This window comes from Anabaena sp. EIM26, assembly GCF_057568715.1.
In genome coordinates this window covers 3,969,971-4,085,313 of record NZ_CM172472.1, presented here as the reverse complement: position 1 = coordinate 4,085,313, position 115,343 = coordinate 3,969,971, and the positions used below count along the sequence as shown (strand labels likewise).

General features: G+C 37.8%; 79 protein-coding genes and 3 pseudogenes (2 of these 82 running past the window's edge). 35 read left to right on the top strand and 47 right to left on the bottom strand.

Going from position 1 to position 115,343, the window contains the following annotated elements; translation table 11 throughout:
* Positions 1 to 411, bottom strand: the 5' end (the start) of a protein-coding gene (locus AC012T_RS17605) for a hypothetical protein (RefSeq protein WP_487060053.1). It extends 1,098 nt beyond the left edge of the window; only the first 411 of its 1,509 coding nucleotides appear in the window; the start codon lies at positions 409 to 411; the stop codon falls past the left edge of the window.
* A 258-nt stretch (positions 412 to 669) separates the two neighbouring features.
* Between AC012T_RS17605 and AC012T_RS17600 the strand changes: the two genes are divergently transcribed.
* On the top strand, positions 670 to 2,286 hold the full coding sequence (locus AC012T_RS17600) for an ArnT family glycosyltransferase (RefSeq protein WP_487060052.1): 1,617 nt from the start codon (positions 670 to 672) through the stop codon (positions 2,284 to 2,286).
* 170 nt (positions 2,287 to 2,456) lie between these two features.
* Here the strand turns inward: AC012T_RS17600 and AC012T_RS17595 are convergent, their stop codons facing one another.
* Complete coding sequence (locus tag AC012T_RS17595) at positions 2,457 to 2,828, bottom strand: hypothetical protein (protein ID WP_487060051.1); 372 nt, start codon at positions 2,826 to 2,828, stop codon at positions 2,457 to 2,459.
* A gap of 271 nt (positions 2,829 to 3,099) precedes the next feature.
* On the opposite strand from AC012T_RS17595, the gene AC012T_RS17590 reads away from it, so the two are divergent.
* On the top strand, positions 3,100 to 5,004 hold the full coding sequence (locus tag AC012T_RS17590; RefSeq protein WP_487060050.1) for a chloride channel protein: 1,905 nt from the start codon (positions 3,100 to 3,102) through the stop codon (positions 5,002 to 5,004).
* Between the two features lie 66 nt (positions 5,005 to 5,070).
* On the opposite strand, the gene AC012T_RS17585 is transcribed toward AC012T_RS17590, so the two are convergent.
* Positions 5,071 to 5,484: an AbrB family transcriptional regulator gene (locus AC012T_RS17585; protein WP_015215574.1), complete on the bottom strand. Its 414-nt coding sequence runs from the start codon at positions 5,482 to 5,484 to the stop codon at positions 5,071 to 5,073.
* Between the two features lie 683 nt (positions 5,485 to 6,167).
* Here AC012T_RS17585 and AC012T_RS17580 point away from each other — a divergent pair.
* From AC012T_RS17580 to pyrR, 3 genes are all read left to right on the top strand, one after another.
* Positions 6,168 to 6,611, top strand: a complete 444-nt coding sequence (locus AC012T_RS17580; protein ID WP_487060049.1) for an Rrf2 family transcriptional regulator — start codon at positions 6,168 to 6,170, stop codon at positions 6,609 to 6,611.
* 59 nt (positions 6,612 to 6,670) lie between these two features.
* Positions 6,671 to 7,642, top strand: a complete 972-nt coding sequence (cbiB, locus tag AC012T_RS17575) for an adenosylcobinamide-phosphate synthase CbiB (protein ID WP_487060048.1) — start codon at positions 6,671 to 6,673, stop codon at positions 7,640 to 7,642.
* Between the two features lie 92 nt (positions 7,643 to 7,734).
* Positions 7,735 to 8,274: a bifunctional pyr operon transcriptional regulator/uracil phosphoribosyltransferase PyrR gene (gene pyrR, locus AC012T_RS17570; RefSeq protein WP_487060047.1), complete on the top strand. Its 540-nt coding sequence runs from the start codon at positions 7,735 to 7,737 to the stop codon at positions 8,272 to 8,274.
* Between the two features lie 331 nt (positions 8,275 to 8,605).
* Here the strand turns inward: pyrR and AC012T_RS17565 are convergent, their stop codons facing one another.
* The 4 genes from AC012T_RS17565 to AC012T_RS17550 form a co-directional block, all read right to left on the bottom strand.
* On the bottom strand, positions 8,606 to 10,498 hold the full coding sequence (locus AC012T_RS17565) for a hybrid sensor histidine kinase/response regulator (RefSeq protein ID WP_487060046.1): 1,893 nt from the start codon (positions 10,496 to 10,498) through the stop codon (positions 8,606 to 8,608).
* Positions 10,499 to 10,513: 15 nt separating this feature from the next.
* On the bottom strand, positions 10,514 to 10,960 hold the full coding sequence (locus AC012T_RS17560) for a response regulator (protein WP_487060045.1): 447 nt from the start codon (positions 10,958 to 10,960) through the stop codon (positions 10,514 to 10,516).
* Between the two features lie 135 nt (positions 10,961 to 11,095).
* A complete protein-coding gene (locus tag AC012T_RS17555; protein ID WP_487060044.1) occupies positions 11,096 to 13,153 on the bottom strand; it encodes a PAS domain-containing sensor histidine kinase in 2,058 nt (685 codons plus the stop codon).
* Positions 13,154 to 13,171: 18 nt separating this feature from the next.
* Positions 13,172 to 16,009: a hybrid sensor histidine kinase/response regulator gene (locus tag AC012T_RS17550; RefSeq protein ID WP_487060043.1), complete on the bottom strand. Its 2,838-nt coding sequence runs from the start codon at positions 16,007 to 16,009 to the stop codon at positions 13,172 to 13,174.
* Between the two features lie 680 nt (positions 16,010 to 16,689).
* Between AC012T_RS17550 and AC012T_RS17545 the strand changes: the two genes are divergently transcribed.
* Together AC012T_RS17545 and AC012T_RS17540 are read left to right on the top strand one after the other, a co-directional pair.
* Complete coding sequence (locus AC012T_RS17545; protein ID WP_487060042.1) at positions 16,690 to 17,160, top strand: molybdenum cofactor biosynthesis protein MoaE; 471 nt, start codon at positions 16,690 to 16,692, stop codon at positions 17,158 to 17,160.
* A 201-nt stretch (positions 17,161 to 17,361) separates the two neighbouring features.
* On the top strand, positions 17,362 to 17,682 hold the full coding sequence (locus AC012T_RS17540) for a hypothetical protein (RefSeq protein WP_487060041.1): 321 nt from the start codon (positions 17,362 to 17,364) through the stop codon (positions 17,680 to 17,682).
* Between the two features lie 53 nt (positions 17,683 to 17,735).
* On the opposite strand, the gene AC012T_RS17535 is transcribed toward AC012T_RS17540, so the two are convergent.
* Both AC012T_RS17535 and clpS read right to left on the bottom strand, forming a co-directional pair.
* Entirely contained in the window at positions 17,736 to 18,032 is a 297-nt protein-coding gene (locus AC012T_RS17535) for a DUF2103 domain-containing protein (RefSeq protein WP_015215584.1), read from the bottom strand.
* Between the two features lie 5 nt (positions 18,033 to 18,037).
* The gene (gene clpS, locus AC012T_RS17530) at positions 18,038 to 18,361 is read right to left on the bottom strand and encodes an ATP-dependent Clp protease adapter ClpS (RefSeq protein WP_015215585.1); all 324 of its coding nucleotides are present in this window, start codon (positions 18,359 to 18,361) and stop codon (positions 18,038 to 18,040) included.
* Between the two features lie 199 nt (positions 18,362 to 18,560).
* Here clpS and AC012T_RS17525 point away from each other — a divergent pair, with 199 nt between their 5' ends.
* Positions 18,561 to 19,115, top strand: coding sequence for a hypothetical protein (locus AC012T_RS17525; protein ID WP_487060040.1), 555 nt, complete (start codon positions 18,561 to 18,563; stop codon positions 19,113 to 19,115).
* A gap of 107 nt (positions 19,116 to 19,222) precedes the next feature.
* Here the strand turns inward: AC012T_RS17525 and AC012T_RS17520 are convergent, their stop codons facing one another.
* The gene (locus tag AC012T_RS17520; RefSeq protein ID WP_487060039.1) at positions 19,223 to 22,480 is read right to left on the bottom strand and encodes a hypothetical protein; all 3,258 of its coding nucleotides are present in this window, start codon (positions 22,478 to 22,480) and stop codon (positions 19,223 to 19,225) included.
* Positions 22,481 to 23,586: 1,106 nt separating this feature from the next.
* On the opposite strand from AC012T_RS17520, the gene AC012T_RS17515 reads away from it, so the two are divergent.
* The 3 genes from AC012T_RS17515 (at position 23,587) to AC012T_RS17505 (ending at position 29,746) form a co-directional block, all read left to right on the top strand.
* Positions 23,587 to 24,039, top strand: a complete 453-nt coding sequence (locus AC012T_RS17515) for a TEK-like protein (RefSeq protein WP_487060038.1) — start codon at positions 23,587 to 23,589, stop codon at positions 24,037 to 24,039.
* A gap of 237 nt (positions 24,040 to 24,276) precedes the next feature.
* Positions 24,277 to 24,729: a TEK-like protein gene (locus tag AC012T_RS17510; protein WP_487060037.1), complete on the top strand. Its 453-nt coding sequence runs from the start codon at positions 24,277 to 24,279 to the stop codon at positions 24,727 to 24,729.
* A gap of 283 nt (positions 24,730 to 25,012) precedes the next feature.
* Positions 25,013 to 29,746, top strand: coding sequence for an FkbM family methyltransferase (locus tag AC012T_RS17505; protein WP_487060036.1), 4,734 nt, complete (start codon positions 25,013 to 25,015; stop codon positions 29,744 to 29,746).
* A 27-nt stretch (positions 29,747 to 29,773) separates the two neighbouring features.
* Here the strand turns inward: AC012T_RS17505 and pgmB are convergent, their stop codons facing one another.
* Together pgmB and AC012T_RS17495 are read right to left on the bottom strand one after the other, a co-directional pair.
* Positions 29,774 to 32,656, bottom strand: coding sequence for a beta-phosphoglucomutase (gene pgmB / locus AC012T_RS17500; RefSeq protein ID WP_487060035.1), 2,883 nt, complete (start codon positions 32,654 to 32,656; stop codon positions 29,774 to 29,776).
* A 93-nt stretch (positions 32,657 to 32,749) separates the two neighbouring features.
* Positions 32,750 to 35,173 carry a sucrose synthase gene (locus AC012T_RS17495; protein ID WP_487060034.1) on the bottom strand — a complete coding sequence of 808 codons (2,424 nt, stop codon included), beginning with the start codon at positions 35,171 to 35,173 and terminating at the stop codon, positions 32,750 to 32,752.
* Positions 35,174 to 36,594: 1,421 nt separating this feature from the next.
* On the opposite strand from AC012T_RS17495, the gene AC012T_RS17490 reads away from it, so the two are divergent.
* Positions 36,595 to 36,888 (top strand): HetP family heterocyst commitment protein, encoded by a 294-nt coding sequence (locus AC012T_RS17490; RefSeq protein ID WP_487060033.1) that lies wholly within the window; start codon positions 36,595 to 36,597, stop codon positions 36,886 to 36,888.
* A gap of 317 nt (positions 36,889 to 37,205) precedes the next feature.
* On the opposite strand, the gene AC012T_RS17485 is transcribed toward AC012T_RS17490, so the two are convergent.
* The 10 genes from AC012T_RS17485 to cas10 all read right to left on the bottom strand — a co-directional run bounded on the left by AC012T_RS17485 (position 37,206) and on the right by cas10 (position 48,067).
* The gene (locus AC012T_RS17485) at positions 37,206 to 37,811 is read right to left on the bottom strand and encodes a Uma2 family endonuclease (RefSeq protein ID WP_487060032.1); all 606 of its coding nucleotides are present in this window, start codon (positions 37,809 to 37,811) and stop codon (positions 37,206 to 37,208) included.
* Positions 37,812 to 37,934: 123 nt separating this feature from the next.
* Complete coding sequence (gene csx2 / locus AC012T_RS17480; RefSeq protein WP_487060031.1) at positions 37,935 to 39,188, bottom strand: TIGR02221 family CRISPR-associated protein; 1,254 nt, start codon at positions 39,186 to 39,188, stop codon at positions 37,935 to 37,937.
* Positions 39,189 to 39,206: 18 nt separating this feature from the next.
* Positions 39,207 to 39,974, bottom strand: a complete 768-nt coding sequence (gene cas6 / locus AC012T_RS17475) for a CRISPR system precrRNA processing endoribonuclease RAMP protein Cas6 (RefSeq protein WP_487060030.1) — start codon at positions 39,972 to 39,974, stop codon at positions 39,207 to 39,209.
* 45 nt (positions 39,975 to 40,019) lie between these two features.
* The gene (locus tag AC012T_RS17470; protein ID WP_487060029.1) at positions 40,020 to 41,081 is read right to left on the bottom strand and encodes a hypothetical protein; all 1,062 of its coding nucleotides are present in this window, start codon (positions 41,079 to 41,081) and stop codon (positions 40,020 to 40,022) included.
* 11 nt (positions 41,082 to 41,092) lie between these two features.
* Positions 41,093 to 42,496, bottom strand: a complete 1,404-nt coding sequence (locus tag AC012T_RS17465; protein ID WP_487060028.1) for an AAA family ATPase — start codon at positions 42,494 to 42,496, stop codon at positions 41,093 to 41,095.
* A 66-nt stretch (positions 42,497 to 42,562) separates the two neighbouring features.
* Positions 42,563 to 43,849, bottom strand: coding sequence for a type III-A CRISPR-associated RAMP protein Csm5 (gene csm5, locus AC012T_RS17460; RefSeq protein ID WP_487060027.1), 1,287 nt, complete (start codon positions 43,847 to 43,849; stop codon positions 42,563 to 42,565).
* A gap of 4 nt (positions 43,850 to 43,853) precedes the next feature.
* Positions 43,854 to 44,906, bottom strand: a complete 1,053-nt coding sequence (gene csm4, locus AC012T_RS17455) for a type III-A CRISPR-associated RAMP protein Csm4 (RefSeq protein ID WP_487060026.1) — start codon at positions 44,904 to 44,906, stop codon at positions 43,854 to 43,856.
* Complete coding sequence (gene csm3 / locus AC012T_RS17450; RefSeq protein ID WP_487060025.1) at positions 44,903 to 45,883, bottom strand: type III-A CRISPR-associated RAMP protein Csm3; 981 nt, start codon at positions 45,881 to 45,883, stop codon at positions 44,903 to 44,905. The genes csm4 and csm3 overlap by 4 nt, the downstream gene beginning before the upstream one ends.
* A 2-nt stretch (positions 45,884 to 45,885) precedes the next feature.
* A complete protein-coding gene (csm2, locus tag AC012T_RS17445; RefSeq protein ID WP_487060024.1) occupies positions 45,886 to 46,368 on the bottom strand; it encodes a type III-A CRISPR-associated protein Csm2 in 483 nt (160 codons plus the stop codon).
* Between the two features lie 4 nt (positions 46,369 to 46,372).
* The gene (gene cas10 / locus AC012T_RS17440) at positions 46,373 to 48,067 is read right to left on the bottom strand and encodes a type III-A CRISPR-associated protein Cas10/Csm1 (protein WP_487066644.1); all 1,695 of its coding nucleotides are present in this window, start codon (positions 48,065 to 48,067) and stop codon (positions 46,373 to 46,375) included.
* A gap of 196 nt (positions 48,068 to 48,263) precedes the next feature.
* Between cas10 and AC012T_RS17435 the strand changes: the two genes are divergently transcribed.
* Complete coding sequence (locus AC012T_RS17435) at positions 48,264 to 49,511, top strand: ISL3 family transposase (RefSeq protein ID WP_487060023.1); 1,248 nt, start codon at positions 48,264 to 48,266, stop codon at positions 49,509 to 49,511.
* A gap of 13 nt (positions 49,512 to 49,524) precedes the next feature.
* On the opposite strand, the gene AC012T_RS17430 is transcribed toward AC012T_RS17435, so the two are convergent.
* The 3 genes from AC012T_RS17430 to AC012T_RS17420 all read right to left on the bottom strand — a co-directional run bounded on the left by AC012T_RS17430 (position 49,525) and on the right by AC012T_RS17420 (position 51,236).
* Positions 49,525 to 50,118 (bottom strand): hypothetical protein, encoded by a 594-nt coding sequence (locus AC012T_RS17430; RefSeq protein WP_487060022.1) that lies wholly within the window; start codon positions 50,116 to 50,118, stop codon positions 49,525 to 49,527.
* A 15-nt stretch (positions 50,119 to 50,133) separates the two neighbouring features.
* Complete coding sequence (locus AC012T_RS17425; RefSeq protein ID WP_487060021.1) at positions 50,134 to 51,051, bottom strand: CRISPR-associated protein Csx3; 918 nt, start codon at positions 51,049 to 51,051, stop codon at positions 50,134 to 50,136.
* A gap of 62 nt (positions 51,052 to 51,113) precedes the next feature.
* Positions 51,114 to 51,236, bottom strand: a complete 123-nt coding sequence (locus AC012T_RS17420) for a CRISPR-associated protein Csx3 (RefSeq protein WP_487060020.1) — start codon at positions 51,234 to 51,236, stop codon at positions 51,114 to 51,116.
* A 594-nt stretch (positions 51,237 to 51,830) separates the two neighbouring features.
* Between AC012T_RS17420 and AC012T_RS17415 the strand changes: the two genes are divergently transcribed.
* Positions 51,831 to 53,159 carry a TIGR03985 family CRISPR-associated protein gene (locus AC012T_RS17415; protein WP_487060019.1) on the top strand — a complete coding sequence of 443 codons (1,329 nt, stop codon included), beginning with the start codon at positions 51,831 to 51,833 and terminating at the stop codon, positions 53,157 to 53,159.
* Between the two features lie 290 nt (positions 53,160 to 53,449).
* Here AC012T_RS17415 and AC012T_RS17410 read toward each other — a convergent pair whose 3' ends face one another.
* Positions 53,450 to 53,833 carry a protein tyrosine phosphatase family protein gene (locus AC012T_RS17410; protein WP_487060018.1) on the bottom strand — a complete coding sequence of 128 codons (384 nt, stop codon included), beginning with the start codon at positions 53,831 to 53,833 and terminating at the stop codon, positions 53,450 to 53,452.
* 506 nt (positions 53,834 to 54,339) lie between these two features.
* On the opposite strand from AC012T_RS17410, the gene nifJ reads away from it, so the two are divergent.
* From nifJ to AC012T_RS17395, 3 genes and pseudogenes are all read left to right on the top strand, one after another.
* Entirely contained in the window at positions 54,340 to 57,948 is a 3,609-nt protein-coding gene (nifJ, locus tag AC012T_RS17405) for a pyruvate:ferredoxin (flavodoxin) oxidoreductase (RefSeq protein ID WP_487060017.1), read from the top strand.
* Positions 57,949 to 58,235: 287 nt separating this feature from the next.
* Positions 58,236 to 59,255 carry a dihydroorotate dehydrogenase-like protein gene (locus AC012T_RS17400; RefSeq protein ID WP_487060016.1) on the top strand — a complete coding sequence of 340 codons (1,020 nt, stop codon included), beginning with the start codon at positions 58,236 to 58,238 and terminating at the stop codon, positions 59,253 to 59,255.
* 144 nt (positions 59,256 to 59,399) lie between these two features.
* Positions 59,400 to 60,458, top strand: a pseudogene (locus tag AC012T_RS17395) (ATP-dependent 6-phosphofructokinase); the annotation flags it as partial.
* Positions 60,459 to 60,686: 228 nt separating this feature from the next.
* On the opposite strand, the gene AC012T_RS17390 reads toward AC012T_RS17395, so the two are convergent.
* Together AC012T_RS17390 and ppsA are read right to left on the bottom strand one after the other, a co-directional pair.
* Positions 60,687 to 64,949: a PAS domain S-box protein gene (locus AC012T_RS17390; RefSeq protein ID WP_487060015.1), complete on the bottom strand. Its 4,263-nt coding sequence runs from the start codon at positions 64,947 to 64,949 to the stop codon at positions 60,687 to 60,689.
* Positions 64,950 to 65,353: 404 nt separating this feature from the next.
* Positions 65,354 to 68,977 (bottom strand): phosphoenolpyruvate synthase, encoded by a 3,624-nt coding sequence (gene ppsA / locus AC012T_RS17385; protein ID WP_487060014.1) that lies wholly within the window; start codon positions 68,975 to 68,977, stop codon positions 65,354 to 65,356.
* Between the two features lie 35 nt (positions 68,978 to 69,012).
* Between ppsA and AC012T_RS17380 the strand changes: the two genes are divergently transcribed.
* Positions 69,013 to 69,177, top strand: a complete 165-nt coding sequence (locus AC012T_RS17380; protein ID WP_487060013.1) for a hypothetical protein — start codon at positions 69,013 to 69,015, stop codon at positions 69,175 to 69,177.
* Positions 69,178 to 69,948: 771 nt separating this feature from the next.
* Here the strand turns inward: AC012T_RS17380 and AC012T_RS17375 are convergent.
* The 8 genes from AC012T_RS17375 to AC012T_RS17340 form a co-directional block, all read right to left on the bottom strand.
* On the bottom strand, positions 69,949 to 70,128 hold the full coding sequence (locus AC012T_RS17375) for a hypothetical protein (protein WP_487060012.1): 180 nt from the start codon (positions 70,126 to 70,128) through the stop codon (positions 69,949 to 69,951).
* Between the two features lie 226 nt (positions 70,129 to 70,354).
* Positions 70,355 to 70,729 carry a response regulator gene (locus tag AC012T_RS17370; protein WP_487060011.1) on the bottom strand — a complete coding sequence of 125 codons (375 nt, stop codon included), beginning with the start codon at positions 70,727 to 70,729 and terminating at the stop codon, positions 70,355 to 70,357.
* Between the two features lie 152 nt (positions 70,730 to 70,881).
* The gene (locus tag AC012T_RS17365; protein WP_487060010.1) at positions 70,882 to 71,262 is read right to left on the bottom strand and encodes a response regulator; all 381 of its coding nucleotides are present in this window, start codon (positions 71,260 to 71,262) and stop codon (positions 70,882 to 70,884) included.
* A 96-nt stretch (positions 71,263 to 71,358) separates the two neighbouring features.
* Positions 71,359 to 73,737: a PAS domain S-box protein gene (locus AC012T_RS17360; protein WP_487060009.1), complete on the bottom strand. Its 2,379-nt coding sequence runs from the start codon at positions 73,735 to 73,737 to the stop codon at positions 71,359 to 71,361.
* Between the two features lie 4 nt (positions 73,738 to 73,741).
* Positions 73,742 to 75,580, bottom strand: a complete 1,839-nt coding sequence (locus AC012T_RS17355; protein WP_487060008.1) for a response regulator — start codon at positions 75,578 to 75,580, stop codon at positions 73,742 to 73,744.
* Positions 75,581 to 76,255: 675 nt separating this feature from the next.
* Positions 76,256 to 76,477: a DUF4327 family protein gene (locus tag AC012T_RS17350; RefSeq protein WP_487060007.1), complete on the bottom strand. Its 222-nt coding sequence runs from the start codon at positions 76,475 to 76,477 to the stop codon at positions 76,256 to 76,258.
* Positions 76,478 to 77,050: 573 nt separating this feature from the next.
* The gene (locus AC012T_RS17345; protein WP_487060006.1) at positions 77,051 to 78,952 is read right to left on the bottom strand and encodes a CheR family methyltransferase; all 1,902 of its coding nucleotides are present in this window, start codon (positions 78,950 to 78,952) and stop codon (positions 77,051 to 77,053) included.
* Between the two features lie 78 nt (positions 78,953 to 79,030).
* Positions 79,031 to 79,657 carry a chemotaxis protein CheB gene (locus tag AC012T_RS17340; protein WP_487060005.1) on the bottom strand — a complete coding sequence of 209 codons (627 nt, stop codon included), beginning with the start codon at positions 79,655 to 79,657 and terminating at the stop codon, positions 79,031 to 79,033.
* Positions 79,658 to 79,756: 99 nt separating this feature from the next.
* On the opposite strand from AC012T_RS17340, the gene AC012T_RS17335 reads away from it, so the two are divergent.
* Complete coding sequence (locus tag AC012T_RS17335; protein WP_487060004.1) at positions 79,757 to 79,972, top strand: hypothetical protein; 216 nt, start codon at positions 79,757 to 79,759, stop codon at positions 79,970 to 79,972.
* Here AC012T_RS17335 and AC012T_RS17330 read toward each other — a convergent pair.
* The 4 genes from AC012T_RS17330 to sipA form a co-directional block, all read right to left on the bottom strand.
* On the bottom strand, positions 79,969 to 80,838 hold the full coding sequence (locus AC012T_RS17330) for a polyphosphate kinase 2 family protein (protein ID WP_487060003.1): 870 nt from the start codon (positions 80,836 to 80,838) through the stop codon (positions 79,969 to 79,971). The genes AC012T_RS17335 and AC012T_RS17330 overlap by 4 nt on opposite strands.
* A 118-nt stretch (positions 80,839 to 80,956) precedes the next feature.
* Positions 80,957 to 81,424, bottom strand: a complete 468-nt coding sequence (locus AC012T_RS17325; RefSeq protein ID WP_487060002.1) for a hypothetical protein — start codon at positions 81,422 to 81,424, stop codon at positions 80,957 to 80,959.
* 278 nt (positions 81,425 to 81,702) lie between these two features.
* Entirely contained in the window at positions 81,703 to 82,260 is a 558-nt protein-coding gene (locus AC012T_RS17320; RefSeq protein ID WP_487060001.1) for a peroxiredoxin, read from the bottom strand.
* Positions 82,261 to 82,312: 52 nt separating this feature from the next.
* Complete coding sequence (gene sipA / locus AC012T_RS17315; protein WP_487060000.1) at positions 82,313 to 82,561, bottom strand: regulatory protein SipA; 249 nt, start codon at positions 82,559 to 82,561, stop codon at positions 82,313 to 82,315.
* Between the two features lie 172 nt (positions 82,562 to 82,733).
* Here sipA and gntT point away from each other — a divergent pair.
* Both gntT and AC012T_RS17305 read left to right on the top strand, forming a co-directional pair.
* Positions 82,734 to 84,088 (top strand): annotated as a pseudogene (gntT, locus tag AC012T_RS17310) (guanitoxin biosynthesis MATE family efflux transporter GntT).
* Positions 84,045 to 84,203 (top strand): hypothetical protein, encoded by a 159-nt coding sequence (locus tag AC012T_RS17305; RefSeq protein WP_487059999.1) that lies wholly within the window; start codon positions 84,045 to 84,047, stop codon positions 84,201 to 84,203. The pseudogene gntT and the gene AC012T_RS17305 overlap by 44 nt, the downstream one beginning before the upstream one ends.
* Here the strand turns inward: AC012T_RS17305 and AC012T_RS17300 are convergent, their stop codons facing one another.
* Together AC012T_RS17300 and AC012T_RS17295 are read right to left on the bottom strand one after the other, a co-directional pair.
* Complete coding sequence (locus tag AC012T_RS17300) at positions 84,204 to 84,731, bottom strand: Coq4 family protein (protein WP_487059998.1); 528 nt, start codon at positions 84,729 to 84,731, stop codon at positions 84,204 to 84,206.
* A 74-nt stretch (positions 84,732 to 84,805) separates the two neighbouring features.
* Complete coding sequence (locus tag AC012T_RS17295; RefSeq protein WP_487059997.1) at positions 84,806 to 85,291, bottom strand: Spy/CpxP family protein refolding chaperone; 486 nt, start codon at positions 85,289 to 85,291, stop codon at positions 84,806 to 84,808.
* Between the two features lie 266 nt (positions 85,292 to 85,557).
* On the opposite strand from AC012T_RS17295, the gene AC012T_RS17290 reads away from it, so the two are divergent.
* The 7 genes from AC012T_RS17290 to AC012T_RS17260 all read left to right on the top strand — a co-directional run bounded on the left by AC012T_RS17290 (position 85,558) and on the right by AC012T_RS17260 (position 91,454).
* On the top strand, positions 85,558 to 86,766 hold the full coding sequence (locus AC012T_RS17290) for a sensor histidine kinase (protein ID WP_487059996.1): 1,209 nt from the start codon (positions 85,558 to 85,560) through the stop codon (positions 86,764 to 86,766).
* Positions 86,763 to 87,425: a response regulator gene (locus AC012T_RS17285; protein WP_487059995.1), complete on the top strand. Its 663-nt coding sequence runs from the start codon at positions 86,763 to 86,765 to the stop codon at positions 87,423 to 87,425. Before AC012T_RS17290 ends, AC012T_RS17285 begins: the two co-directional genes overlap by 4 nt.
* Before the next feature lie 603 nt (positions 87,426 to 88,028).
* Positions 88,029 to 88,499 (top strand): hydrocarbon-binding protein, encoded by a 471-nt coding sequence (locus AC012T_RS17280; RefSeq protein WP_487059994.1) that lies wholly within the window; start codon positions 88,029 to 88,031, stop codon positions 88,497 to 88,499.
* A gap of 97 nt (positions 88,500 to 88,596) precedes the next feature.
* Positions 88,597 to 88,968: a roadblock/LC7 domain-containing protein gene (locus AC012T_RS17275; RefSeq protein ID WP_323312509.1), complete on the top strand. Its 372-nt coding sequence runs from the start codon at positions 88,597 to 88,599 to the stop codon at positions 88,966 to 88,968.
* Between the two features lie 166 nt (positions 88,969 to 89,134).
* Positions 89,135 to 89,674 (top strand): GTP-binding protein, encoded by a 540-nt coding sequence (locus AC012T_RS17270; protein ID WP_015216168.1) that lies wholly within the window; start codon positions 89,135 to 89,137, stop codon positions 89,672 to 89,674.
* A gap of 128 nt (positions 89,675 to 89,802) precedes the next feature.
* Positions 89,803 to 90,720 carry a DUF4388 domain-containing protein gene (locus AC012T_RS17265; protein WP_487059993.1) on the top strand — a complete coding sequence of 306 codons (918 nt, stop codon included), beginning with the start codon at positions 89,803 to 89,805 and terminating at the stop codon, positions 90,718 to 90,720.
* A gap of 179 nt (positions 90,721 to 90,899) precedes the next feature.
* Entirely contained in the window at positions 90,900 to 91,454 is a 555-nt protein-coding gene (locus tag AC012T_RS17260) for a protoglobin domain-containing protein (RefSeq protein WP_487059992.1), read from the top strand.
* Between the two features lie 177 nt (positions 91,455 to 91,631).
* On the opposite strand, the pseudogene AC012T_RS17255 reads toward AC012T_RS17260, so the two are convergent.
* A pseudogene (locus tag AC012T_RS17255) lies at positions 91,632 to 91,784 on the bottom strand (nucleoside deaminase); the annotation flags it as partial.
* 166 nt (positions 91,785 to 91,950) lie between these two features.
* On the opposite strand from AC012T_RS17255, the gene AC012T_RS17250 reads away from it, so the two are divergent.
* The 7 genes from AC012T_RS17250 to AC012T_RS17220 all read left to right on the top strand — a co-directional run bounded on the left by AC012T_RS17250 (position 91,951) and on the right by AC012T_RS17220 (position 104,190).
* The gene (locus tag AC012T_RS17250) at positions 91,951 to 92,742 is read left to right on the top strand and encodes an ion transporter (protein ID WP_487059991.1); all 792 of its coding nucleotides are present in this window, start codon (positions 91,951 to 91,953) and stop codon (positions 92,740 to 92,742) included.
* A gap of 149 nt (positions 92,743 to 92,891) precedes the next feature.
* Positions 92,892 to 93,884, top strand: coding sequence for a TIGR04222 domain-containing membrane protein (locus AC012T_RS17245; protein WP_487059990.1), 993 nt, complete (start codon positions 92,892 to 92,894; stop codon positions 93,882 to 93,884).
* 5 nt (positions 93,885 to 93,889) lie between these two features.
* On the top strand, positions 93,890 to 94,726 hold the full coding sequence (locus AC012T_RS17240; protein WP_487059989.1) for an MbnB/TglH/ChrH family RiPP precursor modification enzyme: 837 nt from the start codon (positions 93,890 to 93,892) through the stop codon (positions 94,724 to 94,726).
* The gene (locus AC012T_RS17235; RefSeq protein WP_487059988.1) at positions 94,714 to 95,316 is read left to right on the top strand and encodes a hypothetical protein; all 603 of its coding nucleotides are present in this window, start codon (positions 94,714 to 94,716) and stop codon (positions 95,314 to 95,316) included. Before AC012T_RS17240 ends, AC012T_RS17235 begins: the two co-directional genes overlap by 13 nt.
* Positions 95,317 to 95,351: 35 nt before the next feature.
* A complete protein-coding gene (locus tag AC012T_RS17230; protein ID WP_487059987.1) occupies positions 95,352 to 96,965 on the top strand; it encodes a DUF1565 domain-containing protein in 1,614 nt (537 codons plus the stop codon).
* 186 nt (positions 96,966 to 97,151) lie between these two features.
* Positions 97,152 to 102,683 carry a PAS domain S-box protein gene (locus AC012T_RS17225; protein ID WP_487059986.1) on the top strand — a complete coding sequence of 1,844 codons (5,532 nt, stop codon included), beginning with the start codon at positions 97,152 to 97,154 and terminating at the stop codon, positions 102,681 to 102,683.
* A 385-nt stretch (positions 102,684 to 103,068) separates the two neighbouring features.
* A complete protein-coding gene (locus tag AC012T_RS17220; RefSeq protein WP_487059985.1) occupies positions 103,069 to 104,190 on the top strand; it encodes a hybrid sensor histidine kinase/response regulator in 1,122 nt (373 codons plus the stop codon).
* A 54-nt stretch (positions 104,191 to 104,244) separates the two neighbouring features.
* On the opposite strand, the gene AC012T_RS17215 is transcribed toward AC012T_RS17220, so the two are convergent.
* The 4 genes from AC012T_RS17215 to fabF all read right to left on the bottom strand — a co-directional run.
* A complete protein-coding gene (locus AC012T_RS17215; protein ID WP_487059984.1) occupies positions 104,245 to 108,522 on the bottom strand; it encodes a PAS domain S-box protein in 4,278 nt (1,425 codons plus the stop codon).
* A gap of 175 nt (positions 108,523 to 108,697) precedes the next feature.
* Positions 108,698 to 112,720, bottom strand: coding sequence for a response regulator (locus AC012T_RS17210; RefSeq protein ID WP_487059983.1), 4,023 nt, complete (start codon positions 112,718 to 112,720; stop codon positions 108,698 to 108,700).
* A gap of 196 nt (positions 112,721 to 112,916) precedes the next feature.
* Positions 112,917 to 114,929: a transketolase gene (gene tkt / locus AC012T_RS17205; protein WP_487059982.1), complete on the bottom strand. Its 2,013-nt coding sequence runs from the start codon at positions 114,927 to 114,929 to the stop codon at positions 112,917 to 112,919.
* 397 nt (positions 114,930 to 115,326) lie between these two features.
* Positions 115,327 to 115,343, bottom strand: the 3' end of a protein-coding gene (gene fabF / locus AC012T_RS17200) for a beta-ketoacyl-ACP synthase II (protein WP_487059981.1). Its footprint extends 1,231 nt past the window's final position; the window shows 17 of its 1,248 coding nt (coding positions 1,232-1,248); its start codon lies off the right edge, out of view; it ends in the stop codon at positions 115,327 to 115,329.

Here is a 115,343-nt window from a genome sequence, read left to right as displayed (position 1 = left end):
GAGAGTCGCAGCAAAAGTATCCCCTCCAATATATGAAGGCCCACTGTGTCCCTGATCAAAGGTCTTCTCTCCCTGTGGGGATTTAGACAATAATTTTCGCATTGGACGAGTTATATCAGCTATTAACCAAGTTAATTTTCTTGGTAAGACAGAGAAAAATCCTTTTGCTTCTTGATTGATACTTTTGATTAGAGGATTACTATAAATTTTATTGACTAGTTCAATTACGTCCTTGGCTTGTGAGTTTTTAACATCTCCAGCCAGGAGAATTTCAATTGATTTTTTTAAATGTATAGCTCGCCACTGTAATACTGTAGCCATTAGTTCTTGAATTTCTGCGGCTAATAAACTTAAAATTAAGTAAATAAAAATTAAACCTAGGGCTACATCTAAAATAAATGGTAAGCGCATTGACAGACTCCTTCAGGGAAATTGACCAGTGGCAGTTTGTATTCTTTATATCATTTAACGGGAAAAATGCTTGTTAACTTCTTTAAAAAATAAATAAGAAAAATTTTGTTCAAAAAATTATCATTATTCAGAGAAAACTGAGTTAATTTGGGATCTAGCCATTGCTAGTGAAAATGGTTTGTGACTGTGTGGCAACATTGGAGATTGACTCTGGTCTCTATGTAATCAAACCAGCGAGTAAAATGATTAGCATAGAATATGCCTGAAGGAAGCTATATTTGGACTCATCTCGAAAAACAACATCGCGCAGTTGACAAATGGATTGATTGGATATGGCTGATGGTATTGCTGTTAGCAGCGGTGTTACTGTTTAGCATCAATCTGGGAGGAATACCGCTACGAGATTGGGATGAAGGGACTGTGGCACAAGTTGCTAGAGAAATTTGGCAGGCTCCAGCAGGTTCCATGCACTGGCTTTACCCTACCTTGGGAGGCGAACCATACCATAGCAAGCCACCCCTCATGCATTGGCTGATTGCTTGGGTTTACTCTCTGGGTGGTGTGAATGAATGGACAACTCGCTTACCTGGTGCAATTTTGACAGCTATGTCTGTACCTTTACTGTATTGTATGGGTAGAGAGGTTTTTCGCCAACGTTGGGTAGCTATTTATAGCGCCTTGATTTATTTGACAATGCTACCGGTAGTGCGTCATGGCAGGTTAGCAATGTTGGATGGGGTAGTGGTAAGCCTGTTGATGGTGATGATGTTGTGTGTGTTGCGATCGCGCCGAGACTTACGCTACTGTCTTGGTATCGGTATCAGTTTTGGGTTAATTTGCCTAACTAAAGGCATGGTGGGCATCTTATTAGGTTCTATTGCTGTGGTCTTTCTCTTTTGGGATACACCCAGACTACTCACTAGTTACTATCTGTGGATAGCAATCTTCATTGGTATTCTACCTGTGATGGGTTGGTACGCTGCCCAACTACTGCACTATGGTTATCCTTTTTCGCAAATTGATGCGGTGAATCAACCATTTCATCAAACGGCGGCTGTTGCAAGTGGTCGCCATGAACCATTTTGGTATTATCTGTTAGAAATTATCAAATGGACATGGCCTTGGCTCGTATTTTTACCGCAAACTGTGCGCTTTACCTGGGAAAATAGGAATCTTAGCTGGGCAAAACTGATTATTGTTTGGACTGGTGTTTATTTACTGCTTATTTCCCTCGTTAGCATTAAACTACCTTGGTATGTCTTCCCCATTTATCCCAGCTTGGCATTAGCTTTTGGTTTCCAGTTAGCAGAGATAGAGAAATTACGTTTATTTTCATCCTATCCCCGTGCTTGGGTGACTAGTTTTGCAATCTTGGCTGTGGTGGCTTCCGCTGGTAGTATTTATTTTAGTTGGGTCAGCGGTAAAACAGACTTACAGATCATTTTGGCCGCAGTAGCTATGACTATGACTTTAGCGGCGATTTTAGCAGAGCGAGGTGATCGGCAATTTTTGAAAATTTTGGTGTGGGGAAGTTATATTTCCCTGCTGTTGTTGATGAAATCTAATTATTGGGTGTGGGAATTGGGAGAGGCTTATCCAGTTAAACCAGTCGCTACAATGATAGCTAGTGCCAGTCCACAAGCCAAGGAAATCTACACATCTTTTCCTTATTCTCGTTCATCGTTGAATTTTTATAGCGATCGCATCATTACTCCCGCTTCTACTGGTGAACTGCTATATTATTGGCAATACAATAGCCAGCCCTATTTCCTCTTGAACACCTCTGCTTTAGAAACCCTCAAACTTAAATCTATCAAAGTAGTTGATCAAGCCGAAGGTTGGCAATTAATCACAAAAGACAGCAATAAGTATTGAGTACCAAGTATTGAGTATTGAGTGCTTGACTCGGATTTTCACTTATTATAGGACTTACGCAAGATTGAACTCAAAACCTGATTCTTGCGTAGGGGTAATTCATGAATTACCCCTACTTCCGTTCTGTTTTGCGTAAGTCCTGTTATTACTCGGTACTCATCATTCGTTACTCATCGCTCATTCACATTCTCAGTTCCTGGAACCAATGGGATATTGTCGCTTGTTTTTTCCTGAGTCATCAAAACCGTAGTCAATAAAATCACACTCCCCATAGCCAAAGCGACTAAAGACCCTTTGAAAAGAAGTAAATCTCTGATCATCCTCGCTAAAGGTCGGCTTTGACGACGCAATGCTGAAGAAATCATAATTTGTTTCCAAGTAAACGGATCACGGACGTAGTGACCACTTTTACAAACTACAAGCCTTTCCTGACAATATGGACAGGTAAATAAGCCTTTATAAGTTTTAACAGGCTGTGTCCGGTTATTTCTTTGGCAAATAGGGCAAGTAACATAATGATTATCAAAAGTGTGTATATTCATCTAGCTCGTCCGCCTAGTCCATTTACTCGCTCTATAACAATAGCTATATTGAACTTTGATCACCAATTAAGTAGCCTCAGCAATATTGTCTGAACATTAGTAATGCATCACACATACATTTTTCTGACTACTAATTGAGGCTATATAGTCGTAACACGAGTATAGCCAGATTTAGTAAATCAAGCATACTTGTCTGGTTACTAAATCATGGCTCACAATGAGAATTAACAAATAAAAAATTGAATTTTTCTGGCATTTACCCCGTTTCTCCATGACTCTCTTGCCTCCTACTCAACTAAGGAAGGTAAGGTCACTACCTGCCTTTCCCGCACCTTCTGCCCATTTGACTCAGTTAATTAATCGTTTTCAACCATCACCAGAAACAGTAGTGCTGTTTTTAGCCATGCTTATTGGTGGTGGTACTGGTATGGGTGTAGTCACCTTTCACTATCTAATCCAGCTGGTTCACAACTTGATGCTGGAAAATTTGATGGGACTGATTGGAGTCTGGGGTGGTTGGACGTTAGCTTGTGTTCCCACATTAGGCGGACTGATTGTGGGCTTGATGCGTTGGCGCACTCAAGACTTTGGCCCTGGACTTTCATCTCTGATAGCCGTCTCTCAAGGTAGAGAGGTAAAACGACAATTGCGTCCTGTAACCAAGATGATAGCTGCGGCTGTTTCTTTGGGTAGTGGAGCATCTTTAGGGCCAGAGGGGCCAAGTGTAGAAATAGGTACTAATTTTGGGGTGTTGCTATCAGATGTGCTGCAAGTTTCTCAAGAGAGACAGCGGTTACTTTTGGGTGCTGGTGCAGCGGCTGGTTTAGCAGCCGGATTTAATGCTCCCATTGCTGGAGTATTTTTTGCTCTAGAGGTGGTCATGGGTACTACATCTTTTGCCACTTCTGCGGTGAGTGTGGTTTTACTAGCAGCAGTAGTAGCAGCCTTAATTGCTCAAATTGGGTTGGGGTCACAACCTGCTTTTGCCTTACCTGCTTACCAAGTCCGCAGTTCTTTAGAATTACCGCTTTATCTTGGCTTGGGTTTGGGGGCAAGTTTGGTTTCTGTAACTTACACAGAGGCAATACGTTTGGCTAAAGCGTTTTTTGCAGGACGGGTTCCGGGGTTTGAATTTGTTTTAAAAATTCCTCAACCAATTCAGCCCATCATTGGTGGTGCGATCATTGGTACAGTAGCTTTTCACTACCCACAAATTCTGGGTATCGGTTATGGTACTGTGCAACCCATGTTGCAAGATCAGGAATTTTCTTTAAATCTGTTACTGATATTGATGGTTTTAAAACTGCTGATGACGGCAGTTTGTTCCGCTAGTGGTTTTGTGGGTGGATTGTTTGCACCAGCAATGTTTTTAGGTGCTTCTTTTGGGTCTGCTTATGCCAAATTTTTAGCTTTGATAGTGCCGACAATTGTTGAATATATGGCGGCTCCTCCTGCTTATGCAATGGTGGGTATGGCTGCTGTTTTAGCAGGTAGTGTCAGAGCGCCTTTAACAGCTATTTTAATGTTGTTTGAATTAACCCGTGATTACCGCATCGTTTTACCTTTGATGGCAGCAGTGGGTTTAAGTGTATGGTTAGTTGAGCGGATCAAGCCGACTTTTAATTCTAATTCTAATCTTCAACAGATTGGTCTGGCGGAATTGAAAGATGAACAGGTGGAAATAGTACAGCAAATTTCTGTGGCAGATGCAATGAACTCCTCTCCTAAAAAACTGCCTGTAACTCTGGGGATTTTAGAAGCATCTATGGAAATGATTCGCGATCGCACACGCAGTGCTTTAGTAATTGACGCATCTGAAAAGTTAGTTGGTATTCTTTCTCTAGACGATATTAACCGCGCCCTTTCCTTTTGGGAAAATTACCAAAATTCTTCTCCTGAAATACAAACTAATTTTTCTAGTCAAACACTCATAGACATTTGTACTACTGACATCCTCTATGCTTGGCAGGATGAACCATTATCTGAAGCTTTAGATCGTATGGCGTTGCGTGGCTTGCATCAGTTACCAGTGGTAGCAAGAGACAAACCAGATTGCATTTTAGGTTTACTAGAAAAAGAACAAATTGCTTTAACTTGTAATTTGGCAGCAACACGCAAAGCATTACAGCACTATTTACAAGTCTTACCAACAACAGAGATAGTCATTGGTCATTAGTCATTGGTCATTGGTCATTGGTCATTGATAAAAATAAACAACTGACTAATGACTAATGACTATTTATTAAGCTGTAGCTTCTACTTCGGCATCATCTTCCCTGTCTTCTGGGTCTACTTGCCGTAGTCGAATGTGCTTTTTCCCTAAAGTGATGATAAATTCATCTCCAGGTTTAAGATTCATCTGTTTTGTATAAGCTGAACCTATCAATAAATTGTTGTTGGACTGCACACTAATTCTATAGCTTGCACTGCGTCCACCACGGCCATTGGCGCTAGGTGTACTATCCAACTGAATGCCTTCAGCATCAATTAGAGCATTTAGGAACTTCATCATGTTGACGCGCTCTATACCATTTTTGGTAACGGTATAATAGCCACACTGTTTAGCTTTATCTTCTTTGCTCTCGTTCTCTAGCTCCTTAACTTTTTTGAGGAGTTCATCACCGACAAGGGGGTCAATTTTTTTCAGTTTAGGCATCAACTTAGGTCGAAAATGAATGTTTGAAGTGGTTGAATCGATTTTATTTTAACTGATACTGAGCTAATAGGAACGGAATCCTTTATTTTTATCTCAGCATAGCCAAGTATATTACACGCACAGGCAAAATTGTTGCACAATTACCAATCTTTTTCAGACATTTTCTCAAAATAATTCTGGTCATGCTCATATCTCTTAACTCTAGCAATCAGATTGGATTTATAAACTTACTCTCTACCAGACGCTACGCGAAAGTAGAGGCGCTTAACAGGGAGTTAGGAATTGAGAACAGGAAAGAGGGCAGGTAGATGATTAGGCCGTTTTTTTTAAATCAAATATGATTCCTATATATATGGTTTGCGAATTACTGCCAAGCTGTATTTGTTTAAGTTTTTTAAAGCTATGTGAAATAGTCGTCTGCTCACCGGAGATGAACCTGAGCAGACACAATGATAAGCAAAACTGATCTTTAGTCATAAGTCATGAATCGTAAGTCAGTGACAAAACAACTGATAACTGATAACGTAAGCATTCAGCTTATGGCTAACAAGAGGCTACACCAACAGCATTTGAATAAATGATGTTAGCCTTCTGTTTAAAGTCGATCACATTACTTCCAAGGGTTAAGAGTGTGCGCTATTGGTGCAGCCTGCCGTTACATATGCCTACCTGATAACTGATAAATGAAACTAACGACTAAAGGACACTATAGTGTTAAGGCATTACTAGATTTGACTTTACAGCCAGAATATGGACCCGTATCTGTAAGAACAATTGCCAAGCGTCAAGATATTCCGGCTCCTTATCTAGAAAAGTTACTCATAGAAATGCGTCGCGCTGGGTTAGTCAAATCAATTCGTGGCAGCGTCGGTGGCTATCAATTATCCAGAAAACCCGAACAAATCTCTATAGGACAAATTTTAGAGGCGGTGGGAGAAAATATAACTCACTTACCTCTGAATAGTCCACCACCAGCACAAGCAGAAGATTGGGTAACATTCACCTTGTGGCAAAGACTGAACCAAAAGCTGAAAGAAGCTTTGTACAGTATTACTCTGGCAGATCTTTATTATGATGCTCGTAGTTGGCAAGCATCTTTAGGCGAAGAAGCTAGTTTTGTAGTTTAGTCAGTTATCAGGGAATAGGCAAGAGGTAAGAAGAAGATAAATATTCTCCCCAATGACCAATGACCAATAATATCTATATCTTAATTATTGCTGCCTTGTTAGATTACTTAATTGGTGATCCTTGGGGTTGGCCTCATCCAGTGCGAGTGATGGGATGGATAATTTCTTGGTTGAGTAAATTTTTTCTGCAACATTGTCAGAGTTCCCTAACACAACGTCTAGCTGGAATTGTACTCGCTATTATTCTCATCATCGGGAGTGGTTTATCTGGCTGGTTAATAATTCAAATTGCCAGATGGTTAAATCCATTGTTAGGAATTGTTTTAGAGAGCATTCTTCTAGCTAGTTGTTTTGCTCTTCATAGTTTGCGAACAGCTGCGGTAGATGTGATCCAACCTTTAACTACAGGAAAGTTAGAGGAAGCAAGACAAATTTTAAGTAATTATGTCGGTAGGGATACAACAAACCTCTCAGCAGCAGAAGTTTTACGAGCAGTACTGGAAACAGTTACAGAAAATGCTACTGATGGGGTGATGGCTCCTTTGTTTTATGCAATTCTGGGTGCGTTTGTCCCATTGGTTGGTGTGGTTCCTTTGGCTTTAGCATATAAAGCTAGTAGTACTCTAGATTCAATGGTGGGTTATCGGGAAGCACCTTATACTTATATTGGCTGGTTTAGCGCGAGGTTAGAAGATGGTTTAACGTGGCTTCCTTGTCGTTTAACAGTAATGACTTTAGCACTTTTATCACTTAAACCCATAGATGTTTGGCGGATTTGCCACCGGGATGCTATTCAAGATCCTAGTCCTAATTCTGGTTGGAGCGAGTGTGCCTATGCTGCTATTTTAGGTGTGCAGATGGGAGGAATAAATTGGTATCGTGGGGTGGCTAAACATAAGCCACTTTTAGGAGATGCTATTTATCCCATCACCCCAACTTCGATTCACCAAGCTTTGCAATTGACTCGATATTCGTTTTTGTTATGGTTGGGTTTGGCAATATTTTTATTCTTAATTCTTAATTGGAGATAAGGAACAGGCAAAAGCTAAGAAGAAGAGAAATTTTATCCCAACCTCCCCGGTCTCCAGTCTCCAGTCCCCAGTCCCCAGTCCCCAGTCCCCATATGTCTACTAAAATAGTTGAAATTCTCTCATCAGAAGAACTGCGTCGTACTTTGACCCGTCTGGCTTCTCAAATTGTGGAAAGGACGCGAGATCTGTCACAATTGATACTTTTGGGCATTCATACTAGAGGTGTGCCATTAGCTAACTTATTGGCACGTCAAATAGAGATTCTCGAAGGTGTCAGCATATATGTTGGAGCATTAGATATTACATTCTATCGTGACGATTTAGACCAAATTGGCTTAAGAACTCCAGCCAAAACTGATATCCCTTTTGACTTAACTGGGAAAACGGTTGTCTTAGTGGATGATGTCATGTTCAAAGGACGGACAATTCGTGCTGCTTTAAATGCTGTGAATGAATATGGTAGACCAGAAGTGATTCGTTTAGCTGTATTAGTGGATAGGGGACATAGGGAGTTGCCAATTCACCCAGATTTTGTAGGCAAAAAACTGCCCACTGCTCAAGAAGAAATTGTGAAAGTTTATTTACAAGATGCAGATGGACGTGATGCTGTGGAGTTGATTGGTAATGGGTAATTGGGTAAGAGGTTGTTTTACAGGGTCTTTTCTGACCAAGGGTGCGACGGTCTACTACTTCTTCTAATATACAAGGGTGTGTTAAGCTGTTACGCACCTAGATTGGATAATCCTAAAATGCTTAAATCCTGTGGGGGTGGGCATCTTGCCCGCCAGACTTATACAAATTAAATGCACAATAGCTTAGGACGCTAGTCCGTAACACACCATAAATTCAAGGATAATGGTGGGTTACGCTGTCGCTAACCCACCCTACGGTTTTTGTTTGGGTAATTTATTTTTTGGTGTTCCCTAAGGTAGAAGTCAGCATTCATACTCAGTACTGAATTGACTAATTACAACTGATAACAGTTTTAATTGTTTGTAATAATTGGTTTGCTGTAAAAGGTTTGCATAAGAAAGCTTTCACACCCATATTATAAGCTGCATTCACTTTATCGCTTGAAACTAGTCCGCTAACGGCAACAATTTTGACTTGTGGATTAATTTTTTGCAAGGTACGAATGCTGGTTATTCCATCCATACATGGCATGACCATATCTATTAATACTAAAGATATTTTATCCCGATATTCTACATATAAAGCTATTGCTTCAATACCATCACGGGCTGTAATTACTTTATAAGTATAATTTTCTAGTGATGTTTTTGTAATGTCACGAATAGCAGCTTCATCATCGACTACTAATATCAGTTCTCCATTACCTTGAGGAAAAAATATTTCTGGTGTTTCTATCGTTTCAGTTGTATCTTGTGCGGGTAAATAGACTTTGAATTGACTACCTCTTTGGTCTTCGCTATTAACATTGATAAAACCACCATGACTTTTAACAATTCCCAATACTGTAGAAAGACCTAGACCGGTGCCTTGACCGAATTCCTTAGTCGTAAAAAATGGTTCAAATATCCGGTCTATTATTGTTGGTTGAATACCAATGCCAGTATCAGTTACAGTAATGACAATGTAAGGTTTGGCTTGAGCCTCAATATGCATTTGGGCATAATTTTCATCAATTAAGAGATTTTCGGCTGTGATTTTTAAAGTACCACCGTTGGGCATCGCATCACGGGCATTAACGCATAAATTCATTAATACTTGGTGTAACTGAGTAGCATCACCAGAAACAGTCCAGAGATTTTGGGGAATTTGGGTAATAATTTCAATTGTTTTGGGAAATGTTTCTTTAATAATTTGCTGAATTTCAATTAGTAAGTGTTTTAATTGTAAAAGGGTGCGATCGCCATCTAAGCCACGGGCAAATGACAATACTTGTTTAACTAAATTAGCTCCCCGTTTAGCATTGTTAATTAATATGGGAATTAGTCGTCGAGAACGTTCATCTTGTACTTGAGCTTCTAATAGTTGTGCTGTCATGAGAATTGGTGCGAGGACGTTATTTAAGTCATGGGTAATACCACTGGCTAAAGTCCCAATACTCTCTAATCTTTGAGCGCGTAAAAATTGCTGTTCTAATTGCTTTTTTTGAGTAATATCGGTGTTGACTACTAAAATAGATTGGGGGTTTTTACCGGATGCAGGTACTAATGTCCAACGGCTCTCAACAATAATTTCTTTACCACATTTTGTAATTTGCGGTAGTTCTCCTTTCCAAGAACCATTTTTGATGATAGTTGTGAGTGCTTTTGATAATTGCGACAATTTTTTTTCTGGACACAGATGATGTATTTTTTTCTTTAGGGCTTCTTCTGTACTCCAACCATAGAGATGTTTAGCCGCTTGATTCCAATATAAAATCTGGTCATTTAAATCACCTACAAAAATGGCATCGGTAGCGACATCAAGTAAAGCGGCTTGCTGGCGAATTTTTTGTTCTGTTTGTTTGCGTTCAATAGCGTAGCGAATAGATCGTTCTAACAAAGGTGCTGTTAGTTGGCTTTTTTCTAAATAATCAACTGCTCCGGCTTTCATGGCTTCTAGGTCTATTTCCTGGTCTCCTTGACCTGTGAGTAAAATCAAGGGAGAAGTGGAACCGTTGTCAATGGCTTCGCGTAAAAGTTCTAGACCGTTATGTACTCCTAAACGATAGTCTACTAGATATATGTCATGTTGGTGTTGTGCGATCGCTTTTCTGGCTACTTGATAATTATTCACCCATTCCAACTCACAGGCAGCTACCTGAAATTCACTGAACCAATCACGAGTTAAAATATAATCATCTTCATCATCATCAATTAATAATACTTTAATTAGGCTGTCATTCATATTGTCTATTAGTTCTTATAGAGGCAGTTCTACAATTTCAAACCAGTATTTTCCTATAGTTTTTATAACTTCCACTAAGGATGTAAAAGTTTCTGGCTTAATGATAAAGGAATTTGCGCCTAATTCATAAGTATTATATATATCTTCTTCTGCCCTAGAACTTGTGAGAACTATCACGGGAATACGCCGCAGTTTCGGGTCAGTTTTAATTTCTTTTAGTACCTCAAAACCGTGTTTTTTAGGCATATTTAAATCTAGTAAAATTAAACCTGGATCAGGTGCTTTACTTATATCTGTATATAATCCTCGATGGAATAAATAATCCATTAACTCCTCACCATCTCTAACGATATATAGTTGGATGGGCAGTTGACTTTCTAGCAAAGCATCATGAACTAATAGGCTATCATCATCATCATCATCAGCCATTAATATGGTGACGGTTGCTTGCCGGTCTTTCACTCTAAATTTTCTCCTTTGTACTAGTTATTAGTATTTAATAAGTAATTGCTATCAACAAACTGCCGTCCACATTTTTACAATTAACCTCATTTTTGGGTGTGCTAGTAATCCCTCTCTAGGAAGAAAAATCAAAAATTACGAATTAATGGGTAATGTGACAATAAATATTGCTCCTGCTCCTGGCTGACTTTGTGCAGTAATAGTACCATGATGTCGTTCAGTAATTTTCCGGCAAATAGCTAAACCGATGCCAGTACCTTCGTATTCGCTGCGACCATGCAGACGTTGAAAAACATTGAAAATGCGGTCAAGATATTTTTCTGCAAAACCAATGCCATTATCTTCAACAATCATCTGAAAATATGCACTACCAAGAGCTACATCACCAACAATGTTGTTTAAAAATTGACCATATATTTTAATAATAGGTGGTTGATTTTGACGATGAAATTTGAGAGCATTACCGATGAGATTTTGTAATAATTGCCTCATTTGTAAAGGATCTGCTTGAATAATGGGTAATTCACCTACTTCAATTTGTCCACCAGTTTGCTGAATGCGTACTTCTAAATCAGATAATACTTCTTGGGTAATCTGTGCTAAATTTACCTCTACAAATGGTTGCGCTCTAGTTGTCACCCGTGAAAGTGTCAGTAAGTCTTCAATCAAAGTCTGCATTCTTAAGGTTGCATTTTGCATCCGTTCTAAATAATCATGTCCCTGTTCACTTAAAAAGCTGCTACAGGTAATTTTTAAACGCTCACCAAAGGTCTTAATTTTTCGTAGTGGTTCTTGTAGATCGTGGGAAGCAATAAAGGCAAATTGTTGCAGTTCTTCATTAGAACGGGTGAGTTCTTGTCGCTGCTTGGTTTCTTGTTCTAAAATTAGGCTTTGTGCTAGTGCAATGCCGATTTGATCAGCAAGTTGTCGCAAAAGTCCAATTTCCCAATTAGTCCATTGACGGGTATGTAGACATTGATGGGCTATTAGCAGTCCCCAAAGTTGATTTTGGCGAAAAATGGGGACGACAAGGTTAGCTTTTACGGCGAATTGTTGGAGAAATTCAATATGACAAGGTTGCAACTGTGCTTTTTCGATATTGCTAATAGCGCTAATTAGCCCTTGACTGTATTTTTGGATGTATCCTTCATCAAAACAAGGGTCAGTAATATTTTGTCCCAGGACAATGGGTAAACCAGGAACTACAGCTTCTTTAACTGCTAGGAAAGAACCATTGCCATTTAATTGCAAGATTAAGACTCGATCTGCTTGGAGTAATTTTTGTACTTCTGTGACACTGGTTTGGAGAATGTCATCAATTTGTAAAGATTGACGAATTTTGAGGGTGATATTAGCGAATAATTGCGATCGCAAATTTTGCCTTTGCAGTTCTGCTTGGACGCGTTTGCGGTCAGTTATATCCATCATTGCCCCAATCATCCGCACTGCTTTACCTGCCCGGTCATGAACTACATAAACACGATCAAATATGTAGGCATAAGTACCATTATTACGCAAAAAGCGGTATTCATTAGACCAAAATTGTTTACCACTATCAATCGCAGTCCGCATATCAGCAGTAATTCTGCTTCTATCATCTGGATGTATTCGTTCACGCCACCAAATTGCATCTAAATCAACTTGTTCTGCTGTATAACCAAAAAGGGTTTGTACAGATTGATTCCACCACACTTGATTAGTTAGCAAATCCCAATCTCTTAAGACATCATTAGTAGCCAGCGCCACTATTTGAAACCGTTCTTCACTTTGACGTAGCTGTTCTACTGCCAATTTACGTTCTGTAATATCTGTATCTACACCACATATTCTTACAGACACTCCTGATGAGTTTTGAGAAACTACCCCTTTACTAGCTAACCAGCGAATACTACCATCAGCTAAAACAACTCGAAATTCAATTTCAAACGCTCCCCCATTTTCAATAGCTTCTTGATAAGTATGTTTAACAAATTCACGATCTTGGATGTGAATGCAGTCGAGAATAGCTTCATAACTGTGATTAAAATTGTCTGTATCTAAACCAAAAAGAACTTCTAGGTTATCCGATCTAGTAATTTTATTACTGATAATATCAAAGTTCCAAATACTCATAGAAGCAGCATCTAGCGCCATTCTAATCTGTGCTTCCCATTGATGCTCTTGTTCAGTTTGTTCGGGTAATTTCTTGATCATTTTAAATTTATACAACTGTTAATGATTATTCAGTTGATATAGAGTTTTTAATAGTTCTTGTACCGTGAATGGTTTTGACAAAAAAACTATATTATGATCAGCATTATCTAATGAAATATTTTCATTTATTCCTAGCCCACTAATGGCAATAATTCTTAATTCTGGATTAATATTTTGCAATTTATTAATAGTGGTGGTTCCATTCATATTTGGCATCATCATATCAATAATTGCCGTATTGATTCTATCTTGATGTTGCTTGTACAAATTTACAGCTTTGTCTCCACTACTAGCGGTGATTACTTTATAATTATAGTTTTCTAATGAGGTCTTAGTAATCTCCTGAATAGAAACTTCGTCATCTACAAGTAAAATCCATTCTCCATTGCCAATAGGCATTTCCATTTCTATTACAGACTCGACTACTTCTGTATAAACCGCTGGCAAATATAATTTAAAGGCTGTACCTTTGCCAAGAGAACTAGATACAGTAATAAAACCATTATGCCCTTTAATAATGCCTATAACTGTTGATAAACCCAGTCCTGTACCTTTGCCAAATTCTTTAGTTGTAAAAAAAGGTTCAAATATTCTATCTAATATGTTGCTGGGAATACCAGTTCCTGTATCACTAATCGTGATTACAATATAAGAACCAACTTGTGCATCTAAGTGCATTTTTACATAGGTTTCATCAATCCAAATATTCTCAGCAGTGATTGTTAATTTACCACCATTAGGCATGGCATCACGAGCATTTAAGCATAAATTAATCAATACTTGGTCTAGTTGGGTAATATCACCACAAACTGGCGATAAACTTGGCTGAATTTCCGTATTAATTATGATTGATTTAGGAAATGTTTGTTCAACAATCTGCTGCATTTCAGAAATCACATATTTAACTTGAATTACTGCACGTTGGTTGATGCCACCATAGGTATTACCTTGAATTCCCCTGGCGAAAGAAAGGACTTGTTTAACTAAATTAGCACCTCGTTTGGCATTATTTTCTATAATTGATAATATCTGCTGAGTTTCTTGATCATGATATTTATTTTTTAATAGATGTGCTGACATTAAAATGGGAGATAGTACATTATTTAAATCATGAGCAATGCCACTAGCCAAAGTACCGATACTCTCCATTCTTTGAGCGCGTAAAAATTGTTGTTCTAACTGTTTTTTCTGGGTAATATCAGTGTCAATAACGAGGATGGAATTAGCTTTATTATACTCATCATGTACTAAAGTCCAGCAACTTTCAACGATAATTTCTGTACCAGATTTTGTGGTTTTATTTAATTCTCCTTGCCATAAACCATGTGTCAAGACGGTTTGATAAATTTTCTGTTGTTCTTCTACAGGTTCATCAACCCAGATTTGATTAGCATTTTTGTCTATAATTTCTTCAATTTTCCAACCATATAATTTTTCAGCACTTTTATTCCATAGTAATATTTTGTTGTCTAAATCTCTCACAATAATGGCATCAGTAGTGATATCTAGTAATGCTGCTTGTTCGCGAAGTTTTTGTTCTACTTGTTTACGGGCTGTGATATCTTCAAAAATATATAACCGTCCAAAATATTTAGCAGATGTATTCCGAATTTGGGTGGAAAAGCGCCGGATAATGCGCCCATCATTAAAGCTAATTTCATCTTCAATTACAGAACGATTTGTTTCATCTTGTAAAGCTTGACATGACGCTGCAAAGCCAGCTATATCTGCTATTAATTGGCAACAATCAGGAAGAATATCTTGATTTTTTAATTCTTGCGCTTCCATCTGTTTTTTGAGATGTTCAATTTTCCAAATTTCACAAAAGCGATCATTAAAATACAGGATGTCATCTGTACGATTATCAACAACATAAAATGCTAATGGTGAAACACTATTCATGGAGCGCAAAAGTGCTTCTTGCCAACGCAATTCATTTTCTGCCTGCTTGCGTTCTGTAATATCTTCTACTATGTAGGCAAATTGCTGACTACTACCATGATTTTTAGCGATCGCAGAAACTGTTGCTGATAACCAAGTTTCTCCTTGGGGAGTTTCGTAAGAATATTCAAACCTAACTGGTGACTGGGTAAGTTCTGCTTGACGATAGTAATTAATCCACTGATTTAAACCCCTATTCTCTGCACCCATTTCCCTTGCTAGACGATTTTGCATTGCTTCTGGGGTAAGTCCCAAAAATTTTGCCGTATTGGGATTATCAGAAATATGTAGGATGTCGTTATCGACTAATTCCACAATTCCCATCATCATTGGCGCACTCTCGAAAAAGCTGTGTAAGGTAGATTCACTTTTACGCAGTGCTGATTGCGCCTCTTTATACTCTTCGTTGATATGGGACAGTTCGGCTAAATTGCGCCTAATTTCTAATTGTCTAACTACAAGGCGACTAATAGATTCTAAAGCTGCTAACTGTTGAGGAGTAATTTGACGTGGTATTTTATCCACCACGCACAAAGTACCTATGACCTCACCTCCTGGTACAATTAAAGGTATGCCAGCATAAAACCTTACATATGGTTCTGAAGTAACGATATCTGCTGTGGCAAAACGTTCATCTACTAATGTGTCAGGAATAATCAAAACCGTGCCTTCTAGCACGCAAATTGGGCAGAAACCGGCATCTCTAGGCATTTCTTGAATATCTAACCCTACCTTAGCCTTGAACCATTGACGATGGGCATCTATCAGATTAATTACCGCAATAGGTGTGTTGCAAATCTGTGCAGCTAACAATACTAAATCGTCGAAAGGTTCTTCTGGTGAGGTATCTAAAATTTTATACTGGTGAAGAGTTGTAAGTCTTGCTGCTTCATTGTTAGATACTGGGAATTTCATCAAATTTTTCCTACTATAATTTTTATAAAATGACTACGTATCTTATTATGAATCTCTGTCTTAAACATTTCCTCAACTGGGAATGGGCAACTGCTCCCTGCTTAAATTTTGGATTAATAGTGATGATATGCAGATTTTAATTGGTATCGTTAATAGTAAATTTCTCCTTTTTTAATTAAATTATTACTGTACTACATCGGTTCATAAAGTTACTGTTGAAAGATATCTAATGTTCAGTAAACGCATAAGTTCATTGTTTGCCAATTATATATTAATCTTTCTAAGGGAGGATGACAGCAAAATAGAGTTTGGCAGTAATTAAATTGAATTCAGGATATTTACTAATATCTTGGGAATATTTTTATTCAATTAAATTACTCCTACAATAATAAAATCATGTAACAATTTAATGAGCGGTGATATTGATTTACTCTTCTTGTTTCATGAAAATTACCATCGGCAAGAGGCGTAGCTTCTCTAAAACCCTGCCTGTTCCTAAAAATCAGAGATACACAAGTTAAATATATATCCCCATATATCCGCTTAACAGACATCATATAATGTATGTAATAAAAGAAATACACTGTACTATAATATTTATTATGTCACATCAAAATATGTAAACAGAACTTAAGACTTAGCACTTACTATCAAGCTATCCACCGGTTCAGAACTTAGCCATGAAAACGAAACTTCCCATCAAGCCTCAAGTCGAAGATAGCTTTGGTATTTCCTTTGCTCCATTATCTCTTGAGGAAATATACGATCAGGCTAACAACCCGGCTAATGGTGCAATGGTGCTGATGAGTGGTATGGTTCGTAATCAAACCGATGGGAAATCTGTGCTGGCTTTAGAGTATCAAGCTTACGAACCTATGGCTTTACAAGTATTTTATCAAATTGCAGCTGATATTCGCTGCCAATGGTCTGATGTAAATCGCATTGTCATATATCATCGTATTGGGCGATTAAACATCGGTGAAATCAGTGTTTTAGTAGCGGTGGGGTGTCCTCATCGAGGTGAGGCATTTGCAGCTTGTCAGTATGCAATTGATACCCTCAAACATAATGCACCAATTTGGAAAAAGGAACATTGGCAAGATGGTTCTAGTTCCTGGGTGAGTATTGGTGTTTGTGAACAAGAATCTTGAAGGTTTTTTCTATATACAGCAGAATTCAGTATTTTTCAGGTTCTAGATGATTCTGACTCCTGATTTCTGCTGTATTATGTTGCAATTGTTTACAGATATCGCTATTAACTATTGCAGTTTGTAACTATTTTGAATAATCTCCGGGACTATGCCTTTAGACTAATTGACAATAGAAAAATCAAAATAGTGGGATAAAGGCAAATGCATTCGGTAAATCTATTTTGTCATGAATTTGTAGTTGCTGTTTCTTGTGTAGCTTGTATTCTTGGTCTATTGATGCTATGGGATAATAATAAACAAAAAGATGAAGCCCAAGAAACAGAGGAAATCCTGTTAAGGATGAGTTTTGCTTACTGGCTAGTTTACTGTGTTGCTTTTGGGATTGAGAAGATAGTTTTACCGAATTGGGAAGGTTTAACAATGACCTTGAGAATCACTATAGCTTTGTCATATTTGTTAACTTTTTCTTGTATTTTGAGCTTGCCATTACATAAGTTTGCAATACACCGTGTTGAGGAATAGTAAAAAGTCGAAAGAGGAGTTAGAAATGCTCCTCTGTTGATTAATCGTCGTATTCATGTAATTCTCATAGCGATCGCGATCGCACTTTCCAGTTGTTCCTGAAGCAAAGTTGTGAGGATAAATACCTCTTGAACCGTCTTACCCTGCCGTGCAATGACTTTATAACCCCCGCGAATGGGTACAGACACACGCAACTGCATTTTGGGACAATGACCTCTCACCCTTCCAATCACCGCAGGTGTGACTGTGTGAATGCCATCATGCCGACACAAACGTTCTAAAATTGGGATTAGTCCAGAAATGTGAGTAGAGTGATTCCAAACTAGTCTGCCATCCGTGGGTTTGTTCATGATGATTAAGCTGCTTCTAGGGGGGCCATAGTCAACCCAGCCCGTCGTAGCTGTTGGTGGTAGAGTTCCGCAGGTTCTTGAGGGCCTACCCAAACAATTGCCTGTCCTTCGTGATGTATCTGATTGGTAAGATCCCAAGCGCGATCGCTCGACATTCCTGGAATATACTTTAGCAAACACTCAGCCACGTGTTGAAAAGTATTAAAATCGTCATTCAACACAATCACCTTGTAATTTGGATAAGTTTTGCGAGTAACTTGATTAACCCGGTCAGGTGTTACAGTTGGTGCTGTAGCCATCCCATAAATCGCTGCAAGTCTTGTAACCATAGAAAAATGAATCAAAAACGAGGTTTTACAAACTTCCACTCCAAATAACCAGTTTAATCCATTGTTGGGTTAATGAAGTTGTAGGATTAATGAAGTTAACACAATTGATATAAGCATGGAGATTGATGTAAGCAAACCGCACATCATCCACACTAGCCTGAAAATTAAGTCAATATTTGGAAATAACGCATTAAATACAATGACACCCAAAATCCAACCTACTGCTCATCCTGAAGTTAAGGGCTTAATCTTAACTTTCCTCCTATCGGTTTTAATGGCTGAAACTGTCCAAGCTCAATCCCTACCAGCCATCAACATCCCTACCATAAAAGTACAAAGCATCTCAGTTATTAAACCATTAATAAACATCCCAAAACCAACAATTAAAATAGAAATTCCAGCGGTGATCAAGCCTCAAAATAATATATTTAAGCAGCCGACTAATTTTGTCATCAATGGTGCAGTCAATAATACACGCCCTAGCTTTATTTCCGTTATCCAAGATGGAATTAATATACCTCAAATTCAAACAGGAATAGGACAGACTACTGTTACTGAAAATACCAAGCTCAACACCACTATTAATATTCCCACTGCAACCACAACACTCTCTACTATTAATGTAGTTGTACCTTCTACAAATATTGTTGACCCTGGAAATATCAACTTTAATGTCACCACAACTCCAATTAGTGATCAAGGTTCAGTTATTAATAGTGTTAATCTTTCATTCCCATTGCCAATTTTAGATTAATTTTTGAATTGATTAATGTGTAGATCATTTACCTTCCATATTCTGTCTAATGTAGAGACTTGTGAACAATAGTCTCTACTGCCTATTAATTAGCAATTACCCTGAGGCTAAAATTTTAATTCCATATTCAACTGTCCTCTAAAACCATATTCACTATTACCTAAACGAGAATCAATCACCAAACCAGAACTAGCACTTTCATAACGAAATATCATCCCATAATTAGGATCTACTAATTGACCTTCAAATCCTTTAGTAGCCGTAGAATTATTTGTATAGTAAGGACCAATTTTTAAAGTACCAAAGTTTTTGCTTTTGATGATATTATAGGTAGTCTCAAACTGGTATAAAGCCTGATTACCAAGAGAAATAGAACTATTAAAATCAAAACCAACCTTATGGGAAAAATTGAGAAGTAAAAAAGCACTAATATCACCTAAACTATTAGATTTGACATCAGGATTTAGGAATTTTGGAGAATAACTCAATACTGGATAAAAAGTGATATTAAAATCTGGTTTGGCAAACTGAAACACATTTCCAAGAGAAATATTTGACAGATTTAAACGATTAGGATTAGTGTTATAAGTTAATGAAAAAAAAGGTGAATTAGCTATAATCGTATGCCACTGCTTCTTGTCATCATAAAATATATTCTGAAAATCTGCCTTAGCTGCAAATTTCAACATTCCTCCTATAGAAGTTTCTGATGTAGCATTAGGATTTAAATTACCCAAATTGCTATCAATCATTGGCGCAGAATCTGGAAATAGATTAAACCACATTCCTGTAGATAGGGCATAACTAAAATTATCAATACTTCCAGAAGCTACCAACTCAATTGCTGGTAAATAAAGATGTCCAGTATAAGCAGATGTTTCAATATCTCTTTGTGGAAACGTACTCAGTTTTATCCTTCCAAAATCTAAATCATAACTTTTTCCTGGACCAATAATAGGAACTGCTGTAAACATACTAGCTAGGTTATTATCAAAAACATAAGATTGATCAAATAAAACTTCTCCATCTGAAGTTTCACCGCGAATAAAAGTAACTTCAAACGTTTCTGGAGCATTAATTTGAGTTAAATTAGTAGGAATATTAATACCAGTAAAAAATATTGGACCCAAGTCACTGGGACGGACAAAATCTATGATAACAGGTGCTTCAGGAGTCCACGGTTCTATTTTCTGCTCAATAAATTGTACACTCCTGCGGTAAATGCCAGTTCTCAATTGGAATAATAATGAACTATCTGGAGTAATATTACTTGCAAAAGTATAACTTCCTGAAACTTGGGAAAAATTGCTATTAGTATTGCCATAATTAAGTGTATCATTTAACCGTTGATTCATCTGTCTTCGTTGTTGAGATGTAGCCTTTGTATTCAGATTAGCTAAAGGTTGCAAGTTGTGATATTTTTCTTTTGCTTCACTAATAGATTGATTTAAATTACCCGGATTGATAAAATTAAAGACACTACCCAGCATTAAACCAAAACTAGCATTCATCGTTTGATTTAAATCAGTATCTTCCCATTGGGCTGTAGTTATGGATAAACCAGGATTAGAAAAAACATTCAAATAATTTAAATTGATTTTTTCTGGATCGTATTTCAGTAAAGTCCGGTTATGTGACCAACTCAAAGTATATCTAAACCAATCTTTATTCTGAGGATCTGATATAGAAAAAGTGGCAACTTCAGGACTTTGTTGACCTAAGTTATACCACATCAAAGAATTGAGATAATGAAAATCTTTTTGTTCTTTAGTTAAAAAAGGATTACTGAGAACTGCAACAATATCATCGTTGTCACTTTGATTAACTTGTAAAGTTTTGATTCCTGGAAAAGAAGTAATAGGAGAATTAAAACTAAATCCCTGTTTAGTGAAAACATCACCTAAAATCAGTCCAGCAGCAGCAAGATTTTCACGGGGTATAATACTACCAATTTCTAGCTTGACACCGTTATTTAATAAAGGTTGTAAATTTACAGTCGGAAACCCTTGTAAAAATCTAGGTGTATTCGTAGCATCTAAATTACCAAAGAAAGAACCTCCTCCTAGCAACGCATTTGTTGTGGCTTTGCGGGTATCATCTAGAGGAATAAATTTTTTAAAAAGACTACCATCAGGTCTAGTTACATCAATAGTAAAACTAGCATTATCGGCTAGATTCGCTCCTGGAGGTAATACGATTTCCGCAGCCCCGCTAATAATATTTATATCATCTAATTTCTTATTTCCTACTAAATCTTCAAAAACATTAGGAATAGCAAATACTGTTTGTACACCCCAAAAAACCGTAGAAACTTTAGCAATCTGTCTAAGTTTTTGGTGATTAGAATTTCCCTGATAACCAACATTTAGATGTCTACCTTCAGTCTCAATTACTACTCGATTTCCATCTAAAACCCAATAAAATTGTTCATCTTCGGGATAAAAAGAAATATTAGCTGATTTAATGAGAACATCACTAAATTCCCCTTGTTGAAAAGAATTACCTGCTTTAAATTTATCTAAGTCAAAAGTAAAATCTGAATAAAACTCAAAGTCTAAAGGTTGAAAATTCCGGGGATTAATAATTAGTTTATCACTTGTATTGACGAAAAAGGGATATCTTGAAGCGCTATTGTTTAACAAATTACGCATTAAAGTTCTCAAGATTTTTCGATTTTCTTCAGGTGTTAATTGTGGGGGTTTTTCTGGTTTATCTTCAGGTTTTTTTTCTGGTTTCTCCTCTGGAATAGGTAAAGAGGGTACTTCTTTGGGAAGTACAGGGAGATTTGGCTCAACTGGATTAAATTGTACTTGAATTTGATTATTCGTTGATTGTGCAATTAATTCCTCTTTTTTAAGCGTAACTTCAGGTAAAGATTTACTATAATAGGAAGTAATAGTAGATTTTGTATTTATATTCTCTTCAAAATCGCCATCAATAATTTCATTAGCACTATAGTTAGATAATGCAAAAGATGTATTATGCTCTTCACATCTGGATATTTCTGGCTGAAACTCCTCGTGGACATGGGGGTTATCTTCTCTGATAATAGGTATAAGTGGGTAATTTTCAATGGTATGCCCCCGACAACCTATAGTTGTATGTTGTAGGAGCTTTTCTGGTAACTTGTATGCAGGATTGTGAATAGGATTTATTTTTTTCTTAATTAAATTTGGCTCTGGTGAAAAAGAAATAACGTCTGTTCTCTCTGGAGAAGCAAGAGTTAAGTTTTTCTGGTCAAAATCTACCTCTTCTAATTCTAACTGTTTTTCGGTATGACTATTCTGATTTGTGGTATTCACACTCGGAAGATCGCCAACTGTTTCTTTTTCAGTCGCAATAGTTTTGGTTGGTAACAATGTCATTATTGACAAAATTAAAAAAATCCAATTATTCCAGAGATAATATAGTTTATTCATATTTATTTAAAATATTTATTGGAATCAGATTTAGGACTTACGCAAGATTGGACTCAAAACCTGATTCTTGGGTAGGGGTAATTCATGAATTACCCCTACTTCCATTCTGTTTTGCGTAAGTCCTGAGATTAAATCCCATTGCTATTGGGATTGCATTTTTTGATGATATATCTAGAGATTTTTTTGATAAAAAACCTCCATCGTGAAAATTATTGTTCAATCAAATCATTGTTTTAGGCAGTGCTAATAATGCAATGCTCGTGAGCATAAGCATGAGAAAAGAATCTCATCTCATCCGCATTTAAGGCTGTAGTTTAGGAACAATTGCCTAAAAATCTGATTCAGCAAGCTTAAATCGCTGTAACTGAATATCTATATTAGCCCGATGATAGCAGTTGATTTAACTTATACCAAGATTTTTCCACGAATTTTGCACATTATTATAATTAACTAAATAATTAACTGATACTGAATTTTTTAAGTATATAAATCAAATAAATAAGTGATATTGCTTAAGTATAAAATGGATTACTTAGGTAGATACACACTGAAAAAATTTGAATAACAAAATATTTCTTTTTTATAGTTGATAACCATACATCCCAGCGCATTATATCTTGGGGTTTTATTTAAAATTACCTTAACCTAACAATTTTAGAAACTATCTGCAATATTACGGAATTTTTCAAGAAGATTTTTGAGAAGTTCCACTAAGTCTACTTACATAAAAGTACATTTAAAAATAGGTATTTAAGTTCGATATTTACCCCGTAACAACCTTTCAAAATAGCGTTTATTGTATTAAACATAGATTCTTACCTGTTCCCAAAGCAACCAAGTATCCATCTGTATACTTTCAGGCACAAGCAGAGTTTTTCTTTCCTAATTTTTATGAGGATGTCTAATAAAACAAGTCTTTCTAGCATCCTCCTAAGAAACTGATAACCGTATAAATTTTACCAAGCCTGAAATTAAGCAATTTATTGGATACAGATAATCGGAAGTTTTTGTAGTGCGTAAGTTTTCATCAAAAAAGCTAGGAGTTACCAATCATGAACGCAAAATCTAACAAAACATTAAAAGCTGCTGCTATTTCTTCTCTCTTAGCAGGTGGTGCAGTAGCAGCATCATTCATCTCTGCTGAACCAGCCAAAGCTCAGTTTATTGGTGCTGATTCTCAGTCCAGAGTATCTGGTGCGATTACTAGTGTTTTATCAAATGATGTAACCAACAGCTTTGCTGCGGAAATGGTATTTCCAGAACAGTCTATAGCTTCTAGCGGTACAGTAACAATTAGCGCTACTTATGCAACCGTGTCAGCTGACGTGAGCCAAGTTGCGATTACAACAGCAAACATGAGTGCTGGTACAGCAGCTTATACTGCCAGCACAGTTGAAGCTGCTACTGCTCGTGCGATAGATTCCGCTGAAGGTGCTACTCGCTTTGGTGACATTATTGGTATCGTTAAATCTTGGCAAAGTGGCGGTTCTGCTGCCTTGGACTAGTTAAGGAAAGTCGGCGATTCCCACTAATAAAAGGAAATAGAAGGAATCGTCAACCACCTTTATGGGACATAGGCAGGAATATTAAATCCTTATGCCCTATAGTTCATCCCCTCTGCTTCAACTAGGGGATGAATTTATTTTAATCTGATTTTGAATGAATGTCTGCTATCTTTTCTCCAGAAGTGAAGGTTTAAGCTGGGAAATGTTGGGATAGTCAACAACTAGAATATCCCAATCATGAACACCAACTGTACCCACACATCAAAAGCATCAGTTATTGCATTTTTATTAGTAGGGGTAGCAGTTGCAGCCTCATTTATTGCGGAAAAGCCTGCTCAGGCTCAGTTTATTGGTACAGATTCCCAGTCTAGAGTTTCTGCGGCAGTGACTAGCATTTTATCGAATGGTACAACTAACAGCTTTGCATCGGAAATTGTATTTCCACAAGATTCCATCAGTCCTAGTGGTCATCTGACACTGAAAATTATCTACGGTGCTGTAGGAAATGATCCAAGTCAAGTGACAATTATCAAGGGCAATATGAATGCTGGAACTGTTAATTATACAGATAATACCATTCAATCTGCTATTGCTCGCGCCATTAATTCTGCTATTAATGATTATCGCTTTGGTGACATTATTGGCATTGTTAAATCATGGCAGAGTGGTGGTTCTGCGGCTCTTGATTAGTTGTAGTTTGATAAATTAAAAATCTTGTGGGGTGGGCATTCTGCCTGCCCAATATTACTAAAAAAATTCCCAAACTACGAAATTAACCGTTTATCCTACTATTTAGATTTTCGTGAATATAGCCTTTCCTACTCTAGCTAGATACAAAATTACCCCTCCCCAACCCTCCTCTTACCAAGGAGAGGGTGCGCGACAGTGCGTGTGGGGTGTATTTGATGAGCTTGGCAATTGCTATATTATTTTTTGAAATTTTTACATAAATTATCAGGGAGTGAAAGTAATTATGATGATATTTTGTGGTGGCACTGCTCAAAATTTAAGAACTCTTGCTTACAACCTTTGCCAAGCTCTGCTCACTCAAACTTGTGAAATAAATATTCAAGGGACTACTTGCAAAACTGCAACTGAAATTGACGCTTATTTTAAAATCATAGAAAAATCTACACTACCAATACTGATCCAATATCAGGTTCTTTCTGAATTAGCCTTAGAAGTAATCCATCACGGTCAAGCTAAAAGCGTTTATCTACATCAAGACCCCCGTGAAATTTTGACTACTGTCATCACTTCTCCTAAAAACAAGGAAACTTTTGAATCTACTTTTATTAATCTTTGGCAACAATACCAAGAGCAGTGGTTTAGTGATGTAAATCAAACTTTATTAATCCGTAAAGAGAACTTACTCACACAACCACATTCAGAAATGGGTCGGTTATCCACATATTTAGAAATTGAATCGACAAATACTGAAATTGAACTGTTACTTAAACAGTATCCACTAGAACAAGAAAACACAGAGGAATGGCAACAAATTCTGAATCCTCAACAATGCTTGATTATTGAAACATTACTCAGTCCTTTGTTGCTGCAATTTCATGATGAAGACGAATCTAGCTTATTTCAAAAAATAGAACAAAATTTGGTATCAATTCAATTAGAACCACTACTAATACAAATTGATAAACTTCTCGGACAAATTGGTCGTTTCAAATCCGAAAAATTACGGGAACAGTTTTATGAATCTATTGATAAATGTCTGATCACCGCTTTAACTGCAAGGGGTCGGTTACAGGAAGCAGCAGAAGTGTACCATTTGCTAGGAAAATTCCTCACTTTACAAAATGACTTACAATTTTCTGAAAAATGGTATTTACGCGCTCTCAGTATCCAACCACAGTTAGCAAAATCTCAATATAATCTGGCCTTTGTCTATGAACAACAGGATAAGTGGGAACAGGCTATTGATAATTATGCTCATGCTATTACCATCAATCCTAAGTATACTAAAGCTTATTATCGTTTAGGCTTGATTTTTAAACGTCAAAAGCATTTTATCAAAGCGATAGAGCAATTTTCCCAAGTCTTGCAACTAGATGCGGATCATCAAGGTGCTAAATTCAATTTAGCTTTACTGTGGCAACAAGGAGAGGGTGCGGATTTTATTCAGAATCTGCTAGAGAAAAGAGAGTTGGAGTTGTTGCCTCAACTCACAGAACAAATTAATGATACTGGCGCAATATTGGTGCGTGAGCGTAAATGGGAACAAGCTAAGAACTGTTTTAAATCGGTAATAGAACTAGACCCAGATTGTATTTTAGGTCATTATAATCTAGGTTGTGTTTTGCAAAATCAAAAATACTATCCAGAGGCAATATTTTCTTATCATCGGGCTTTAAAAATTAATGCTAATCACATTGATGCACTCAAAAACTTAGGTTATGTTTACTATAAAAATGGACAGGGAGATTTAGCCCAAGAATGTTTTCAGAAGATACTGCTATTAAATCCAAATCATGCCGAAACTTACGAAATTTTAGGATTTATTGCTGGCGAACAAGGAAAGTTATCAGAGTGCATTAGTTTGTTAAATGAAGCTTTAAAAATTAATCCCAATAATCCTAAACTTCATTCTTGCTTTCTGTTTAATTTAAGTTCGCTGATTAGTTTTACACCCCAACAGATTTTAGATTCTGCTCAACTGTGGTATCAGCAACAAGTAGTTAATCAATGGCTACCGACTCTCACTACTAATCGTAACGATAAAACTCCACACCGTCGTTTACGCATTGGCTATATTTCCCCTGATTTCCGCAGACATTCTGTAAGTACATTTATTAAACCTATTTTCCAACACCACGATCGCACCCAGGTTGAGGTTTTCTGCTATGGTGAGGTAAATGAACCTGATGCAATTACAGATGAAATTATAGATATCTGCGATGCTTGGCGTTCTACTGTCGGTCTTTCTGATTTACAAGTAGCTGAGTTAATTCAAACAGATCGCATAGATATTCTGGTTGATTTGGCAGGACATACGGCAAACAACCGGATGATTGTTTTGGGAATGAAACCAGCACCGATTCAAACTACTTACTTAGGCTATTTTGCTACTACTGGTTTACTCACCATTGACTATTGGATTACTGATGAGGTTCTCCATCCTCATGATACACCGGAAAAAACCAGCGAAACTATATGGCGTTTACCCCGCTGTTATGTGGGTTATGAACCCCTGAAAAATGCACCTGAAGTTGCTGAACTTCCTTGTAAAAAAACGGGCATCTTTACTTTTTCATCTTTTAATAATTTACGCAAACTCACACCAGAAACTTTTGCGCTGTGGATTGAAATCCTCAAAGCAGTTCCTAACTCTCGCTTGGTGTTAAAATGCGCTAGTTCTGATGTATTTAGCCCTTTAATAGCTGAAAAAATCCAAACTCCCTTTGTTGAACAGGGTATTGATCCGAAACGGATCTTTTTATATGGTGGTTATGCTGCTGATGAAGACCATCTAAATCTTTACAACCAGGTTGATCTGCATTTGGATAGTATTCCCTATACAGGATGCACTACAACTTGTGAGGCTTTGTGGATGGGAGTACCAACAATAACTGTAGCCGGGACTCGGAAGATGGAACGCATGAGTGCAAGTATTCTCCATAGCGTTGGTTTGGATGATTGCATTGCCCATAGTGCCGTCGAGTATGTTGAAAAAGCGATCGCATTAGCCCAAAATCCAGATTATCTACAATCTTTGCGCTCAACTATGCGGGAAAGAGTGTTGCACTCTCCTCTGTTGGATGTAAAAAACATGACTAGTACGTTAGAAGCTGCTTATCGCCAAATGTGGCAAATTTATATTGAACAAGAAACAAAAGTGTCTAACAGTGAAGAATCTCTTGCTAATGCTTCTTTTCCCGTTGATTTAGAATTTGCTGATGCTGTTAATTATTATCAACAATATCTCGAAAACCATCCTAATGATGCTCAGGCTTACTATTATTTAGGTCAGGCTTATCAAGGATTAGATGATGTAGAAAATGCTATCCCATCTTATTTACAGTCTCTTGCCATTAATCGCTCTGCTGCTGCCACCTATCAAGCTTTAGGTAAACTGTTGGCAGAACAGGAGTTAATAGATCAGGCAGAAAAATATTATCGGTGTGCGGTATTAGTAGAACCAAATAATAGTGAAATACAGCAAAATTTAAACCTTTTTTTACAGCAGTATGGCTCTAAAACTGCTAATAAAATTATTCCGATTTTTCAGAAAAATGGTAACAATTCTGAAGAACTGAAAAACTTTAAATTCATTGATGCTGATTATCTTCAGCCTGATGAATGCCTCGTTGAGATTGAGGGGGAAATTAAAATCTGTGTTAAAAATGATCTAAACAGTCTGACAAGTTATGTTTTGTTAGAACAGGGTGATTGGTTTGAGCCAGAAATGGAGTTTGTTCGCAAACTTATTATACCAGGAATGGAAATTCTAGATATTGGTGCTAATCATGGAGTCTATACCTTGACTATGGCTAGGTTACTGCAAGGACAAGGTAAGATTACTGCTTATGAACCTGCTAGTTCTGTTGTTTCCTTACTGCGAAAAGGTGTAGAGGCTAACGGTTTTACCAATGTAGAGATAATCAATGCGGGCTTATCAAATTGCGAGGGCAAAGCCACTTTATTTCTATCAACAAATAGTGAACTAAATTCTCTACAGCAAGATGGTTTATCCCAACAACAAGAAACTATTAAACTGCTGAATTTAGATCAAGAATTAGAGCAACACAACTGGCAGAAGATTGATTTTATTAAGTTAGATGCAGAAGGAGAAGAAGCCAAGATACTTGCAGGTGGCAAAAGATTTTTCTTTGAGCAATCGCCATTAATTATGTTTGAACTCAAGCATGGTAAACATATTAATATGCGGCTAATTCAGCTATTTCAAAATCTAGGTTATGAGATTTACTACTTAGTTTCTAGCATAGGTTGTTTAGTGCCTTTTGATGTAAATCAGCCTGTAGATGGCTACCAATTAAACTTGTTTGCTTGTAAAATAGAGCGATCGCAACAGTTAGCTGAACGTGGTTTGCTGGTTACAGAAATTCCAGACAAGCCTTTACTTGCAAACCCATCTTACTGGTTAGAAGCAATAGCAGCTTTAAATTATGCCACACCTTTTCTGAATCAGTGGCAAGAATACACAAAGGTTTCCCATGCTGACAGTCAAGTTTATTTAGAAGGGCTAAACTATTTCTTTCTCGCAAAAACAGCCAACCTTTCTCGATCAGAACAGTTTGCAGCCTTAAAATATGCCTTTGAATGTATTCAGCAAGCCGTTCAAGCTAAACCTTTATTGACTAGATATTGCAGTTTGGCCAGAGTAGCAGCAGAGTTAGGTAAGAGACAAGTTAGTGTGGAAACACTCCAACAACTAATCACTTATCTAAATTCTGGTAGATTAATTAAGGTTGATGAGCCTTTTGTCCCAGTTAGTCAGCAATATGATCATCAGATATTCGATCATAATTTGCAAGACTGGTTGTTAGTGAGTATTATCGAAACCTTCGAGAATAGACGTGTGTTCTCTTCTTATTTCTCGGTTCAGCAAACGGTATCTTTACTCAATCAGATTGTTCAAAAACCTTTCCATAGTCATGAGTCAGAAAGCCGATTAATACTTGCCAATAAACGCCTTGAGGGAGAACTATATGCGATCGGTAGCATCAAAATTTAGAAGAAATTGCTGTCTATTTCTTTCATTTTAAAAATGATTTTTTTGTAAAGCAATATCCCTAAATTTACTTTGCAACTTTTCCCATGTTATGCCTGCTAAATCAGGTAAAATGATGTGAGCAGCCCCGACTCTTGTCGGTGGCCCCATTCCTACTACCCACATACCTGCGGCTAAAGCAGCATCTACACCTGCGGCTGCGTCTTCAAAAACTACACATTGTTTAGGGGGTAGTCCTAACTGCTGGGCTGCGAAGAGAAATAAATCTGGTGCGGGTTTGGGTTTTTGGACACTATAACCATCTGCGATCGCATCAATCCTATCACCAATTCCCAATTTCTCAATGACTAGACGGGCATTTTTACTCGCTGAACCAAGCGCTATCTTCAACCCAGCTTGACGTAAATCATCCAACAAGGAAACCGCACCTGGTAACAAATCCTTGGGTGTAATGTCTTGAATCAACTCTACATAATAGTCGTTTTTGCGTTCCATCATCTCCTGAATTTGCACTTCTGAATATCGTCTATCGCCAATAATCAACATCAGCGAAGCACGACGGGATATTCCCCGCAAGGCTTCATTGGCTTGACGGTTAAAAGGTATACCTTCTTGATCTGCTAATTTCTGCCAAGCTAAATAATGATATTCTGCGGTATCCGTTAACACACCATCTAAATCAAAGATTATTCCCTGGATATTGGGACGCTGGGAAGGTGGGGTGGTGGTGTGTAAATCGAATTCATGCCATTTCCCACGCGAGTATAATTTAAACTTCAACCTTGTCCAACCTGGAGGTAAATGGGGATGAGCTACGGGTTGATTATCGGTAAATTGGATACCGCCAAAGCCGAAAACCACAGCTTGCCAAATTCCCCCAGCACTAGCACCGTGAATACCTTCATTTGTATTTCCCCGTCTATCTTCTAAATCCACCATTGCCGCTTGCATGAATCTTTCGTAAGCTTCCTGGGTTTTGCCTAAATCTGCGGCTAAAATAGCATGAATTGCAGGGCCGAGAGAAGAACCATAGGTAATATCTGTGCGTGGTGCGTAATAATCCCAATTTACCTGTAATATCTTTTCGCTGTAAGGGAAGTCAGCAGATTCCCGCATGAGATATAGCAACATTAATACATCTGGTTGTTTAAGGACTTGGCGTTTGTTCGCTCCTTCAATCCCCAAAATAGCTTGCATTGACTTTTGACGCGGTTCGTAGTCTGCTAAATTAATATCTTCTAATTGGAAAAACCCCTCACATTGCTCAATTAATCCCGTTTCTGGGTTGTAGAGAATCCAGATTTTTTTGATGATATCTTGCCAATTATCACGGATTTTGGCGGTAAGTTGCAATTTTTCTGCTAACTCTGCACTACGTTCAGGGAAATTATCATGTAACCAGTCATGAATTATACAAGCTTTTTCTAAATGCCATTGCACCAGACGGTTAGTGAAAGTATTGTTATGTACTAACTCGTGGTATTCGTCTGCACCTATGACACTGCGAATCTCATAACGTTCGGCTTGAGAATTAAATTCAACTCGACTTTCCCAAAAAATTGCCGTATCGAGGATGATCTCTGCACCATAATCTCTCATCCAGTCGTCGTCTCCAGTGACTCGCCAATAGTACCACACCGCGTAGGCAATAACTGCACTAATATGAATTTCGCGATCGCGGCACCAAATCCGTATATCTTCAGCATAAAAATCACTGAGTAGCGCCCACCGGGGTGTTACCTCATCACCCGTCACCGCACTTTCCCAAGCATACATAGCCCCCTGATAACCATAATGAGCCGCTTTCCGTCGCGCTCCATTTAAACTATGATAACGATAACTCAGTAAATTCCGAGCTAGTGCTGGTTGAGTAAATGTAAAAAATGGCAATATAAAAATTTCTGTATCCCAAAAAATATGCCCGTGATAGCCAAATCCAGATAGAGTTTTAGCAGGAATACTCACCTTTTCATCATCACGGGGAGCAGCAATTAGCAACTGAAATAGATTGTAACGCACTGCAAAAGCGGCTTTGCTATCTCCCTCAATCACAATATCGCTTTTGTCCCAAACCTCTGCCCATGTTTGTTCATTAGCATTGCGTAAGGTGATATAGTCTGCTAAGTCTGCGAGTTTTTTCTGTGCGGCTGCAACTGGTTGCTCAACATCCCGCGAAGTAAAAACTGTGACAATCTTCTCTATGGTTACTGTCTGGTGTGGTTCAATGAGAAAAGTTGCACTGATGCTAGGATAGCCTGGTGCAGTACTAATTTGCAACGCCGCTTTAATTCCGAAAATTGTCATTCTCGCAGCCATACCGATATCAATTTGGGAGGTGCGGGTACGACTGTGGAACCAGAAACCTTTGTCAATTTTCCCTTGGTCTAGTCCTTCCCAGTGATTGAAACCTTTGTTTTCAGGGTAGCCGTTAATACTACCTTGTATTTCAATTAAACCGTGAAAATCTACTGCTTCTAGCTGGCAACGTTGCCCTAATACATGATGATCCGCTAAACTTGCAAAGCGTTCAAAGGTGATATTTATTGTCTTTCCGCTGGGACTACGCCAACGCAGAGAACGACTGAGAAGTCCTTGACGCAAATCAAGTTTTCGCTTGTACTCTAATATTTTACCTTGATCTAGGCGAAAGCGTTCGCCATCAATCATCACTACCAATGGTAGCCAGTCTGGACAGTTTGCTAGTTCGGTATAAACGACGGGAACTTCATCATAAACACCGTGAATAAATGTAGCAGATAATGCACGAGGATGATTTTCTTCAAATGTTCCTCTTGTACCTAAATAACCGTTACCAATGGTGAAGATCGTTTCTCTGGGGTTTAATTGGTCAGGTTCAAACTGTGTTTCAGTTAATATCCAGTCTGTGTAGGTAAAATTGTGTTTTGTATCCATGTTTATTATCAATAATTTGCTGAGTGAATATAGGAGTTTGGCTCACGCGGAGACGCAGAGGCACAGAGAGGAGTAAGATGAGAAAGATAATTTTTAAATGTGAGCAAGTCTCTTTTTCTGTTCTGTGAAAATTTGTTCTGTTCTAGGTTTATAAATTAGATGAAATAATGTTTCCATATAGCGATCTCTTGCGTCGTTGTCTTCTGGTGCGATAAAGTTCCAAAAACTAAATACTTTTGCCAGTAGCAATAGTTGGTCTGTGTGTGATTTCCAGTTATATTTATGGCGAATTCTGGCAATTACTCCTTGAGATGTTTCTGTCCAATATTCTGGATTATGATCACATTTATCTAAGAAGGTAATAATTGTTTTTGCTGTTTTTTCTAAGTTTGTTGGGTTAAGATGAAATCCATTTTCCCGGTCTTCTATAATTTCTAAGGCTCCACCAAATTGAGTTGCAAATGTTGGTAAACCGGAAATCATTGCTTCTAAAATGCTACGTCCAAAGGCTTCATAAAGAGCAAAATGAACATAAATACCTTGATGATCAGCAATTATTCGATAAGCTTCTCCGATGTTGCGGCTAGGTAAACGCATTCCTATCCAACGAATTTGACCTTGCAGTTGATATTCGTTAATAATGTTGTGTAGTTTTTCAATTTCTCTTGCTTCTTCTGAATTTGTGGCTTCATCTGCATATAATTTACTACTTAATAAAATCAGGTTGCACCGATTTTTTAATTCCTGACTTTTACCAAAACATTTAGCTAAACCAGTGAGGTTTTTAATTGAGGTGATGGGTGCAACTGCAAAAATTGGTATTTTATGAAAATCATCTATTCTACCGAGAATGTGAGCATCTTCACGGCTAAAAAGTAGTTCCCGTATTTGTTGGCTTTCTTGATTATTTCTATTTTCTGTTTGGCTATATGGAAAAAAGAAGGTTTCACTTACTCCCGGTGGCACCATGTTGAATTTAGGATTAAATAGATCAACTCCATCCACTACATGATATAGTTGGGGCATGGTAAAACATTTATACGATTCATATTGTCCCATTGTGTCTGGTGTACCAATAATTTCTTGATAGGATGAAGCTATGATAAAATCAGCGGCATTCATACTAATTAAATCGGCAGTAAATTGGGCAGAAAAGTGATATTTTTCTTCTAAATCTTGCCAGTATAAGTTACTAAATAAGTTTTTGGGTTTTTCTAAAGAATGAGCTACATTACATTGGGTAACTTTCAAACTCCGAGAAAGGAGAAAAGCGACTAAATTACCATCACTGTAGTTACCAATAATTAAATTAGGATTGCCTTTGAACTGTGCTAATAATTCTTTTTGGGCATCTTGAGCAAATTTTTCTAAGTAAGGCCAAATTTCAAATTTAGAAATCCAGTTATTCGTAATTTCTGGATCTGAATCTGTAAATGGAATCCGCAAAATCCAAGCATTTTCTGTATTATTAACCTTCTCTAACCGCAAATCACAAAATGTACCTTCGCAGTTAGGGATGAGGCGTGTCAAAATAATTACGTGAGGTTTAATACCCAGTATGTCAAGCCCAGCGAGTTTAATTTCTGCTTGGAGTTTGTTTTCTAAACTGCGTGCTTGTTCGAGGACATAGATAACTTGCCCTAATGTTTCATCTCTTCCTAAAACATCTTCTTGCGCTACCCAGCCATGTATGGAAACGAGAACGACTCGAAAAACTGCGGGAATACGCGCTACAAAGGCTTCGAGAATGGAGGGTTGGGGGGTGTCGATAAGTCTTTGGAGGAGTTCTAGAGTTTCTCTAATTCGCGCTGCATTGTTACCCCAACCGGCTTCTAGACCGAGTTCTTGGAGGTGAAAGCGAAATTCCTCATAGGGTTGGTGAGGGGGTCTTTCAGTTAAAAAATTGATGGCTGGTTTGATTTGTCTGGCTAGGTCGATTCCTGAATGAATGCGATCGCTAATTAGCAGCCTCATACCATTATAGTGTAACCCTTGCAATGCTTGAAATAATAGCTCTAACCAATAGTTTGGATCTGTGATGAATTGATTGCATAGATAATGATTCAGGAAAGTTAGACCTTGACCAATGTCTCTGGGGTCGCTAATTTTGGGGGATTGTTGGTAAAAGGGGTGGAGGTCGATTTCTAGTAAATTCGGTTGATAACGGTTGACTAAGCGATCGCTCTCATCTAAAAATGCTTTAGGTGTCATCAAATCGAAACTAGTCAAATCTGCGGTGAGTTTCCACACTTCTTGACTAGCTATTTTTGGTCTGACTACAAACCAAGTACTTGCCCTTTCCAGAATTATTTCATGGGTGTAGTGTATCAGTGTCCCCACAGAAGAAGAATGATAAAAATAAGCTGGCTTTTGAGATTGATGACAGTAATTGGCAAAAGCTTGTAAAATTTCGTTCCTCAAAAAGTAACGTTTAGTCCCAGTATCTAAAGTAAAAAGAAACTGACTTAATGCAGTTTTTTCTTCACTATTTAAAATAGCTTGAAATAATTCATACATAAAGAATCACCGAACTTTAACTAGGTAAAAATCCCATTTATCTCTCTTGAACACTATTGTTTTAGATGATGGGTTGGCTTAAGTATGTTGCCTTAATCATAAAATATTTGTAACAATTATCGCGTCTAGCTGAAGAGTGAAAGCCAAAGTAGTTCTTTAGACATAGAACAAGATTAGTTAAGAATTATTCTATATAGTCTGTGCAATTGCTAAACCCACCCAAAAAACCGTCTCAAGGTTAAATACTATTTCCATCGAACTCCTCTTTGATTTTTGTTGGCCTAACCTGCCCTTTACGCTGAAAAACTTAGTACACTTTTATTCTTTCTTCCCTATTACCAACCTACACGAATAAATATAGCTACATCACGCTACACAAACAGGAATAAAATCGGGTTGATCTAGTAGATTTACAGACTACTTGCCAATAATCTAAATAGCCATTAACTCCTTCTGTATCTAGATTATAGCAATTTTATTAATCTCAATATTCAGGTCAACATCGTGCATCAAATTGAGCATTAATCACAGTAAATATACAACTATTATAATTATTATCGTAACCTTATTACTCCAATAGCGTCTAGTTGCAATTTTGTAAACTCCTCTTGTGACAGTATTTGAATAGGCATTTTATAGATAGACAAAAAATTCTATAATCTCTAGTTTCTTTTGGATAAAATTTGCCAAATTGGCTAAATTAGTTCCAAAAAAATAGTATTCTGCATATCATGTGACTGTGTAAGTTCCCTATTTTTTAATTCCAAAATTGACTTAGGTACTAAAGTACAGGCTATTTGTCTAGAATTTGCATCATGGATAAGATGAAAGTAATGATTAATAAAATTTCTGACTTACAAACTCAAACAAGTCAAATCACAACTTGTCATAATCACGAGTTGTTAATGATACATATAAACCAAAAAACAGGACTAACTTCAGCACTAAGTCATGAATTAAACAAGCACTGCTATTAAACTTTTTTAGAGCAGTACAGAATAAAAGTCACAGAAAATAAAAACTACTTTTGTGTAGCCAAAAATCCTGTTGATATTTAGTTGATATTTACATGAGTTTGAATCTACTCAATCTTAAATATCAATCATCTAATATAGATTGGTGGCTAATCAAAGTAATTTATATAGGACTTATGCAAGTTTCATCTAAATGTCTCTTATCGGCTGAGTCAGATGTCGAAATTTTTTCTGATTGTTACCAAATTATTGGGTCTGAAACACCCTACCAATATGCCAGTTACCTAAATTCTGTCATGCACTTTCCATCTTTGGATGATCTTGAGCTATTAACAAGCAATAACTAAATGTTTTGACTTGTATTATTAGCTTCTTTAAAAAACATCATCCCCCAGCAAATATGTAACGCCAAATTCCCCAATTATACAAGTTATATCAGGGTTAGTCATGAACTACCGAGTTTCTCCTTCTCAAACTAATGTTCAGAATGTTATTACTCCTGAAGAATTAAATCAGGTAATTGAAGCTATTGCTGATGGTCGATATTCCTGGGCTTGCGTGCTGATTTTACGTTTTATTGGCTACAATCCACTGCATTATATTCCCCAGCGTACTTATAGCCGTTTAATGAAAGAAAATAGCCAAGTTGTGACAACATCAACATCTACTCATAAACAGCAATTACACACTGTAAATAGCACACATTGCATCGGTTCATCTCAGGCTTTTAGCAATAACTAATAACTAGAATTGGCTGAAGTGGGCTGTAATACCATTTCAGTCAATAATTATTCTGAACTCAATCAGCACTTTCAACAATAACTCCACCATTTTAACTGCCACACGCATTCGGATTCACTTAACTGACTTGCCTGTGGCTTTTTCAATATTCATAGGACTTACTCAAGATTGAACTCAAAAGCTAATTCTTGCGTAGGGGTAATTCATGAATTACCCCTACTTCCATTCTATTTTGCGTAAGTCCTGATTCAGAAGTTATCTTCAACATCCAGAAGCAAAGGACTGAAACACCAAAATTAATAGCATGTCTATTGTATTTATGCTGCAAAAACTTGATCTACTGTAAGATTTAATTCCGAAAAAGTTGGAGATATAATTTTATCTGTACCTCGATAAACATTTACTTGGTAAATACCTTGTTCATTGAGACTATATACAAAAATAGTTGGTTCTTTTGGATTACCTAGATAATTACGACTACCAATAGCTAAATAATCAACAATCCAATATTCAGAAATACCTAAACGTTGATATTCATCGAGTTTATCTATATAGTCATCTTCCCAATTTGTAGAAACTATTTCTACTGCTAATTGTAATGGTTCAATAAAAGCAGTATAAGCCGATAAATTAGCATCCCACAGGTTTTTATCTACAACACTCACATCAGGAACACGACCTTGTTCTTTACCACTGGCTGTTAAAGTTCTAATGGTAATTCTTCCAGATACTCTGTAATTGAGATTAGCACTTTCAACTTCTCGATCTAATTTTCTGGTGAGAAAATCTGCTATATTATTATCATGTTTTCGAGTTGCTTGTATCCGCATGATTTCTCCATTTACAAGTTCATAGCGACCTTCTTCGGGAAAGTCGTAATTGAGGAACTGATCAAAAGTGAGTCGGTTTTTAGTTAGAGTCATGGTTTTATATCATTAGGGTTTATATCTTTACGATAATCTATTTTAAAATTGTTAGTTATAAGGGAATGGGTGAGGGAGGATGTGGTGCGATCGCTATTTCAGATTTACTTTACCCTGTAATACTTATATAATTATTCTTTCAGGTAGTAGTTCCTGTCCAATTTTTTGTAATTGGGGATACAGTAATACAGCTTTCTCTTTAAGTTTTAATGCAGGTTGAGGATTAAGATTCATGCCTACATGAGCAATATCATTACGTAATTTAGTCATTTGATTCCAAACTTTGATAAGTTCATCTGTTTGTGACAAAGCTGTAAATTGCTCATCGCAACGACTAGGAGTGATAGGACGCGGTGATGGTTTACTTTTTTCAACAGCATTATTTATTGCACCTTCCACATACGTTCGACCATTGTTGTGATCGAACATTAGCTCACCAAACCGTAGTGCCAACACAGAAATTAACCATTCACGCGCTAGGGTTACAGCTTGCACTACTCGATCTCGCTGAATGTACCACTCAATCATTTGTAACTGTAACCATAAATTTTCAGCTAGTGCTGCTTGATCAGTTGGATCTTCCAGTGCAAATTGTCCATACTCTGTAATAACTTTTTCTGACAATAATGAAAAGGGTTTAGCACGTTCAGCAAAACTTGGCGCTGCTTGTTTTAATATTTCTTCTAAACTCGTCGCTGATTGCATTGTTTCAATTGGCCGAGTTACATTCAAAGCTAATGAAATCTTTTCAATACTTTTAGCAGTTTTTTCTAATTGACTTCTTAATGGCCTGATAGTGGGATTGTCTCGAAGCTCAATACTGGATGGGATAGAAGTTTTAAGTAAATTGGCTAACGCTTGTCCATCTCCCATTTCTACAAAACGTTCTGTTGCTGTAATCCAATCAATCATAGAGATAAACTCTGATAAATCAATTACTGGTGCTATACCATTATTTAAAGAAGATAATTCTAAAGCTCCATAGTAAATGGCTTCAATTTTAACATTTTTAGCAGCTTTTAAATAAGCAGCAAATAAAAATACTAAAAACGGTAAAGAACGCAATCCATGAGTAATATCAAAAATTACAGAATCATTTTCATCAACTTTTTCAGTAATTATTTTAAAAGTTTGCCACATTTCTTCTGTAGTCTGATTATTAGGAATATCTACAGCTTCAATTTTGGAGTCATTCAGCTCTTCTAAAACAGGAAATGACTTTTCTTTTGCTCCGCTTGTGACACAAACTAACATAGAATCATAATCACAAAATTCACGCAATGCTTTTTGAAAAACCTCTCCTTTATAAATTTTATTTTCAAAACTATATGTGGTTTCTTTGGTAAAGATACCTAAAAATGTAATAATTCTTCTCATGATTATCTCCTTAATTTACTAATTAGATTCTTTAACTAATGTCTGACCCATACCCAACCGGGTTTTTATCCCCGTACCCGAAAACCGCGCATATTGAACTAATAAATCAGCCACATTTGCCAATAAAGGATCAGCACGTTGGAAAACTTGTAATGTTACATCTCCGACAAATCCATTTACAAAACCTTTATGTAATTGGTAACTTCGCGTTTGAATTTTGTGATTTTTAATGACGACAGCGTTACCAATATAACCAATTAATTCATCACCTCCTAAATAAACAGGTGCAAAATTATTCCAGCGTTCCAACCAACTGCGGAACATTAATGTAGGTAAGGGTAGCGGTAAATTTGTCATACCTTGGGAAAAAGCTGTAGGAGTAAAAAATTTCAATTCAAACCGTCTCACGGGTTCTGGTTCATTCCCTACTAAGTTTGTATATAATTCCTCATAGCTGGTGACTTCATCTTCACGATTGATAATGTTAAACTTCGCACCAAGAAATTCTAGAGAATCGCCAAGATTTAAATGAGAAATTGCTTTTGCTGAAATTTCATTTAATCCACACAAAGATAGTTTGTAAAATTCCTCTGGATGGAATGTAATAAAATCTCTGGATGTGGAGTAAAAACCAGTTATTCCTGAGTAGGAAAGAGAGGGTATAGTCTCGCTTCCCATTTCTAAACCTAGCTGTTGATGCAGTTGCTTTACAAGTTCCAAGCTATAGGAACGAGGTAATACTGTTGATGTGGATATGGTTAATGTGAAGGTAGAATTGATTAGCATTGTTACTTAATTCAACATAAATTACATATATTTGAATTTTTTAAATCAGCTAATTTTTGGTGATTTAAAACCTAATTTTTCCAATAATTCTATTGGATAAAAACATTCATTTCTCACGGCTTTGTCAGCCCACCAGTTAGCAAATTCTTCCCATATATGATTGTCTTTACTAATTTGTATTTTTTTAGTTAATTCTTTGATTGTTTTTTGTGAATATTGGTTTTGGCTTAAAATATTTTCTTCTATTTTTAGGGAAGCACAATAACCAATACAGCTACGATATGCTTCTAGAATTACTTTAATTCCAATATGACCGTGGCATAACCATCTTAAAACATCTATATTTAAATTGTCGTTTTTAATCTTATTATGCCAGGTTTGATAAGTAGATATTATGTTTTCAGCCATCTCATTACATAAGCCTTTTCTTTCACACATTCTTTTTTTCCAATCATCAACTTTTATGTTCACTTCTGAAGATTTAATCTCAATTATTTCCCAATCAATAGTATTTTCCAATTCTTGTATTTTTTTACACTCTTTGAGTGTCATACTTATAGCAGTAGCTAGGGCAATTACTAGAGAAAAATTTTTTTCAAATGTATTAATAACATCTTCAAAAATTTCTATATCAGTTAGTCTTCTTAATGGTTGACGAAGAACAGTAAAATCAAATAAATAATTTTCAATTGAATGCCCTCTAGACCAAATAAGTGAACCATTAACTTTATGTTTTTTAAGCCTATCTTTCATGTTTCCATCAATCAAAATAGTAAAATATCTAAATTCACGATCAACAAAAAATACTAAATTGTCATATTTAGGTAAATTTTTAACATTTTTGTGAATACGTTCTATTTTTTGACGATTGCCAGTTACATCAACAGTAAAAGCTTTTATTGAATCATCATTTTTTATTATTGTATCAATATCGTCAATAGGTATTGTTCTTTGTTTTGGTAATTGCTCAGTTGATTGTGAAAATTCATCTAACAATATTGTAAGAAAACATTTGTCTGTTTTTCCTTCAACAATTAAACGCTTACTGTTACTAAAATTTCCAATAACACGTTGATATTCATCAATATTTAAACCCCAAGTTCTCATTAAAATATCTCCTAAGTTTCAACTATAAAATCATATTCATCAAAACTATCTTCGTCTTCTAGTTTATCTTTATGTTTATCCTCATCTGTTAATTCATCTGAACCCCATAAATTTTTATCAGTTTTTTTTGATTGTAATTCCTTCAAATCATCATCATAATCTGCGGGAATAATTGGCGAATGAGTACAAGCAATAATTTGCGTCCCATGTAGTTGCTCGGATATTGTCTTTAGTAATCTTCTTTGCCAGTCAATATGAAGAGATATTTCTGGCTCATCAATTAAGACTAACTTTTCGTTATTCATGTAGATAGTAGAATATAAAATTGTAAGTATTTGACGTTCACCTGATGATAAAGCATCTAGACCATTAATTAATGAACCATCGCTAAATTTAATCTTAACTAATGGATCAGTTTCTCTTGTATTTGATATAAATATTGCTACTTCTTTGTCTTCTAGAAAGCTATTTACTGTTGATAGATATTTATGAATATTGAGATAATTTACGTTTATTCTCGCAGCAATTTTTTGGAGATGTCCATAGTAAATTTTTAGAAAATATCTAAACTGTTTAAGCTTTTTGTCGATTTTTAAATCTAAAATTTTTTCATAAACTTCAACGGAACAAATATAAGATTCTTGTGGTATTGGAAAGTTTTTAATTTCTTTAAATAAGGATTCAATCTTTTTAATTAAGTCATCATATTTTTCCAAATCATCATTAAAATCATTTGTTAATGAATTGAAGAGAAAATCTACAGATAATTTAGACATTATCTGCCTGTCAAATAATGATAATTTATTAGCGATTTCTCGGACTTCATATATTAGACTTTGTTCAATATTCTGAGGCGATGGATAATTAATTTTTGGTAAAAAATCTCCAAATATCTTTCGGGAAAAATTTGTGGTGTTATCTATATCTGCATTTTTTTCTAAAGATTTCCAAGCTTCTATCATTGTTCTAAAGGCTGGAAAATAAGCAGTTGGTAATAACACTTTAGTTTGAGTATAGTCTTGTTTGTATAAATTATCACTATTGTTTAAATTTTCTTCAGAGTCATCAATGACATTTTTTAGCGTACTTAATTCATTGACTTGTCCAGTGATTAATATACCTCTTCTGTCAGAATTAATACAGACTCTGATACCTGGTTCTTTTTTAAATTTATTATTTTCATTGGAAATAGTCACTAAATTATCATCATCAAACCAAATCTTTATACGGAAAAATTTTACATACAAAAAACGCGAATAATCTCCATTCAAAATATTGGCAATACAATGAATTAAATTTGTTTTACCAGCGCCATTAGGAGCATGGATTATGTTAATTCCTGACTGAAACTCTTGATTAATATCAAATCTATCATGAAGTCCAATTATTTCTATTTTTTTTATATAATTGGGCATATAATTCTTCCTTTATTAAACTAATTGAACTATATACTACTATATAGTATCCTAAAAAAATCAACCTCATAAAACTCTGAACTTTACCCATCCTGTAACAAATTTAATTTCGCCATTGCTATTCATCACTGTTCGCCGAGATTTGGGTGCTTCAAAACCAGGTGCTGGAATACCGCAAATATCGCGGATTTCTGCTCTGAGTTGGTCGTCAAAACATAACCCGAATGTAGTTCCTGTCATCCCACTACCCCAGCCTAGCCGTAGTGCATAAGGGCATTTTTTTGGTTCGTATAAATCGCGGATATGATTAAAATCTAAGTTCTTACCAGATGGTTTATTGTTATTTTCTATTGCGTCCCAATAATCATGTTCATAATCCCATTGTTCTTGAGCAAAATCCTGGCATATTTGCAGCAGTTCATCAAGGTTATTAAAAGGTAATTTCATTCCTTGTTTATGCTGGAACCATGAAAGCATCTCTGTATCTAAGGTGAGAGTAAATTCTGTGTTGACATTCCGCGCCATCTCAGCATAGATAGAGGCTTTATATTTGGCTAAATAATCAGAAAATCTACTGGAAACTATGACTTCAGCGACAACGGAAAAATTGACAGGAATTGATTTACCTGTTTTGGTGAGAACTCTTGTTTCAATTATCGGTTCAGAGTCGCTGACTTTCAAACAGCGTAAAAAGTCAGTATTCTGACTTCTACCAGATAATGTTTTACCTTGATAGTTGAGAGTAAAATTGGAAAATAAATTCTCCATAAATAGCTGATCATCAGCAAATTTTTGTTTATGCTTATTTCTCAATTCTCCTAAACTATTTTTCAGCCTGTTTTCAATTTCACTCATCCGATTCTCCGCAGGTACTTGATAACGGTCAGGATATTTGAGTAGATGATAGGCTATGGCTGTTCTAATTGCGCCTTTAATTGAGGAACCAGGGATAAATAAATATCCCATACCGTTGCGAATCATCGGACGTAAATCTGTAATCCTTTCTTGGGTGAAGTTTTGGCTAATTGCATCTTTGGGAAAAATGGGATTTTCATCTGTGTCTTTTGCATTCCACCATTCATCACCAAAGGCTTGTTTTAAAAGTCTGGTGATATCTTGATGTTCTTCAATAGCTTGAATATAGTCGTTAAGAAAACTTCCTCCTTTTTTTAATAATCCTTTAGCTAAAGCTTCTTGATTAGGAATATAAACTTTTTTGGCTGTCTGCACATATTCAAAAGGATTTAACCTAGATACAGATGAGCCAATATGTACAACTGGACTGGTTAACTGTATGCGTTTTGATTGATAAAAGTCAGGTTTTTTAAGTGCAGATTCAGGAGCAACAATCATGATTTTATTTTTCCTGTACTTTAATTGGTAAACTTAAGCTGATACCACTCCGGTAAATACTGTGTTTTGTGAATTCATTTGGTTTGGCATCTACCAGCTTTCCTTTTGGTGGTGCAGAAAAAACTGAACCTTCACTAAACATTCTTACCATTTGGCGACGTAATTGACTTTCTGCTATCCAACCACCCCTTTCTTGAATTTCGTAGCTGGAATTTTTGAGCAAATCTGATGATATATCATCATCCCAAAATAAACTCATTAGGGTGTGGTGATTTCTAGCCTGAAAATTAACTACTTTTTGCCAATTTTCTGGTAGTTCTAACCAGCTAATTTCAAATCTTCCTGCGCCACTAGAACGTTCTCCACCAATTCCTTCTTCTCCTAAAAGATGTAAAGCAGCTTGGAGTTTATCGGCTAATTTTTCACCTTCTGGAGAGAGTTCTAGAAGAAAGTATAAACCTGAAGGGTTTTTCTCCCAATCAAATTGAACAAAGCCTGTATGATAAATGTTTGTAGCTCTAGTATTTCTATCTATGGCTATTTTAGGGAGTTGTTCAATTTTGCAAGCTTTGCTGTAGTTAAATGTTTCTGCTGTTGCTAGTCCCCCTTCAGTTTTATCGGGGGTGTGATTTTCTAATTCCTGAGCATCATCTGTGGTGAATCCTGTTTCCTGATACCATCTTTGCCAGATTTGTAAAGGTAAATAGTTGAGTTTTTTGTAGGCTTTAAAAAATGCTAAATCATCATCTGGATAGTTAATGGGAAATTTCAGAGGACGGGGAAGATAGTAAATTGTATTTTTCCCCACTTGTCGATAGATAAATGTAGAACTGATGCGAAAGGGGGGTATGAATTGGGGTTGTTTGTCTGTGGGAAATAGTTGTAATAATTCCTCTACGGCTTTTTTGCCAAACAACCGCGCATAGATACTTACCCAGGCGCTAAATAAACTATCTGAACGAATGCGATCGCTCGTCTCTTCCATTCCAATTCCCAGTTCTCCAAAATGAGCTAAATTACGTCCAAAACTGAGTTTTACTAATTTCCAAACACTCATGATTCATTTCCTGGTAATAATCGTTGTTCGATATACTCGCGTAAGGCTCTGAAGTTATCTAACAGTGCTTGAGTGTGGGGAATGGTGTCTAAGGTTTGTAAAATTGATGTTCCTTGGGATGCGTTGGCCATTTGGCGATATTGTTCTAAGCTGCGATAGTTAAATTTAAAGTTTTCAAATTTGACTTTTCCGTAACCTCTAGAACCATGTCCACCCAGTGCGTCATCTTCTAGAAAAGCAAGTGCGATCGCTATATTTTGCAAGTCTTCAACCGCTTGGTCTGGATTTTCGACAGTATAAATTAACTCAAAATTGAATTTTGAATCTGCTGGTACACGTTCTAACTGTCTGGGGTTCGCGGCTGCTGTTACTCTGTCGATACCATTTTCAAATTTCCACTCAGTCATATATAAACCTGTGTCAACTTTTTTCAATTTGTCTGCTGATTCTGTTGATAAGTGACAATCACGAATAATTAAGCGACTTGGTGCATTACGTCCGCGATTAATTTTGACACAGTTTTGATTGGCGATTATACGTGTAGGATTTTTGTCTGAGAATAATCTTTCGTTTGTAGCAGTTTCAATCGGCATCCAGAAGCCAGAACCGCCAGTTGAGCCAAATAATCGACTAATTTGACAAGTTGTAGCGCCTTCATAGGTAATAAATTGTCCAGCTTCAACTTCGGTAAATCCATCGACTAAATCATCACTTTCATAGCGCCATGTACCACTTCCCCCGGTGCGATTTAGAGGTTTCTTTAATAGTCTTTCTAATGTGGCGCGGAGTTTACCTTTGATAGATGAACCAGGGAGATAAGGATACTTTGTTAAAGGATCACGAATTACAGGTTTATCTAATCCACCTATATCTAAATTTTCGCCACCACCACCAATATGCAATCCTGTTTTGGCGGTGAGTTGACAAGAGAGAGTTAGTTTACCAAGTAGGGGGGTTTGTTCGTATGATACTCGCATAATTATTTTCCACCTTCCGCTTTGTGATAAGCAATAATTGATTCTATAAATTGCACTAAACGTTCAAAATCTTCTGTGCTATGAACTTGATCAATGGCGACTGACATCACATCACCTAATGGTTTTGCGGCTCTTTGTCTCGCAGCAGCATAAGCAAGTTTAGGTTTCAGCAGCACTACTTCTGTTTCAATTGCTGAAAATTCACCTTTTTCGGTTAAGTCGGCTTTTAACCGATTTATAGCATCTAAAAATTTGCGAATTTGGTTAGTTTCTAATCTTTGTTGTTTGAGATATGGACCAAATTTTGCAGCATCATTAACTAAATCTCTGATAGGGTATTTTTGTAATCCTCCTTTTAATCCATCAATAGTTTTTCTAATTTCGTCAACAATATTTTGTGTTTCACTGATATTAGTTTGTAAAATTGATGATTGTCTGGAATTTGCAGGTGAAGAAGCTATTACTCGTTTATTTGTTTCTGGCATATATTTATCTCCTATTTAAAAGTTCAATCCAAGTGGCTATGGCGCGGAAATAAGGTGCGTTATACGGATTTTTGAGAGAAGTCCTAAAATCGGTATCTTCTAAGACTTCTTTCGGTAATCTTGCTAGGGTGTAAGCTATCTTGGGTAAATGCAAATAATAACGAGTTCCTAAAGCCTCCTGTGATTTTTTAGCGTCTTTAAACTTTTGTAATGCCTGTTCTTGAATTTGTGCAGTGATGAGCAGGTTACGGACAAAATTACGGGAATAATTCACCCCAATATCTTGCTGTTCTAATCTCTCAACAAAGGGGTAAACACCGAATAAACTTGGTAGTTTTTCGGAATGAAGATAGTTTTTGACAACATCATCAATATTATGAAAATTCTGTCTTCCTAGCCATTCATCCCATTTAAAAACTTGACCAAATAAACCTAAGCTGTCTCTACTATTTCCTTTTGCTGCTTCTTCTGCTTCTCCTGAAGATTTTGCAGCCTGATATAACGGAAATTTAATATCATCAATACTAATTCCACCTGAAAGAGTAATATGTTCATTATTACCTGTATAGGTACGAAATGACTGATAAATATCAAACGCAAATTCTACAATTTCATTCCATGCACCACTGATAAATAAATCATCCCCACCAGCGTAAATAAATAGTAAATTTAACCGCTGGTCATCTGGTGTTAATTGTTTAATTTTATCAGAAATGTTGGTTTTTCGATCTGCTGCCAAACTGTTGAGGTACACTTTAAAGAAATAACTCATTTGGCGAGATAACCCAGCTAGTCTGCTTAAAGTTTGTTTTTTACCTAAACCTTTTGCAAATATTTGTCCTAATCGGTCTACATCCATTCGTAGATAACCAACTCTATCTGTACCTTTCGCTTTTTCAGACATTTCACCAGCACGGATAAAACCTCTTGGTTCTTCTGAATTTTCATGGTTTTGATTATCTTCCTTACCATAATTACCTAATAACAGGGGAGAAGCATTTTCAAAATGTTTAAATTGATAATGTTCTAACTTCCAATCGTTGACTAACAGAACCAAGTCAGAATCAGTATCTATTTGTTTCCAGTTTTTGAACAAGTGATAATTAATATCTCCAGACAAAAGTTTAAATGAGATCGTATGTAAGGCATTTTTAATATTTTTATTGGTTGAGCGCACAATTGCTTTCACCCCAAACAATTTACTCCCTAAATCAAACATACTCCGACAATTTCCACAAGCTGAAACCGAATCTGGTTCCTGGGAATTCAGTGGTTTTAAGTGTTCTACATCGTCACGATGACAGACGCGACAAGGTTCATGGCTATAACGTGGGGAGATAAATTCACTAATTTCATGTTCAGCAAACTTACGAGATTTATGTACAGCTAGATTTTTGGTTGCATTTGACCAATGTTCAGCAAATTTATCAGTAGCAATTTCTGTAATGGGAAAATTTAAACAATCTAAAGCCAGAAATACTTTACCTTGAAATTCTTCTAGAAGCCATTCGTTAAACTGCTGGCGGACTTTTTTGACAATATTTTGATTTTCTACAGTTCCAGATGCCAAAATATATAAGTTACCACCACCTGCATAAATTATATTTGTTCTTGGTAACTTAAGTTGCTCTAATAATTGTTGTACAACTTCTTCTGTAACTAATTCCAAATAAAAACTTCTCGCCCTTAATGACTTCAGCGCCCCTTCGGAGGAAATGCTATAGATAAATTTGGCTCTTCATTACCTATTATGCCAAATTATTAGCAGTAGGCATAAAATACTATTAAAAAACATATTAAAAACTGACTAAAAGTCTTACAGGTATTGACATATGAACAATATATATTGTTAAGTATAAATACAATTAACCGTATTTTTAGATAAAGTTAGAGTTATGACTGGCAAAAGAGATATTAAAATTCTCACAGAGCTTCTTGATTTAGATGATGTAAAAGTCATATCACATCGTCTTCATAGTGGGATTGGAATGATTTTACAAACCGAATCAAAAAAGTCATATGGTACTTGCCCCAACTGTGGCACAAAAAGCCATAAATTACATCAAAACCATCACCACATTATTAAAGACTTACCTTTTGGAGAAAAGCCAGTATTTTTAGAAATTAATAGACGACAGTTCAAATGTGCTGTATGTAAAAAACCGTTTAGCGAAGACCTAGATTTTGTCAGAAAAAAAAGGACTTTTACAAAGCGACTGGCACATAAGACAATACAAGAAGTTTTAGAGAATGATATTCATAGTGTAGCGTCAAAAGGTATAGTGACAACGGAAGAAATAGAACGGATGCTAAAAGATGCATCCGAAACATTACCCAATTTAAAACCTCTGAACTTAAAAAGACTTGGACTTGATGAAATAGCTCTGATTAAAGGCAAAGGTAATTACTGTGCAGTCTTAATAGATTTAGATACATCTCAACTAATTACTATATTAAATGGACGTACGCAAGAAATAATCAAGAAAACTTTTATGGAATGGGGATTTGAGGTTTTAGAACAAATAGAAGAAGTCAGTATAGATTTGTGGCAAGGCTATAAAAATTTAGTCATAGAATTAATGCCAAATGCCCAGGTAGTAGCAGATAGATTTCATGTAATGGCACAGATAAATAAAGAACTAGATACACAAAGAAAAAAAGAAAAACGCAGCGTAGAAGAGTTAATTAAAAAAGCAAATTCAGCAGAAGAAAAATCTAAATATGAACAAATATTATCAGGTCTGAAAAATAGTAAATATCCCTTACTTAAGAATGAAGAGAATTTAAATGAGGAGCAATTACACAAACTTATTCAAGTTCAAAATGTATCCCCTGTATTGAAAGTAATGCATGAACTGAAAGAGAAAATTAGAACGATTTTTAATAATACTCGTGATTGGTATACGGGAGTCTTTAAACTGGGTATGTGGCTATCAAAAGCTAAAAAATATTTCCCAAATAGTAACAATACTATTATTCGTTGGTTTGATGAAATTATTGCTTACTTTGATAACCGAACAACTAGTGGTACTGTAGAAGGAATTAATAACAAACTTAAGCTGATCAAACGTTCTAGTTATGGGTTTAGAAACTTTGACAATTTCCGAGTTAGATGTTTACTTAATTGGCATCTATATTATTAGTTTAGCATAGCAACTACTGAAGAGCCATAAATTTTTGAATCCCTGATAAATCACCCGCAATTAAACTAATTTCTTGAGTAGGATTATTCAATAAAGCTACTGCAACGGCTGCTGTTGTTCTGGCTATGTCCACCAAAGCTACATCAGATTCACCAAAACTCAGACATGAGCCAAATTTTTCTAATATCAGCATCAATAAAGAAAAGTTTTCCCCGTTATCTTTGAGATACTTTGAAAGTTCGTTATTAATCTCTACCTTGAAGTTATTCTGTTGTTTGTCAACAGATTGAAAATCTAATGGATAAGGAATATCAGGATATTCTTTATGGTCATTGTCAATTGCCTGAAGTGGATGATAATTTGGTTCTGATGTTTCTATCCTTGGTTTATCGCATAAATTCACTTGGTCAAATAATAAGCGTAATATTCCAACTTTTGCATCTTCTGTCCAACCTAAAATAGACTTGGCATCATCAACTGCTTTTTGTTCGTTCCCATTAAGAACTTGAAAGTCAAAAGGTAACTGAACCTGATCATCAGCCCATTTTGCCAAAAGCGCGATCGCTTGTTGAACAACCTGTAATGCCACCTTTTCAGAACTTGTCACGATAAAAACTCCCTATTACTCACTACACAACCCCACCAAAACCCCAGCCAACGCCCGAACGATCGCACGACTAGAAACATCCTCCCCACGTTTTAACCGATGGACACTGCCTTTCAGAACCGGCGTTTCCTGTGCAATCACATCATTTACACCGTCATAATCACTGTAAATAATCGCCACCACCGACAAACCTAGCGATTTACATAACTCTTCCCAAGGTGCAATCTCACCCTCATCCTTCACCAAAATCACCCCATGAGTCGCTGCACCCATAATCAAACGATTAGCATCAGATATTTTTCCCCCCACATCAAACGCAAATATCGGTGTATTAATCCCCCTCACTTCCTGCGCTTTCCCTTCTGCAAACTCTCGTGTAAAACCTGCCTTATATTCAGCCTTCAACTTATGGGCTAAATCTGCGTCTCGTCGTGCAGTTTCCCCAAACCAAGAACCATCCCCATCTGGACAACCAGAAATTACATAGGATGCCGGTGCATTAGGAATCTGCAACAACGCCTGTTTTAAACCATCCCGGAAACAAGTCTTTCCCGTATTTGCAAACCCGCAAATCACCAATTTGATACTTGGACGCTGCTGAATCTGCACCACATCCAAAGTATCCCCGACTTGATAATCAGGGTGTTTACTAATGGTGACAACATATCTATCCAGTCCCTTATTGCCGATTTTGGGGTCAAAAAAGGCAATGACATCATATAACTTAGATAACTTATCAGCTAACACCTGACTCACCAGTACTGATGTCCGTCCGTTGATTTTAATCAGAGAACCCCCCGGTAATTCCCCACAAGCAATCATCTCATTCAACCTGGCAGATGCATCACGGACAATTTCATCACCCGTAGTCAGAGTAGCGCCAAATCCTACTTTTAAAACATCACCGTCTAAATTGATATGGTAAGTATTCATTAAATGGCGCTGAATTAGAAAATAACTAAATCAAGACTCTTCTAATTTCGTTAATTAAAACTTCAATCAATCAAGTCTCCCAGCTTATATGCTGGATTGTGTGTGATAGAAATCACATATTTACCCAATTTGGGATCAAAAAAGCCAACTGCCCCGTAAATATGAGATAACTTATGTGCCAACACAAAAGCGACAGGAATAGAAACAGGCCATTAATCTTCAACAGTTGTCCCCCCGTTAGTTCTCCCAACCGTGACATCTCCTCCAACCGCGTAGCCGCATCTTTCACAATCTGGTCATTTTGGGCAGGTTCACCAAAACTCACCCGCAAAATATCATCTTTTAAATCAATGTTGTAAGTAGTCATCGCCTCTACCTAGTAAGCAACTATCACATCATACATGGCATTGGAAGCAGCCTATTCCAGATTGGTCTATGCTGGAATTACAAATTTAAGGCGACTAGAAGTCGCTACTACATAAACAAAGTCCGCCTACGCGGACTCAATAAACGTCAGTTCGATGAACCTCATATTAAGGCCTGTCTGACACGGAGAGAGGTAGAAATGCACTTAGTTTCCACGGAAAAATTAGGGTTTCAAAGCCTCTCCTCGTGAATGGGGAGAGGTTTGGAGAGGGGTTTTCAATTTATCGAACTCACGTTAAATAAAAATCAAAGAGATTAAACCCACGGAGGTGGGTTTCGTCTGTGTAGATGCGGTTTCTAACCGCCATTTTTCCTAAACAAGTAAATTTACAAATCAAATCGGATTGCTACAAGTGTCTGAGCAAAATTTTTCTGATCTTCCCCAAGTAGAACTGCTGCAATGGTTAGCACGCGGTTCTCTCAAACAAAACCTACTGCGTGCAGTTCGGTTGTGGGTGTGGTTACGTTCTTTATATGGAGACGGTCAAGACCAGGTATTACTGAATGATGGTTTTACCTTAGCCGATTGGAAAAATACCTTTTTCAGTTCCACGCACCCCAAAGGAGAAAAAATTCCTCAATTCCATGACTCTAACTGTCATTGTGCAAAAACTACCGCTGAATGGTTATTTGATTCTCACACAGGATTAAATCAAGAAGAATGGCAGCACTCTTTATTATCCCATATTCATATTTCTAACTTAGATGAAATTCTCCAAAAGCGATTATTCGGAATAACTCGTCGTTCCTTGCAAGCCGATTTACAAATTTTAGAAGAATTAGGTTGGCTAGAAAATCGAGATCAAAAATATCATCGAGTCAAACATTTACCTTCTCGTCCCATTACCACCAAACACAAGTATAATGAACTATATTTTCTCAACCAAATAGATTTAGAAGAAATTGCTGAAAATCTCTCTCAAAAAATCGCTGGTGTTCAACGTTTCTTTTTTAAACTAGATTATGTAGTCACTGCCATAGACAAAGTTGAAAACTGGCAATATGAACTCCGCAAACTTTGGTCACAAACCCCAGTTCCACCCATTAAATTAATTTATAACAGTGCTAGATTAGTAGAATCTGTAGAATGTTTAGTTTATCCTGTCTGTATTTACTATGTGCAACGAGCAGTTTATCTCTGTGCTTTTGGTGAAAGTCCTGATAGAAAGACAGATTGGTATAATTTTCGTTTAGATAGAATTGAAAATATTACCCCAATTGCATGGACAAATTCTGCCATTCCTAAAGCACTACAACAGCGTTATCAAAAAAGGAATTTACCGAATCCCGAAGAAATTGAAGTACAAATGCCGAAAGCATTAGGGTTTGATTTTTATTTAGAATCTCGACTAATGCTACTACGATTTGACCGGGAATATCATGACCGTTACATTCAAGATACTTTTCGACATGAAACATTTAATTTAATTAGTTACCAAAAAGCGAAAAGCTTGATTGAAAGTTCTGTAATCAATCCAGAACAAAAAGCAGAATTATTAAAAGTTCTTGCCAATCGTTCCCCAAAAGATGCTTATTATAGTTTGCAATATCGACATGGAGATAATAATGTAACTATGCGTTTACGAGCTTGGCGACCAAAGGTAGAAATTCTATTACCTTATGATTTAAGACAAAAAATTGCGGCTGATATTACCAAAGAAATAGGACTTTATCATCTATAATTTAGTCAATTTAATGCTTCACTATTTGTAACCAAATAAATCTTGACAAGTAACTTGCTACATTTTAATCTTAGAGGATGTTTTAAAAGTTTAGGGACGTATAATTTGTCATTCTGAGTGGAGTCTTACGCAACGAAGAATCTGGAGTTTAGCCCACATACTGAGATGCTACCCTGCGGGAACGCTAAAAGCGAACGTTCCTCAGCATGACATAGAAGGAGACTTTTCAAACACCCTCTTACGTAGAAATTAATTAATTTTTATTAAAAATAAATTTTAAATACTTATGATTATAGTAAGCCTAAATTGACAGCTTGTTCCCATGCTTGATCAAATTCGATTCCCTGCTTAGTGGAGATATATAATAGTACTATAACCGCTGAACATTTGGAATTATCACAATGTATCAAAAGTGGCTTGGGTAATTCGCTAATGATTTGAAAAACTTCAATAGCAGACTGATGATTGAGATTTTCTATTTTAATTGGAAGATTGACATAGCGCAATCCTAAAAGCTCAGTGTTTTCCTGTTCATTGTTCCATGAGTTTTGTTCATCGGCAAAACGGAGATTCAGGATAGACTTATAACCATCATCAGCAAGGTTTTGCAGCTGTTCTGGCGTAATTTGTCCACATATCGTTAATTCCTGATTAATCTTTCTAACAACATTCATAGTCTGAGTTTTCACTGCTCATGTCTATAACAATCGGTAAAAGAAGGGAACAAGGAACACTTCATCAATATCTGTGAATTGCGGGTAACGGAAAACATCAGTGTTCATGAATAATTTAGGACTGCTATAGGAACTTTGGTTACTTACATATCTGGCACACATAATTGAGGATTTTTATCGTGTTAAGCACACTATTAACTTAGATCTCAAATTTGAGGATCTTGTGAGGAATTCATCCTGAGGGAGGAATTTTAGGGACTTACAAATAAAAATAGTCAATTAATTCTTGTAAGGTTAGGAAATTCAGCGCAGCCTCACAAAGAAATGGTATGAATCGAAAAATAAATAGATTTGTGTCTAAAATCATGAACCGCAGAGGTTTCCTCACAAGTTCCTCAAGTTTTGATCTTAGTTTCAACTAAGAACCAGGGGTTGAGAAAATAGTCAAGGGGAAAACTCTTGCCAATTTACCCATAATTGAGAGTAGTTGTTAGAGGGGAAGAAAGATGAGAACAAAAACTTTTGCAACTATAGATGGTAATGAAGCTGTTGCTAAAGTCGTTTACCAACTAAATGAGGTGATTGCCATTTATCCTATCACTCCATCTTCCCCTATGGCTGAATGGGCGGATGCTTGGATGAGTGAAAGCAAACCTAATATTTGGGGGAGTGTTCCCACTGTAGTAGAGATGCAAAGTGAAGGAGGTGTAGCGGGTGCTGTACATGGTGCTTTGCAAACGGGTTCATTGACAACCACATTTACAGCATCTCAGGGATTGCTGTTGATGATTCCGAATATGTACAAGATTGCCGGTGAACTTACACCTACAGTATTTCATATTGCCGCGCGATCGCTTGCCGCCCAAGCTTTATCTATTTTCGGTGATCATAGTGATGTCATGGCCGCTAGAAGTACCGGTTTTGCGATGTTGTGTGCGGCTTCTGTGCAAGAAGCTCAAGATTTTGCCCTTATTTCCACACGCGCAACTTTAGAATCACGCATACCTTTTCTACACTTTTTTGATGGTTTTCGTACCTCCCATGAGATAGATAAAGTAGAAATATTAACAACTGAAGACTTACAAAAATTCATTCCCATTGAATTAGTAATTGAGCATCGTTTACGGGCTTTAACTCCTGACAATCCAGTATTAAGAGGGACAGCCCAAAATCCTGATGTTTACTTTCAAGCTAGAGAAACAGTGAATCCATTTTATCTAGCTTGTTCAGATATTACTCAAAAGGTAATGGATGAATTTTATCAAATAACAGGAAGAGAATATAAATTATTTGATTATCATGGACACCCAGCACCAGAAAGAATTATTATTCTCATGGGTTCTGGTTGTGATACAGTTCATGAAACAGTAGATTATCTCAACCAGCTAGGTGAAAAAGTTGGAGTTATCAAGGTGAGATTATATCGTCCTTTTGATATCCAAAAATTTATTGCATCTATCCCCAAAACAACCCGCAGTATTGCCGTTTTAGATCGCACCAAAGAACCAGGTGCAACTGGTGAACCTTTGTATGCTGATGTTGTGACAGCTTTGGCAGAAAATCAACTGCATAATATTAAAGTTGTCGGGGGAAGATATGGTTTATCATCTAAAGAATTTACACCAGCAATGGTAAAAGCTGTATTTGATAATTTGGTTGCTGAAGAACCCAAAAATCATTTCACAATTGGCATTAACGATGATGTCACTCACACCAGTTTAGAATATAACTCAGAATTTAATATTGAAGCAGATAATATAGTTAGAGCTATTTTCTACGGTTTAGGTGCAGATGGTACGGTTGGTGCAAATAAAAACTCCATCAAGATTATTGGAGAGGAAACAGATAATTATGCTCAAGGTTATTTTGTTTATGATTCCAAAAAATCTGGTTCTATTACCGTTTCTCATTTGCGCTTTGGTTCTCAACCAATCCGTTCTACCTATTTAATCACCAAAGCTAACTTTGTTGCTTGTCATCAATGGGAGTTTGTAGAAAAATTCCCGATATTAAAAGACATTATTCCTGGTGGCACATTTTTATTAAATGCACTATACGACAAAGATGAAGTTTGGGATAAATTACCTGCATCTGTACAAGAAGAGATAATTAAAAAAAATCTCAAGTTTTATGTAATTAACGCCTATAAAGTTGCCAGTGAAGCGGGAATGGCTGGTAGAATTAATACAGTAATGCAGGTTTGTTTCTTTGCTGTATCTGGTGTTTTACCAAGAGAAGAAGCGATAGGGGAAATTAAAAAATCTATCCGCAAAACCTACGGTAAAAAAGGTGAAGAAATTGTCCAAATGAATATTCAAGCCGTTGATAAAACCTTGGATAATCTTTATGAAATTAGGGAAGGGGGAACAGGAAACAGAGAAGAGAAAAATATTACCCAGTCGCTAGTTTCCAGTTCCCAATCCCCATTTGTTCGCGATGTTTTGAGTAAAATGATCGCCCGTGAAGGTGATGATTTACCTGTAAGTGCATTACCTGTAGATGGCACTTATCCGACAGGAACATCTAAATGGGAAAAACGCAATATTGCTCAAGAAATACCTGTTTGGGATACCAACGTTTGTATTCAATGTGGTAAATGCGTGATGGTGTGTCCTCATAGTGTGATTCGCAGTAAAGTATATGAACCAGAACAATTAGAAAATTCACCAGAAACTTTCAAAAGTGCCAATGCAAAAGAACATGATTGGCATGGTTTGAAGTTTATCATTCAAGTGGCAGCAGAAGATTGTACAGGTTGCGGTATTTGTGTTGATGTTTGTCCAGCAAAAAATAAAGCCGAACCACGGAAAAAAGCGATTAATATGGAACCGCAAAGACCATTGCGGGAACAAGAACGGGAAAATTGGAATTTCTTTTTAAGTCTTCCTCACCCAGATAGACGCAATTTGAAGTTGAGTCATATTAATCAACAACAAATGCAAGAACCGCTATTTGAGTTTTCTGGTGCTTGCGCTGGTTGCGGAGAGACACCCTATATTAAGTTAGTAACACAATTATTTGGCGATCGCATGATCGTTGCCAACGCCACCGGCTGTTCTTCTATCTATGGAGGTAATCTACCCACCACACCTTGGACTAAAAACGCCGCAGGAAGAGGGCCAGCTTGGTCAAATAGCCTTTTTGAAGATAACGCCGAATTTGGCTTAGGTTTCCGGGTTTCCATTGATAAACAAGCCGAATTTGCAGCTTACTTACTGCAACAACTCGCAACCCCAATAGGTGAAACTCTAGTCACAGATATCCTCAACGCTGAACAAAAAGACGAAGCTGATATTTACGAACAACGTGAACGGGTATCTATTCTCAAACAAAGATTAGATCAAATATGGGCTAATAATGTAGAGACTTTGCGTGCAACGCCTCTACAAAAAACAGATGCAAGCAATCTAAAATCCAAAATCCAAAATCTAAAATCCTTAGCTGATTATTTAGTTAAAAAGAGTGTTTGGATAATTGGTGGTGACGGTTGGGCTTATGATATTGGTTATGGTGGATTAGATCATGTTATCGCCAGTGGACGCAATGTGAATATTCTCGTCCTCGACACAGAAGTTTATTCTAACACTGGTGGTCAAATGTCCAAATCTACTCCTAAAGGTGCAGTAGCAAAATTTGCCGCAGGTGGCAAACCCGCAGCGAAGAAAGATATGGGTTTAATAGCTATGACTTACGGTAATGTTTATGTTGCGAGTGTGGCTATGGGTGCAAGAGATGAACATACCCTTAAGGCTTTTTTGGAAGCCGAAGCTTATGAAGGCCCATCCTTAATTATTGCCTACAGTCATTGTATTGCTCATGGCATTAATATGAGTACAGCCATGCAAAATCAAAAAGCCGCTGTAGACTCTGGAAGATGGTTATTGTATCGTTATCACCCTGACCGCATCAAGCAAGGAGAAAACCCTCTACAACTTGATTCTCGCACGCCAAGATTACCAATAGAAAATTCTATGTATATGGAAAATCGTTTTAAAATGTTGACCAAAATCAACCCAGAAACAGCTAAGGAACTGCTAAAAGAAGCCCAAGACGATGTTAATACTCGTTGGCAAATGTATCAATATTTAGCTGCCAGAAAATTCCCAGAAAGCTGAATTAGGAGTCAGGAGTTCGGAGTTTCTCCTATGCCTACGGCACGGCTTCGCCGAACGGAGACGCTACGCGAACGGAGTTTTCTCATTTCTCGTTCCCAGTCTCTGACTGGGAATGCTATCAAGAGTCTCCGACTCTACTTTTATTTCATAGAACCCATAATAGAGTATATATCTCATTCCCAGTCTCCGACTCTACTTTTATTGAAGGCAGAGCCTTCTGAAATTCATTCCCATACAGAGTGTGGGAACGAGAAAATAATAATTATTAATTACCAATTACCAAAATCATGAACTTAACTACAACATATTTAGGGTTAGAATTAAAATCTCCTCTTGTACCTTCTGCTTCTCCACTTTCACAAGAAATTGATAATATTAAATTAATGGAAGATGCAGGTGCAGGTGCTGTTGTTATGCACTCGCTATTTGAAGAACAATTAAGTTTAGAAAAGTATGAACTTCATCACCATCTAACTTATGGTACAGAAAGTTTCCCAGAAGCTTTAACCTATTTCCCTGATATCACTAATTTCCGAGTTGGCCCAGAAGAATATTTAGACCATATTCGCAAAGCTAAAGAAAAAGTTGATATTCCCATTATTGCTAGTTTGAATGGTTGTTCTGTTGGTGGTTGGACTGAATATGGTAAGCTCATTCAGGAAGCGGGAGCATCTGCACTGGAATTAAATATTTACTATGTGCCGACAGACCCGGATTTAATTAGTCAAGATATCGAACAAAATTATATTAATATTCTCAATGCTGTTAAAGCCGCAGTTACTATTCCTGTAGCAGTGAAACTCAGCCCTTATTTTACTAATACTGCGAATATGGCTAAACGTTTAGATGATGCTGGGGCTGATGGTTTGGTTTTATTTAATCGTTTTTATCAACCAGATATTAACCTAGAAACCTTAGAAGTAGAACCTCATGTATTGTTAAGTACTCCCCAATCAATGCGTTTACCTCTGCGCTGGATTGCTATTCTGTATGGTCGCATCAATGCCAACCTAGCTGCAACCAGTGGTATCCACAATGCTCATGATGTTTTAAAGATGCTCATGGTTGGAGCTAATATTACTATGCTTTGTTCTGTACTGATGCGGCACGGTATTGACCATATTCGGTGTATTGAGCAGGAAATGCGAGAATGGATGGAAAAACACGAATACGAGTCTGTACGCCAAATGCAAGGCAGTATGAGCCAGTTAAACTGTCCCAATCCTAGCTCTTTTGAACGCGCTCAGTATATGCGATCGCTCCAAACTTACAACCCAGAATGGGGCAGAATCTATATACCATCTTAAAAACTGGTGATTGGTGATTGGTCATTGGAAAGAACAATTAATTCTTCTTTCTTTTTCTCCTGAACTCCTGACTCCTGACTCCTAACTCCTGACTCCTGATTCCTCCCTCCGAACTCCTCCCTCCGAACTCCTGAATTTTGCTGTATGAAAAAACGAATTGGTATTCTCACTAGTGGTGGTGACTGTCCTGGTCTAAATTGTGTAATTCGCGCTGTTGTTAGCCATGCAACACTTACATACAATTGGGAAGTAGTTGGTATTCCTTATGCCACACAGGGTTTACTGGAAAGGCAAACTATACCTTTGAGTATACACGGTTGGGATTTGCGGGGAATTGATCCTTTGCTGAATATGGGGGGAACGATTTTAGGAACTATCAATAAAGGAGATACTTTAGCCCATGCTGGTGAGATATTAGCCAGTTATGAAGCATTAGCTTTAGATGCTTTAATTGCTATTGGTGGTGATGGTAGTTTAAGCATTATTCATCAATTGGCTAATTTAGGTCATTGGAATTTAGTTGCCATTCCCAAAACGATTGATAATGACGTGGCTTTGACAGAACGTGCAATTGGCTTTGATACGGCTGTGAATACTATTGTCGATGCTCTCAATCGTCTCACGTTCACCGCTGCAAGTCACGATCGCGTGATGATTGTGGAAGTGATGGGACGCACTGCTGGTCATTTGGCACTACAATCAGGGATTGCCGGGGGTGCAGATGTGATTTTAATTCCTGAATTACCCTATACTATTAAAGGTTTATGTGAACATTTAACCCAATTACGCGACCGCTGGCAACGAAAATTTGCCATCATTGTAGTTGCCGAAGGTGCTTCTCATTGTTCAGAAGATTTGGATGATGCAGCTAGTTGCACTTCTCCTAAATGCGGTCGTGGTCAATACATTGCTGAACAAATTGCTAGTTGCAGTCATAATCAAATTGACACGAGAGTTTCTGTTTTAGGACATATTCAGCGAGGTGGTATTCCCTCAGCTTTAGACCGACTCACCGCAACAGTTTTCGGCAAAACAGCAATTGATTTAATTGCCCAAGAAAAATACGGACAAATGTTAGCTTGGCAAAATGGAAAAGCTATCCCTGTTCCCATCTCAGAAGTTATCACTCACAGTCCCGCACCCGTCGATTCTCATGGTGATCTAGTCCAAGTAGCCCACTCTTTAGGCATCTATGTAGGGGATTGGTCATTGGTCATTGGTAATTGGTCATTGGTCATTGGTCATTGGTCATTGGTCATTGGTCATTGGTCATTGGTCATTGGTCATTGGGAAGAACAATTAATTCTTTCTTTTTTCTCCTGACTCCTGACTCCGAACTCCTGACTCCTGACTCCTGACTCCTGACTCCTGACTCCTGACTCCTGCCTCCTGCCTCCTGCCTCCTGCCTCCTGCCTCCTGCCCCCGAACTCCTAAACTCCTGCTTTACGAATTATTTGATCGATGTTTCGCAATAAATCATTGGCAGTATAGGGTTTAAATAAAACTGCTTGTACTTCTGTATTGGCTGATTCTGGTAATACTTCTATTGTACTTAGTCCACTACAAGCAATTACTTGCACTTGTGGATTCATTCTTTGCAAAGTGCGAATAGCTGTAACACCATCCATTTCTGGCATCATCATATCCATTAAAACTGCACTGATGCGCTTTTTGTGTTGAGCATAAAGTGCGATCGCTTCAATGCCATTACTAGCAGTAATCGTTTGATAATTATATTGTTCGAGGATGATTCTAGCGACATCACGAATTTGAGGTTCATCATCTACCACCAAAATCAATTCTCCTTGTCCTGAATGCATTTCTAAATCCTCTATTGCGAAAATTTGAGACTCTTCTACAGACGGCAAGAAAATCTTAAATGTACTGCCTTTAGTAACTTCGCTAGAAACTGTGATAAAACCGTCATGGCTTTTAATAATTCCCAATACCGTTGATAAACCTAATCCTGTTCCCGTACCAACTTCTTTGGTGGTGAAAAATGGCTCAAAAATTCTATTTAATATTTCTGGTGTCATTCCCACACCAGTATCTGTAACTGTAATGACGATATGATGCCCAATCTTAGATTCAAAATTCATCCGCGTATAGGTTTCATCAATAAACAGATTTTCCGCAGTAATTTGCAGACTGCCTCCTTCTGGCATCGCATCACGGGCATTAACTACCAGATTCATCAAAACTTGATGGAGTTGTGTCGTGTCTCCAGAAACTGCCCATAGGTCTTCTGATATCTGGGCTGCAAATTCGATAGATTTGGGAAATGTCTGTCTACCAATTTGAATGATATCTGCAATTAGATGTTTAACTTGTACAATTGCCCGTTCTCCTTTTAATCCTCGCGCAAAAGATAACACTTGCTTGACTAAACCTGCCCCGCGTTTAGCATTATTTTCGATAATTGTCAATAGTGGGGGATGGCGTTCTTGCTCATTGACCAATCTACCTTTGAGTAATTGCGCTGCGCCTAAAATAGGTGTCAATATATTGTTGATATCGTGGGCAATGCCACCTGCCAGAGTCCCGATACTTTCTAGACGCTGGGTGCGGTAAAACTGTTCTTCAAGTTCTTTTTTCTTAGTAATATCAGTATCTACAATCAGAATAGATTTGGGTTGTCCCTCTGCGTCAAACATCAGTGTCCAACGACTTTCAACTATAATTTCTTGTCCGAATTTGGTTTTTCTCCGTAACTCACCATGCCAAGTCCCAGACTTAACTACAGTCTGGAGGGCAGTTACTTCTAGCTGTGGCGAAGTTGTACAGTAGAAAATATCTCTCAGGTTTTTACCTAAAGCTTCATGATTTTGCCAACCGTATATTTTTTCTGCACCTTGATTCCAAAATAAGATTTCGGTCTGGAAATCTCGCACGAAAATTGCATCGGTAGCGATATTGAGTAGGGCTGCTTGTTCGTGGATTTTTTGCTCTGCCTGCTTTCGTTCTGATATGTCTTTAGTTGTACCGATCATCCTGGCTGGCTGATCGTTTTCGTCATAATAAACTTTGCCTCTGACACTTAACCAATGCAAGCTGCCATCGCTCCAAATTACTCGATGTTCGGAGACAAATTCAGTTTTTTGCTCAATGGCAGTTTTTACAGCTTTAGTGAAATTATCACGGTCTTCTGGATAGATTAAATAGAGAAAGTTTTCCGGGCTGGGGCATAATGTCTGACTCGGTAAACCATAAATTGGCCCCATATTGCTAGACCATAGGGTTTTGTTGGTCTGGAGTTCCCAATCCCATATACCCATGTTGGCAGCGTCTAGGGCTAAAGTTAGTCGTTCTTGAGTTTTTCTGCGTTCTTCTTCTACTTGTTTGTATTCGGTGATGTCTTCGGTAATGCTACCAAAATATTCAAGCTCTCCTTGCTGATTTTGAACGGGGAAGCATCTGCCCCAAATCCAGCGTATTTCTCCATCGGGTTGGATAATGCGATACTGCAAACTAGCGGGTTCACCTTTTTGATGACGCTCATCTATTTCTGTTAAGATGCGATCGCGATCTTCAGGGTGTATTGCTTCTTTCCACGATAGAGGTTCGTCTCTGAGGCTTTGGCAACTCCTTCCCCATATTTTTTCATAAACAGGATTAATATAGAGAGTTTGTGTTCCATCTTTAGAGGCCATCCAGATCAGCGACTGGCTGTTTTCGCTAAAGTGGCGAAATTTCTCTTCACTTATGCTTAATGCTGCTTCTGCTTCTTTGCGTTCCGTAATATCTTCGGCAATACTACCAAAATATTGAATCTGTCCTTGTTCATTTTTAATCGTAAATCTTCTTGCCCAAACCCAACGTATTGATTTGTCTGGTCGCACAATCCGATATTCTAGAGAGCCGCAATCGTTATTGATCTGACTTTCCATTTGGACAATCACGCGATCGCGATCTTCAGGGTGAACAGCCTCTATCCAAGATTTCGGATTGTTACCCATACTTGCTCTAGAACGACCCCAAACTTTCTCATAGGAAGGGTTCACATACAAGTTTTCTTTACAATCGAGGGAAGCTATCCAAACTACAGCTTGGATGTTATCGGCAAATTGACGAAACTTATACTCACTTTCCCTTAGTGACTGTTCTGCCTGTTTACGCTCAGTGATATCTTCGGCAATACTACCAAAATATTGAATCTGTCCTTGTTGATTTTTGATAGGAAAGCATCTAGCCAAGATCCAGCGTATTTCTCCATCTGGTTTGATCAGACGATACTCTAGATCAGAAGAATTATCTTTTTGAAGGTTCTGCTGTATTTCTGCCAAAATGCGATCGCGGTCTTCTGGATGAATAGGTTCTGTCCACGATTGAGGATTATCGAACAGACTTTGGCAACTCCGTCCCCATATTTTCTCATAAGCCGGATTGACATATACAGTCGCACCGCTACTGAAAGATTTAATCCAAATGATCTGTGTCTGGATATTATCCCCAAATTGGCGAAATTTTTCCTCACTCTCCCGCAGTGCTAATTCTGTCTGCTGATGCTCAATAATTTCCTGTTGCAGCGCTTGATTAATAATCACCAGTTCAGCGGTACGTTCTGCTACCTTTTGTTCCAACTGTTCAGAGGTGCGGCGTAATGCCGCTTCTGCTTGCCTGCGTTCAGTAATATTGCACAATAACCAACACCAGCCACACCACTGTTTTTGGGGATCATACATGGCTGCAATCCTCACATTAGCAGGAAAAGACTCTCCATGTCGTGGCTCAAGTTCAATTTCCCATTCCTGGAATTGCTGGAAAGTTTTCAGTTGGGATATAATATTGTGTCGATCTGCTTGACCAATAAAAATTGCTATTGGTTTGCCTATTAAGTATTTTTGGTCTACCGATAGTAACAATGAGGCCGCATAGTTGGCTTCTTGAATTAGACCCAATTTATCAGTGACAACATAACCATAAGGAGTAAATTGAAACAAATCTTGGTAACGTCGGCGCTCTAATTCGGCGATCTCACGAGCAACAGCCAGTTGTTCATTCTGTTGAAGTATTTCTTCTTCAAATATTTGCATTTCTTCTAAGGTTTGCTGAAGTTCTTCGTTAACTTTTATTTCTCCAGCAACTTGTTCTTCTAAGCCTCTTTCTAAAAGAAGATCCTGAGTATTATGCAGTACCCCATTTATTTCCTGATTATTTGGCGATTCATCTGTTGATTTACCTAAATATGGCTGTGTAGCTTGAGCAATACCGACTATTTTTACTAAATCTAACTGTTTTAATAAACTCGATTCTGTAATTATTCCTAGTAATTTTCCCCCATCATCCACAATTGGTAAATGGTGAATTTGATACTGCTTTAACAACAAAAAAGCTGTGGAAATATCCTGGAATTCTGAGTGCTTTAATGTGATAGGGTGCTTGGTCATCACTTCAGCCATTCTTGTCCTGGCTAAATCCAGACCCAAAGCTGTTAATCTCAATACGTCTCTAAGGGTGAATATTCCTACTAACTGTGTTTCTTTTACTACTAAAACATAGCTAGTTACTTTTTGACTTGATTTGTGGGTTGGTAATGCTCCTGAAAGGTTTATCAGTTCTAAGCTATTACTGTGTTCTTGATTCATCAAGATAATAGCATCAACTACATAACTATCAAAGCTAATCGTCAAAGGATAACGATCAATAACTTGATGTAAATTTGGCAAATCAATCAGTTGCTCGTTGAATTGCATAATGAATCGTCGATTTTAATTATCCTATTGATATGCGGGCATAATTTAAGGCTTTTTGATTAAAAGGTTCCAAATCCTAAATTTTTGACTTTTTAAAAGTATTTATGCGTTTTTATTGATTAATATAGATACGTTGCTCTTACCGGGTCACAAAGAATAGAAACTATACTAACCATTTGGATACGATTTTAAATAAATTTTAGAGCCTACAGTTTTATCCCTATTTTTAACTCTACCACTAAACCTCTTGACAGAGGTACAGGGTGAAGATTGTCTATATAGTTACCAAATTGTTGTTACTAAATATTTAGATCAATGAGAATTCTCTTAGACATCGACCAAATTTAAATATGCATATCCTAGAACCCTTGTAGAGACGTTCGGAACGCCTCTACCCGGATTTCTCAAGATGCTGCTTCCGCTGCGGCAATTTCTAGCAGAGTTTTGAGTACAGAGTCAGGGTTGAGACTGATAGAGTCAATTCCTTCTTCGACGAGGAAGCGGGCAAACTCTGGATAATCACTGGGGGCTTGACCGCAGATACCAATTTTGCGATTAAACTGTTTTACAGTAGCGATCGCTCTGGCAATTGTTCTCTTGACAGCTTGATTGCGTTCATCAAACAGATGCGCCACTAACTCAGAATCCCGATCTAGTCCTAAAGTTAATTGTGTCAAGTCATTAGAACCTATGGAAAAGCCGTCAAAGACTTGGCTAAACTCATCAGCTAAAATCACATTACTGGGTAACTCACACATCACATAAACTTCTAAACCATTTTCGCCCTTTACCAAACCATTTGCTGCCATTTCCTCTAGTACACGTCTTCCTTCTTCAGGAGTACGACAAAAGGGAACCATCAAAATCATATTGGTTAAACCCATTTCATTCCGTACCCGCTTCATTGCCTCACATTCAAGAGCAAAACCTTCACGGTAACAGGGATCATAGTATCGAGAAGCACCACGCCAACCAAGCATCGGATTTTCTTCTTTCGGTTCAAATTGTCTACCACCCAAGAGGTTTGCATATTCGTTACTCTTGAAATCAGACAACCGGACAATTACAGGTTTAGGATAAAAAGCAGCGGCAATTGTACCAATACCTTGCGCTAGTTTATCAATAAAGAATTCAGCTTTATTTTCATATTGAGAAGTTAACTCGGCAATTTTGTATTTAGCCAGTTCATCTTCTAAATTATCAAAATGCAGTAATGCTAAAGGATGGGCTTTAATATGGTTAGCAATAATAAATTCCATCCTTGCTAAACCCACACCATCATTAGGAATTGCAGTTAAACCTAGTGCTTCTTCTGGGTTGCCCACATTCATCATAATTTTAGTGCGGGTGCGGGGCAAATTTTCTAAAGGTAATTCATTGATTTCAAAGTTCAATAAACCCGCATAAACTTTGCCTGTTTCCCCTTCAGCACAACTAACAGTAATTTCTTGTCCAGTTTGTAATTCTGTCGTCGCATTACCACAACCGACAATAGCCGGAATTCCCATTTCTCTGGCAATGATTGCGGCATGACAGTTACAAACCACTACAGGAGTGTATTTACTGGTAAAAACTAGATAATTATGATGATCCGCAACAGTAATATTATAAACTTCTGCTTCTACTGCATCTGCAACTTTAACAACTCGTTGCATCCGAATATCACCTTGTAGAAGTTGCTCGAATTGACCTATTTCACGGAGTTGTTTATCGGAAATCAGAAGATTTTTATCTTTTCTAAGTTTAATTTGACCTGTTACCTTGTCACCAAATAGTTGATTAGTAGCAAAGAAACGGGTTTTAATAGTTCTGCGATTAACATCTCCTTTCACTCGTTGGGTATATTCTAAAATTCGCTCTAATTTTTCCACAATCTGCACATTGTAGATGTGACGATTTCTGGTAACTTGAGGAACAGTATTGATTTTTAAACAAGCAATAATGACAGCTTGTAGTAAGTTTTCTTCAGAGATATAGATGTTGATACGGTTGTTAGCATAGCAACCATCACCATCAATTACACCTCCTAAAAAGTGATAGGAAACTTCTGGAGTATTTTCAAGCAGAATTTGAGTAATCTGTTGTTCTTTTTCTTTTAAGTCATAGGCGATAGCTTTAGAATAAAGACGATAAGCTGTAGCTTGCCCTTTTACCTGTTTTCCTCGTATGTAACCTGAAGATTCGGCTTTCTCACAAGCAGTAAAAGATTTACCATAAACATTACTCATTCTCTCATTCATAGTAGCTATGAATGCTTGTTTCTCTGGTAAACATTTTTGAATAAACTGGACTTCTCCATGAGTTCGAGTAGTATAAATTGAGCCGTCTGTAATTATTCCTCCGATCAGATAAGCCAAATCAGCTTCTTGATTTTTGTTGTTACCTAATTGAGGAATATTTTGAGATACAAGCAACATCTCTTGACTATCTAGCATTTCTTGAATCTCGGTTTTGGTATATTCACCATTCCGAAGATTGACCATTTTATGATCAGGAGTTAAGCGCAGGATATTATCTATAACTTTCCCTTTTTGAGATACACTTACACCAATTACTTGAGATGTACGTTTCATCGCATCTGTAATGGGTTTCCATTCTATTTTATGGGTTTTGGTGTTGAGGGCTAAAGTTGATAATCCTTGATATCCTTGTTCATAGATTTGCTGAATGGTGATAAAACCTTTATTGGTGAGAATTTTTGTATTTCCATCAAAGCAAGTTCTCCCACCAGAGTTAGTAACAATAGCACTGGCTTTTTTCATAATTGGTTCCCAGTCTGGATCTGTGCGGTTTGTTACTAGCACATCTCCGGCTTGGAATTGTTGAATTTGAGACGCATCAAGAATAACTCTGGCTTTACCTTGACCAATCATTTCCCCAACGCTACGACCTGTTAGGAGAATTTGCCCTTTTTCTTTTAATTGATAACTCCTGAGAACATTTTTCGATTTTTGAGATTGTACTGTTTCTGGTCTAGCTTGGACGATAAATAATTCTCCTGTCACCCCATCTTTTGCCCATTCAATATCCATTGGCGTGTCCATACCACGCACTTGGGAATAATGGTCTTCAATAATACTAGTCCAGGTGGCTAGTTGGAGAATCTCGTCATTATTGAGGGCAAATTGGTTACGTTCTGCGGGAAGAACGGAAACATTTTTAGTTAATTTCATCCCTCCCAAGTCATAAACCATTTTAATTTCTTTTGTCCCCAAACGTTTTTGGAGAATTGGTTTAAATCCTTGTTTGAGAGTTGGTTTAAATACTAAATATTCGTCTGGGTTAACTGCACCTTGAACGACGGTTTCACCTAAACCATAAGCAGCAGTAATTAATGCTGCATCTTTAAAACCTGTTTCTGTGTCAATGGAGAACATCACACCAGAACAAGCTAAGTCAGAACGTACCATTTTTTGTACACCCACGGAAAGGGCTACTTCAAAGTGGTCGTAGCCTTTGTTTTGTCGGTAAGAAATGGCACGGTCAGTAAAAATGGAAGCAAAGCATTTATGACAAGATTCTAATACCCCTCTGAGTCCGTGGACATTGAGATAGGTTTCTTGCTGTCCGGCAAAACTAGCATCAGGTAAGTCTTCGGCTGTGGCGCTAGAACGAACAGCAACGTCAGTATCTTCACCGTATTCTTGGCAGAGAGTTTGATATGATTGTGCGATCGCTTGTTGCAACTCTAGCGGAAATGGTGTGTTTAACATCAGCAACCTAGCTTGTTGACCACATTGCCGCAAACTATCTATATCCTCTACATCTAAAGAAGCAAAAATCTTTCTCAATTTAGCTTCTAAACCTGCCCCAGTAATGAAAAATCTATAAGCATATGCAGTAGTAGCAAACCCAGTAGGAACTTGTACTCCTTTGGAACTCAGCTGTTGAATCATCTCTCCTAAAGAGGCATTTTTTCCACCTACGAAGGGTATATCTGCAATTCCCACGGTATTAAACGGTAAGACTAGTGCTTGTTCTTTGGATAATAGGCGCTCATTTTCTTGATTTTGTTGTATTTTCTGCATATTTGGGAATCCTTTAAAAGCTACAAATATATTTGATGAACCAGTTTTTACAGCAGGAGTTCGGAGTTCGGAGTTCGGAGTCAGGAGTCAGGAGTCAGGAGTCAGGAGTCAGGAGTTCGGAATTCAGGAGTCAGAATTCAGGAGTCAGGAATAAAACTCGCTTTGTGTATAGGTTTCAATTTAGATTTTGTACCTCCTAACTACGCAAACTGCTGTAAGTAAATTGATCTATTTCATGAATTACCACATTAATTTTATACAGGCCAAATTTGAGGAACTTGTGAGGATATAACCAGTACGGCTGTGCGGAAATCAAAATCAACAAGCTAATGTTTAGTAATATTACAGAATATTTTTTTATTAAAAGTTTCCTCACGACTTCCTCATATTTATAAATTATAGTTGAGAACTATAAACACTTGTTGTGAGTATCTCTGAATTTTTCTCGTGGCTATCCTCAACAAGTCAACACCTTTTAAAATCGACTTTGAGAAATAAATGAATTATTGTCCCTGTTGTTCTAATTTACTTTTACAACATATACGCCAGTCGGTAATTTATTGGTTTTGCCGTAATTGTTGGCAAGAAATGCCAGTATTTACTCAGAGTCTTTCATGTTCTTTAACAGAAAGAATTTTAAGTAAATCCTCCTTAGCAATTCAACAACCAAAACGGCTAATACAGTATAATTATTTACATAAAAAAATATTCTATTCAAAGGTAAGTAGAAGCACATAATTTTTCTGCTTCATGTATTTGAACTTCAGAGGAGTCAGAAGTAAAACTGGCTTTGTGTATAGGGTTTAATTTAGATTTTGTACCTCCTAACTACGCAAACTCCTGTATTAGTAAGGTGCGTCAGATGTAGGAAATCTGTTAATTGTGCCAAATTATCGAGTCTGACGCACCCTACAAGACTCTTATTTTGGCTACAGTATTGATTAATTAAATTGAATTGTTAACAGAAAAGTTTAATGAGTAGAAATGAATTCTTTGATACCTATATGAGAAGGTACGGACATAGATAGTGAATATGCCTTATTTGGATTAGTTGCTGGCATTTCTTGCCAACAATTACGACAAAATAAAACTACTTGATGGTTACGAATGTGGCGTAGTAGTTTGTTGGAGCAACAAATACAGTTAGACATAATTTTTTAAACCTCATCCTAAAAAAGTTTTTTATAGAAGATTAAACTAGTTTTAAAGAACTTGGTTTAATCCTCCTTTAATTTAGTAGGCAAATTTGAAGAAAGTTTGAAGATGCTGATAATGTAACGAAGAAACAATAAATAGATACTTTTCGACATAAATACAGGAGTAAGGAAGAGTGATAATTACCTTGGTGTAGCATTCTGATGAATTACCAATTATGAATTACCACCCAAGGTAGTTACAAACTTGATCGACTAGTAAGATAGGATCAAAAGGTTTTGCGATCGCACCAGCTACCCCCAAACTCAATAAACGCTGGGGTTCTGTAAAATCAACCTTCGCAGTAATTAGCACCACAGGAATAGATTGGATATTGGGATCTGCTTGCAAATATCGTAAAAATGTCATACCGTCCATTTCTGGCATCATCATATCCAGAACAATAGCATCAGGCTGTTCCTTCATAGCCTTAACTAAACCTTCCTTGCCCGAACTAGCAGTAATCACATCCCAACCGGCAATATCCTCAAAACATGACTGGACTATCTCTTGAATAAATTCTTCATCATCAACAACCAAAATGCGTTTAGTGGTCATGTTTGCCACCTCAATACCATCTTTAGTCCAAACATATTTAGTCTAAAAAATCTCAAAATCTGCATCTAGAGGCTCTATTTTGCTCAATAACCTGGAACTTATTTTGTCCAGCTTATAAAAAATAATTGAAGAAAACTTGAAGTTGGCAAAGTTTAGACATCCCAATGGAAAGCATTTGCCACCAAATCAACTAAAATCAAGGGATCAAACGGTTTAGGAATAATCCCAGCAACGGCTAATTGAGAAAACCGAGCTTGGTCAGCAGGTTGAACCTTAGCGGTTAACAGTACAACAGGAATCCTTTGAGTCACAGGATGTAGCTGTAATTTTTGCAGCGTTTCTAAACCATCCATTTCGGGCATAGATACATCCAACAATATGCCATCTGGTAATTTAGACTCAGCTACTAACAATCCTTCTTTACCTGAACCAGCAGTAATAACTTCCCATTCTCCTATATCTTCCAGGCATCCCTGAATCACTTCCTGAATTACCTCTTCGTCATCAATCACCAAAATGCACTTTATAGACATAACATCACCTGAGTTCGGTGTTAGGAGTTAGGAGTTCGGAGTTCGGAGGTCGGAGTCAGGAGTTCAGGAGGCAGTAGAAGAATCACCAATTACCAATTACCAATCACCTGTTTTTTTTAAGGTGAAATAAAAACTGCTGCCTTCACCCATAATACTTTCAGCCCAGATATTACCATCATGTTGTTGAATAATCCGACGACATATAGCTAGACCTAAACCTGTACCCCCTTTTTCACGAGAATCAGAAGCATCAACTTGTTGAAAACGATCAAATATTGCCTCTATTTTGTCTAGTGGAATTCCTCTGCCTTGATCTTTCACTTGAAATCTCACCAGGGAATGAGGTGAAGAAGACCCAGAGACATTTTCAATATCTTCACAGCATTCAATATTTATCCAAATAGTCGTATGCGGAGGAGAAAATTTAATTGCATTACTTAACAAATTAGTCAAAGTTTGAATAATAGCATCAGGATTTGCCCAAATTTGGATAGATGGAGGAGAATTTACAGATAGGGTAATCTGATTTTGTTCAGCACTAGATTGCATAGCATCTACAGATTTACCGATTAGTGACGCTACATCACAATTTTGCATTACTAAAGTCATTTTTCCCGATTCCAATCGTCCCAAATCTAGGATGTCATTGACTAATCGCACTAGTCGGTCTGTTTGCTCTGAGGCAATTTGTAACATCCGTTTTCCCTTTTCTGGCTTTTTGTCGTAGACTCCCGCAGCTAACAATCCTAATGAACCACGAATAGCAGTGAGGGGGGTACGAAGTTCATGACTAACAATAGAAATGAACTCATTTTTCATTTGAGCAATTGCCCGACTGGCGGTAATGTCTTCCATTGTGCCAACATTAGCAATAAATTTATTATTTTCAGCAAAGATAGGCGCACTTTGCACTCGTGCGTAGCGAATTGTGCCATCTTTATGAACATACCGAAGTTCTTCATATACAGTTCCTTGCTGTTCTGAAAAGGCTTGAATCCACTGAGGAGTAATTTGCTTTCGGTCTTGAGGATGAACAAATTCCAACCATCCAAATCCCAAGGCTTCGGCAAAGGTGTATCCAGCAATTTCCTGAGCGCGAGGATTAGTATAAATACACTGCCCCTGAGCATCGTTCATAAAAATGCCCATGGGTGAAAATTCACTTAAAGAACGAAATTTGGCTTCACTTTGCCTTAATGCTACCTCTGCTCTTTGACGCTCTTTGAGTTCTAGTTGGAGTTGAGCGTTTGCTTGACTGAGTTCTATGGTGCGTAAGGCTACCCGGCTTTCTAATTTTACATTTGCCAGTTTTAATGTTGTTTCTGCTTGTTTTCTATCTGTAATATCTCGTTGAATGGCAATCCAATGAGTAAACCAGCCTCTTTCATCTTTTACAGGGATGATATTTAATTCGACCCAAAACTCAGATCCGTCTTTGCGGTAATTGATCATTTCTACTTGGACTGGTTGCCAAGTTTGGAGATTGGCTCTGATTTTATCTAATGCTGCTCGTTCGGTCTTTTTTCCCTGGAGAATGCGCGGTGTTTTTCCTAATATTTCTGCTGAGGTATATCCTGTCATTTGCGTAAATGCAGGATTGACGTAAACAATCTGTGGCCCTGGTAAGTCTATGGGTTCAGCTGTGGTAATGAGGACGGCATCATTGCTGGTAACAATTACAGATTCTAGTAATCTGAGTTGTTCTTCTCGTTGTTTGCTTTCACTAATATCTGTGACAGTGCCAATATAGCTAATTATTTCTCCATTGTTTGTTTGTTCCACTACTGCTTGAGTGAATACCCATGTAACAACACCATCAGGACGGAGAAATCTGAATTCTACAGTCAGAGATTTTTCTTGGTTTTGAGTGGTTCTACTCCACATTTGAACAATGCGATCGCGATCGCTTGGATGCAAAGCTTGTACCCAGCCAGTTCCCAGGGCTTGATCAAAGGTCATTCCGGTTATTTTGCACCACTGTTCATTCACATCAAGGCAATGTCCTAGCAGATTGGTGCGAAAAATGCCTACGGGAACTGCTGCCGCTAAACTGGCATAACGCTGTGTACTTTCTCCTAATAGTTGCTGGTTGATTTGTTGTAGTTTCTTTCTACTTCTTTGTAGGTCATAACTGAGTAAACTGATGATTGAGCTATTGACAAAAAATAACCCTGACAAAATCAAATCGTTCCAAGTCGCAGGGGTAAAGTTGTAGATGGGAGGAACAAAAAAATAGTTAATTGTCAATACTGATAATATGGTTGTCATTAAACCTAGCCTGAGTCCCCCGTACCAAGTACAAACTGCAACCGCTACAAAAAAAAATGATGCAATTGTGTTTGTGAGTACAGATTTCAGTTGCCAGGTCATGAAGAGGGCAGTGCCTACAGCGAGCATAGCTATCGCTAACGAACCAATAGCACGTATATAAGGGGAAAATCGCTGGTAAATTCTTGCATTCATAGCATTTTTCATGCCCTTAAATTTCAACTCGCTTGAGACGACGGATAATTCTGGTTGTTAGTTCTGTTATATCTGTTGATTTACTAATGTAGTCATCTGCTCCAACTGTAAATGCTTGATCAAGATCACTCTCTTTGGTGTGTATTGACCAAAATATTATGGGCAAGTTGTACCATTTAGGGTCATTTCTGACCACTTTACACAAATCTAATCCGCTAAAATCTGGCATTTCTTGATCTAGCACTAATATATCTGGATTGTTATCTATCAGTACATCCCAAAAATGTTTTGAATTATTGAGAACTATCACTTCTAGTCCCAGAGGTGACAATAAACTAGATATATGTGAGAGTGCTGTTAAGTCGTCATCTACTACCATCACACGATGAGCAGATTTGGACTGAGTTTGATTCAAAATTCCGGTAACTGCTTTGAGAATTTCATAAGTAGGCAAGGGTTTTTGTAAAAAAAGACACCCGCCTAAATTTGCTACTGCGAGTCTGTCGGTTAAATTACTTCTACCAGTGAAAACTAATACAGGAATTTTCGGAATTTGCTGGGTCAGTTGTTTCAGTAATGTTAGTCCGTTTTCTGTGGAACTAGGAAAATTCAGATCGAGTAAAACGATATTAGGGGGATTTTGGGTGATAGCTTTTCGGGCTACATCCAAGTCTGTAGCGATTTCTACCCTTAATCCCCAAGCGATCGCTTCAATTCTAATTCTTTCTGCCAAAATTAGATCATCATCCACAATTAAGATCAATGGAGAATCAGAACTTTGATCTGACTTTGATTCCAATTCTGGTGTTTTATTTACTTCTAATGCTAACATTTTCACCAATTTTAAAATTTGCTGGCTATGCAACTCCTCTATCTTGATGTGCGGTTCTAACAAATTTTCTAACTCTCTAGCGATTTCAGAACCTTGTATTAAGCCAAAAATACCTAAAGAACCGGCTAATTTATGTGCTTGATATTGTGCCTGTTGTTGTAATTCAGGTGTGAGTTTTCCTACTGCTAATAAGTCACTTACTTGCTCTAAAACAGCAAATTGTTCAGCAAACTTGTCTTTAAATTTCTCCCAAATTTTATACGTGCTGGATTTTATCTTTTGTTGATAAGATTTTTCTGGCTTCTGAATGTCACTAGATAAAACTACAGCAGTAGCTGATGCTTGTAATAGAGATGGAGGTCTAAGTTTATAACCCAATCCATGTACAGTTTCAATAGGATCTGATGACCCAGCCGCTTTAAGTTTTTGGCGTAAACATTTAATATGGGTACTAACTGTTTCCTCTCCAGGTGTATCTGCAAAATCCCATAATTTTTCGAGAATAGCACTACGGCTAAAAATCCGTTTGGGATTAAGTAAAAAAAGTTCTAATAAACAATATTCTTTAGGAGTTAGATGCAGCAGTTTATCTTGACAAGTTACCTCACTATTAACGGAGTCAAAATACACATTTTCCCAAACAATAACTGATGATGGGATAGCTTTTCCTCTCCGTAACAAAGCCCGAACTCGTGCCATTAGTTCATCTATATTACATGGTTTAACCACATAATCATCTGCACCAGCATCTAACCCCATCACTCGGTCAGTTGTACTATCTTTTGCAGTCAGTAGTAGAATGGGGCTTTGATATCCCTGAGAGCGGAGTTGTTTACAGACGCTGATACCGTCGAGCTTAGGAAGCATGAGATCCAACAGAATTAAATCATATTCATAGGTTGTTGCTAGTTCTAAACCAGCTTGTCCATCTATTGCTAGGTTAACTGTATAGTGATGAGCAATCAGGTTGCTGGTAATCGCTGAACTAGTAAGTTGGTCATCTTCTACCAACAAAATTTTCATGATGGTATATACCTATTAATTTGTTAAATAAGTTTGTAATTATTAGTAATTTTTAATGTCTAATTTCATGTAGTTTAGGACTTACGCATTGACAAAATCTATCAAATATGGATTATGAATTTTATCTTTTGTAGGGTGTGGTTCAGCAAGCTCACCAACCACGTCAGACCCGATAATTTAGTACACAACAGATTGTCTCTATCTGACGCACCGCACTAATATGCGATTCCAAAAGCCTGAAACTAGACAATTTCCTTCATACATATCATATGCAGTTTGTACAGTGCGTAATTCCTATAGTTTTTTCGGCGTTGCTGAATTGAGGTATGAAAATCAAAAATTCCATTTCTCAAACTCTTACCCTTTGCGCCTCTGCGCCTCTGCGTGAGACAAATTCATACTTTCATTCACCAACGCCGTTTTTTCTATAGGACATCTTCAGCAATTAAATATGCATTATCCATAACTCTTATAGAGGCGCTCTATGGAACGACTCTGCTTGATCGGAAATATCTATTAAAATAGTAACAAAAATTTGCTCTAACTGTTGATTTTGACTAATTTCTACTAAAAAGCCCACGAATTAGTTCGGAGGCTTGATTTATGAAGAGTTTATCTGGTAATTGGAAATTAATCTCGGATGTGGCTAATTGCTGATGAACTCTAAGTAATACCTCAATCTTCTTCCCATGTCTCATGACCAAGCAGGTCAATAATCCTATCCCTAAGCAAATATTCATTTTTTTCTAGTTCTTGCTCAAAATAAGCCCATTCACGATCAGGAATATATCTACCAAGGGTATAAATTGGCTGTTGACGGTTAATAAGTCCCCTTTTGGCCAGTTGAAGTGCTTCTTCCTTGATCACTTCAATGTCATATCTAATAGCGGTATCCATAGCTTTTTCTCTCATTTTTAATCAAGGAATTAAGAGATAAAATACATTTTTATCTCTACTTTAAACGTATCAAAAAATTGGTTGATTTTGTGATAAATCACAAGATTAATTTTTACTGATGCAGCAGGGCAAAATTTCACAAGCGAATAAAGCAAATTACAGATAAATGAGGCTTCCGTGAGAGGATGTTTGAAAAGTATCAGAATTAATCAAGATCCCACACGAAAAAGTTTTCAAACAACCTCTGAGCATCAGTCGATAGCTTGCGTGGCGTAGCCATACGGTACAGAATCTAAATTTAAAGCCAGATACCAAGCCAGTGTTACTCCTGACTCCTTGCCCTGAGCGTAGCCGATAGCGTAATGTGGCATAAGGCATAGGGCTGAATTCTGCTGTCAAGCTTGCGTTGTTACGTCCTATCTCCTTTTGTAACTAGACACCAGACCAGAATAAATGAAACCGTTTCCCCTTGGGATGACCCCTAAGAGATAATTCTCAAGAAATATTGTGAAAACAGAAGGTAGGGAACAGGTGAAAGGGCTAGTTCGATAATTACCCATTACCCATTACCCATTACCCATTACCCAATTGTCGTCTTTCTTCAATTTCTTGGGCTGAAATCATGCTTTTGATTTTTTCGATATCTGCCATCATCAAAACTACCCCTTCTATTTCTTTGTCGATGAGGGGGGTGAGAGCAAGATAACATTTGATTTGTTTGCCTCGGCGATTGGTAGCATCTAAGATCATTTCTTGGAAGCCTTTTGTACCAGATATGGCATCACGGATAGGCGATCGCAATTGCTTGGTAGGTAAACCAATATCCAAACCAAAGAAAGATTTATTTATTACTTCATCATTACGTAATCCCCACATTTCTTCTACTAAATGATTCCAAATAACGATGTTAAAATTTTTGTCAATTACCACCGTTCCCGTTTGTAGACTTCTGAGAATACAAATCAAAAAAACATTGGTATGATTTAGTTCTAAAGTGCGCTCACTTAGCTCATAATTAATAGTTTGTAATTCTTCATTAGTAGATTGAAGTTCTTCGTTCATAGCCTCCAGTTCTTGATTAGTAGACTGGAGTTCTTCGTTGGTGGTTTCTAACTCTTCATTAGTAGACTGGAGTTCTTCGTTGGTGGTTTCTAATTCTTCATTAGTAGACTGGAGTTCTTCGTTGGTGGTTTCTAATTCTTGCCGAGAACGTTGCAGAGCTTCTTGAAGCTTAATATAACGAGTGACATCATGAAAGGCGATGGTGACACCGAGGAAACTGAGATCAACATCTTGTAGAGGTATAATCCGCACATCCAAGTATTGGGTTTCTGAGTTAGATAAATAACGTTCTACATTGGTAATGATGATGAGACGGCGTTCGTTATATGCTCTTTCAATCAGCGATCGCAATTCTATCGGCCGATAGGAAAGTTCCAAATCCTGAAAGGGACGGTCTAAATCCTTGGGTGACAAACTAAACAAAGTTCGCGCTTGCTCGTTCATCATCACCAATAAGCCATTGATATCAATGACTACTTTGGCATTCGGTTCTGTATCAAATGCTAACTCTCGCAGTCGCAGATAGCGAGATAATCGGTGGCTAGATTCATCCTCGACTGAGTTGGCCATAACCAAAAGGCGATCGCGCACGTTGGTTGTTGATACTCTCTTAAATATACGATTTTTTAAGTCTATAGGTGCAAATAAGTTGGAATACATTGACAACATCTCTGCTTTGCCCAAAAACAGATAGCCATCGCCATTTAGTGCAAAATGAAACCGAGCCATAATCCGCCCCTGAGTCTCGGAATTAAAATACATCAGGGTGTTGCGACACACTAACAAGTCTAACCGAGAAATTGGGGCATCCTGAAGTAAATCATGACGACCAAAAATTACAGAACGGCGCAAGTCTTGGCGGAATAAATAATTATTTCCTATTAACTCAAAATATTTATCCCGCAATTGTGGTGAAATAGCCTGGATATTTTTAGCTGAATACACAGCTTGACGAGCCTGGTATAGAGCATCTTCATCTATATCTGTAGCGTAGATTTTTACTCGTTGCCGAAAACCCTCTGCTCCCAATGCTTCAGACATCAATATTGCTAGAGTGTAAGCCTCTTCTCCAGAAGCACAACCAGCACACCAAATGCGAATCGGTTCACCACTTTTTTTATTTTTAATAATATCCGGTATTATGTGCTGTGCTAGACATTCCCAAGCAGGAGCATCCCGAAAAAAGTCGGTAACATTAATCAAAATAGTATTGAATAGAGAATTAAATTCTTCTGGATAAACTTGTAAATAGTCGATGTAATCCATAAAGCTTTCTATGCTTAGTGATTGCATCCGCTTGTTTACCCGACGCATCAAACTTGAGCGTTTATAACCGGTAAAATCAAACCCTCGATTCTGTCTTAAATAAACGAGTAGATTTTCAAAGTCGGGATTTTTTTCTACGGAAGTCATAAGGTTAGCTGGGGAATCACTGAATCTTTACGGATCATTTTTTTTGATTTGGTAATCATAACCTCAACGACGGCGAATTTAACCGCAAGCCATGACCAAATTGATCAAGGCTAAAGAAATATCTTCCTTAGGGATGATAAAGTCCACATTACCAGTTTCAATAGCCGCTAAAGGCATCCCTTTAAATTCAGCAGTTTTTTCATCTTCAACAATGATGATCCCACCCATTTTGTGAATAGCTTTTACTCCTATTGCACCATCACAGCCGTTTCCAGTTAATACTACAGCGATCACTCTATCTTTGTAACTAGCTGCTACGGATTTAAATAACACATCAGCCGCAGGACGTAGAAAATGCACTTTTTCCGACTGAGACAAAGAAAGCGTACCATCACAGTTAACCAACAAATGATGGTTAGGAGGAGCGATATAAACCGCTCCTGGTTTCAGTTTATCTCCATCCTCTGCCTGTTTAACATCGAGAACAATATGACGACGGAGAATTTCTGCCATGAAAGATCGAGATTGGGGATCAAGATGTTGGACTATTACAATTGCTGCTTTAAAATCAGTTGGTAAAGCCGATAAAATTTCTGTTATCGCTGTTAAACCACCTGCCGAAGCTGCCAAAGCCACAATATCGAAACCAGTATGAGTAAAGTCAGGAATTTGGTAATTATTGGTAAATTCTGACTGGGAAATCATGATTTTTAATTTATAACCAAACTACTTACTAATAGGATAAGCAAATATCACATCATTTATCATCTATCCTTAAACAACGTGAGGCAGGGAGTTCGGAGTTTGGAGTCAGCCCTTCGACTTCGCTCAGGGCAAGGAGTTCGGAGTTCGGAGTTCGGAGTTCGGAGTTCGGAGTCAGGAGTCAGGAGTTCGGAGTCAGGAGTCAGGAGTTCGGAGTTCGGAGTTCGGAGAAAAAAGAAAGAATTAATTGTTCTTCCCAATTACCAATTACCAATTACCAATTACCAATTACCAATTACCAATTACCGATTATTTTAATCTTCGCTTTCTAACATTTTTTTAGCTTGTAAAAGTCTCTTTCTGTGTTCTTCACTGACAGTAGGATATTGTAAATTTAAATCTTGTAATTTTTTGCAGATAATCTCAGACACAACCAGACGCGTAAACCACTTGTGATCAGCAGGAATAATATACCAAGGTGCAGCTTCAGTACTAGTATGATTAAAAACTTGCTCATAAGCAGTCATATAATCATTCCAAAAACCTCGTTCTTTCACATCACTATCTGAGAATTTCCAATGTTTTTCCGGTGTTTCAATTCGATCTAAAAAGCGTTTTTTCTGTTCTTTTTTGGAGACATTCAGAAAAAATTTGAGGACAATGATACCATTATTTACTAAATATTTTTCAAAATTATTAATTTCTTCAAAACGCTGTTGCCATATTTGATGATCCTGGGGAACATAGTGCAGTTGTTGTTTTTCCAATATTTCTGGATGTACACGCACCACTAGTAATTCTTCATAATATGAACGGTTGAATATACCAATTCGTCCCCGTTCTGGTAAAGCCCTCATTGAGCGCCACAGATAATCATGATCTAATTCTTCATCACTCGGTGCTTTAAAACTAAAAACCTGACAACCTTGAGGATTTACCCCAGACATAACGTGTTTGATAGTGCTATCTTTACCAGCAGCATCCATCGCTTGAAAAATAATCAGTAAAGCATAAGTATTTTGAGCATAGAGAATATTTTGATAATTAGCGAGTTCTTGAATACCTGCCTCTAATTTTTTTTTCGCATCCTTTTTTTCATGAAACTCAGCTATATAACTGGGGTCATAATCATTTTTTAAAGAAATCAGAGAATTTGGAGGAACAAGAAAAGGATCATGATTCATGTGATTTATTTGCGATCGCACCTTATATGATTTTAGATTTTAGATTTGGGATTTTAGATTGGCAATACCTTGCTTTCCAAATATCCTTTTACATAGACTACTGTAACAATTATTTCTATCATTTGCGGGAATAACGCATTGCTTCCCGACCAATAATAAACATTCCTGCCACACCCAAACTAACACACAAAATATATTGATACCAGTATTTTTTGATCTGAGCAACAGTAGTTAGTTCTGGATGTAAGGTATTTATGTATAGTAATAGTACCAAAATTAACAGCGCCCCAAACCCAACGAAAGTTAAACCAACATGAATTCTGGCAGGGTGCAATTCAAAATCACTAATAGTATTGATATCAATTTCTGCCAAATCCTGGAGTGACTCTTCTGCTAGAAACGAAGCAGATTGCAATCGCTGGCTTAGTTTTGGCGATAAAATTGGCTTGAGTGTAGCTACAGTAGGACGACGTAGCCAAGCCTCGGTATCTCGTAGCAATTCTAGAGGCTTACGGGTATTCGTCAGTTGAGAAAATTTGATATCTTTTGCCGCAGTGGGGATAGTAGCTTTGCTTTCAAACTCCATACATACCACGCCTCAGAATAACCAATAATGTAAATAGCCTAGCGAATAATAGAGGAGATATGCAAATTTTACCCCCCAAAAACATAAGACGTTGCTGATTGAAAATATGAATATACCTCACGCAAAGGCGCATTCGCGTGGGAAGACGCAAAGAATCAAAGTTCAAGATTTAGCTTTTTTGAAATTAATATCCAAATTCAGCAACGGCAAGATAACAACAGAGGAAACATCTCTCTGTGTTCCTCTGCGTTTACCTCCGCGTACCTCTGCGTTTCAAATCATGAAACTGCTGATTGCAACTTCTCAAGTTTCATCAAAACTTCCGTACTGTGAATACTCGGATTCACCTTTACAAAAGTCTCACGGAGAACACCCTGAGGATCGATAATAAAACTATGGCGCATAGATACATAACCAATCCAAGAACCATAAGCTTTACTGACTGCACCGTTAGTATCTGCCAACAAAGGGAATTTTAACCCCTCAGAATCACAAAATTCAGCGTGGGAATCAATATCATCAGCACTCACACCAATAATTTGAGTATTTTTATCTAGATATTTGGGTAAGTCTTGTTGAAAACGTCGGGCTTCGATAGTGCAACCAGAGGTGAAGTCTTTGGGATAAAAATACAAAACTACCCATTTACCGCGCAAGTCAGAAAGGGAAATTTTGCCATCACCTGTATTGGTAGGTAAAGTAAACTCAGGTGCTGGTTGGTTAATTGCAGGTAGTTTACCACCCAAAGCTTGAGCAGAGGGGGTAAAATTCAACCAACTGATCAATGTAAAACAACTAGCAAATAAGACGCTGATAAAAGTGCGACGAGAAATCATTGTGCAAACCCGAATCAAAACTTTACACAAGTTTACATTTTTGTCTGGCCACTTATTCTGATTCTGGCGGAGATTCAATCGGATTTTCTGTACTTTCAATGTATTGCCTATCTATGAGGAAAGCACCTCTAGTAAAGCGTATTACCCAGTATCCGCCAGGACGAAGGTCAAGGACTATACCTTCTTCACCAATGCTAATGACTTCAGGAGGGCGCAGCATAGGCATAGGATCAGCAGTTTTGATGTAGGGTGGTAAGGCGACGACACGGACTTTACTACCAATGGGGAATTCTTGGGTCATTTTAAACTAGTGACGATAACTCCTAACTCTTCACTTTTAGCAGGAATTCGCCTAATTTTCTATTTTTGCCTTCTATGGAAGGTTGATGGCTAGGCTAGGTTGATAAACTAAGGAAATTAAATTAAGTTCTGATATCACCAAATTTATCTGTAGACAATCAATAAACCAAACCATGCCATTGACATTTCCACCACAGTACAACTTCTTACCTCGCTTTTCTCGACTGGCAAGTGTCAGTGTTCTTTCCAATATGATGGTTCCCCTTGCAGGTTTAGTTGATATTGCCTTCTTGGGACATTTGGCAGATATCCGCCACTTGGCAGGGGTTATTCTAGCAACTATTCTCTTCGATTACCTTTATCGGGTTTTAAAATTTTTGCGTTCTAGTACTAATGCCATGACTGCCCAAGCTGTTGGACTTGATGACCCCAAAGCTGTGCTGCTGGCGGGATTACGTAGTGCTGTGATTGCTTTAGCTGTTGGTTTACTGATTGTATTGCTGCAATACCCATTGCAAAAGATTGGGTTTACTATTCTTAGTGGTTCCCCAGAGATTGAACTTTCTGGTGTTGATTATTTCTCTGCCCGGATTTGGGGCGCTCCTGCTGTTTTGCTAAACTTTGTGCTATTTGGCTGGTTTTTAGGGCGGGAAATGAATGGAGTGGTGCTGTTGATGTCTTTGGTTGGTAATGGTTCTAATGTGTTGCTGGACTATTTGATGATTGTGAAGTGGGGCTGGGAAAGTATGGGAGCGGATTAGCAACAGCAGTCAGTCAGTATTTGGCTTTAGTGATTGGTTTGATTTGGATGTGCTTTAGTATCGAGTGGCAAGTTTTACCAGCTGCTTGGGAAGAGATGTTTGATTGGGTGGCGCTCAAAGAGACTGTTGTACTTAATAGTAATATTCTGATCCGATTTTTGGCGCTGATTTCTGCCTACGCCATTTTTATGAATCTGAGTGCGCTTATGGGAACAACTTTTCTGGCAGAAAACGGGTTGCTGCTGCAAATTGCTTTTTTGAGTCAGTTTGCAGTTCAAGGTGTAGGAGTAACAACCCAAACTCTGACGGGCAACTTTAAGAGTAAGGGGAAGATAGAACAGATGAGTCCTTTGTTGATTGTTTCGATATTCAGCAGTTTGCTGATTGCATTAACTTTCGCTGCTGTGTCTATTCTTTTCCCTGAGCAGGTTTTTGGGCTGTTGACTAATCATGCAGAGGTGAATGAGGAGATCACGAGTTATACAATTTGGTTGCTACCTGTTTTAGTGATGACTGCGATCGCATTTATTTTAGAAGGATACTATATCGGCTTAAAGGAGGGGGCAATTTTACGTAACGCTGTCTTGCTCGCTTTTGGTATTGGTTTTGTTCCTTTAGCGATCGCTGCTTGGTATTTCCACAACAATCATCTACTCTGGTCTGCGATCGTCTCCTACATGGTAACTATTATGGTAGTACTTGGCGCACAACTACCCCAAACATTTGCTAAACAAAGTCTCCAAAATCAAGAAACCCTTCCCAGTTAGTCAGGAGTTCGGAGTTCGGAGTCAGGAGTTCGGAGTTCGGAGTTCGGAGTTCGGAGTTTGGAGACGCTACGCGAACGGAGTTCGGAGTTCGGAGTTAGGAATTAGCAAACCCTAATTAATTTTTGACTACAGAAAATAATGCTTGCACATCAGTTAAGGATAATTGCCAAAGTAATTCCGGCTGCCAAGTATCTGGGTCAAAATTAGAGTCACAACCACGTTGATATGCTTGCTTGAGTCTTTCCCAAGTCAACTTTTTTGGATAATTGAGGTTTGTGTAAATCATTCGCAACAGCCCCAAACCCAACATTAGGTTAGCAACTGTAAATTTAGCTCCTAACAAAAATGCCTGTACTTCGGCTTCACCAATGGGATCTGTAGCGTAACCAGTAAGGACATGAACACCATCATGGAGTTGTTTGCGACGGGTTCCTGTAGTGAAAGGTTGTAAATTATTTTGATTCAGAAAATCTGCCCAAGTTCTGCCAAATGTACCATGAGGGAGCGATATCAATTTATCTATATCTACTATTTGGGCAACATTTAATCCCTTTGCTTCAGTAAAACGATCTAATAAATCTAAAAACTTTTGAATGCGATCAGCAGACTTTGGATTAGGGGTATGACTGAAAGATTGCATCATAATCTATTTAGGTATGGAGATGGGCGGTTTTGCCCACCTGGTATTTTCTAATTCTTGTTTTAATTAGTTGGCAATTATTGGGAATTACGTTGTTGACGACGTGAACTCCGATTTTCCCACATTTGTTTGAGTTGTTCTTGCTGTGCTGGAGTCAAAACTGCTTGCATTTGTTTTTTTGATGATTCCTTGATTTCGCGCATTCTGGTTTTTTGGGCTTCAGTTAAATTCAACCCAGCAAAACCATCCTTTTTCCATTGACCTCTGCCTCTACCTTCACCTTGTGAACCCTGTTCTTTGCGTGCTTGCATTGCCGCTTTTAACTGTGCTTTTTGTTCGGTGGTGAGAACCTTCTCCATTTCTGCACGGGTATTGCGGCGAATTTCCTGCATTCTGGTTTTTTGTGCATCTGTCAGTCCCAGCTTTTGCCAAGGGCCTTTTTCTGCAAATTCTTTACCTGGTTGACGTGAAGGGGGAGTTTGTTGTGCTTGAGCGACAAAGGGAGTTGCAGTTAAAGTCAAAGCAAAAGCAGCAGCTATAAATGATAATGATTTGAGTTTCATAAATTACCTTCTATTTATTCCTGGTGGGTTGTCACCATCATAAAAAATTATTCTAGTAACCACATGAGGCGAAAGTCACCTCTACACCCATGACTTTAGTCATAATTCAGCCATGATTAATGTAACTAGCTATAAATTAGAAATTATAGTAAGTGTATAGAAGCAAAATATAGGACTCCTATTTAATTTTTGTGTATGGACGTATTGCAATACGCCACTTATCCCCCTTGTGTGACTTAGACACAATTATAAATTACAAATTAATTATGACTCGTTCTATTCAAATTCATAATCATCCCTTTCGGTTTCTACTTTATTTAGAATGGGTATTGCTAGGACTTTCGGCATTATTTGCAATCATGCCATCTCCATCACCCCGATTTGCTGTCAGCTTCCCAGAATTAACAATTTGCAGCTTGGCTTTATTTGGCGTGATGGGCTTAAGGTTGCCAACCCAAAATAAATTCATTAAAGTTTTATATACTGCTAGTGAAGTATTATTAATACTAATTACTGGGTTTTTTGGTGGAAAAACTACTAGATTTTTTCCATTTCTCTATCTAATTTTAGTCACTCGTAGTTGCTTGATTTTTCAATTGCCAGGGCGTTTAGCAGTTACTTTTTTATCATTTATACTATTTTTGATTACTCTCAGAAATCGTGTAATACCTTTTAGATTACCACCTTTAGCACAAGAAAGGTTTCGGTTTTTTAGTTTTAGTTTAGCTGTTTTATTTGGTTTGAGTTTAGTATTTGTTTTACTATTAATGAATGCAGTTTTATCCGAACGCCAAAGTCGAGATAAACTAGAAAGGGCTAACGAAAAACTCCGTCAATATGCTCTGCAAATAGAAAATCAAGCTACATTAGAAGAACGTAACCGCATTGCTAGAGAAATTCATGATTCATTAGGGCATTCTCTGACTGCTTTAAATCTGCAATTAGAAACCGCCTTAAAACTTTCCAAATCTGATATGCCTAGAGCTATGACATTTTTAGCAACAGCTAAAGAACTAGGCTCAAAAGCATTGGGAGATGTACGTCAATCAGTTTCTACTATGAGATCGCACCCCTTGCAAGAGAAATCTTTAGAACAGGCAATTATGATTCTCTCAGAAGATTTTCAGCGTTCTAATGGCATTTTACCAAATTGCAAAATTTCTTTAGAAGATCCCTTGCCAATGGAAATGAGTACACCTATTTATCGGATTATTCAAGAATCTTTAACAAATATATCTAAATATGCACAAGCTTCTGAAGTAAAATTAGAATTAACTACAACCACCGAAATTTTTAAGTTAATAGTTGAAGATAACGGGAAAGGGTTTGATATTCAACAGAATACTACTGGGTTTGGTTTGCAAAGTATGCGCGATCGCACTTTAGCACTAGGAGGTGAGTTTATCATTAACTCTGCCCATGATGCTGGTTGTCAAATTATAGTTACTATTCCTTTACCCAAATTGAAACAATGATTAGAGTTTTACTTGTAGATGATCAAGGTTTAATTCGTCAAGGTTTAAGAGCATTATTAGAATTAGAAACAGATTTAGAAATAGTCGGAGAAGCCGAAAATGGTGAAATTGCCATTAATTTGGTGGCACAATTACAGCCAGATGTAGTTTTGATGGATATCAGAATGCCGATCATGGACGGAGTTGCAGCTACAAAAGAAATTCAAAAACAGTTTCCCCTCACCAAAATTTTAGTATTGACTACTTTTGATGATGATGAATATGTAAAAGCAGCCTTACAGAATGGTGCAATGGGTTATTTGCTTAAAGATACACCCTCAGAAGAGTTAGCTGTTGCCATTCGCGCTGTTGATAAAGGATATTCCCAACTGGGGCCTGGCATAGTCAAAAAACTCGTGACTCAATTTCTTGCTAATGCACCCATTTCCAGTCCATCTGTGCCTCCGAGTTTAGCAGAACTCACGCCTAGAGAAAAAGAAGTTTTGCAGCTAATTGCCACAGGTGCTAGTAACCGAGAAATTGCACAGGAACTCTACATTTCTGAAGGAACAGTTAAAAATCATGTTACCAACATTTTAAATAGATTAAATTTGCGCGATCGCACTCAAGCAGCTATTCTTGCTAATACATATTCATCTTACTTAGAACACAATACTTAATTTCAGTATTACCTGTGGAATTAAAAAATACTACTGACTATCTATGCCCATAGGGATGTATACCACCAAAAGTTTTAAGTAAGCAATATTTTACCGACAGAAATTAATAAAAAATGAGCAAAACCAGACTATAGTCCCCAATCACTAGACTTAAGATTAAATTCCATACTCTTTACTCTGTAATAGTCTCAAAGCCTGATCCAAAAATAGCAATCTGTTATATTTGCTTAACTTATGACTATTATAATTAAAACTAAATTCAGTAAATCCTCGGTATTATATTAACTCTTCATTCAGCATAATTGAGTCAAGAGGGAACTGAGCGAAGCGCATCCATTTACACAGTTTCACTTTTGCGAAAACATAATTTGGAAAGCTAATTTTTGCCTACTAGCCTAGTGGTCTGTCAATAACTAATTGACGGGTAAAGAACTTTTCCTTTTTCCTTTCCTTTGGAACGTCTTCGACGAACGCGTTCTTCGCGTCTTCGCGGTTCGTTTCTTCTTTATTCGTCAAAATGTATTTGACAGAATACTAGAGATTGTACTTATTAACTCCCTAACTGCAAGACTTTAGTCCTCAAAATCACATGGAAATTTAAATATGGCAGATGTATTGCGAAAACAACTAGGCAATTTTAGCAGCATTGTCTGCTTTAAATCAGTAATCATTGGCATGGAAGATGCTCTGGGGGAAAAAGCTACAGCCATTGCTTTAACTACAGCAGGTCGTGCGCGGGGTAGAAAACTAGCTGAAGAATTAGGTTTAGTTGCATCTTTAGATTCTTTAGATGATGTAGCAGCCAAATTATCCCAAGCCTTAGGTCTGGAAGGTACTCGGTTATGCATTGTTGATAAAATTGTTGCCGATGGTGATGTCATTAAAGTCTACACATCTGAAACCGTGTGTTCTGCGGGTGAACCGCTAAATTCAGGACGCAAGTGTACCTTTACAATGGGTGCAGTTTGGGGCGCTTTAGAACAAGTACTTAATAAGCGTTTTAGAGGAGTACATACCGAATCCGTATTAAGGGGTAGTAATTATGATGTATTTGAATTTACTCCTTTAGACTAAATCTTGTCTAAATTAAATCCAAAACAGAGATTATTTAATTCGACAATTACGAAAATTTCCTAATATCTTTCAAATTCAACATAACGGAGGCAATCATATGGCCATTAATACAGAAAAACTAGGCATGATTTTGCAAAACTTTGTAGCTGCGACAACAGATGTTCAAGGAGCAGCACTTGTTACCCCAGATGGTCTACCTTTAGCAGCAAGTTTACCCGGTGGGATGGACGAAGAACGGGTATCAGCAATGTCAGCATCCATGCTGTCTTTAGGTGAAAGAATTGGTATTGAGTTAGCAAGAGGTACAGTTGATCGCATCTTTGTAGAAGGCAAAAAAGGCTTTGGTATTTTAACTGGTTGTGGTGAAGATGCAGTCTTTCTAGTTTTAGCTAGTGAATCTGCTAAACAGGGAGTATTAATGCTAGAAATCAAACGAGTTCTCCAAGAACTCAAACTAGTTTTAAGCTAAATCATCCATGCCTAAGCCAACTCAATCCAAGTTCCCTAGCAATAAAATGCTAGTTAAACTAGGGAACTTTATATCCATTACTTAACAACTGTCAAAACTATGGAGGAGTTTATTTAATTTAGTGAGTCATCAATCATTTATTTGTTTATTTATGGAGTAAATAAACATGGAAGTTATGCGCTTGATTGTCACGGGTTCAGTAGGAGCGGGTAAATCCACTTTTATCCGTTCAGTCAGTGAAATTGAGGTCGTAGATACAGATACCCGTGCAACTGATGAAACAGCATTACTAAAACAAAGAACCACTGTAGCCTTTGACTTTGGTCGGCTGCAATTTGGTCCTGATATGGCTTTACATCTTTATGGTACACCTGGTCAGTCTCGCTTTGATTTCATGTGGGATATATTGATTCGCAAAGCCCACGCATATATCTTACTAATAGCTGCACATCGAGCCAGAGAATTCCGTCATGCACGTAAAATTCTCAACTTTATGCAAGAACGCGCTCAAGTTCCGATGATCATTGGTCTAACACATACCGATTGTCCGGGAGCTTGGTCTGAAGAAGATGTATACCTTGCCATTGGATACGTTGATGAAGCTCAAAGACCACCTATGGTCAGAGTCAATCCCAACGAAGGAGACTCTGTAGCAGAGGCCGTCATTGCCTTAGTACAGTGCTTGATGGAAAGTTGTACAGTATAATCTATCTCGTTAATCCTAGTTAATTTAAGAAACATTTCTAAATTAATTAAAAATATTTTGAAATTTAATTTCAGAATATTTTATCGGATTTGTTAAATATTTAAATCCTTGTATAAAGGAGGTAAATTATGACTATCACTGGTAACTTTGCAGATTTTTCTTTACCAGAACTACTTCAGTTTTTAGATCAAGGAAAAAAAACAGGACTACTTTACATTGAATTTTTATCTAACGCAGATGAAAATAGCAAAAAACAAGTTTATTATATTTGGTTGCATCAAGGTCGTGTAGTCAGTGCAGCTGATCGATTAGACCAACAAGGTTTAACATTAATGATTGCCCAAAGAGGATGGATAAGTGAGCGTGTAATCTCTAGAGTCACTCAAATTTCTTCCTGTTTTATCAATTCACCGTTGGGGCTATGTTTAAAATCCCAGGGACTGGTACAACCAGAACAACTAAAACTGCTATTTAATAGCCAAGTATTACGTCCAGTATGTTCTTTATTCCAAGTCAAAGATGCTCTGTTTAAATTTGAGCCGACATCATCATTACCTTTAGGGGAAATGACTGGTTTAAGTATGTCTGCAACCGAAGTTATATTAATTGGTCTGCGAGCGCTACGAGATTGGACAGCTTTAGAAGAAAAGCTCCCAGATCCAACTTCTGGTTTGTCAGGTTTGATGGTGAAACAGCCCAAAATGCAATTAAATGCTCAAGAATGGCAAGTGTGGGAATTTGTCAACGGACAAGTTTCTTTACAGCATATTGCCAATCAATTAACAATTCCCATAAAAACTGTACAGCAAATTGCTTTTAGATTGATTGTAGTTGGTTTAGCAGAAGAGTATTTTATGGTTGCTGCTACACCCACATTCACTTTAGAAGAGCCTCTTTCTGCTGCCACTCCTGTAGTTACTTTTCCAGAACCAGTTCAGGAATTTGTACCTGCAACTAAATCTATAGAAAAGCCAGCAGAAAAGTCATCTGTTAGTCAATCATTTCTCAAAAGTTTAGTTGGGTTTTTACGCAACAAAACATCATAATCAAGAAAATTTTGGTGTTTTATTGTGGGCAAAAATTAATCATCAAACAATGTATATTTTGGCAACCCTGCTCAAACATCCCAATCTTAAACTATACTCTTCCATAGAGAATATAAAAGATTTCAACAAATAGTAAACAGTAATAAATTCACCCACATCTATTTTTTAAAGAGTTAATTATGGCTATTGAAACTACCGCTTTTATGACCAAAATGGAAACAAGAATTGGTTTGACTTCTGAAGATAAATCTATTCTTAAATCTCATGCTGATTGGGGACTAGCGAATGCTGCCACAATGGCTGATCACTTCTATGCTTATCTGGGACGTGATGAAGAAATGAATGCCATTTTAAATAAAAGTGAGGGACGAATTCACCGTCTACATGAAACATTTATTCAATGGTTTCATCAAATGTTTACAGGAATGGATGATTGGGGTAAAGGCTATGCTGATTGTCGTTGGCATATTGGGCTTGTTCATGTAAAGATTGGAATTGCCCCTCAGCACGTAGTTCCAGCTATGGCAGTTGTCGTCCATGAAGTTGGTAAAAAGCTTAGGCTTGATGGTAAGCCAGAGGGCTTACAAGAGGCATTAGGTAGAATTTGTATGATTGATTTAGCTTTTATTGAGCAAGCTTATGTAGAAGTTTCCTCATCTGCTGTACTTAGAGAAACTGGTTGGTCAGAAGCTTTATTTAAACGTCTAATTGCTACTGGTGCATCTAGTATGTAAGTGCAAGGATTCAAAATTTATCACGGTAACAGTGGTGAGTTCTGAAACACCAAAAAATAAATTACCCAAACAAAAACCGTAGGGTGGGTTAAGGACTAGCATCCTAACACACCCTACAAATTGGGGATTTTTTTATTTGGAAGTCCATGAGTAATATGTAAACAAGTCCTGGATATATTACCCGGACTTTTTTTGTGCAAATAATTCTAGACATTCATTTTTCAAAATTCCTTTTGTTACCTTTATATTTCTAAATGATTTAGCGATAACTTCTTCGCAAGAGATATTTACCTGAGCTTGATTAATCGAAATTAAATCTTGAATTGATGCACGATTGCAACTTAGTGAGATACGAATTACAGCAGTTCGTGTAGTTAGGAGGCACAACATCTAAATTCAAACCTATACACAAAGCCAGTTTTACTCCTGACTTCTGCTGTATCCTAGGGGTGAATGGCAGTTTGCCTCTACTTCATTTACCTAAACAACGCTGTATATGTTACTAAATCGAGAAAAAATAGAATTTTATTTAACAGACCTAGAAACCCCAATTGGTAAGGTAATTAATTTAACTATTGCTACTCTAATTTTATTATCATCAGGAATTTTTGTCGCGGAGACTTATGATATTTCTGATGATGCTCTTTTAGAGTTAAAAGCATTAGATGCTTGTATATTAATAATTTTTGCTTTGGAATATTTACTGCGTCTATGGAGTGCAGAAAACAAACTTAAATATATTTTTAGTTTTTATTCAATTATTGATTTAATGGCAATTTTACCATCTTTTATTGGTTTAGTGGATATCAGTTTTATCCGCTTATTAAGATGGTTCAGAATTTTGCGATTAATTAGGTTTATAGACAAAAGATTTTTAATTGGTAGCATTAGTAGTGAAGATGGTGTAATTTTTGCACGAATCTTATTTACTCTATTTGCAATTGTTTTTGTTTATTCTGGTTTAATTTATCAATTTGAACATCCGGTTAATCCACAAAGTTTTGGAACTTTTTTAGATGCTTTCTATTTTTCGGTAGTAACAATGACAACTGTGGGATTTGGAGATGTTACTCCGATTTCTGAATTGGGTCGTTTGCTGACAGTATTGATGATTTTAACAGGAGTAGGGTTAATTCCTTGGCAAGTGGGAGATTTAATTAAACGCTTGGTAAAAACTGCAAATCAGGTAGAAAAAATTTGTACAAATTGTGGTTTGGCTTTTCATGATTTAGATGCAGAATTTTGTAAAAGATGTGGCACTAAGTTACCTATTTTCAAAATTGATTGAGAAATTGAGAAGGAGAACAGTTGCAGCAATGAGAAACTAACTTGAGGGCAAAAGTGTTGATGTTTAAGGATTGTAGACATTTTTCCGTAAAAGTTGTTTCTTCTAATGTAGAACTTTAACGGTGAAAGCAATATCAAGGACAAAATCTCATGAATGTATTGCTACATAACCCAATTGCAGATATGTACGGGCCAAATTTTCTGGTGTTCTATGGTATTGTGATTGCGATCGCAACCCTCGTCACCTGGAAGCTTGTTCAAGACCCTACTAAAAATACGCCTCTACCATTGATTCCTGCGGAACCAGATCCATATCAAATTGCTTACTTATTTTCAGGTGCTTCTGGTGTGGCAGAGGTAGCAATTTTTAATTTGATTCAGTTAGGTTATTTGCAAGTTAGTGAAGAATCCATTAGTCAAATATCAAATCATCCACCTTTGTCTGAGTTACAGCCTTTAGAAAGTCAGGTGTTTTCCATTTTTTCTACTCCGTCTCAGGTGAAAGCATCATTATGGTTGGTAACTGAACAAATAGAACAATACTGTGATATTTATCAACAGCAATTAGAACATGAAAACCTGCTGTATGCAAACGAGTGGAATGTTGCAAATATTAAAGTGGGTGTAATTAGTACCATAATTATTTTCAGTCTGGGCTTATATAAGCTGCTGATAGCCTTTAGTCGGGGATATGATAACGTGAGGTTTCTGTTCATGATGGCAATAATAGCCATTACGATACTGTGGGTATTGGTGATGAATGAGCGATCGCATTTAAGTTACAAAGGAATAGTGTACAGACGACAACTGGAACAAACATTCTCGCAGTTGAAGCAGAAAATTAAGCAAACATCCTTTGATACTCCTTCTACCTTTGACTACAGCTTAGTCATAGCAATCTTTGGCATTTCTGCACTTGCTGGTAGTTCCTATGACTCCTTAGATAAAGCCTTCTTCCCCCGAACATACTCTCAAGTAAGTAGTCGTTCAAGCAGTAGTGGTAGTTCTTGCAGTAGTGGTAGTTCTTGCAGTAGTGGTAGTTCTTGCAGTAGTGGTAGTTCTTGCAGCAGTGGTAGTTCTTGCAGTAGTGGTAGTTCTTGCGGTGGTGGTTGTGGTGGTTGTGGTGGCGGTGGAGGAGATTAGAAACAATGCTATCTCAGCTACCAAGTTTAGGCGTGGGGTTAGGTTTTCGTCAACCATTCAAAAGTGATTTATTTCTGAATCGTCAACAGGTTGATTTTTTAGAAATTGTTGCCGAACATTATTTAGATGCAGCACCAGAAAAACAGCAGGAATTAGAAATATTAGCGGCACATTTTCCTCTTATTCCCCATGCCATTAATTTATCATTAGGCAGTGCTGAAGGTTTAGATAGAGATTATTTACGCAAATTAGCAGCACTGATTCAACAACTTAATCCTCCTTGGTGGAGTGAACATATTTGTTTTACTAAAGCGGGAGGAATTGATATTGGACATTTATCACCCTTACCCTATACCAAAGAAGCTGTAGATGTCCTTTGTCGGAATATTGCTGAAGTTCGCCGTTGGGTTGATGTACCCTTGATACTAGAAAATATTACCTACATGGTGCAACTTCCTGGTGCAGAAATGACAGAAGCCCAGTTTTTGAGTGAAGTTTTAGAACGTTCTGATTGTGGGTTGTTATTGGATATTACTAATCTGCATACTAATGCTGTCAATTATGGCTATGATGTTGATGAATTTTTGCAAGAATTACCTTGGGAACGTGTTGTACAGTTACATTTTGTGGGTGGACATTGGCATGATGGAATATTGATTGACAGCCATTCCCAATCCACACCTGTGGAGGTTTGGGAATTAATGAAGAAAGTTATAACCCAGGCATCTGTGAAGGGAATTGTGTTAGAAAGAGATGAGAATTTACCGATTTTTGCAGAATTGGCAGGAGAATTGCAACAAGCACGGGAAATTATCAGGAGTTATGGTAAATGGGATTACTAGAAACTCAGCAAGTTTTAGCCCAACTTTACACTAATTCTGATTTGAGAAAGCGTTTTTTTACTAACCCTAATATTGTGGGTTTAGAGTTGGGATTGAGTTTAGATGAAACACAGCAATTAGCGCAACTTTCTGTTAAAGATGTGAATAGTTTTGCTAATTCTTTGAAGTGGAAACGGTTGGGCGAGGTGAGGGAATTGTTACCACGGACTGTGAAAGTATTGGGTAAAAATTTTAATGCTTTGTTTTGGCGATATGCTGAAACTTATTTACCCCAAGGAATAAAAAAACATCGAGATGATGCAATCGCATTTGCTGACTTTATCCTCAAAGCGGCTCAAGAAGAAAGTATTGAACCTGTATGGATTAGCGACTTGCTGCGTTATGAGAAAACCTGGCTGTTAGCTTCTGAATCTCATGGTTATTTGCAGATATGCTGGTTTCGCTATGCCATTCATCTTGATTGTACAGCAAAACCGACGATCGCAATTTGGTGGCGTTTATCTGCACGATGCCAAGGAAGTGCGAAGCGATCGCATCTACAACATTTTGTGATAGGTTTACCACCCCTCATCTCAAAACTCAATCAATAGGTTAGGATTTCTATGTCTTGCTTACGCACATCATTATGACTCAAACTTTTTACGTAAATCCTGTAACAGGTGCTAATACAAATCCTGGTAGCCAACAAGCACCCTTTAAAAACATTAGCAAAGCCTTACAACAAGCCACAATCGATACTATCATCCAACTGGCAGATGGGAATTATAATGCCGATAGTGGTGAAACTTTTCCTCTAACTGTACCAGTTGGTGCGATCGTAGTAGGAAATGAAACAAAAAAAGGCAACGGTGTTGTGATTGAAGGTAGTGGTAATTATCTCAGTCGCACTTTTGCTGGTCAAAATGTCACCTTTGTAATGCTTAATAATGCTGAACTACGAGGGGTAACTGTAACGAATCTCGCTACTCGTGGTACTGCTGTTTGGAGTGAATCAAGCACCCCTACTATTGCTAATTGCACATTTACCCTGTGCAAACGTGAGGGAGTTTTTGCTACAGGGGATGCTAAACCTGTGATTCAAGGTAATGTTTTTAGTGAAAATGCTGCCAATGGTATTTCTATTGCTAAAAATGCGACAGGTCAAATTCAAAATAATATCTGTGTGAAAACAGGTTATGGCATTGCTGTTAGTGATACAGCGTCACCGACACTTATAGATAATAAAATTTATGAAAACCGTTCTGGGATTGTCCTTTCTGGGAATGCACGTCCGATATTACGGAATAATCTGTGCGAGAAAAATACTGATGATGGTTTGACTGTGATTAGCAATGCTTTACCTGATCTCGGCAGTATAAATAGTCCTGGGGGTAATATTTTCCGCAATAATGGTAAGTTCGATTTACAAAATGCTAGTTCTAATACGCTTGTTTCTGTCGGCAATCAAATAGATTCAGCTAAAGTGAAGGGCAATGTAGAGTTTACTGCAACTTCAACTCCGACTCCAACACCGACTCCAACTCCAACACCGACACCAATTCCAACACCGACACCAACACCAACTCCGACTCCGACACCAACTCCAACTCCGACTCCAATTCCAACTCCAACTCCAACACCAACTCCAACACCGACTCCGACACCGACTCCAACTCCAATAACCAACGAATTAAAAGATATTGCTAATCATTGGGCATTTGCGTTTATTCAGGAATTAGTTAAACTGGATATAATTAAGGGTTATCCAGATCGTACCTTTAGACCGGATGCGACAATGACAAGATCCCAATATGCTGCGTTACTGGTGAAAGCATTTAATCCACCTAGTAAACGGACTGCTATAAATTTTAAGGATGTGTCAGCTAATTTTTGGGCATTTCAAGCTATTCAGCAAGCATATCAAGGGCAATTTCTTTCTGGTTATCCTAATAATACATTTGCTCCCAATCAAAATATTGAACGTGTACAAGTTATTGTTTCTCTAGTAAATGGTTTGGGATTATCTGCTAGTAACACAACAGTGACAACATCTTTTGAAGACCAAGCAAAAATCCCTAGCTATGCTAAAGATGAGGTAGTGATAGCTATTCAGAAAAAGCTGATTGTTAATTATCCAATTACTAAACAGCTGAATCCTACACGTGATGCCACACGTGCTGAGGTTGCGGTGATGGTGTATCAGGCTTTGGTAGATGCCCGTCGTGTCGCGGCGATTAATTTGCCTTATATTGTGGTTTGATGAATAATTATTTAGTAAATCCAAAAGTTTTCGATAGAGACAGGATATAGGGTGTAGGGTGTAGGAGAGACAAGACGATTTTTGCACGCACCCCATACCGTTTTTCAAACCTTATTTATTTGTATATTAATTAGCGATTATCAGTCCCAATAGATATGATGAGTCTTTAAAAGAACATTAATCAAAATGTTGTCCACCTCTCTGATAGAACCAAATCATCTAGAACAGGCTATTGCGGATGCGCCTTTGATTGTTAGTTCAGATATACTAGCAACTGATGCGATCGCTCTAATGAGTAGCACTAGGGGAAGTTGTGCATTGACAGAGTGTGGTGTTGACAACAGTTCCCCCTTGATTGATTCCCGTGCTAGTTGTGTTTTGGTGATGGAAAATAACCAATTACTGGGAATTTTCACAGAGCGAGATGTGGTGAGACTGAGTGCAGAAGGGAGACAAATTGCAGGGGTGGTGATTGGTGATGTCATGACTCGCAGTGTGATCACCATTCGCAAATCTGAGTTCACGGATATTTTTGTTGTTCTTAACTTATTTCAACGTCACCGGATTCGTCATCTGCCGATTATAGAAGATCATAGTAAAGAGTTAATAGGACTAGTCACCCATGAAAGTTTGCGTCAACTGTTGCATCCTGTAGATTTGTTGCGGTTGCGTCGGGTATCAGAAGTGATGAGTATTCGCATTGTCCAAGCTTCCCCAGAAACTTCGGTGCTGGAAATCACCAAGTTAATGGCTAGGCAAAATGTGAGTTCAGTGATAATTGTGGCAGAGAAAAATTCTTTACTGATGCCCATAGGTATTGTAACTGAACGTGATATTGTCCAGTTTCAGGCTTTAGCTCTCGATTTGGAGGCAATGCAAGCGCAAACAGTGATGAGTCATCCTGTTTTTTGTATGTCTCTAGATGATACACTTTGGACAGTATCAATACTGATGCAGGAAAGGCGAATCAATCGGGTTGTGATTACAAGTGAGCAGGGAGAAATGTTGGGTATTGTCACCCAAACGACATTGCTGCAAGCCTTGAACCCCCTGGATATTTATAATATGGTAGATAACCTCAAACAAGAGGTATCGCGGTTAGAAAGAGAAAAACTAGAGTTATTGCAGATTCGTAACGCGGAACTGGAACAAGAGGTACAAAGCCGTACAGCAGAGTTGCAGATACAGGCAGAACGGGAACGGCTATTAAGTGGAATTACCAGCAGAATTAGGCTGTCATTAAACTTGCCAGAAACCTTAAAAATGATCGCTGTTGAGGTGAGAAAATTCTTGAATTGCGATCGCGTTTTAGTCTATAAAATTCAGTCTCATGGTAAGGGCATCATTATTGCCGAAGATGTGCAAGCCGGATGGTTATCTCTACTAGGACAACAGGTAAGCGACCCTTGCTTGACATTTGATTGGATTGAACAGTATATCAATGGGCGGATTCATGTTGTTAATGATATTTTTCAGGTAGATATAACTCCCTGTCATCGGGAATTATTAGAGAGTCTGCAAATCAGAGCCAAAATTTTGGTTCCTATTGTAGTCGGTAAAGAACTTTGGGGTTTGATGCTGGCTTGTCAAAACGATGCCCCTCGGATGTGGCAACCTGAAGAAACAGAATTGCTAAAACAGCTTTCCAATCATTTAGCAATTGCCATCCAGCAAGCGGAACTATATCAGCGTTTAAAAGATAGTGAAGAACGCTTACGAACCATCGTAGAAACCAGTGGTAGTGGTTTTGTCACCGTAAATCAGCAAGGTAATATTTTATTTATCAACCCGGCTGCGGCCAAGATGTTTGGCAGAGAAAGAGAAGAACTCTCTGGTTGGCCTTTTGCAATTCCTTATGAATATGACACTCATCGAGTTGAAGAAATTGAACTACTACAATTATTTGGACAACAGCGCACCGTCAATATGCAAGCTGCGGCAATTGCTTGGGAAGGTCAGGATGCTTTTTTGATGTCGATGTCTGACATCACCGATTTGAAAAAAACTGAAGAATTACTGCGTCAAAGTGAAACTAAATATCGGCTTTTGATCCAAAATCTGCCACTGGGTTTGGTTGTTCATGCAGCAGATACCAGTATTCTGGCTGCTAATGCCAAAGCTGGTGAATTATTAGAACTAAGTTCTGACCAAATGCAGGGTAAAACCGCCTTAGATTCGGCTTGGCATTTTTTGAGGGAAGATGAAACAGTGATGCCAGTGTGGGAATACCCGATAAATCAGGTTATTGCTACACTTCAACCTTTAGAAAACTATGTGTTGGGGGTGAATCGACCCCAGAGTGAAACGCAGATTTGGTTATTGGTTAATGCTTTTCCAGAATTTGATAGTGATGGTAATTTACAACGAGTAGTCGTCACGTTTGTGGATATTAGCGAACGGCAAGCTGCACTCAGGGAACGCCAGCAATCAGAAATTGCGCTCAGGAATAGTGAGGAACTCTTTCGCCAAATTGCCGAAAACTTGCCGCAAGTCATTTGGATGAATAACAAAGAAGGAACTAGTCCCTTTTTTGCCAGCCGACAATATGAAAAAATTTGGGGGCGCAGTTGTGAAAGCCTTTACCAGCAACCTTATAGCTGGCTTAATGCTATTCACGAAGAGGATCAAGAACGGGTAAAAACTGCTTTTTTTACGAAAGCTATATTAGGGGAGTATGACGAAGAATACCGCATTATTAAACCAGATAGTACAGTACGCTGGATACGCGATCGCGCTTTTCCTATAGAAAACGATGCTGGAGAAATCTACCGGATTGGTGGTTTTGCTGAAGATATTACCAAACGCAAGGAAGCAGAAGAAGAATTACGACAACTCAACGAAGAACTAGAAGCTAGGGTTGAGCAACGTACCACAGCTTTAAGAGAATCACAGACAATGTTGCAATTAGTGCTAGACACTATTCCGCAGCGGGTTTTCTGGAAAGATCGGCAATCAGTGATTAGAGGTTGTAACCGCAACTTTGCTGAAGATGTTGGTCAATCCCCGGAAGCAATGATCGGGCTAGATCCTTATGATATGTCTGCAACTCGTGAAGAAATTAATTATTATTTAGAATGCGATCGCCGTGTGATGAGAACTGGTCAATCAGAACTACATATCCAGGAAACCTTTCATAAACCAGATGGTTCTATCATGTGGCTAGAGACTAGTAAAGTACCATTGCGGGATACTGATCGCAATATTATAGGCGTTCTCGGAACTTATGATGATGTTACCAGCCGACGCACAGCAGAAGAAGCTCTCCGCTACAGTGAAGAACGCTTTCGCATTGCTTTAAATAATTCGCCCATTGTCGTATTTAACCAAGACCTTGACCTGCGTTATACCTGGATTTACAATCCGGCATTGGGTTTTTCTCCTGAACAGGTAATTGGTAAATTTGATACTGATCTATTCCTTCCTAAAGATGCTCAAAAATTAGAAGCCTGGAAACGCAATGTCATAGAAACAGGTCTGGGCATGAGAGAGGAAATAGTGATTGGCACAGAAGATAATTTTGTTTGCTATGTTTTAGCAATTGATCCACTGCGCGATCGCAATGGTGTGATCGAAGGTGTTACCTGTGCCGCTTTAGATATTACCGACCGGAAAAAAGCTGAAATTGCTTTAAAAGAAAGCCAGTATTTAATTCAACGTATCACTGAAGCCAGCCCGGATATTCTTTATATCTACGATTTGCGGGAAAAATGCAATATCTACGTTAACCGGGAAATTGGTCGATTACTAGGCTACTCTCCCACAGACATCCAAAACATGGGTGCAGAGTTATTTTTACACATGATCCATCCCGATGATATCGCCAAAATCGCTGACTATCATGCTCGCTTTGCCACAGCTAAAGATGAAGATATCTTGGAGATAGAATACCGAATGCGCGATCGCCAAGGCAACTGGCATTGGTTTGTTAGCCACGATGCTGTATTTAGCCGCGATGCCGAAAATATACCTAAACAAATTATCGGTGCAGCTTTAGAAATGACAGAACGCAAGCAGATGGAGGCAGAACTGCGCCAAACCAATGCTGAACTAGCCCGTGCTACTCGTCTCAAGGACGAGTTTTTAGCCAATATGAGTCATGAACTGCGTACCCCTCTCAACGCCATTTTAGGGATGTCAGAAGGTTTATTAGAGGGAGTTTTTGGGGCTGTAAGCGATCGCCAACAACGAGCCATCCAAACCATCGAACGCAGCGGTAAACACCTACTAGACTTGATTAATGATATTCTCGATTTATCAAAAGTTGAAGCCGGTAAACTAGAGTTACAACCTACATCAGTTGCCATTAGACATCTCTGTGATTCTAGTTTGACATTTGTCAAACTAGAATCACTGAAAAAAAATATTCAAATCTCCGTAGAATTATCTCCAAATCTACCTGAGTTAATTGCAGATGAACGCCGTCTTCGTCAGGTGCTAATTAATTTACTCAATAATGCAGTTAAATTCACTCCCGATGGTGGCAGCGTCAAACTCATCGTGCGGCAAGAAAACGACGGGGAGCAGGGAGATGGGGGAGCAAATTCACCTTTCTATAGTTCGCAAACCCTAAATTCTTCTTCTTCACTGTCACCTGTCACCTGTCACCTGTCACCTTCTAATTGGATTTGCTTTTCAGTTATTGATACTGGAATTGGTATTGCTAAAGAAGAATTGGGTAAACTGTTCAAACCTTTTGTGCAGATCGATAGTAGTCTGAATCGTCAGCACAGTGGGACAGGATTGGGTTTAGCTCTGGTACATCGACTGGTAGACCTGCATAATGGTCAAATAATAGTCACTAGTGAGCTAGGTGAAGGTAGCTGTTTTACAGTGCGTATCCCCTGTGTAGGGAAATTGGGGAATGGCGAAAAAAGTCTATTTTCTGGAGATTATCAACTTTTACCCAATACTCAAACCCAAAATTCACAGGTACTAATCATTGAAGACTCGATGGTTGCGGCAGAACAAGTTGCTCGATACTTGAATGAATTGAATATGCAAACTACTATTTATACTAAAGGTGAGGGGGCCATTGATGAAGCACTCCGCATCCATCCAGTGTTAATAATTTTGGATATTCTGTTACCGAATCTTTCTGGGTGGGAAGTATTACAACAACTGAAAGCTAACCCGCAAACACAGAATATACCTATATTGGTAATTTCGGTAGTTGATGAGCGATCGCAGGCAATCTCTTTAGGTGCTACTGAATACTTAGTTAAACCTATTAGCCGAGAACAATTCCGCATTACTTTACAGAAACTCCAGAATCCCAATAATGTCTCTAATCAAACTCTGATTATTGCCCCAACTACTACTTCCAGCGAACCAACTTCTCCTGCCCTCATTCTCTTAGCAGAAGACAATGAAGCCAATATTGCCACCATCTCTAACTATTTGGGTGCTAAAGGATATCGCCTGATTATATCCAAAAATGGCGAAGAAACCGTTACTTTGACTAAAATGCAACATCCCGATCTCATCCTCATGGATATCCAAATGCCAGGTATGGATGGATTGACTGCCATCGGTCTGATTCGTGCCGATCCGTTGTTTATACATACTCCCATTATTGCGTTGACAGCTTTAGCTATGCCAGGAGATCAAGAACTATGCATCGCATCAGGAGCTAATGACTACTTGACTAAACCAGTCAAGTTGAAACTTTTAGTAGAAAAAATTCAAGTTTTATTAAGTTACAAAACGAATCTTAGGTGATTGATAACTGATACAATATTCATGTCAATACTTATTGTATCTCCTAGGAGCCTTAAATAATCTTTGAAACGTTAGTATGTAACGAAAAATAAATTTGCCCACCAGCCTCTTCCCTTCTAACCCCTACCTTGTTACCTTGTCATAATGACAATTTTTAACGCCAATTTATATGGCTTGGGGTGAGAATGACTACAAAATCAAACTGCGTAAGGTGTGTTCAAAAATTAAATCAGGAGTCTTAGGACTTGCTGAATAAACTTAAAAACAATAACAGATTAGGGTTTGCTGGATTTTTGATGCTCAAAAGGTGCAAAGGTTTAGTATATAGAGTGACAAAGATTTTAAAAGCGTTTTTAGATTTATCTGTAAATTATCTGGATTTAATATGATGTTAGCTATGAAACCACTGCCAAAGATTTTAGTTATTGATGATGAGCCTGATAACTTTGATGTTATTGACGCATTATTAGATAATGAAGGTTATGCATTAAGCTATGTTGCTAATGGACAGCAAGCTTTGGATCTCATGGCTTTCTTTCAGCCTGATGTGATTTTACTAGATGTGATGATGCCACAAATGAATGGTATCCAATTCTGTGAAAAGTTTAAATCTAATTCTCAATGGAAGCATATTCCAGTGATTATGGTGACAGCACTCACTGCTAAAGAAGATTTGTCTCAATGTATGGCTGTGGGTGCTGACGACTTCATTAGTAAACCTGTGAATGGGATGGAACTGCGATCGCGGGTGAGATCAATGTTACGCATCAAACAACAATATGATGCTCTCCAAGAAACTCTGCATTTGCGGGAAGATCTTTCTAACATGATTGTTCATGATTTGCGGAATCCCTTAACTTCAATTATTCTCGCTGCGGAAATGTTGCGAATTGCCCATTTATCTCCCGAACGTCAGTTTCAAAAAAGCACTCAAATCATTGCCGCTGCACAACAATTAAGATCAATGATTGATAGTTTACTGCTATTGGCGAAATTAGATTCTGGAAAATTAATTTTGCAACGCACAGATGTTGATCTATATGAACTTTGTGTTGCAGCTATTACAGATATTGAACCATCCGTAATTCAAAAGGATATTAAACTGATTAGCGATTTACCCAAACCTGGAGGAAGTATCAGCTTGGATGCGAATTTATTCCGCCGAGTTCTTGATAATCTACTTTCTAATGCAATTAAATTTACCAACCCCCACAGCGAAATCACAGTATACGCTGACTATCCAGCACCAGGAAAAGCCAAAATTCAAGTTGTTGATTCAGGCCCAGGTGTGAAAGAGGAATTACGTGAAGTTATTTTTGAGAAATATGAAATTGGCACTTTTAATAAAGCAGCATCTCAAATTGGTCTAGGTCTGGCTTTCTGCAAAATGACAGTAGAAGCTCATGGGGGGAACATCAAGGTGGAAAGCAATCAACCAGCAGGGGCAATTTTTACGATTGAGATTGATGGCAATCAACAAATTTTACAGCATAGTATGGGTAGATAGTTCTTCCTTATCAAAAAGGATAATAACATATTTTCCAGTCGAAGTCAACAACCCCTACTCTTTTATGCGGCTGATCTTCTGTTTTCCATATCTGCTCAATGCGTGAAATAAATCTACAATCTGAACTGGTTTGCTAATATAGTCATCCATACCAGCAGCTAGACAGATTTCGCGATCGCCCCGCATAGCATTAGCCGTCATCGCAATAATATAAGGTCGTTGACTTGCTTCCCAATCCTGACAAATGATTTGGGTTGTTTCCAGTCCATCCATTTCTGGCATTTGTACATCCATGAATACCACATCATAAGACTGACCCTGCAAAGCTGTGAGTACTTCCAAACCATTAGCTGCGACATCTGCCCGATAACCAATTTTCTTGAGCATCAGTAAAGCTACTTTTTGGTTAACAACTGTATCCTCTGCCAAAAGAATCCGTAATGGTAGTTTTTCAGCCAAATAAAAATCAAATTCTGGGATTTGAGTTGAGGAGATAATAGCTTTAATCGGTTGATTACCTAAAACATGAACAAGGGTCTCATAAAGTTGAGATTGTTTGACAGGTTTAGTCAGGCAAGTCGCAATCTTTATATCGCAGCATTCTTTAGTTGTTTCTGCTTTATTTAGGGAAGTAAGAATTACCAGGGGTATAGTTTTACAATTTGATTGCTTGCGGATTTCTTGTGCTAAGGTGGCTCCATCCATCTCCGGCATATTCAAATCTAAAATAGCAATATCAAACTGAACACCTTGGCGAATTTGTTCTAAGGCTTGCTGTGCCGATGTAACGGCATAAATTTGCATATTCCAAGACCTTGCTTGCAAGCTCAGAATTTGGCAGTGAGCAGGATTGTCATCGACAATCAACAGTCGTTTACCATTTAACTGCACGGAATCAGTTGATAATTCCTCTGAATCTAAATTGGAATTAATATCTTCTGGGACAGTGATAGTAAAAGAAAATGTTGAACCTTGGTCAAACGGCAAACATGAAATTATAAATTCATCTTGCCAGAGAGAGCTAGGATTACCAGCAATAGATCCTTGACTTTCAACCCAAAGAGTACCATCCATCATTTCACTTAACCGCTTGCTAATGACTAAGCCTAATCCTGTGCCACCATATTGTCTGGTGGTAGAAGAATCTGCTTGGGAAAAAGGTTGAAATAAAAGGTTCATTTTATTTGCAGGAATACCAATACCTGTGTCTTTAATGGCAAATAAAATTTCGTAAGTTCTGGGACTTGAGTGAGATTCTGCGGTTGTGTTTGCAATTGGTTTTGCGTGTACAGAAAGTATGACTTCTCCTTTTTTGGTGAATTTAATGGCATTACTCACAAGATTCATCAGTATCTGACGCACACGAGTGAGATCGCCAATAATTCTGGTAGGAACTTGAGGATGGATCAAGTAAGCCAGTTCTATTTCTTTTTCTGCTGCTTTTGGGGCTAAGATATCAAGTACTCGCTCCACACAATTTCTTAATTCAAAAGATTGTTCTTCTAGTTCCAGCTTGCCCGATTCGATTTTGGAGAAATCGAGAATATCGTTGATAATGGTGAGCAAAGATTCTCCACTATTACGAATTGTTTCTACAAAATCTTGCTGTTGAGAATTTAAATTAGTATCTAACAGCACTCCTGTCATGCCAATTACAGCATTCATAGGGGTACGAATTTCGTGACTCATCATGGCCAAAAAATCACTTTTTGCGCGGTTAGCTGCTTCTGCTGCGTGTTTGGCCTGTTCTAGAGCAGAGTTTTTTAAAGTTAGTTCTTCCCGTTGACGGGTTTCTTGTTCTAGCAGATGAGCTTGTGCTAAAGCAATACCTAATTGAGCAGCAACGGCTTCTAGTAATTCAATTTCTTCTGGAGTCCATTCACGAAAATAACTGCATTGGTGTAAACCAATAGCTCCATTGGGTTGGCCTTGATAGGAGGTACGAATTGCTAACAGGGACTTAAGTCCAATTGATTGGCAAAAAGGTTTTGTTGCTTGCAGTAAGGGATCACTGTACACATTGGTGGAAGCGATCGCTTGATCCTGTGCCATCATGTTAACAGCGTGGAGATTACCATCAATAGGAATCTCCATCTCTAGCATTGACGAGTAATTAGGAACAACATACTCTGCGACTAAGGGAATGCGAGGACTGGGGTGACTAATATAAGAATGAATCAAACAGCGATCTGCTTTAAAAGCTTTCCCAATTTCAGTAGCTGATGTCTCAAAAATTTCTTTAACATTGAGACTTTGACGGATTTTAGTAGTGATTTTTTTGAGTAGCAATGTGCGTTGCAGTTGTTGTTTTAATTCTTCTTGTGCTTGTACACTTTCGGTAATGTCTTTAGTTGAGCCAACCATCCGCACCGGATTACCTTGTTCATCCCAAATGGCTTGTCCAGTTACCAACACCCACTTGTAACTACCATCATTTCGACGCATTCGATACTCAACGATATAACTGGGAATTTTGCGATTGAGATAATCTTGCTTAATGGTCATTACCCGGTCATAATCATCGGGATGAATGCGATCGCTCCAATCTTTGTTATCACTCATAAATTGATGTTCTGACTTTCCCAAAAGTTCAGCCCATTTATCAGAGCGAAAAGTTTGATTTGTAATGATATTCCAATCCCAAATGGCATCTTGGTTGCCTTCAAGTGCTAGTTGCCAACGTTCTTCTTTTTCTTTGAGGTCTGCTTCTGCTGCTTGCCGTTTGGTAATATCATTTTGAATCCCAATAAAATGGCTTAATTGTCCATTATCGTCATGAATAGGTGAAATACTTAATTCATTCCAAAATAATGTCCCATCTTTGCGATAGTTGCGAACTACAACACTGCAACTTTTCTCCATGATAATTGCTGTCCGCAGTTTTTCAATTCCTGATTGATTGTTATCTATTCCTTGTAAAAATCGGCAGTTTTTCCCGATGACTTCGCTAGAGGTATAGCCTGTAATTCTCTCAAAAGCTGGGTTAACGTAAATAACTGGATGATGAGGTTTTCTCACATCAGTAATCACAATGCCGTTATAGCTACTATCAACAGCCTTGGTTCGCACTTTTAAGGTTTCTTCGACTAACTTGAGGTCAGTAATATCAAACATTAAACCCCCCAGCATAGTTGGAGTTTCTGTTTCTGAAATTACATTTATAATGTCTCTTAACCAGACAATTCTACCATTTGCCGCAAATATCCGGTATTCAAATTGATGATTTCCATGTTGTGTTGTTGCGGCTTGGCAAAATTTTACAGCTTTTTCTCTATCATCTGGGTGCAGATGATTTTTCCAAAAATCTTCCTCATACCATTCGGCAATTGTGTAGCCTAATATAGCTTCGGCTTGGAGACCGACATAAGTAAATCTCCATGTTTTTAAATCTAATTCCCAAGGAATAACTTTGACAGTTTCTAGTAACTGTTGCAGACGAGTTTCACTAGTGCGGAAATTAATTTCTGTTTGTTTATACTGAGATATTTTTTTAGTTAGTTTGTGATTAGTTATTGCTATTTGATATTGACTCTTGAGGGTAGATTGGGCAAAATAGGTTAAGAAAATCATTTGCCCTCCCACAATGAGTCCAGCAAACAATACATATATCGGTAGGGGGGAGCGTAAGTTTTTTAATAATTCTGGATTAGGCGAAATTATCATTTGCCAATTCAGGCTATAAGAGTCAAATTGGATGTTTTGTCGCCAAGGAGATATTTTAATTTTCCCACCATGACTGTAAAGCAATTTTTGACCATCAAGAATTTCAATTTGATAACCATTGGGGATCTTTAAAATTGCATCCATAAATGGTTTTTTTTGAAAAATGCCCAAAATAAATCCATCAAATTTATTCTCTATAAATAAGGGAATATATACTAAAAATTCTTTGCCATTTTGACCCAAGTGAACTACTATATCTTCAACCTTTAGTTGTCCTTCTTTTTGTGTATTTTTTAGTACTACTTTGTTTTTTAACTCTTGTCTTAAATCAAAATTTTTGTCTAATTTATTTTCTGATCTAGGAACAATCCAGCGGATTTGATATGATTTATCCACCCATGCAATCGCTTGATAACCAGCAAAATCTTCTATAGAGTTTTTTGCATCTGCTTCCCATACTCCATCAGGAGTACCACCAATATTTTCCCAACGTTTCCCCATGTGCTGGAGTTCCATAATTCGGTGATTGAGTTCGTTGGTTAGCTCAATTTTGATAGAAATAGCTTGTTGTTGAATTAACTGTTTAATGTGAATTTCTTCTGCGATTGATAACCTATAGCAGAATATAGTTACTATAATTAATACTAAAATTCCCATTAATAGAGGCAAAAATTTATGTTTGCTAAAAAAATTAAGTATTTTAAACTTATTTATTTTATGTAAAGTATGCATATTATTTATTACGGTTCTACTTATTTAGTATTTATTTATTTTCGATTTTCAGAAGCAGCAAAAAACAATTATATTTTACGTATAAAAATCTCGAATCTGTTAATTGTTGATTTTACAATTCTTCTGACTCCTGAATTCTAACAGGATCGCTAGATTTTATTTGCAAAGCTAACTTTACTCTCTCATATTCAGTTTCTATCTGCTCTAAGAGAACTCGATATTTATCAATAGTTTCATTTGGATCAAGTGTTTCCATCTTTTTACAAAAATTGGCTAAATTGATAGCTCCAACAGAAGCGCTACTAGATTTAAATTTATGGGCTATTTGTTTAAGCACATTAGTATCTGGTTGTTTAATAGCTAGATTTAGATCTACCAATGAATGAGCAGATTCTTCTAGATAGACATTAATTAATTCAGACATGAAAGTATTAGCATCTTCACCAGCCATATCCCGTAGTGACTGAAAAATGCGAAGATCAATAGCAGAGGTATAATTGAGTGAAGATAGGGTTGTAACTGGGTTCTTTTCTTGATAGTAACTGTTAGCGAATGTGTATGTTGCTGAAGTATTTTTTTGAGAGACTAGTTGACATTGAGTTAGTACTCTGACTAGATCTTCTAATCGAATTGGTTTGCTGATATACTCATCCATGCCTGCCTCAAGACAAACTTCTTTATCTCCCTGCATTGCATTTGCAGTCATGGCGATAATTCGTGGTTGTTCTTCCCAATGCCACATTCGGATTTGTTGAGTGGTTTCTAATCCGTCCATTTGTGGCATTTGTACATCCATGAGAATAACATCATAGGATTGACGCTGTAAAGCAGATAACACTTCTAAGCCATTACCTGCTACATCTGCTCTTAAGCCCAGCTTGGACAAAATTAAGATGATCATTTTTAGGTTAACGGGATGGTCTTCCGCTACTAAAATTCGCATTGCTAGATCACTTAGATCAGGATATGTTTGCCCAACATTGCTGTCTGAACTGCTAAATCTAATTGGTTGCTGACGAGTCAGATTGAGCAAACTATTATAAAGTTGAGATTGCTTGAGAGGTTTATTTAAGAAAGCTATTCCTGCTATCGGGTCAACGCGATGTTTGATTTCTGGCTGGTTGAGATCTTTTAATATTAGTAAAGGTAATGTCTGGTAATTTGGATGCTGACGAATTTTTTTGGCTAATGCTAAACTATCTATTTCTGAAAATTGCATATCTAAGATGGCGATATCAAACTGTTCTCCTTGACGTAGACATGAAAAAACTTCAGCGGGAGATTTAACTGCATATACTAACATTTCCCAAGACTCAGCTTGCATAGTCAGAAATTGCCGATGAGCTATATGGTTGCTGAGAATTAGTAGCCGTTTGGTTTTGAGTTGATTGGATGATTTATTTAAGTTGATTGATTCTATGCAAGGATCTACAGGAACTGTGATGGTGAAATAGAAAGTAGAACCATTGTCTATTTGGCTTTCTACCCACATTTTTCCCCCCATCATTTCGCTGAGTCGTTGGCTAATAACTAAGCCTAATCCTGTGCCACCATATTTGCGAGTCATGGACGAATCAACTTGGCTAAAAGGCTGGAATAATCGATCTATTTTTTCTGGAGAAATACCAATACCTGTATCTTTAATGGCAAATTCGATTTCATAAAGTGGGAAATTTGGTGTTGTTGTGACTATTGCTAATGCTGTGGCTGTGACGGTGATAATGACTTCCCCTACGTTGGTAAATTTGACAGCATTGCTCAATAAATTCACAAAAATTTGTCGTAGTCGGGTGATATCGCCGATAATGATGTTTGGTGTCTGGGGAGTTAGTAAATAAATTAACTCTATTTTTTTAGTGGCTGCTTGGGAAGCTAATAAATCTAAAGATTCTTCTAGACAATGACGTAGACTAAAGGGTTGGGCTTCTAAATTTAGCTGGTTAGACTCTATTTTTGAGAAGTCAAGAATATCGTTAATTATGGATAGTAGGGCATCACCACTGCTGCGAATAGTGGTGATCAAGTCTTGCTGTTGTGAGTCGAGGTTGGTGTCGAGTAACAAACCTGTCATGCCGATGACTGCATTCATGGGAGTACGAATTTCATGACTCATCATGGCTAGAAATTGACTTTTGGCTCTGTTAGCGCTTTCTGCTTGGCGTTTTGCTTGTTCTAAGTCAGAGTTTTTGATAGTCAGTTGTTGACGCTGTTGTTTTTCTTGTTCTAGAAGATTTGCTTGAGCGATCGCAATTCCTACTTGTGGTGCTACTGCTTCTAGTAGTTCTATTTCGTCTGCTGTCCAACTACGGATGCGATCGCACTGATGTAAGCTAATTGCTCCATTTGCTTCTCCTTGATAGGATGTGCGAATTGATAATATTGATTTTACCCCCATTTGGCTATACATTGCTTCAGCCGTTCTAAATAGAAGAGGTTCTGTATAAACATAGTCAGATCCAATACCTATAGACTGGCTACGATAACGAGGAGTATCTCGTTCAGGTAATGTTTCCGACAGGAGAAGAGATGCGATCGCTTTGTCTTGTGCAATCATCAACTCTGCATGAAGATTACCTGCAATGAGAATTTCTAAATTCAGTAAAGATTCATAACCTATATCTAAATGTTCAGCAACAACAGAAATTTTTGCTACAGGTGTAGCAAGATAAGTGTGAATCAAACAGCGATTTACGTTAAAAGCCTGGCTAATTTGATTAGCTGTAGTTTGAAAAATTTCTTGTGTATTTAAACTTTGGCGAATTTCTTCTGTAATTTGTTTTAGCAATAAAGTTCGATTAAATTGTTGTTGTAGTGCTGTTTCTGCTTGTTTACGAGCAATTTCACTACCTACCCATTGCGCCATTAGCATTAATAGTTTTTTATCTGCTAACGTAAACGGCTTTAGTCGGGGGCTGAGACTAGAGAAACTGAGAGCGCCATACAACTTATCTCGGATCATGACTCTAATCCCAATATAAGCTTCCATATGGAACATTTGATAACCCGGATGTTGGCACCATTCAGAAGCACCAGCATGAATAATAGTTACAGGTTCTTCTCTATCTACGACTGAGTTACAGAACATCTGGCGTACATCAAAAACATCGCCTGGTTGCAGCGAATTATCTGGGCATTGAGCTTCTAAAAGGTGATAATATTGATTTTCATCTATATGGCCAACAATGCCAAATTCCATTGCAAATGTTTGACAGCCCAGACTTAAAACACTTTGAATTCTTTCCTCAAAATCTAATTGATGAGATGCAATATCATATAATCTTCGCAGAAATGCTTCACTTTGTTTTAACTCTAATTCTAAATTCCGGCGTTCAGTAATATCATGATATTTCCATAGATGTCCACAATAATTACTATCCACAAAAATAGGTATATAACAACGCTCAAATATGCGATTGTTGGACATAATAACTTCATCAATTACAACATATTTTTCCGCTACTATTTTTAATGATTGTTCTACAAAAACTTCTGGATCTGCAAATAATTCATTTCTTGTCTTTGAACATTCGTTAAAACTTGCCCCAATCAAACGTTGTGGTACAACTTGAATATCAAACATCTGACAAAATTCTTGATTGATCAGAATAATTTTGTTTGATTCATCTTCAACTAAAACACCGGCTTGTAAGTTTTCAATTAATGCTGTTAATCGTGATGTTGTCGCCCGTAATTTTGCTTCTGTTTGTTGGCGTTCTCTAATTTCATTGTGTAATTCCTGGTTAATTCTCTCCAATTCTCTGGGACTAGGTAAAGCTATAGCTTGAGGTATCAACGGTATCATTTCTATAGCTGCATAGCAGGAAATCAGGGCTGTAATAGCTTTGATAGCACCCGATAGCCAATAATCTGGATACCAGAGTGTCCATATCGCTATTAAGTGGGTAGTACCACAGGAAATAATAAAAGCTCCAAATAAGGCAAATATAGACCTGAATGGGACATCTGGACGTTTCTTAATGAAATACAGCAGCCCAATGGGAATTGAGTAATATGCTAATGCAATCAATATATCAGCAATGACGTGTAGAGACACCAAATTGGTATTCCACAAGTAACAGTGTCCATGTGGTATAAATGCTGATATCAAAAAGAAGTAATTAAAAAGATCCAGCATAGAGAAATGAACCCTCAAATAACCATAATTAAATGCAGATATTATCACTCTCTTCTATTAGATAAGTCTAAACTTGTCTATTAGGCAATAGTATCAACAGTATATTAAATTTCTTTTATACAGAATATTATAAGTGTAAAAAAAAGGGTGAGCTATTCTGCCCACCCCAAAAAATAACTAAACTATTTATTGCTAATTAACCCAACAAAGCCTTAGCCTTAGCTAACACATTATCAACAGTGAAACCAAACTTCTCCATACAAGTACCACCAGGAGCGGAAGCACCAAAAGTATCAATACTGACGGTATCGCCATCAGTACCAATATACTTATGCCAACCAAAACTGCTTGCAGCTTCTACAGATAGACGCTTGGTGACTGCTTTAGGTAGAACGGATTCTTTATAAGCAGCATCCTGAGCATCAAATAAATTAGTTGAAGGCATGGAAACGACACGGACTTTTTTACCTTCCGCTGTCAGTTTTTCTGCTGCGGTGACACAGAGGCTCAATTCTGAACCTGTACCGATGAGGATAATATCGGGTGTACCTTGGGAATCTACAACTGTGTATGCACCTTTTTTCACACCTTCAATGGATGTACCTGCTAAGTTAGGAACATTTTGACGGGTAAATGCTAACAGAGTAGAAGCTTGTGCTTTAGACTTCTCAACTGCGACTGTATAAGCACCAGAACATTCGTTACCATCAGCTGGACGAATCACTGTTAAATCAGGAATAGCTCGCAAGGAAGCTAGAGTTTCAATAGGTTGGTGAGTGGGGCCATCTTCACCTTGACCGATAGAATCGTGAGTCATAACCCAAATTGAGCCAGCTTGGGAAAGAGCAGCCAAGCGAATGGCAGCACGCATATAGTCTGTAAAGATGAGGAAGGTTGCACCATAGGGAATTAATCCCGAAGAGTGGAGCGCCATACCGTTACAGATTGCGCCCATAGCGTGTTCCCGAACACCAAAGTGGATGTTACGGTTTTGGTATTGCCCTTTTTGGAAATCACCAAAACCTTTGAGTTCGGTGAGGTTGGAGTGGGTTAAGTCAGCTGAACCACCAATTAATTCAGGTAAAACTGCTGCTAGTTTGTTGAGGCAGTTTTCTGAGTGTTTACGGGTGGGTAGTGCTGAATCTGCGGGGGTGTAGGTGGGTAGTACTTTATTCCAACCATCTGGGAGTTTACCGCTAACAAAACGCGTAAATTCCGCTGCTTCTGTGGGATATTTGGCTTGGTAGTCAGTAAAGGTTTTGTTCCAGTCGGATTCGTAAGCTGCACCACGTTCGACTGCTTTGCGGGTGTGGTTGAGGGCATCTTGGGGAATGACAAAAGGCTCGTGTTCCCAACCTAAGTTTTTACGAGTCAGTGCTGTTTCATCTCCACCGAGAGCAGCACCGTGAATACCAGCGGTGTTTTGCTTGTTGGGAGCGCCATAACCAATGGTGGTTGTCACCTTGATCATGGTGGGTTTGTCGGTGACAGCTTTTGCTGCTTCGACAGCTTTGGAGATTGCGGCTAAGTCGGTGTTGCCATCTTCGACGTGCAGAACGTGCCAACCGTAAGATTCAAAACGTTTGGAAACATCTTCAGTGAATGCTACATCTGTAGAACCATCAATGGAGATGTGGTTGTCGTCGTACAGAGCAATGAGTTTACCTAATCCATAGTGACCTGCTAAAGAAGCAGCTTCACCGGAAATACCTTCCATGTTGCAACCATCACCTAGAATTACATAGGTGTAGTGGTCTACGATTTTGGCATCGGGCTTGTTGAATTTAGCTGCTAGGTGTGCTTCTGCCATTGCTAAACCAACTGCATTGGCGATTCCTTGACCCAAGGGGCCTGTGGTAACTTCCACACCTGCTGTTTCAAAGTTTTCTGGGTGTCCAGGAGTTCTAGAACCCCATTGACGGAATTGTTTGATGTCTTCGATGGTGACGCTATCGTAACCTGTTAGGTACAGCATGGCATACTGTAACATACAGCCGTGACCGGCAGACAAGACAAAGCGATCGCGGTTGAACCATTTGGGATTTTTGGGGTTATACCGCATAAAGCGATCCCAAAGGACAAAAGCCATTGGAGCTGCGCCCATTGGTAGTCCTGGGTGTCCCGATTTTGATTTTTCTATGGCATCTACAGCCAAAAAGCGGATTGAGTTAATACAAAGTTCTTCGAGGGATTGGGTTGCAACAGCCATAATTTCTTGTTTTTAACGACGGGTTAACACTCTTTGTAGCTTTTTCTTGCTGGGGTCATATACAGCGATCCCACCATTCTCATCATCCCATTCCTACCTGTAGATGGACAAGCGGGATCTTCTTAGTTTGTGGTGATGAATAAGGCTGATAATTTGGTAATGCTGAACCCTTAATGTTGATAGGAATGATATCTGAGATACTTTCCCATGTTCATTTCAGGCGGGGTAATGGGTGATTGGGCATTGGGCATTGGGCATTGGGCATTGGGCATTGGTCATTGGTCATTGGGCATTGGTAAGAGATAGATAACTCTTCACCTGTTCCCTGTTCCCTGTTCCCTGTTCCCCTTCGACTACGCTCAGGGCAAGCCTGTCACCTGTTCCCTATTACCAAAATTTAGACGTATTTTTTAA

Excerpts from the sequence above, each read along its gene's own strand:
- AC012T_RS17600 (WP_487060052.1), top strand. The coding sequence starts at position 670 with ATGCCTGAAGGAAGCTATATTTGGACTCATCTCGAAAAACAACATCGC.
- AC012T_RS17595 (WP_487060051.1), bottom strand. The coding sequence starts at position 2,828 with ATGAATATACACACTTTTGATAATCATTATGTTACTTGCCCTATTTGC.
- AC012T_RS17590 (WP_487060050.1), top strand. The coding sequence starts at position 3,100 with ATGACTCTCTTGCCTCCTACTCAACTAAGGAAGGTAAGGTCACTACCT.
- AC012T_RS17585 (WP_015215574.1), bottom strand. The coding sequence starts at position 5,484 with ATGCCTAAACTGAAAAAAATTGACCCCCTTGTCGGTGATGAACTCCTC.
- AC012T_RS17580 (WP_487060049.1), top strand. The coding sequence starts at position 6,168 with ATGAAACTAACGACTAAAGGACACTATAGTGTTAAGGCATTACTAGAT.
- cbiB (WP_487060048.1), top strand. The coding sequence starts at position 6,671 with ATGACCAATAATATCTATATCTTAATTATTGCTGCCTTGTTAGATTAC.
- pyrR (WP_487060047.1), top strand. The coding sequence starts at position 7,735 with ATGTCTACTAAAATAGTTGAAATTCTCTCATCAGAAGAACTGCGTCGT.
- AC012T_RS17565 (WP_487060046.1), bottom strand. The coding sequence starts at position 10,498 with ATGAATGACAGCCTAATTAAAGTATTATTAATTGATGATGATGAAGAT.
- AC012T_RS17555 (WP_487060044.1), bottom strand. The coding sequence starts at position 13,153 with ATGATCAAGAAATTACCCGAACAAACTGAACAAGAGCATCAATGGGAA.
- AC012T_RS17550 (WP_487060043.1), bottom strand. The coding sequence starts at position 16,009 with ATGAAATTCCCAGTATCTAACAATGAAGCAGCAAGACTTACAACTCTT.
- AC012T_RS17545 (WP_487060042.1), top strand. The coding sequence starts at position 16,690 with ATGAAAACGAAACTTCCCATCAAGCCTCAAGTCGAAGATAGCTTTGGT.
- AC012T_RS17540 (WP_487060041.1), top strand. The coding sequence starts at position 17,362 with ATGCATTCGGTAAATCTATTTTGTCATGAATTTGTAGTTGCTGTTTCT.
- AC012T_RS17535 (WP_015215584.1), bottom strand. The coding sequence starts at position 18,032 with ATGAACAAACCCACGGATGGCAGACTAGTTTGGAATCACTCTACTCAC.
- clpS (WP_015215585.1), bottom strand. The coding sequence starts at position 18,361 with ATGGTTACAAGACTTGCAGCGATTTATGGGATGGCTACAGCACCAACT.
- AC012T_RS17525 (WP_487060040.1), top strand. The coding sequence starts at position 18,561 with ATGACACCCAAAATCCAACCTACTGCTCATCCTGAAGTTAAGGGCTTA.
- AC012T_RS17520 (WP_487060039.1), bottom strand. The coding sequence starts at position 22,480 with ATGACATTGTTACCAACCAAAACTATTGCGACTGAAAAAGAAACAGTT.
- AC012T_RS17515 (WP_487060038.1), top strand. The coding sequence starts at position 23,587 with ATGAACGCAAAATCTAACAAAACATTAAAAGCTGCTGCTATTTCTTCT.
- AC012T_RS17510 (WP_487060037.1), top strand. The coding sequence starts at position 24,277 with ATGAACACCAACTGTACCCACACATCAAAAGCATCAGTTATTGCATTT.
- AC012T_RS17505 (WP_487060036.1), top strand. The coding sequence starts at position 25,013 with ATGATGATATTTTGTGGTGGCACTGCTCAAAATTTAAGAACTCTTGCT.
- pgmB (WP_487060035.1), bottom strand. The coding sequence starts at position 32,656 with ATGGATACAAAACACAATTTTACCTACACAGACTGGATATTAACTGAA.
- AC012T_RS17495 (WP_487060034.1), bottom strand. The coding sequence starts at position 35,173 with ATGTATGAATTATTTCAAGCTATTTTAAATAGTGAAGAAAAAACTGCA.
- AC012T_RS17490 (WP_487060033.1), top strand. The coding sequence starts at position 36,595 with ATGAACTACCGAGTTTCTCCTTCTCAAACTAATGTTCAGAATGTTATT.
- AC012T_RS17485 (WP_487060032.1), bottom strand. The coding sequence starts at position 37,811 with ATGACTCTAACTAAAAACCGACTCACTTTTGATCAGTTCCTCAATTAC.
- csx2 (WP_487060031.1), bottom strand. The coding sequence starts at position 39,188 with ATGAGAAGAATTATTACATTTTTAGGTATCTTTACCAAAGAAACCACA.
- cas6 (WP_487060030.1), bottom strand. The coding sequence starts at position 39,974 with ATGCTAATCAATTCTACCTTCACATTAACCATATCCACATCAACAGTA.
- AC012T_RS17470 (WP_487060029.1), bottom strand. The coding sequence starts at position 41,081 with ATGAGAACTTGGGGTTTAAATATTGATGAATATCAACGTGTTATTGGA.
- AC012T_RS17465 (WP_487060028.1), bottom strand. The coding sequence starts at position 42,496 with ATGCCCAATTATATAAAAAAAATAGAAATAATTGGACTTCATGATAGA.
- csm5 (WP_487060027.1), bottom strand. The coding sequence starts at position 43,849 with ATGATTGTTGCTCCTGAATCTGCACTTAAAAAACCTGACTTTTATCAA.
- csm4 (WP_487060026.1), bottom strand. The coding sequence starts at position 44,906 with ATGAGTGTTTGGAAATTAGTAAAACTCAGTTTTGGACGTAATTTAGCT.
- csm3 (WP_487060025.1), bottom strand. The coding sequence starts at position 45,883 with ATGCGAGTATCATACGAACAAACCCCCCTACTTGGTAAACTAACTCTC.
- csm2 (WP_487060024.1), bottom strand. The coding sequence starts at position 46,368 with ATGCCAGAAACAAATAAACGAGTAATAGCTTCTTCACCTGCAAATTCC.
- AC012T_RS17435 (WP_487060023.1), top strand. The coding sequence starts at position 48,264 with ATGACTGGCAAAAGAGATATTAAAATTCTCACAGAGCTTCTTGATTTA.
- AC012T_RS17425 (WP_487060021.1), bottom strand. The coding sequence starts at position 51,051 with ATGAATACTTACCATATCAATTTAGACGGTGATGTTTTAAAAGTAGGA.
- AC012T_RS17410 (WP_487060018.1), bottom strand. The coding sequence starts at position 53,833 with ATGAATGTTGTTAGAAAGATTAATCAGGAATTAACGATATGTGGACAA.
- nifJ (WP_487060017.1), top strand. The coding sequence starts at position 54,340 with ATGAGAACAAAAACTTTTGCAACTATAGATGGTAATGAAGCTGTTGCT.
- AC012T_RS17400 (WP_487060016.1), top strand. The coding sequence starts at position 58,236 with ATGAACTTAACTACAACATATTTAGGGTTAGAATTAAAATCTCCTCTT.
- AC012T_RS17390 (WP_487060015.1), bottom strand. The coding sequence starts at position 64,949 with ATGCAATTCAACGAGCAACTGATTGATTTGCCAAATTTACATCAAGTT.
- ppsA (WP_487060014.1), bottom strand. The coding sequence starts at position 68,977 with ATGCAGAAAATACAACAAAATCAAGAAAATGAGCGCCTATTATCCAAA.
- AC012T_RS17380 (WP_487060013.1), top strand. The coding sequence starts at position 69,013 with ATGAACCAGTTTTTACAGCAGGAGTTCGGAGTTCGGAGTTCGGAGTCA.
- AC012T_RS17375 (WP_487060012.1), bottom strand. The coding sequence starts at position 70,128 with ATGTCTAACTGTATTTGTTGCTCCAACAAACTACTACGCCACATTCGT.
- AC012T_RS17370 (WP_487060011.1), bottom strand. The coding sequence starts at position 70,729 with ATGACCACTAAACGCATTTTGGTTGTTGATGATGAAGAATTTATTCAA.
- AC012T_RS17365 (WP_487060010.1), bottom strand. The coding sequence starts at position 71,262 with ATGTCTATAAAGTGCATTTTGGTGATTGATGACGAAGAGGTAATTCAG.
- AC012T_RS17360 (WP_487060009.1), bottom strand. The coding sequence starts at position 73,737 with ATGAAAAATGCTATGAATGCAAGAATTTACCAGCGATTTTCCCCTTAT.
- AC012T_RS17355 (WP_487060008.1), bottom strand. The coding sequence starts at position 75,580 with ATGAAAATTTTGTTGGTAGAAGATGACCAACTTACTAGTTCAGCGATT.
- AC012T_RS17350 (WP_487060007.1), bottom strand. The coding sequence starts at position 76,477 with ATGGATACCGCTATTAGATATGACATTGAAGTGATCAAGGAAGAAGCA.
- AC012T_RS17345 (WP_487060006.1), bottom strand. The coding sequence starts at position 78,952 with ATGACTTCCGTAGAAAAAAATCCCGACTTTGAAAATCTACTCGTTTAT.
- AC012T_RS17340 (WP_487060005.1), bottom strand. The coding sequence starts at position 79,657 with ATGATTTCCCAGTCAGAATTTACCAATAATTACCAAATTCCTGACTTT.
- AC012T_RS17330 (WP_487060003.1), bottom strand. The coding sequence starts at position 80,838 with ATGAATCATGATCCTTTTCTTGTTCCTCCAAATTCTCTGATTTCTTTA.
- AC012T_RS17325 (WP_487060002.1), bottom strand. The coding sequence starts at position 81,424 with ATGGAGTTTGAAAGCAAAGCTACTATCCCCACTGCGGCAAAAGATATC.
- AC012T_RS17320 (WP_487060001.1), bottom strand. The coding sequence starts at position 82,260 with ATGATTTCTCGTCGCACTTTTATCAGCGTCTTATTTGCTAGTTGTTTT.
- sipA (WP_487060000.1), bottom strand. The coding sequence starts at position 82,561 with ATGACCCAAGAATTCCCCATTGGTAGTAAAGTCCGTGTCGTCGCCTTA.
- AC012T_RS17300 (WP_487059998.1), bottom strand. The coding sequence starts at position 84,731 with ATGATGCAATCTTTCAGTCATACCCCTAATCCAAAGTCTGCTGATCGC.
- AC012T_RS17295 (WP_487059997.1), bottom strand. The coding sequence starts at position 85,291 with ATGAAACTCAAATCATTATCATTTATAGCTGCTGCTTTTGCTTTGACT.
- AC012T_RS17290 (WP_487059996.1), top strand. The coding sequence starts at position 85,558 with ATGACTCGTTCTATTCAAATTCATAATCATCCCTTTCGGTTTCTACTT.
- AC012T_RS17285 (WP_487059995.1), top strand. The coding sequence starts at position 86,763 with ATGATTAGAGTTTTACTTGTAGATGATCAAGGTTTAATTCGTCAAGGT.
- AC012T_RS17280 (WP_487059994.1), top strand. The coding sequence starts at position 88,029 with ATGGCAGATGTATTGCGAAAACAACTAGGCAATTTTAGCAGCATTGTC.
- AC012T_RS17275 (WP_323312509.1), top strand. The coding sequence starts at position 88,597 with ATGGCCATTAATACAGAAAAACTAGGCATGATTTTGCAAAACTTTGTA.
- AC012T_RS17270 (WP_015216168.1), top strand. The coding sequence starts at position 89,135 with ATGGAAGTTATGCGCTTGATTGTCACGGGTTCAGTAGGAGCGGGTAAA.
- AC012T_RS17265 (WP_487059993.1), top strand. The coding sequence starts at position 89,803 with ATGACTATCACTGGTAACTTTGCAGATTTTTCTTTACCAGAACTACTT.
- AC012T_RS17260 (WP_487059992.1), top strand. The coding sequence starts at position 90,900 with ATGGCTATTGAAACTACCGCTTTTATGACCAAAATGGAAACAAGAATT.
- AC012T_RS17250 (WP_487059991.1), top strand. The coding sequence starts at position 91,951 with ATGTTACTAAATCGAGAAAAAATAGAATTTTATTTAACAGACCTAGAA.
- AC012T_RS17245 (WP_487059990.1), top strand. The coding sequence starts at position 92,892 with ATGAATGTATTGCTACATAACCCAATTGCAGATATGTACGGGCCAAAT.
- AC012T_RS17240 (WP_487059989.1), top strand. The coding sequence starts at position 93,890 with ATGCTATCTCAGCTACCAAGTTTAGGCGTGGGGTTAGGTTTTCGTCAA.
- AC012T_RS17235 (WP_487059988.1), top strand. The coding sequence starts at position 94,714 with ATGGGATTACTAGAAACTCAGCAAGTTTTAGCCCAACTTTACACTAAT.
- AC012T_RS17230 (WP_487059987.1), top strand. The coding sequence starts at position 95,352 with ATGACTCAAACTTTTTACGTAAATCCTGTAACAGGTGCTAATACAAAT.
- AC012T_RS17225 (WP_487059986.1), top strand. The coding sequence starts at position 97,152 with ATGTTGTCCACCTCTCTGATAGAACCAAATCATCTAGAACAGGCTATT.
- AC012T_RS17220 (WP_487059985.1), top strand. The coding sequence starts at position 103,069 with ATGATGTTAGCTATGAAACCACTGCCAAAGATTTTAGTTATTGATGAT.
- AC012T_RS17210 (WP_487059983.1), bottom strand. The coding sequence starts at position 112,720 with ATGCTGGATCTTTTTAATTACTTCTTTTTGATATCAGCATTTATACCA.
- tkt (WP_487059982.1), bottom strand. The coding sequence starts at position 114,929 with ATGGCTGTTGCAACCCAATCCCTCGAAGAACTTTGTATTAACTCAATC.